The following is a 115,343-nucleotide window of genomic DNA, read 5'->3' on the forward strand; positions in this document are numbered from 1 at the left end:
GCGCTCTCACCAGCGTGCGATCGCGGCGCACGAGGCCGGTCGCTTCGCCGACGAACTCGTGTCCGTGACGGTTCCCGGCAGACGCGGGAAGCCCGACGTGGTGGTCGAACGCGACGAGCATCCCCGTGCCGATGCCTCGGTGGAGTCGATGGCTGCGCTGCGGCCGATCCGGCTGAAGATCGATCCGGAGTCAACCGTGACCGCCGGCAACGCGTCCGGTCAGAACGACGGTGCCGCCATGTGCGTCGTCACGACTCGTGACGAGGCGGATCGTCGAGGTCTCGACCCGATGCTCGCGCTGACGTCGTGGGCGGTCACCGGATGCGAACCCGAGGTCATGGGTATCGGGCCCGTGAACGCAACGGCCGCTGCGCTCGAGCGGGCGGGTCTCACCCTCGACGAGATCGACCTCATCGAACTCAACGAGGCCTTTGCCGCCCAGGCTCTCGCGGTACTCGCCGAGTGGAAGGTCGATGCGACCGATGATCGGTTGAACCCCAACGGTTCCGGGATCTCGCTGGGCCACCCGATCGGCGCCACCGGTGCCCGCATCCTGGCGACCGCCGCCCACGAGGCACGCCGTCGCGATGCCCGTCACGTGTTGGAGACGATGTGCATCGGCGGCGGTCAGGGCCTCGCGGCGATCTTCGAGGTCATCCGATGAGCGCCGTCGATGTCGATGCGGTGGTGTCCGGTCGTGCCGACGGACCCGTTGTGGTGCTGTCGAATTCGCTCGGGTCCACCTACCGGATGTGGGACGCACAACTCGCGGCACTGGAGGAACGATTCCGCGTCGTCCGCTACAACACCCGCGGACATGGGGCATCGCCGGTACCACGGGGCCCGTACACGATCGACGATCTAGCCGACGATGTGATCGCGCTGCTCAACCGGCTCGACGTCGAGCGCGCCCACGTAATCGGGCTCTCGCTCGGGGGAATGACCGCGATGCGTGTGGCGGTTCGCAACCCGGAGCGGGTGAACGCCCTCGGACTGCTGTGCACCGGCGCCCAGCTCACCCCGTCGTCGGCATGGACCGACCGGGCGACGACGGTCCGGGCGCAGGGGAGTGCGGCAGTCGCGGAAGCCGTTGTGCAACGGTGGTTCACCCCCGAATACCTGGCCGACAACCCGGACTCTCGCCGCTACCACGAGACAATGGTGGCCGACACGCCTGCCGAGGGATATGCGGGGTGCTGTGAGGCGATCGCGGTGATGGACCAGCGCGCGGATCTCGCGTCGATCACCGCACCGACCCTGGCGATCGCCGGCGCCGACGACCCCGCGACACCGCCACCGAAGCTCGAAGAGATCGCCGATACGGTCGCGACCGGCCGACTCCTCGTCGTCCCGCACTCGGCGCACCTGGCCAACGCCGAGCAACCCGAGATCATCACGCCCGCACTGATCGAACACCTGGAGCAATCATGAGTATCGACAAACTGGCCGACACGGCCGCCGACGCCGTCGCCGACATCCCGGACGGGGCCAGTCTCGCGGTCGGCGGGTTCGGCCTCGCGGGTATCCCGTGGTTCCTCATCGACGCGCTGCTGGATCAGGGGGCCGCGCAGCTGACGGTTGTCTCGAACAACTGCGGAGTCGACGGTGCGGGTCTCGGACTGTTGTTGGAGGCCAGGAAGATCGACAAGGTGATCGCCTCCTACATCGGTGAGAACAAGGAGTTCGGCAGGCAGTTCCTGGCCGGTGAGGTGACCGTCGAGCTCACCCCGCAGGGCACGCTTGCCGAGCGGATGCGCGCAGGCGGCAGCGGGATCGGCGCGTTCTACACCCCGACCGGGGTGGGCACGCTGGTCGCCGACGGTGGACTGCCATGGCGATACAACCCCGACGGCAGTGTCGCGCTCGCGTCGCAGCCGAAAGAGGTGCGAACGTTCAACGGACAGGACATGGTCCTCGAGGAAGCGATCGTCACCGACTACGCACTCATCCGCGCTGCCGTGGTGGACAAGGCAGGCAACTGCAAGTTCCACGCGGCGGCACGTAATTTCAATCCTCCGGCCGCGATGTCCGGACGGATCACCATCGTCGAGGCGGAGCGGGTCGTCGAGGTGGGCGAGCTGGGGCCCGACGAGATCCACCTGCCGGGCATCTTCGTCAAACGAATCGTCGAACTCACGCCGGAACAGGCTGCGCGCAAGGAGATCGAGCAGCGCACCACCAGGCCACGCCCCGCCCAGATCGACGCCACCCCCGACCAGCCCGTTCATTCCTAGGAGGACACCATGACCTGGACTCGCACCGAGATGGCGGCACGCGCGGCGCGCGAACTCCGGCCCGGCGACTATGTGAACCTCGGCATCGGCCTGCCGACGATGATCCCCGACCATCTCCCCGACGACTCGGGCATCACGCTGCATGCGGAGAACGGCATCCTCGGTGTCGGACCGTACCCGTACGACGACGAGGTCGATCCTGACCTCGTCAATGCCGGCAAGCAGACCGTGTCAGTCCTGCCGGGGGCGTCGTTCTTCGACTCGGCAACGAGTTTCGCGATGATCCGCGGCGGGCATGTCGACGTCGCGGTGCTGGGCGGTATGCAGGTGTCGAGCAACGGTGACCTCGCCAACTGGATGGTCCCCGGTGCGATGGTCAAGGGCATCGGCGGCGCCATGGACCTGGTCAACGGCGCCGGCCAGGTCATCGTGCTCATGGAGCACACCACGAAGAAGGGCGATCCCAAGCTGGTCGCCGACTGCTCGCTTCCGCTCACCGGACGCTCCGTGGTCAGCCGCGTCATCACCGATCTCGGTGTGTTCGACGTCAACGGTGCGGGATTCGACGTCGTCGAGCTCGCGCCGGACGTCGACTTCGCGGCCGTCGAAGCGAAAACCGGTGCGCCGGTGGTGGACCGGACGTCCACGAACGAGCCCGCCAGGGTCTAGCCGGCGTGGTCTCGATACGGCTCCTCGCTGCGCTCGGTGCCTACTCGACCAGCGGTGGTGGTGGTGGTGGTGTTTCGCTGGTCGAGTAGCCGCGAACGAAGTGAGTGGCATATCGAGACCAAGTCGACCGGCGGATAGCGCATCAACGCCGCAGCGCCGCGAGCTCCGATCGTGACCGGATTCCGAGCTTGGCATAGATGCGTGTCAGGTGATACTGAACGGTCTTGGGGGAGATGAACAGTTCGGCCGCCACCTCTCGGTTCGACATGCCGCGGGAGACGAGCTCAGTGACGGCCTCCTCCTGCGGCGTCAGGTCGACGGCATCACGATCGGATCGGATGGCGTTCAGCCCGCCCGCCTTGAGCTCACGTTCGCACCGCTCGACATACGTGATCGCACCGAGTGACAGATACATCTCCCGCGCCGTCCCCATGACGGCATCGGCAGCCCGGCGTTTACCCGCGCGTCGCAGCGTCTGACCATACGCGAAGTTGACCCTAGCGAGGTCGTACCGTAGCGGCAGTCCGTCCAGGATCTCCAGCGCCTCTTCGAAAGTTCTTCTGGCCTGGTGTATCTCGCCCGTCGCCCCGAGTAGTCGGCCACGGGCGTACTTGAGTCTCGCCGATGCCGAGCGGTGCCCGCGCTGTTCGACGAGTTCCTCGTACGGCCGTAGTAGGTCATCGGCGGCACCGAGTTGGCCGTCGATGACCAGCGCGTTGGCCAGGACGTCGACCCACGGCCACCATCCTGGTTCGCTGAGTCCGGGGACGTCGTCGGCCATCCGCATCAGCGGCTCCAGCGTCCGGCGCACCTTGCCGTAGTCGGCAGCGGCCTCGGCGATCTGACCGCGCGCCAACAGGTCCGGAATCCGCATGATCTCGTAGTCACCCACGGAGGTCGACGCCTCCTGGACGCTGCGTTCGGCCTCCTCCCAATCGCCGCGCAGCGAATGGATCTGCGCTGCTGTCCAATTCAGCAATGGCGTGGCCAGCGCGATGCCGCTGGTCCGAGCGAGCGCACGCCCCTGCTCCACGGTGTGCAGCGCCGGCTCCCAATCCCCGGTGAGGCACTGTGTCCGAGCCAGCCAGCCCAGCGCCCACAACGAAATCCGCGCCGAGCCGCCGAGATTGGCCATCGACACCGCGGTCTCCAGATTGCTGCGCGCCGCGCCGACGTCGTCGAGCCCCAGTTGCAGCCACCCACGGCCCATCGTCGCGCGCTGCGCCTGTGCCCCGAACCGAATCCGTTCGGTGAGGGCGGCGTATTCGGCGGTCGCCTCGGTGGGTCGTCCGGACCACGCGAGGCCGAGTCCGCGGATCACGGCCGCTTCCACCCCGGCCGGCGACTGGCTGCCCGCCATGTTGATGGCACGATCGGCCCATTCCACCAGCTCCGTGCCCTGACATCGGACCAGGTTGTGCAGGACGTAACGCTGCGCGATGAGGGCGGCGGTATCGGGGTCACGGTCGAAATTGACGATGTCCCAGGCTCTGTCGAGACGTACCTGCGCTTCGGCCGAGCGGCCGCGCAAGATGGCGAGATACGCGAGCGCGGCATTTCGCAGCGGGGTCTCCCGGAGGCTCTCCACCTGGGGCACCAGCGCTCCGGCGCCGACGCAGTCACCGGCGGCGAGCAATGCGTCCAACGCGAGTGTCGAACGTGTCTCGCGTTCCAGCGGATCCGGTGTCAGGCGACCCGCCTGCGCAAAGAGCCCGGCTGCCTCTGCCCATGCGCCATCGGAGCCCCGGTCACGGGCGAGTGCGTCCAGGTCGTCGGCCAGAGCGGGGTCCGGGATCGCAGTCGCGGCGACGCGATGATGGAGTTTTCGGACGGGATCGGCGACGACCGTCGCCGCCCGACGGTGGAGATCCCCGACGGCGCGGATACCCATGACCTCCAGAATCGCGGCCCGTATCAGCGGGCCCGCGGTATGCGGCTGTGTCTGTGCGGGTGTCAGCGCCGTCTGCGCCACCACCAACCCGGTCCGTAGCGCCTCGTCGACCGCGGCGAGCGGGTCGTCGATCTCGCCGAGAGTGACGGCGGTACCCAGCGAGTCCACGTCGCTGAGCACGGTGATCGCCCCGATGAGCGCACGGGTCGGTGGGGTGGCGTCCGCGAGCCGTCGACGAACCTCCGCCACGACGTGCGACGGCGCCGGCAGTTCGACGTCGACCCGGGACCAGGTGGCCGTGGGCAGTTCGTCGAGAAGGGCGATGGCATCGCGGGGGTTGCCCTCGGTGTGCCTGGTCAGGCGGTCGACGACGATCGGGTGGAGCACTCGGCCGCGCGCCGTGGCCAGGGCCGCGACGCTGTCTCGATCGATGCCCCCGACGCGGAGGGTATCGGCCAGCAGCGCGCTGATCGCCGGCGTCGGATCGGCGGCGGCGAGCACGACGAGCACCGGTGCTTCGGGGTTCGATTGCACCAGCGTTGTGATGTCACGGACGAGCTCGTCATTCTGGTCGGCGTCGTCGACGAGCAGGAGCACAGGTCCCGTGGCCGACCGGAGGATGCCCTCGACGTCTGACTGTGCCAGACGTCCGTCCCACATCACCAGCGTGTCGAGGTCGATCTCCCCGGCGACCTGGGCGAGTCGTCGCAGCACCGTGCTCTTGCCGATGCCGGCGTCGCCGATGAGAGCGATGAACTCCGGCCTGGTCGCCGCACGGGCGCGCCCGAGGAGTTCGGCGATCTCGGATTCTCTTCCGAGACACTCCGCCGCGATGATCACCGTCCCATCGTATGTCCGGCGCGGGAGATTCAGCCCAGATCTCCGCCCGCCACCGGGAGCACGGTCCCGGTGATGTAGGCGGCCTCGTCCGACGCGAGGAAGCAGATCGCGGCTGCCTGTTCGTCGAGGGTTCCGTAGCGTTTCACCAGCGACGACGAGATGGTCTGATCGATGTGCGCCTGGAACCACTCCTGCTCGGTGTGGTTTGCCGGTGCGGGGGTCCCCCGTGAGATGCGGCGGGGCGGCGCCTCGGTGCCGCCTGGGGCGGTGGCCACCACTCGGATACCGCTCTCGGCGTACTCCATTGCGAGCGAGGCGGTGATGGCGTTGATGCCGCCCTTGGCGGCCGAATAGGGGATGCGGTGGATGCCGCGCGTCGCCGCCGACGACACGTTCACGATGACTCCGTTCCCGGCGGTGACCATCGACGGCAGTACCGCGCGGCATGCATACAGCGTCGTCATCAGCGAACGGTCGATCTCCGCGCGGATCTGCTGGTCGGTGAACTCCGTGAACGGCTTGAAGTTGATAGCGCCGCCCACATTGTTGATCAGCACGTCGACGCGACCGTAGGCCGCCACGGCCGTCCGCACCACCGACTCTGCGCCGTCATATGTCTCGAGGTCGGCGATGGCGGCGATCGCACCGGCCCCCACGGCATCGAGCTGTCCGGCCAACTCGGTGACGATGTCCGAGCGGTCCGCGAGCACCACTCTGCCGCCCTCGGCGCTGATCCGACGCGCGGCCTGAGCACCGATACCCTGTGCGGCACCGGTGACCACCACGACCTTGCCGGTGAACCGCCCCGGTGAGACGAAACGCGGCCGATTCGTGGCCATCTCGTCGGCCATCGCGCGACGCATGGTCTCCTTGGAACGGTCGGCGTGGTCGGCGATCAACGTGCGTGCCGACTCGCGATCCCCCGACTCGAAGGCCGCCACGATGTCGACGTGGTCCTGGGCGCAGAGCGGGTGGCACCACGTGGCGTTGCGCAGCACCTCGCCCATCCGGCCCTTCACACCGAGTGCCTTGTAGGCCTCGAGGAGATGGTTGTTGCCGGTCAAGGTGAAGAGGTAGTCGTGAAAGTTCGCGTTGGTCTCGGTGTACTCTGCGGCATCCACGAATCGCTCACCCTCGACGAACGGCAACGTCGTCTCCGCGAGCAACCGGTAGCCGGCGAGTTGCCGACTCGTGAGGCGACCGAACGTCAGCTCGAGGGCGCCGAGTTCGAGGGCGGCGCGTGCCTCGAACAGAGCGTCGGACTCGTGGATGGCCGGGTGTTCCTCGCCGATCTGGTAACCCTCGGAGGTCACCATGGTCGCCTCAGGATCGGGCTGGGTCTCTGGAGCCTCGGGGATCTCCGTCGGCGGGATCTCGGCGGTGGGGACTGCGGGCTGCGATGTCGGCGGGCCGTGCAGGGGAGCGATCACGTTGGGCGCGAACATTTCCTGACCGGCGATTCTGCGAGCGGACACCGGCGCGACCGCGCCGTCGTCGGCGTCGAGATCTGTGCCCGTTCCGCTGACCGTCCACAGTTGCTGTCCGGCGATCCGCACTCTGGTGTCGTCGTCGCCACGGGAGTCGACAGGTTCTGACCACGGTTCGATGTTGCTTGGCGGCAAGGTGATCTGGCCGGCGATCGCGCGGGCATCGGCGGTCGGCACCACCGGTTCGTCGGTGGCCGTTGCCGTTTCCGGTCCGGAGGTCACGGCGACGGATGCCTCGTCCGTCGGGGCCGACGCGGCCGACGGAACGGCCAGGGCGAACTTCTCGTAGTAGAACCCGGTCGGTTCGATGCCCGCCGCGGCGACGTGTTCGCGGACCGATTCCACCATCGGTGGCGGTCCGCAGAGATATACGGCGACGTCGCCACCGTAGAGATGTCGCGGCTCGATCAGGCTCATCACATAGCCCTTGTTGGCTGCGGTGCTGCCGGGATCGGAGACGCAGTGGTCCCAGGTGAATCCGGGTAGCTCGCCTGCGAAGTACTCGATCTCGTCGAGCGCGACCAGGTCGATGTCGGTCGACACGCCATAGATCAGGTGGACTCGGCGATCGCTGTCGTCGTCGTGCAATTCGCGCAGCATCGAGAGGATGGGCGCGAGCCCGGTTCCGCCCGCCAGCAGCAGGACGGGCCGGATCGCCTCGCGGAGGAAGAACGATCCGTGCGGCCCGCGCAGAGTGATCGAGTCCCCGCGCTGCGCACGGTCGGTGAGGTAGGTGGACATCGCGCCACCCGGCGTCAGTTTCACCAGGAAGACGAGTCGTTCCTCGTGGGGGCCGTTGGCGAACGAGTACGAGCGCGACAGCAATCCGCCGTCACCGTCGTCGGTTCCCGGTACCGATATGTTGACGTACTGGCCCGGCAGAAACGCCAGGTCGCCACGGTTCGGTATCTCGATGCCGACACGCATCGTGGAGTCCGAGAGCCGGTCGAGTTCGACGACAGAGCCGGTGAACGTCGAGGCCTGTGTCTTGGCGATGTCGGAGGTGGCCGAGATGTCGAGCACCAGATCAGATCTCGGCTTCATCGAGCAGGGCAGAGCGAAGCCTGCGGCGGACTCGTCCTCGGAGAGCGCATCCTCGATGTAGGTGCCGCCGTCGTAGTCGCCGGATTCGCAGAACGCCTTACACGTGCCACACGCACCGTCGCGGCAGTCGAGGGGGATGTTGATCCGCTGGCGGTAGGACGCGTCGGCGACGGTCTGGTCCTCGCGGCAGGTGATGAACCGCGTGACACCGTCTTCGAAGGCCAACGCGACCTGATGGGTCGTGGGTTCGGATCCGGTGGCGGCCGCCGTGTTCCGGTCTGTCGTGACAGTCATGTGCTGATGTCCCTAATAATGGTAGATGTCCACCACGTGGTGGATGTAGTCGTTCTTGAGCACGATGGTCTTGCGCCGGATCAGCGGGTGTTCGCCGGAGAAGTCGATCGTGTAGAAGGACGTGCCGTAGTAGGGGTCGACGGTGTTGTACCGGAAATACATGGTGTGCCAGTTGAACCGGACGTCCACGATGTCGCCGCGACGTTCGATGACCTCCACGTTGCTGATGTTGTGACTGGTCCGCGGCTCGGGTAACGACGTCGCCGACGACCGCTCGGTGCGGATCCGGAAGACCCGATCCTCCAGACCACCCTTGTTGCCGTAGTAGATCAGCGAGATCTCGCGCTGCGGGTTCTCGGTCAATTGATCACGGTCGTCCCACGAGGGCATCCAGTAGACGACGTCGTCGGCATAGCAGTCGAGCCATTTCTCGAACTCACGGTCATCGAGATACCGCGCCTCGCGGTACAGGAATTGCTCGATCATGTTCTGGGTGATGAGTTGCGCCGACGCGCTCGCGGTGGAGGTCTCGGTGGGCTCGGTGGTGGTCATGGGATCGTCCTGTCTGAGAGGGTGTTTCGGGGACGGGGTCTCGATACGCCGCTCCTTCGTCGCGGCTACTCGACCGGCGGAATGGGGAGCGGCTACTCGACCGGCGGTTGAAACCCCGTTGCCTTGCGCATCGTCTCCAGCCAGTAGCCGTGCTGAACGGGGTACAGTCCTTCGTCCTCGTTCTTCACGCCTGCCGAGATGACACCGGTCATCCCGAGCGTCTCGGCCACCGGGTCGGGTCCGGTCAGCCAGTGCTCGGCACCGCGACTCATGTCGTTCCACGGAGCGGCCTGCGCGCGGAAGGTGAGCTGGCAGGACCGGAACTCCTCGAGATCGTCGGGGGTCGCCATGCCGGAGGCGTTGAAGAAGTCCTCGTACTGCCGGATGCGATGGGCGCGTGCCGTATCGCTCTCACCCTTGGGCGCGATGCAATAGATGGTCACCTCGGTCTTGTCCGGGGCGATCGGTCGGAAGTGGCGGATCTGCGTCGAGAACTGGTCCATCAGATAGACATTCGGGTACAGGCACAGATTGCGTGAACCCTTGACCATGAACTCGCCCTTGGCGTCGCCGAACTCTTCCTTGAGTGCGTCCATCTGGTCCCAGAGCGGTCGGTCCTGCGGGTTGGCGGCCCAGGTCCACAGGCAGAGGTGGCCGTTCGGGTACGACCAGTATCCGCCACCCGATTTGCCCCAGCCGCCCGCATCGAGGGCCTTCGTGTCGTTCTTCGATTCGCCGGTGCTGCGTCGCGATGTGGTGGCGGCGTAGTTCCAGTGGGTCGCGGTCACGTGGTAGCCGTCGGCGCCGTTCTCCGCCTGGACCTTCCAGTTACCGTCGTAGGTGTAGGTCGACGCCCCGCGCACCACCTCGAGGCCGTCTGGCGACTGGTCGACGAGCATGTCGATGATGGTCCGGGTGTCGCCGAGGTGCTCGTCGAGGGTCAGCACGTCGGGATTGAGGCTGCCGAACAGGAATCCGCGGTAGGAGTCGAATCTCGCGACCTTGGTGAGGTTGTGGGAGCCGTTGACGTTGAACGTGTCCGGATATCCGGCGTCGTCGGGGTCCTTGACCTTGAGCAACGTTCCGTCGTTACGGAAGGTCCATCCGTGGAACGGACAGGTGAGGGTCATCCGGTTGTCGGTCTTGCGTCGACAGATCATGGCGCCGCGGTGGGCGCACGCATTGATGAGGCAATGCAGTTCGCCGTCCTTGTCCCGCGTGATCATCACCGGTTGCCGGCCGATGTAGGTCGTGAAATAGTCGCCCGGCTCCGGTACCTGGCTCTCGTGCGCCAGGTAGATCCAGTTGCCCTCGAAGATGTGTTTCATCTCCAGCTCGAAGATGTCCTCGTCGGTGAAGATGCGACGGTTCGCCCGGTAGATGCCTGCCTCGCGGTCGTCGATGACGGCATCTGCCAGGACCGAGTTCACATGGTGCAGGTTGTCGGTGGTCGACGCGGTCATGCTCTACCTCCAGGGACGGTGAATGTGGGCGGTCCCTGCACTGTGACACCGCGTGGCGGCGATCACACTAGGTCAATGGCTAGTCCTGACCAAGCATCGTATTGATCGATGAAATTCATCAATAAAGGGAAACTGTGTCCTTGTCAGGTATGTATCCCTGTCCTACCGTGGAATTCATACGTGGTGTCGATCACAGCAGGTCATCACGGTGAGACAGGACAGGACATCGCACGGACATGGAGCTACGGCACCTTCGCTACTTCGCAGCCGTCGCCGAGACCTGCCATTTCGGGCAGGCCGCGGCACAGTTGCACGTCGCGCAGCCTGCGCTGTCGTATGCGATCCGGCAACTGGAGAACGAGCTCGACGTCACGTTGTTCACTCGGACCACTCGTCAGGTTGCGCTGACGCCTGCAGGCGAATACCTCAAAGGGGAGTCCGAGCGCATCCTGGCCGGAGTCGACGACGCCGTCGACGGCGTGCGACGGATCGCGGCGGGCCGCAGCGGACTGGTCCGGCTGGGTCTGACCGGCATCGCGGCCTTCTCGCATCTGCCGAGGATCGCCCGGATGGTCAAGCGCGAACTCCCCGACGTCGACCTCCAGATCCAGTCGGACATGCTCACACCTGTCCAATGCGAGGGTCTGCGCACGATGGCGCTCGATCTCGGTGTGCTCCGTCCGCCGGTGGTCGGGGAGGGGATCGACATGCGCACGATCGACATCGAACCCATGGTGCTCGCCGTCTCGGTGGACCACCGCTTGGCGGTCGAGCCCGTGGTGTCGATGGACGACCTGCGCAACGAGATGTTCGTGATGTACGACAGCCGCGATTCGGCAGTCAACGACGCCGCGATCCGTAGCTGTCATCGTGCAGGTTTCGTTCCACAGCGCGCACACGAGGCGCCCGGTACCGCGGTGTTGCTGGCACTGGTCGCCGCCGGACTCGGAGTGGCCGTGCTGCCGGCATCGGTCCGGTCCCTTCCGCTTGAAGGTCTGGTGATCCGTGATCTGGTCGACGGCGGCACCGTGGAGCTCGCGCTCGCCTGGCGTGCCGGACAGGACAACCCGGTCGTGCAGTCCGTCGCCGATGCCATCGCTGCCGCATTTGCCGGCGTATACCTGGGAGAACATCCATGAAAATCACTGCCATCGAAGCGATTCCGTTCGCGATCCCTTACCTCAAACCTCTGAAGTTCGCCTCCGGTGAGGTGCACACCGCGGAGCATGTCCTGGTTCGGGTGCACACAGATGACGGGCTGGTGGGTGTGGCGGAGGCGCCACCGCGGCCGTTCACCTACGGCGAGACCCAGGACGGCATCATCGCGGTCATCGAGAAGGTCTTCGCGCCCCAAGTGATCGGCCTGACGCTCCTCGAGCGCGAGGTCGTGGTCTCCCGGCTGGCCCGCACGATCGGCAACCCGACCGCGAAATCGGCGCTGGACATGGCCATCTGGGACGCGCTCGGAAAGACGCTGGCACTCCCGGTGTCCGATCTGCTCGGCGGTTACACCGATCGTATGCGGGTCAGTCACATGCTGGGCTTCGCCGATCCGGCGACGATGGTCGCCGAGGCCGAGAAGATGCGTGACACGTACGGCATCACCACGTTCAAGGTGAAGGTCGGACGTCGGCCGATCACGCTGGACACCGCGGTCGTGCGCGCCCTCCGTGACCGATTCGGCGACGAGATCGACCTCTACGTCGACGGCAACCGGGGATGGACCGCGTCGGAGTCCGCCCGCGCGATGAAGGAGATGTCCGACCTCGGACTGCTGTTCGCCGAGGAACTCTGCCCCGCCGACGACGTGATGAGCCGGCGATGGCTCGTCGGCCAGGTCGATGTGCCGTTCATCGCCGACGAGTCGGTGCCGACCGCCGCCGACGTCACCCGTGAGATCCTCGGTGGCTCGGCGACGGCGATCAGCATCAAGACCGCGCGCACCGGATTCACTGCATCGCGGCGCGTCCACCATCTCGCCGAGGGGCTGGGCCTGGAAGTGGTGATGGGCAATCAGATCGACGGCCAGGTCGGGACGTCGTGCGCACTGGCCTTCGGCGCCGCGTTCGAATCGACATCGCGAAACGCCGGGGAGTTGTCGAACTTCCTGGACATGAGCGACGACCTCCTGGCCGAGCCGCTGCAGATCCGGGACGGATACCTGCACCGATCATCGGCCGCCGGAATCGGTGTCGAGATCGATCCCGACAAACTGGCCCACTATCGACTTGATCGGAGCTGACGAGATGCTCTTCCACGTACGGATGGACGTCAACATCCCGCACGACCTGGACCCGGACACCAGAGCCGAGACCGTGGCGCGGGAAAGGGCGTACTCGCAGGATCTCCAGCGGTCCGGCAAGTGGCCGCACATCTGGCGGATCGTCGGGGAGTACTCCAATTTCTCCGTCTTCGATGTGGCCGACAACGATGAACTGCACAGCATCTTGTCGGGGCTTCCGTTGTTCGCCTACATGGACATCTCGGTGACCCCCTTGGCCACCCACCCCTCGGATATCGCTGCGGGCTGACCGGCCCTCACCCGAAGCGTCAGCCCACAGGCCAGCACAGAAGGAGTTCCACCCATGACCGACATCAGCTTTGAGGCCGAAACGTCCGCGAAGGCGGCCGACTCCGGGGCCAACGCCTCCGCCCGGTTCCGGGAGCGCATGGCGAGCGGCGGCACCCGCTCCGGTGTCGTCGACACCGAGCGCGTCAACTACCTCGCCACCAAGGTGGTCAAGGGCCTCAACGACATCATCATCTCCGATCGGGTCAGCTACGAGGAGTACAACGCCCTCAAGGCATGGCTGATCCGCGTCGGCGAGGACGGCGAATGGCCGCTGTTCCTCGACGTGTGGCTCGAACATTCGGTGGAAGAGGTCGCCAACGAGCATCGTGAGGGCAGCAAGGGCACGATCGAGGGTCCGTACTACATCGACGGCTCACCCGAGCTGCCGTGGAACGGCACCATTCCGATGCGCGACGACGAGCCGGGCACCCCGCTCGAGTTCTCCGGGCAGGTTCGCGCGGTGGACGGCACCCCGCTGTCGGGCGCCAAGGTCGAGCTGTGGCACGCCGACGATCTCGGCTTCTACTCGCAGTTCGCACCCGGACTGCCGGAATGGAATCTGCGCGGATCGTGGACTGCCAACGAGGACGGGCGTTTCGAGATCCACACGTTGCGACCGGCTCCGTACCAGATCCCGACCGACGGCGCGTGTGGCCAGCTCATCGAGGCGGCCGGTTGGCACGCCTGGCGTCCGGCCCACCTGCATTTCAAGGTGAGCTCTCCCGGTTACGAACTGATCACCACGCAGCTGTACTTCCCAGGTGACCCGCACAACGACGACGACATCGCCACGGCGGTCAAGCCGGAACTCATGCTCGACCCGCACTCCGCCCCGAACGGTGAAGGCGTTGTCGTCAACTACGATTTCGTGCTTGATCCCGAGGGCTGATCGAGGGCCCTCCTCGCTGATCGAGTAGCCGCGAACGAAGTGAGTGGCCCCAGACCGCTGATCGAGTAGCCACGAACGAAGTGAGTGGCGTATCGAGATCACCACCGCCACAAACGGTGGGCCTCGATACGCCTCACTCACTCCGCTCCTCGCCGACGTCCAGATGCCGAATTGCCTCCCGCGACCAGCGGAATGACCTCCTGGACAACGAGTTCGAGTTGACGCTCGTGATCGGCGAGCGGCCAGACGAGGACCTGGTCGACTCCCGCGTCGTGGTACTCCCGCAGCAGGGCGGCACATTGTTCGGACGAGCCGATGAGCACCCGGCCGGCGAGGTCGTGCTCGTCTCGGCCGAGGAGCCCGGCGAGTCGAATGAGCCACTGGGACCGTTCGCGCTCGGTGGGGGTCACCTGGGTCCACATCGTGGCGACCACGCAGGTCAGGTCGCGGTTGGAGCTGTCGGAGCGGCTCGCGCGCAGTACTTCTCGGCCGTGAGCGAGCTGGTCCGGCGTCGTGTTGTAGGCCGACGCGAGCCAGCCGTCGCCGAGGCGGGCGACCCGGCGCAGGCCTGCGGGCGATCCCCAGCTCGCAACCCACACCGGTGGTCTGCCTGAGCGTTTCGGCTTCGGTGCCAATGGTGTCGGGTCCGGGTAGAAGCGGCCCCGAGGTGACAGGTCGTCGTCGCGTCCGAGTTGAGAGCGCAGTACCCGGACCGCCTCCTCGAACCGCGGCCACCGCTCATCGAAATCGACGCCGGAGAGTGCATAGTCGGTCGCCGAGGAGCCGGCGCCTACACCGAGGACGAATCGTCCGTCCGAGAGGATATCCAGTGCCGCAGCCGCTTTGGCGAGCGCAGCGGGACCGCGAACCACTGGTAGCGCAACCGTTGTCGCGAGGTCGAGATCTCCGCTGGCGTCGATGACCGACGCCAGCGAAACGATCCCGTCCAGCCATGGACGCCGGAAGGACAGATGATCATTGGCGGCCAGGGTGGCGAAGCCCAGGCGCTGCGCGGTCCGTGCGTACGACGACAATCGGCCCGCATCCCAACCGCGACCGTCGAGGTCGATCAGCGGCAGGTGTGCGCCGTACTCCATCCTTGGAAAGTACTCTCGTCGAGCCCAGTTGGTCGAGTGGGCGGGTGGGGTGATCTCGATACGCCACTCACTTCGTTCGTGGCTACTCGATCAGCGGTCTGGGGCCGCTCGCTTCGTTTGCGCGGGTGGGCTTCGTTCTGTTGATCGAGTAGCCGACGAGCGGCAGCGAGGGGGCGTATCGAGATCACCGATCCGACGGCAGAATGTAGTGCAGTCCACGGAACGTCGCGCTACTGGCGAACACCGAGGCGTCGAGTTCCACCCCGCGGTGCGTTGCCATCCGCAGCGCCAGTCGCAGGAGCATCTTGATGTCGCGCGGCGTGATGTCGGGGAAGCCGCCGACCAGATCGTCGAGGAGACCCTCGCCCAGAACCACGTCGTTCCCGGCTGCGAGGATCTGCCAGACCTGTCGTGCATCCTTGGGGCCGGGCGGCCGGTATTCGATGACGGCCGCGCAGCGGGCATGGATGGCCTCATCGACTCCGTCGATCCGGTTGGTCGTCAGGAACAGCAGTCCGTCGAAATACTCGAGGGTGCGCAGGAACTCGGCGACGATGGCGTTCTGGGCGAGGTCGAGCCCACGCTCCATCACGAAGACGTCGGCCTCGTCGAGGAGGAGTACGGCATCCCACCGCTTCGCACGGTCGAAGATCACCTCGAGATTCTTGCGTACGAGTTCGGCTGTCACGCCCAGAGATCCGGAGTGGATCGAATACAGTGGGCGGCCGGTGACCTCCGCGTACACCTCCGCGGTGAGGGTCTTGCCCACCCCGGGCCGTCCCATCGCCAAGATCACGTTGCCTGCGGACTTTCCGTCGATGATATCGCCGGTGAAGACGGAGATGTCCGTGGTCAGGATGTTCAGCAACTCGCGCTGATCATCGGGGAGGACCAGCTTGTCCTGGAGATCGGCGTCGTAGGTGTACTCGGACAGATCGCCGGTGTTCACATCGAGAAAGTCCTGCGCGCCCAGATCGAAGACGCGGACCGCGGTGATCACCGGTACCGAACCATAGGCGCCGCCCTCGAACAGGACCGAGGCCGCGACCATCCTCAGCGCAGCGATCTCGCTGGGCGCGACGTCGTGGACGACTTTCCGGTTCTCGCGCTTGTTGGGCGAACGGTAGTCGTCGGTTCGGATCGCGCGGCCGGTGAAGGTGAACTGCTGCCCGAATCCGTCATCGATGACCTGCTGATACCGGTCGCGGCGTGCCTGGTATTCGGCCTTGAGCTCCACCGTCTCCTTGTACGCACCCCCGGCGGCGAGGACGTCGCCGGGCGGTTTGCCGACGATCTCGGTCTCCTCGAAGTACAGCACCCGCGGCTTGCGGGAGGGCCGCTTCACGGTGGCGTTGTCGGCCTCCATGGTGAACTTGATGCGGGGCCCGTGCGTGCGGTCGCCGTGTTCCAGCGTGATGTCCATGACCAGGTACGGGTGCAGATAGCCGTCGGATTCACGGACGTACAGCCATCCATCGATGAGATCGTCACGCAGAAAACTCCGGAAGATCTCGGCGGCAGCGTCGACGTGCGGGATGGCCGGGAACTCGCCGGCACGTGCCGACCGGATCGCGGATACCGCCCGGGCGAAGGAGTCGTCGGCGGTGGACTCCGCGGTGGCGACCAGATCGGCGAGGGCGGCATCGGTGAGGTCGCGATCGGCGATCCCGATCTCCGGCGATCGCCACGACTGTGCCTGTTTGCGTGCGGCCGCGAGATCCTCCGACGAGGTGGCCGCGACCAGAGCGGTGGGTGCGACGAGCATGGTGGTCCTTTGTCGAGCGGCGCTGCCGATGGCGTTCTCACCAGGCTATCGACCGTATTTGACATGCGCCAATACTCAATATGGGCCCACTGAGACATGGTGTTTATGAATGCGGACACCGGTTCGCTGCGAATACGGTGGCGGTATGGAGTACCGGTTCGAGGTCGTCTCGTTGTTGGTGTCGCCGCGGCACGCCTACTTCGGCAGGCCCAAGGACGGCCCCGCCGACGAGGTGGAGACCACCGCTCCCGATCGGGTGGACATCGTGGCGGACAAGGGGATACGCGGCGACCGATTCTTCGGGATCCGGGCGCACACGGAGGCATCGATCACCTTCTTGGCGCTCGAGGCGTGGCAGGCGGCTGCCGGCGACGTCGATCCGGTCGTCGCGCGACGCAATGTCGTGGTCGCCGGCCTCGAACTCGACCCGCTGCGCGGTCGTGAGTTCGAGATCGACAGCGGCGACGGCGGGATCGTCTTCCGTGGCGGTCGTCCCGCCCATCCGTGTTCGTGGATGGACTCGATGGCGGGTGAGGGTGTCCGAAAGGCGCTCATCGGTCGTGGCGGGCTGCGTGCTCAGCCGCTGTCGTCGGGCGTCCTCCGCGTCGGACAGGCGGTGATCAGATGCGACGTGGAACTCGATGCCTCGCGGGCGGCCGATCAGGTCAGGCGGGCACAGCCGTTGTGACCGGACGGCGTCGATCCGCGAGCGCCCGGAGAAAGAAGGCGACGTTGGCGGGCCTCTCGGCGAGGCGTCGGACGAAGTAGCCATACCACTCCCGGCCGTAGGGAATGTAGACGCGCACACGATGGCCGTCTCCGGCGAGCCGCAACTGTTCGTCGGTGCGGATGCCGTACAGCATCTGGTGCTCCCAGGAGTCCTGGGCCCGACCGAACTCCGCCACCAGTTCGTGCGCGGCACCGATCATCATCGGATCGTGGCTGGCCACCATCGGGTATCCGTTGCCGTTCATCAGGATCCGCAGACAACGCAGGTACGCCTCGTCGATCTGGGCGCGATCGGTGAACGCGACCGTGAGCGGCTCCGCATATGCGCCCTTGCACAGTCGGATTCGTGCACCGGATTCGGCGAACTCACGACAGTCGTCTTCGGTGCGGCGCAGGTATGCCTGGAGGACGGTACCGAGTGAGGGGAAATCGCGACGCACGGTCCGCACGATGTCGAGCCGCTCGTCGACGGTGGCGTGATCCTCGGCATCGATCGTCACGAGGACGCCGGCCGTCTCGGCCGCTGCGCAGAGGGTGTGAACATTCTCTTCGGCTATCTTGCGCCCGTGTCGCGGCAGCGTCTGCCCGAGGGCGGTGAGTTTCACCGATACCTCCAGCGCCTTCAGGTCCGGCGATCGCATCCTCGACATCTCTTCCAGGAGCGAGAGGTACGCGTCGACGGTCTGAGTGGCCTGCGCCTCGTCGGTGGTGTCCTCGCCGAGATGGTCGATGGTGACCGACAATCCGTTGCCCAATGACTCGCGGATCGCCGCCGACACGTCGTCCTGTGTCTCGCCGGGGACGAATCGCTCGACGACACGTCTGGTCACCGTCAGCCGCTGCGACGTCGCCTTGATGCGATCGCTGGTAGCGGCCGCGGTGATGAACGGGCGTAGCGCGGTGTCGAAGAATCTGCTCATCACCGACCTCGGTCCTATGCCATGTGTGGATAGCCGGATGCGGTGGGCGGCACGAAGGTCTCCTTGATCGTCCTGGCGGAGGTCCACCGCATCAGATTGGCCTTCGAGCCCGCCTTGTCGTTTGTGCCCGATGCGCGCGCGCCACCGAAGGGTTGCTGCCCGACGACGGCGCCGGTGGGCTTGTCGTTGACGTAGAAATTGCCGGCTGCCTGTCGCAGCAGGTCGGACGCGGTTGCGACGGCGCCGAGGTCGGTGGCGATCACCGAGCCCGTCAGGGCATATCTCGCGGTCGAATCCACCAGCCCCAGAGTGTGTTCGAAGTCGTCGTCCTCGTAAACATGGACCGACAGCACAGGTCCGAAATACTCGGTGGAGAACGCCTCGTCGTAGGGGTCGTCGGACAGCAGCACCGTCGGGCGCACGAAATAGCCCTCGCTGTCGTCGCATTCACCGCCGACGGCGACCGTCATGTTGGGCACGGTCTTGGCGCGGTCGATCGCCGCGACATTCTTGTCGTAGGCGCGACGGTCGATCAGTGCGCCACCGAAGTTCCCCAGATCGCGGATGTCCCCGTAGGTCAGCTGATCTGCCTCGGCCAGGAAGTCGTCGCCCATGCGCGCCCACACCGACCGCGCGATGTAGGCGCGGGATGCGGCAGAACACTTCTGACCCTGATACTCGAATGCGCCGCGGATCAACGCAGTACGCGCGACATCGGGATCGGCAGACGCATGCGCGACGATGAAGTCCTTGCCGCCGGTCTCGCCGACGATTCGCGGATAGTTCCGGTACCGGTCGATGTTCGTGCCGACCTCGCGCCAGAGGTGCTGGAACGTTTTTGTCGACCCGGTGAAATGGATACCCGCGAGATGTTCATCGGCGAGCACCACCTCCGACAATGCGGCACCGTCGCCATGTACAAGGTTGATCACGCCATCGGGAAGTCCTGCATCCCTGAGCAATTGCATCGTGAGCTGCGCTGCGTACGCCTGTGTCGGCGACGGCTTCCAGACGACCGTGTCGCCCATCAGCATCGGCGCGGTCGGCAGGTTCCCTGCGATCGCGGTGAAGTTGAACGGCGTGATCGCGTAGACGAATCCGTCCAACGGCCGATGATCGAGCCGATTCCAGACCCCCGGCGACGACACCGGTTGTTCGGCGAGGATCTCGCGGGCGAAGGTGACGTTGAATCGCCAGAAGTCGATGAGTTCGCACGGTGCGTCGATCTCGGCCTGCTGCACCGACTTCGACTGACCGAGCATCGTCGCGGCGGCAATCCGCTCCCGCCACAGGCCGCTCAGCAGGTCGGCGGCACGCAGGAGGACGGCGGCGCGGTCGTCGAAGGAGGTCGCCGCCCACGCCGGCGCAGCCGTCCGTGCCGCCGTGACGGCGGCCTCACCGTCGTCGTGGGTCGCATTGCAGATGGTTCCCAACACCTCTCGGTGCGCGTGCGGCTGGACGACATCGATTCGCTCGCCGCTGCCGTGCAGTTCGTAGCCGCCGATGACGTGGGGGAGTTCCATCGGTCCCGCCGAGGACTGCCGGCGGAGTTCGTCGGTGATCCGAGTTCGCTCGGGAGTACCGGGTGCATAGGTGTGGACCGGCTCGTTCGACGGGCGCGGCGGAGTGGTGATGGCATCCATACCAGGAGTTCAGCACCTCGGACCACGAGGTGATATGTCTGATCGGCAAAGTCTTCCGGTCCTTCTTTGTCGACCCGGACAAGGTGGTCACCGCATCACGGCCCGCGACCGAATCCGGCCGAGAAGCGCCAAGGCGATCAGCGTCGCTGCCAGCAGTACCGACGTGCACGCTGCCGCGGAGAACACCTGACCGCGGTCGGACAGGCCGAAGATCGTCACCGGGAGGGTCTTCCAGGTCGCGGGGTAGACCATCACCGTGGCGCCCAGTTCACCCATCGACAGGGCCACGGCCAGGCCTGCCGCTGCGCCCAGGGCCGGCAGCAGGAGCGGCAGTGTCACGCGGGTCAGGACCCGAAACGGTCCCGCACCGAGCGATTCCGCGGCCTGTCGATACGCGGGATCAAGTCGCCCCAGGGCGGCCGAGACGGCGCTGAAGGCGAACGCCAGCACCAACACCGTGTGCGCGACGATGACGATCCACTTCGTCCCGCCGAGCAGGAGCGGTTTCTCGTTGAAACTGATCAGCAGCCCCAGACCGATGGCGACCGACGGTACCGCGATCGGCAGGTGGAACACCGCGTCCACGACCCTGCCGACCCGCCCGCTCGCCTCGCCTGCGGCGATTGCCGCCCAGGTACCCAGGATCAGTGCCAGCGTGCCGGCGATGAACGCGGTCTGCAGGCTCACCGACAGGCTGGCGACGTTGTCGCCGGAGAGTGCGTCACCGAAGTGCGCGAGGCCGAGATCTGACGGCAACGGTCCCGTCCAGGAACCCGCGAATCCGGCCACCACGACGGTGGCGATCGGCGCGACGAACACCACCAGGACGACCACTGCGAACAACGTCCAGACAACCGCTCGGCCTCGTCGAGTCCAGAACAACATCAGCGGCCTCCTGGCCGGCTCGTCGCCATCCGTGCGAACACGAGCCGATATGCGCCGTAGAGGATCAGTGACAGGAGCACCTGCACCGTCGCGATGACTGCGGCTCCCGGGAGGTCGAAGGAGACGATTCCGCGTGTGTACACCAGCATCGGCAGCGTCACCACGTCCTTCGCGCCGGTGAACAGCACGATGCCGAACTCGTTGAGCGTCAACAGCAGTACCAGGCTGCCGCCGGCCATCAGCGACGGCACCGCCTCGGGCAGGACCACGGTGCGCAATACACGCCATGGCGACGCGCCCAGGCTGGCGGCCACATCGAGCTGATCCTTCGACATCACCGTGAACGACGCGAGCAACGGGCGGACGACGAACGGTGTGAAGAAGGTGATCTCGGCGGCGATGACCCCGGCAGGCGTCGCGAGGAAATTCAACGGCCGATTGCCGGTGATCTCGAAGATGGCCGCATTCACCGCGCCGGCACTCCCGTACAGAAACGTGAACGCGAGGGTGATGAGAAACGAAGGCAGCGCGAGCACCGTGTCGATCAGGCGCGCCACGAGGGTGGAACCCGGGAAGGGGACGAAGGCCAGCACGATCGCGAGGAACGTGCCGAGGATGAGGCAGCCGACAGTGGAGCACACCGCGATCTGCGCCGTCATCGCGAGCGCGCGTCGGAAGATCTCACTGCCGAGCACGGCCCGCCACGTGCTCTGACCGGTACCGTCTGCCGACTCGGTCAGGACACGGACCAGAGGGTAGACGGCGATCACGAGGACGATCAGCAGCGGCGGCGCGACCCAGGCCGCCGGACGCCATCGGTCCGGAGGCGAATTCGGTTGCAGATCAGCCTGTTCGATCGGTGGCGGCGTCGGCGCCAGAACATCACTCGTGCTCATCGCGCAGGCCCCGCGGCCTCCACCAGCACGCCGGTGGGGTTCGGGAACCGTACCCCGACACGCGATTCGATCGGGTGCTCCGCGCGTCCGATCACATCGGCCTCGAGGAGCTGGTCGGGCAGCCCGTCGACGGCGAGCGTGAGCCGCGTTGTCGCGCCACGCCAGACGGACCCGGTCACCCGAGCGGCCAGTGACCCGGCCGCCCACAAGGTGGTCACTTCCACCTCGTGGGGACGGATGCACAGCGAAGCCCTGGTCCCGGGAGCCCATCGCCGCGTTGGCGCCGGCGCGCTGCCGGTGAACATCTTGTCGCCCACCGAGACCAGTGCCGTGGTACCCGACACCCGGCCGACGGTGCACGCGATGAGGTTCGCGCCGCCGAGGAAACCCGCGGTGAAGCTGCTGGGCGGGCGCGACCACAACTCATCCGCGGTTCCGATGTCGACGAGTTGCGCGTCCCGCATCACCGCGACCCGGGACGCCAGCGCCAGCGCCTCGGACTGATCGTGCGTCACGTACAGCATCGTCGTGTCGGGCAACGCATCCCGCAGCCGTTGCAGCTCGATCACCATGGACTGACGCAGGGTGGCGTCGAGTGCGGCGAGCGGTTCGTCGAGGAGCAACACATCGGGTCGGATCGCCAGCGCCCTGGCGATCGCCACCCGCTGCTGTTGTCCGCCGGAGAGCTCACGGGGCAGTCGTGACGCGTAGTCCGACATACTGACCATCGCGAGGGCATCCGAGACCTGCTCGGTGATCTTCGCTTTGGGGGTCCGCCGCGCCTTCAGGCCGAACGCGACATTGTCACGTACCCGCATGTGCGGGAACAGGGCGTACGACTGCACCACGACGCCGATGCCGCGTTTGGCGGGTGGCAGGTCGGTCACGTCCCGGCCCGACAGCCGGACCCGTCCGGCGCTGGGCCGCACGAATCCGGCCAGGGCGTTGAGTGCCGTCGACTTACCCGATCCGCTCGGTCCGAGCAGGGCAATCGTCTCCCCGCGCTCCACTCGGAGGGTGAAGTCGAGCAGGGCGTCGGTGGACTTCTCACCGCGCCCGTAGGAGACGGTCACGCGGTCGAAGGCGATGCTCGGTTGCTCCGGAGCGACAGTGCCGGAAACGCGCGTGGTCGGGGTCGTCAGCGGGTTGGACATCTCAGCTCCCGGTGGACTTCTGGTACGCGGCGACGTCGGTATCGAGCGACGTGAGCACCGAGTTCCAATCCGGGTTCCACACGGTGACACCCTTCATCACCTCGGACGGGGTCGGGGTGGTGCCGTCGGGAGCAGGCGGCGTGACGTCGGTGCGGACCGAAACGCCGAGCGCATGGGTGCCCACGGTCTGTTGGACGTCCTTGGAGAGCAGGAACTCGAGCAGTTTCTGGGCGTTCTCGGCATGCGGCGCGCCCTTGGTGACGCCCGCGAAGTAGGGCAGTGACACGGTGGTCCGAGACCCGTCGGGCATGGCGGGGAAAAACAGATCGAACTTCGACCCGTCGTCGCGGATCGATGCCAGGTTCATCTGTACATCGCCGTTGGCGACCATCAGTTCACCATTGCTGACCTTGGGCTGGAGCTTGCCGGTCGAGCTCGACGGACCGACATTGTTGACCTGCAGTTTCGCGAGGTAGTCGAGGGCGGCCTGATCGCCCATGAGGTGTTGCAGCAGAAGCAGAACCGCAGTGCCGTCACCGGCCTGGCCGGGTGTTGAGTACTGGATCTTGCCCTTGAATCGCGGTGAGAGAAGGTCGTCCCAGGTCTTGGGGGCGGGCGTGGCCGACGGATTTGCGATGAACGACAAGTAGTTGTCGACGATGGCGACAAACTTGCCGTCTGCATCCTTGTCGGCCTTGTCCACCGCCGTGGTGTCCACGCCGCTGTCGGCGAGCAGGCCCTCGCCCGCCGCCTTCTGGATGAACGGCGGCAAGGTGACCAGCAGGTCTGCCTGCGGATTGGACTGCTCCTTCTGGACGCGCGACACCACCTCTCCCGAACCGGCTTCCACGATGTTGACCGAGATCCCGGTCTGCTGCCGGAAGGTGTCGAACTCGGTCTTGTACCAGCTTCCGAGCCCGTCGGCGGTGTACACGGTGATGCTCTTGTCGCCGGACTCGGAGGTTCCGGTACCGCCACAGGCGGCGGTGACGGCCATGGTGGCCGTGGTCAGGGCGAGAACGGCGGTACGCAAGGTGCCGCGTCGAAAGGCGGAGAGGCGCATGCTGTTTCCTTCATTCGAGTGATGAGGTGGAGGTGATGGAGGAGCCGACGCGCCATTGCGTGCGGTCCCGGGTCTGGATCAATGGGTGAGCAGCTCGCCGAACTGGCGTACGGAGTCGACGATGTGAGTGGCGCCTGCAGCGTTCAGGCGCGTTTCGTCGTGTGCGCCGGTGAGGGCGCCTGCCACGATCTCGGCACCTGCGCGGATGCCGCTCGTGATGTCGTTGGCGGTGTCGCCGAGGACAGCGACCTGGCGGACATCGTCGATCCGCAGATCGATCACCGCGGACAGGATCATGTCCGGGAACGGGCGCCCGCGGACGGCGGCCGACGGCGCAACCGTGAGGTCCGCGATGCCTTCCCAGCCGAGTGCGGTCAGCAGCCGTCGCTGTGTCTCGGCACTGAAGCCCGTCGTCAGCGCGACCTTGATCCCGGCGGTCCGCAACACTTCGATGGTGTCGGCGGCCCCACCGATCTCGCGCACGCCACCATCGGAAAGCGATGAGGCGTAGGCATTCTCGAATGCGGTGTTGGCGAGTTGGGCGCGTGCTTCGTCACCGTCGACCAGATGACGGAAGACGACGATCTTGGACTGGCCCATGGTGTCGACCACGTACTGGCGTGCCTGGTCGTGGTCGGGGCCGTCCGCGGGGAGGCCGGCGGCATCGGCGGCGGCATCGAACGCGGCCAGCACGAGCCCGTCGTCGGCGACAGTGGTGCCTGCCATGTCGAGCGCGGCCAGGCGGATCTTCAGGTCGGACAAGGTAATGCCTTTCGAGTCGGACTCAGAGGTTCATCAGGTCGGCGGTCTGTTCGCCGATGGCGGGGCCGAGCGTCATCCCCCGGCCGCCGGGACCGGTGACCACCCAGACGCCGGGTGACACTTGCTCCCGGAACGCGATCGCGGCCGGGTCCAGGCATTGTGAGTAGACGCCCGACCAACGGCGGACGATTCCGGGCAGGGGGCGTCCGAGCAGGGATTCGACGACCTGTCGGAGATGTTCGTAAGGCTCTTCGGTGACGTCGAATCCGAACACCCCATCGTCGTCGTACTCGTGGGTGTCGCCGATCGTCAGCCCGCCGTCGAGACGCTGCACGCAGAGCAACTGCATGTGGTGCTCGGCCGCGACCGGGGCCTGGGACTGGGTTGCCGTGAGCAACTCGAGCGCATCGCCGGCGAAACCCGGGTAGTACCGGAAGCTGTCGGGGTCGGCGATCGCGGTGGTCAGCTCCTCGCCGAGCGGAGCGGTCTGCATCATCTGCAGGCGGACGCGTCGGACCGGCGGCGCCGAACCGAGCAACTCGCGGGTGAGACCACCGTGTATCGCACCGGGACAGTGGATGATCGCGTCGCCATGGTGCGTCGTCCCGTGGTCGTCGCGCACCGACACGCCGGACTCCGCCGATTCGACCGATCGGACTTCGCGTCCGGGCACGAAATCGTATCGACCGGTACCGGTCAGGTGGGATCGGAGAGCGGGCAGCGCGATCCGTGACTCGACCGCACCGTCACGAGAACAGTGCAGAGCGGCACGGAAGTCGCCACGCAGCGCGGGATTGATCCGTCGCACGGCCTCCGGATCGATCAGCGTGAAGCCGCGATCGGCGGCGTCGGGCCGGCTGGACACATCTTCGGCCACCGCTAGCTCGGCTGCCGTCCGGACCATCGTGAGTGACCCGCACGGTCGGAACCCGATGCCGGGTACCTCGGTCCCGATCTTTTCCCAGAGATCGCGCGATCGTTGTGCCGCAGCGAGTTCACCCGGTGCGCGACCGGAGACCCACACGAGGCCGAAGTTGCGGACCGTGGCGCCACGCGCTTCTCGTTCGCGCTCGATCTGCACCACCCGGTGCCCGCGAACGACCGCCGACCAGGCATGGGCGGTGCCCAGGATTCCGCCACCGATGACGATGATCTTCATGCAGATCAGTCTGCATTCTTTGGTCTAGACCAAACAGGATCCGCTACGGAAACACTTGGTGAACTTTTGGTCTAGACCAAAAGCGGTATGCTTGAGACATGTCGTCTTCGTCCGAGATCGCTGCCGAGGTGACCGCTGTGCTCCGATCCCTGCGTGGCATCTGGGATGAGCCGACCGTCGACGAGCTCGACCACGCGATGCAGGCCGGATGGCATGCCCAGGCCGACAGTGCGCCCGATGATCTCGTCCTCGCCGCGGTTCTCCATGATGTCGGCCGGAGCCCGCTCCTGCCCGGGCCCGAGCCACACGATCGGATTGCCCGTGAATGGCTGACCCCTCGGTTCGGGGCGCGGGTTGGCTGGCTGGCCGGGGCTCACGTCGCGGCGAAGCGATTCCTCGCGGCCACCGAATCCGGCTATGCCGCCGGACTTTCCGAGACCTCGGTGGATTCGCTTGCGCACCAGGGCGGAGCAGGCGGTGTCGATGCTTCGTGGACGGCGCACCCCTGGTGGACCGATGCCATCCGGCTGCGTCGATACGATGACGCCGCAAAGGTTGTCGGGGCGCCCGGAATGGATATCGTCGAGGCCGGAAACCTGGCCGGGATGATCGCGGATCGATTGGTGGTCGAGCCGCGGCCGGGAGGATTGTCACGGTGACCGTCGAGCCCCGCAAATACTACCGGGTGCGGACCGAGCTCGAACGAATGGTCTCCGCTCTCGACGAGGGCGATGCCGTTCCGCCCGAACGCGCGCTCGCCGAGCAGTTCTCGGTCGCGCGGGAGACGGTGCGGCAGGCGCTGCAGGATCTGCTCGTGGAAGGGCGAATCGAGAGGCGAGGCCGTCGGACCGTGGTGTCCGCGCCGAAATTGGTGCAGCCGTTGTCCTTACGCTCCTACACCGAGGGGGCGAAGGAGCACGGACGTGTGCCCGGGCGCATCCTGGTGACCTTCGAGGACATCGTGGGCGATCAGCCGATGTGTGATGCGTTGGGTATCGCGCCGGGTTCACCGGTGATGCATCTCGAACGGGTATTGCTGGCGGACGGGGTCAAGCTGGGGCTGGAGAGCACTTATCTCGCCCAAGCCAGATTCGGCGACTTCGCGCAGACCTTCGACCCGCAGATGTCGCTGTACGCCGCGATACGTGCGAAGGGCGTCGAGTTCGCCAGCGCCGAGGAACGCATCGAGACCGCGCTGGCCTCCCCCCGGGAGGCCGATCTACTGGAGACGACCACCCTCATGCCGATGATGTTGCTCCGCCGGCGTTCGCTCGACGTCGACGGAATGCCCATCGAGGTGGTGCGGTCGCTCTACCGCGGCGACCGGGTCGCGTTCGCGGCCGTGCTGCGTAACTGACCGATCCGTACGGAGTCGTCGGGAAACTGTCCGATCACACAAGGAATGGCGCAATAATTGGTCGTATGACCACCACTGCGGGCGTATCCCTCGGTCAATTGGTCCTCGCCCTCGACAGCACGGTCGCGAACCTGCTGGGTGCCCCGAGTGGCCTGGACCAGCGGCTGTCGTCGGCGGCGCTCCTCGACGTCGACGACATTCACCTCGGCCTCGGTCGCGCGGCCCGTGGCGCCGAACTGTTCCTGTTCGTCGGCGTCCCCGACGACGACGTGCTCACGTGGTTGTCGGGTCTCGGTGCCCATCGACCGGTGGCCATCCTCTGCAAGGCGCCGTCGGAACGAGTCGTCGAGCTTGCCGAGACGAACGGCGTAGCCGTCATCGCGATCGATCCACATGCGCGCTGGGAGCGGATCTACCACCTCGTCATGCGCGTCCTGGAGGGCGCTCCCGGGCCCGGCTCGGGCATGGCGGGTGAATCGATGCGGTCCGGGGCGATCGGCGACCTCTTCGAACTTGCCGCCGAGGTCGCCCGGCGAACCGGCGGGCTCGTCAGCATCGAGGACGAGCGGTCCCACGTCCTCGCGTACAGCAGCGCCGGGGACGAGGCAGACGAATTGCGTCGGCTCTCGATCCTCGGTCGGGAAGGGCCGCCGGAGATGCTCGCCTGGCTGCGGCAGTGGGGCGTGATGGACGCGGTACGTACCGCGACCGACGTGGTCGTCGTCGACGAACGGGCCGATCTGGCACTGCGACCGCGGCGCGCCATCGGCATTCGCCGGCCCGCGGCGGACGGGCCGGGGGAGTTCCTCGGTGTCGTGTGGCTCCAGCAAGGACGCACGGCGCTGTCCACCGACACCGACGAGGTGCTTGCGGGGGCGGCCGCCGTTGCCGCACGGATGATCGCGCGCCGCAAGGCCGCGGGAACCGCTCACGACGACGTGGTCCGCCGTCTGCTGGGTGCGCGGGGTGAGGTTGTCGACGCCGATTACCTCGGCACGCAGCTCGGCATCGCTGTCGACCTGCCGATGACGGTTGTCGGCTTCGGTGCGGCAAACGACGACGAGGGTCCGGCTGCGGTGCTCGGGGCGGCCGGTGAGGTGTCGGCACTCACCTTGCACGCGAGCGCGTTCAGTCCACTGTCGGTGACGTCCACGATCGGATCTCGTGCGTACGTCATACTCCCGCAGGTGGATCCTGACGCGACGGTCGCCTGGGGGAGGTCGGTCATCATGGCCGCGGAACGCCAGTTCGGCGTCGCGTTGCGGGCCGTGATCGCCGGTCCGGACGATGGTCTCGCGACGGTGCCGGCGCTGCGCGCCCAGGTAGATCGCGTTCTCGACGCCGCCGAACGCGAAGGAGAGTTGATCGCCGACGTCACCACGGTCGGCGAATCGCAGACCGGCGTTCTCCTCGGCGAGATCGTCGCCCACCTCACCGCGAACCCGGAACTGATGGACACCCGGGTCGTCGAGCTCGCCGAGACGGACCGGCGCACCGGCAGCGAGTTCATCACGTCGCTGCGCGTATACCTCGACCGATTCGGAGATGTGCGCTCGGCCGCAACAACTTTGCACATACACCCGAACACCCTCCGGTATCGGATCCGTCGGCTGCAAGAGATCACCGGAATGGATCTCGACGACCCGGCGACCCGGCTCGTTGTCGCGCTGTCGCTGCGTGCCGGTGCGGCGTAGAAAGGAATGACGTGAGTCCTCGCGATCACGACGGCATCCGGGCAACGCTTGGCGCGGAACGCGACTCGACCGTTTCGCTCATCGAAGCGCTGTCTTCGCGGTTGCAGTCGGTCGTCGAGGCGACGGCCGACTCCAGCTCCGACGACGAGCACGATCCCGAAGGCACGACACTCGCCGTCGAGCGTGGACAGATCGTCGCCCAACTGGACAGGTCGCGGGTGCGGCTCGATGAGATCGATGCGGCGTTCGGCCGCCTCGATCACGGTACCTACGGCCGCTGCGAGAGTTGTGGTGAGTCGATCGGTCCGGAGCGTCTCGATGCGCTGCCTGCCGCGCGGCACTGCATCGATTGCGCAACGCGCAATTCCGCTCGACGATGGTGACGCCGACAGCAGCCCGTATCCCGCCGACAGCAACCGAAATCACGCCGACAGCAACCCGTATCCCGCCGACAGCAACCCTGATCCCGCCGACAGCAACCGAAATCACGCCGACAGCAACCAGATTTGCACCGACAGCACCGCTACAGTTGGGCGAAGGAGCAGCCCGACGGCATGGTTGCGCGCGATGATCGCGCGAAACCGGTTGCCGTCGACGCGAAACCGGTTGCTGTCGGCGGGAAACGGGTTGCTGTCGGCGGGGGTGGTGCGACAACAGTGCCCGCCGGTGAAGTTCCGGCGGGCACTGTCACGACTCGATGAGCTCAGAGGATGGTGAGCATCTCGTGGTAGGTCGGTAGGGGCCAGAGATCGTCGGCGACTATGCTCTCCAGCTTGTCCGCGACGGTCCGGACATCGACCATCGCGGGGATCAGCGCCTTCAGCGCGTACTGGGCCTCGCCCTCGACGGTATCGGCGTGGAAGCCGCCGATGGCCTCCTCGAGCGTCAGCATCGCGGCGTAGAGATCCTTGGTGCTCTTGGTCACCGACATGAGGACCGGGTGGTCGGTCTCGACGCCCGCGGCCTTCAGACTGGCCGCGGTGCCTGCGAGTTCGCCCTGATAGCGGTTGGCGGCGGGCAGGATCATCGTCTTCGCGATCTCCAGGGTCTCCTTTGCTTCGACCAGCAGAGCGAGTGAGTACTGCTCCAGCACCACCTCCTTGCGTGCCTTCAGCTCACGGTTGCTCAGGATTCCGTACGCGCTCATGACCTCCTGGATGGCGGGCTCGTCGTACTGCGCCATCGCGTCGACGGTGGTCCGCAGGTTGAGCAGTCCCCGTGACGCCGCCTCCTCCTGCCATTCGTCGGAGTAACCGTTGCCGTTGAACACCACCTTGCCGTGCTCGACGATGATCCCCTCGAGAACCTTCTGCACCGCCGCATCGAACTCCACGCCGTCGGCGAGTTCCTTCTCGAGGAAGTTAGCGACGTAGTCCAGGGATTCGGCCAGCATGGCGTTGATCGCGATCATCGGATCGGCGATCGACTGGTTGGAACCCGGCGCGCGGAACTCGAATCGGTTGCCGGTGAAGGCGAACGGGCTCGTCCGGTTACGGTCGCCGGCGTCGGCCTTGAGCGGTGGCAGGGTGTCGACGCCGAGCTCCAGCACGCCGGACTCCTTGCTGGCCTTGGCACCACCCTTGGCGATCTGGTCGAAGACGTCCATCAGCTGCTCGCCGAGGAAGATCGAGATGATGGCAGGCGGCGCCTCGTTGGCGCCGAGTCGGTGATCGTTGGATGCCGACGCGATGGACGCGCGGAGCAGCCCGCCGAACTTGTGCACGCCGCGGATGATGGCCGCGCAGAACACCAGGAACTGCTCGTTCTCGTGGGGGGTGTCGCCCGGGTTGAGCAGGTTGCCCTGATTGTTGTTGCCGAGCGAGAAGTTGACGTGTTTTCCGGAGCCGTTGACCCCGGCGAAGGGCTTCTCGTGCAGCAGGCAGACCATGCCGTACCGCTCCGCGACGTTCTTCATCGTCGTCATCATCAGCTGCTGATGGTCGTGGGCGAGGTTGGACTTCTCGAAGACCGGTGCGAGCTCGAACTGTCCGGGGGCGACCTCGTTGTGGCGCGTCTTCGCGGGGATGCCCTGTTTGAACAGCTCCCGGTCGAGCTCGATCATGAAGGCCAGTACGCGGTCGGGGATGGCCCCGAAGTAGTGATCGTCGAATTCTTGTCCCTTGGACGGCTTGTCGCCGAACAGGGTTCGGCTCGCCGTCATGAGGTCGGGCCGGGCGAAGTAGAAGTGTCGGTCGATGAGGAAGTACTCCTGCTCGGCGCCCGCGTACGACACGACGGTGTCGACGTCGGCGTGGCCGAACAACCTCAGCACTCGCATGGCCTGCTTGCTCATCGCCTGCTGGCTGCGTAGCAGCGGGGTCTTCTTGTCCAGTGCCTCGCCGGTCCACGAGATGAAGATCGTGGGGATGCAGAGCGTGTTGCCGTTGGGGTTCTCCATGATGTAGGCCGGGCTGGTCACATCCCAGCCGGTGTACCCGCGGGCCTCGAAGGTGCCGCGCAGACCGCCGTTGGGGAAGCTCGAGGCATCCGGTTCGCCCTGCAACAGCGTCTTGCCCTGGAACTCTGCCAGCGACGCTCCCGACGAATCCGGTTCGAGGAACGAGTCGTGCTTCTCCGCGGTGAAGCCCGTGAGCGGATAGAAGACATGGGCGTAGTGCGACGCACCCTTCTCGATCGCCCAGTCCTTCATGGCCGACGCGACGTAGTCGGCCAGGGTGGGATCGAGCGGCGCACCCTTGTCGATGGTCGCCGAGACGGCCTTGAAGACGTGCTTGGGCAGGCGGGCCTTCATCACAGACAATGTGAAGACGTTGCGCCCGAAGGTGTCTGCCAATGGTTCCGGGAAGCCATCGGTTTCCACCGAGTAGTTCGTCACTGCCTCGATGGCTTGACGGCGGGACATGCTGCCACTCATTGTCACTCCTGGGATCGTCACCTCGTCCTCGGCGTCGGGAGTGCATCGAGGGCGTTTCGTGGTGGTGCAAGCGATACGACGCTATGAGCAGGACATACCCGGGTCGTTTCCCCTGTGTGACGTGCGTGAAAACAGGCGTCACCAGTGTGACCTCCGCACGGGATCACGACGGTGGGGCGCTGACGGCCGACGCCCAGACGCGTGCGTCAGGACAGATCGGACATGTCGAGTACGAACCGGTAGTGGACGTCGTTGCGGGCGAGCCGGTCGAGGGCCTTGTTCACTTGCCCCGATGGCAGAACCTCCACATCGGCGGTGATGTCATGGGCGGCGCAGAATTCCAGCATGGCTTCGGTCGCGGGTCGGCCGCCGCTGCCTGCCGAACTCAACTTTTTGCGCCCCACCAGCAGGTCGGTGGTCTGGACGGTGACCGGTCCGAGGTGCCCGAGGTGACTGAGCGTTCCGTCCATGGCGACCAAGCGGAGGTAGGGCTCGAGGTCGTGGGGAGCGGAGATGGTGTCGATGACTACGTCGAACCGATCCCGGGCGGCCGCCATGTGGGTCGCGTCGGTGGAGATGATCAGATCGTGGGCGCCGAGTCGAGATGCGTCGGCGGCTTTGTCTTTCGATCGGCTGATCACGGAGGTCTCGGCACCGAGCGCGACGGCCAGTTTGATGGCGAGATGACCCAGCCCACCCAGGCCGGCCACGGCCACGCGCGTGCCGGAGCCCACACCGAGGGTGCGCAGCGGCTCCCAGACGGTGATTCCGGCGCAGAGCAGAGGTGCCGTGGCGGCCGGGTCGAGACCTGCGGGTAGGTGGTAGACGAATCCGTCGCGGCCTGGAACGACGCCCCGCCGGTCACCTCGTCGACGACGCCGACCGTTTGGACGACCACAAACTGCGCGCCATCGCCGAAGCGCAGGCTGCCGGCATCGTGCGACCGGGTGACCCGTTCGACGTGATGGCCATGGTCATCGCCATGTCCATGGCGTGGTCGCCGGTCAGCAATGTCTATGCGGCGAGTGCCCAGGAACCGGTCGACGCGCATGACCGCCGCCGCGCTCTGCTTCGCCAGACCGTCGCAGCCGCAGTGACAACGGCCGGCAACGGCTGATCGGCCGGCGGGGAACATCGTGCGCTGCCGCATATCGAGCTCTTCGGCCTGGTGGCTCACGTGGGGATGAGTCACGTTCTTTCTGCTCATGTCGAGACCTTCGCCGGCTGTCGAAGGCGCCCGACGTCGGGCGCCGTGATAGTCAGAGCGGCGACCACGATCCCGACCGCGACGCCGATCAGCGTGTCCATCACCCGGTCGAGGGCGGCAGACGGCGGGAGATCGGCGCTGAGTCCGGTCAGGAGCAGGGCCATCGGCGTCACCGCCACCGACGCGACCGCATAGTTGACGGGCGCGGTGATCTCCGCCGCCAACTGACAGATGACGATGACGAGCACGGCGCCCCAATAGTTGATACCGAGGCCGAGTAGCACGACGGCGATGATCGCGCCGCCGACGTTGCCGAGCAGCCGCTGCACCCCCCGCTGAACGGTGACGTGATACGACACGCCCTGCATCGCGGCGATGGCGCCCATCGCGGCCCACATCGGATGGGAGAGTCCGGCGGCCGTGGCGATGGCTGCGCTGGCCGCCATCGCCACGACGATCCGAAGACTGTTGGCCACCAGCTCATGCCGAGGTCGACGAGTCAGGATGGTCCAGAGCGATTCGTACTGAACCGGCGTGTTGTCGGTAATAGGGCGCAGCTGCGTCGGGCGGATGCGCGACCACGTGCCTCGCAGGAGCCACGGCGCCAGGGAGGCCACCGCGCCACAGACGGTGCCGATGACTGTTGCGATCACGGTGCGGCGCAGATCTGAGGCACTGTCGACAAATCCCATCGAGCCGGTGGCCGCGAAGACGAAGATGATCGCGCCGGGTCCGGCCATGCGGAGGGTGCCGACGAGCAGTGCCGCGCAGCCTCCCAGGATTGAGATCGTTGCGATCTGCACCGTGATCGACGCATCGGTCAATCCGAGGGCTGCGCCGATCCCGACAGCTGTGACGATCCCGATGCCCAGTACGCCGAGCCGCCCCACCCGCACGCGGTACGGATCCGGGCGACAGAAGGCCGACGTCACCGCCCCCAGTGCGGCGAAGCCTGCGACGTCGCGAGATCCGAGTAGTCCACTCACCACCAGGACGATGCCGACCGCGATGCTGACCCGGATCGGGGCCGCGACACCGGCCCGACTCATGTCGAAGGTCGACACAGAGGACCGCCACACCGAGGGTTGCACGGCATGAACGAGGGCGGATTGCCGATGACGGACGTGGTCGCCCAGGGTGCCGGTGCGCATGGAGAGTTACTTTACCACTATTTCATTGGTAAAATAACTGCCCGGATCTACCATGTGAGCGTGAGCACCCCACCGGCGCCGGGAACGCAGCCGGCCGACCGCATCCCGGTCACGCCCGATCTCGTCGACCGCATCCAGCAGGAATGGGCGCAGGCGTACCCGCAGTTCGACGTCGGCCCGATCGGGGTGCTCGGCCGTATCCAACACATCGCGACCGTCAGCAGTCACCGGCTCGACCGGCATCTCGAACCGCACGGTGTCACCCGATCGGAGTACGACGTGCTCGGGGCGCTCGCGCGCTCGGATCGGCCGCTGCGCGCCAGTGAGGTGGTGTCGACGACCATGCTGAGCGGTGCGTCGATCACCAAGATCACCGAGAGTCTCTCGCGTCGGGGCCTGCTGGAACGCCGAAAGTCGGAGCGCGACGGACGTGTCGTCCTGCTGGAACTGACCGATGACGGCCGTGCCGTGGTGGATGACGAGCTGCCACGGCGGCTCGCCGACGACGAGCGGGCACTCGCCGGCCTGACGCCAGACGAACGGGAGTCCCTCGCGGCGCTGCTGCGCAAGATCTCGGCCGCGGTCGGCAGCTGACGTCGAGACCGGGTCACGTCCGCCGTGGCCGCGACGACGGGCATAGTGGGACCCATGGAGTTGCACGACGTCATGCGGACCACGTTCGCCGCACGCGAGTTCACCGACGATCCATTGCCCGACGATGTGTTGTGGCGCATCCTCGACGACGCACGATTCGCCCCCAGCGGCGGGAACCGGCAGGGCGCACACATCGTGGTGGTACGCGATGCCGAGACGAAGAGTCGGCTCAGTCAACTCGGGGAGGCGACCGTCCGCCGCTACATCGCCCAGATCAAGGCCGGTGAGAAACCGTGGAACCCGTTGTATCCCACCAGGGTTCCCCAGGATGTGATCGACGGTACCGAGGTGCCGGACAGTTTTGTGGTGCCGATCCGGACCGCGCCGGTGGTCTTGGTGGTGACCGTCGACCTCGCCGTGGTGGCCGCGACCGACCAGGATCTCGATCGGGTCGGCCTGGTCAGCGGGGCGTCGGTCTACCCGCTGGTGTGGAACATCCTGCTCGGTGCCCGGCAGGAGGGATTCGGCGGCACCATCACATCGATGGCCGTCCCGCAGGAGACGGAGGCCCGGGAACTGTTGGGGCTGCCCGAGACCCACGCTCTCGCCGCCGTCGTCCCCATCGGCAGGCCGGTGCGTCAGTTGACCAAACTGCGGCGTCAGCCACTCGCCGAGTTCGTGACGCGTGAGCGCTTCGACGGGCCACCCCTCACACCGTGATCGTCACGCCGGGCGGATGGACGCGACCGCCGCCGCGATGCCGGCGAGCGCGAGTGCCGCGAAACCGAACGTCAGGAATCGTGCCGACATGACGGTCTGATCGCCTGCGGTCCCGACCGATGCGCCGACGCTGACCAGCAGGCCCGCTGTCGCGGAGCCGAAGGTGTTGGCCACCATCTGCACGGTGTTCACACCCGCTGATGCCCGGGCCGCCTCGGCGTCGTCGGGGGTGATGGTCATCGCGGCCGTGGCGATGTGTGGAAACGCCATCCCGATCCCGGTGCCCGCGACGAACAGCGCCACGAACCAGCCGGCGATTGCCGCACTGCTCGAACCGGACTGCAGCACACCGTATGCCGCCAGCCCGACGGCCAGGAACGCCGGTCCCGCGACCCGGACAACCCGGGCGCGCCGTCCGTCCGCCCACGTGGTGCTCGCGATCTGGGCCGACGACCAGCCCCAGGACAGCGCGGCGCCCAGCATGCCTGCGAGGAGGGGGCCCATTCCGGCGATCTCCTGGCCGAACAGGGGGATGAACGCTTCCGAGGTCGAGCCGACAGACAGCACCGCAATCGACACATAGATCCACTTCAGCGGGTTGTGCGTGGTGTAGGTGAGGCGGGGGAGGAGGCCTGCGCGTCGTCGCCGATCGACCACCACGAACCCGAGTGTGGCGATCAGGGCCACGCCGATGAGAACGAGCACGGTCGACCCGCCGTCGACCACGCTCGCCACCGAGACGGCGACCGTCGCGAGGACGACCAGCGCGAGGGATGAGATCGGCAGTGGTGTGGGTGCGGTGTCGTCGCGGCGGCGGGCGGGCAAGGCCCGCAGCGCGAGCGCGGTGATGATCGCAGTGGCGACGACCAGAAGCCAGAACGACCCACGCCAGAAACCGATCTGGGCGAAGAGGCCGCCGAGGACCGGTCCGATCAGGTTGCCGACGCCCCACATCGCGGACGTGAGGCCGACTGCGCGCACCCAGAGCCGCTCGGGAAGGGCCAGGCGGATGACGGCAAACGACAACCCGGTCAGCAGGCCACCGCCGATGCCCTGGATTGCTCTGCCGCCCAGCATGATCGGCATGGTGGGGGTGAGCGCGCACACGAGTGACCCGACGCCGAACAGGCCGAAGGCGATCAGGTAGGAACGGCGGGCTCCCCAGCGGGTGAGGGTGCGGGTGACCAGCATCGAGGAGAACACCGACGTGATCAGGAAGACGGTCATCACCCACGCGTACAGGCGCTCACCGCCGATGTCGGCAACGGCACTCGGCAGGGATGCCGCCGTGAGATAGGTGTTGATGGCGAACACCGCGATGCCGCCGGCGAACACGGCGACCGCAGCGCGGTACTCACGAGCGAAGAGCTCGCGCCAGCTGCCTGCCAGCGGTGGCGTCGGGTCGGCAGCACCCGGACGTTGAGAAGGCCGCTCCGACATGGTCCGAGGATTGCCGGAATGGCGGACGTCGGTCAAGTCAGCGTCCGCAGGCGCCGATCAGATCAGGGTCGACCAGTAATCCCAGAACTCCACGCCGATCGCCACGATCACGATGGCGTACCAGACGATGAGCAGCGGCCAGAGCCATGACCGGATGAACCTGGCCCAAGGTGCCTCGCCGAGGGATCGCCCGATGGCGAGGATCAGGATGATCGGCGTGATCACCCACACGACCATGCAGTAGGGGCACAGGGCGTGAATCCGATAGAGGCTCTGGAAGATCAGGTAGTGGATGAACACGACGCCTGCCGCGGAGCCCAGCGCCAGTCCCGCCCAGAACCACCGCGGCAGGTCGATGCGGGCGACGGACTGCACCCCGATGACGACGACCACCGCGAACGCGGCGATGCCGATGTACGGATTGGGGAAGCCGAAGAACGCGGCCTGATCGGTGACCATCACAGAACCGCAGGACAGCACCGGGTTCAGGCTGCAACTGGGGCGGTAGGACGGGTCCAGGAAGAGTTTGTACCGCTCGACCGACAACGTGAACGCAGCGAGCAGACCCAGCGCGCCGGCGACCAGCAGCACGATCGCCGCGACCGGCGAGAGGCCCGTGCGGGTGCCCTGGACCACCGGTTCGGCGATTTCCTCGGTCTCGGCCGGTTGCGCCCCGTCCGTCATCGGGTCATCCCGCCAGTGCTTGCTCGACGCGTGCCTTCAGGTCCTCCGGGGTGGTGAGCTGGAGGTCCTGGCCGTTCAACCGCACCGTCGGGGTCGAGTTCACGCCGCTCTGGGTGACGTCCTGGGTCTGCTGGGTGACCCAGTCCTTGAACTGGCCGTCGGTGATACAGGAGTTGACGTTGGACGCGCCGGCCTCCTTGGCAATGCTGTTGAGCTCGCTGTCGGGCAGTCCTGCGGCCACCCTCCTCGGGCTGACGCTGGTAGAGCAGGTCGTGGAATTTCTGCCACACCCCGAAGTCGCCGCCGCCCGCGGTGGACTCCGCGACACAGGCCGAGGCGTTCGCCGATCGCGTCGAGTACTGGGTGCTCGAGGAGCGGTCGAGGATCGCGATCGGGTGGTAGTCGACGGCCACCTGCGGGTTCTCGCGGAGTTCGGCGATCGTTGCGCCGAACGATTCCTCGAATTGTCGGCAGGCCGGACATTGGAAGTCCTCGATGACGGTGAGGACGGCCTTGGGCTGGGTGCCGGCAGGCGCCTTGGTGACCCGGAATGCGCCCGTGTCGGTGGCGACGCTCACCTGAGAGCCGCTACCGGTGTCCGACTCGTTGGACATCACCGCCCACAAACCCACGGCCACGGCCACGGCGATCAGCACGACGACGGCGCCGACCCGGATGAGGATCGAGCGTCGTCGCTCCGCCTGACGCGGGTCGACGATCGGTTTGCGGGACGATTGACTCACAATTCCTCCGGGGGTCGGTACGCAACGCCGTTTTCGATATCAGCCGCTATGACGCACATCGGAATCGTCGACGGCCATGAGGCGCGCCTCCCGTGATCCACTCGCCCCCGCGGCCAGGCGCGCGGGTGGCGAGATGTCGGAATCCGGGGTCGCTGCCACGCCGCCACTCTAACGGAGGTGGTCTGTGAAGACGGTAAGGAGTTGCCGGGTGCGCCGGGCGGTCCGTCGTCGGGGCCGGAACCCGGCCAAACCGTGCCGATCCGCCGGGGACGCCGTGTCGTAGACTCCAAGGGTCCGATCGGCCCCGAGCGGCCCGCCGGACCGCGACCGGCACGAACGTCGAGGAAGAACCCCGCAGCGGGCGGCCGCCTCGACATCACCGTCGGTCCCCGCCTCAGTAGCTCAGGGGATAGAGCATTCCTCTCCTAAAGGAAGGGTCGCAGGTTCGAATCCTGCCTGGGGCACCCTGAACTTTGCCGGCCTCCGGCCGGTGTGCGCCCACTGAGTTTTTGAAAGAGATTGATGCGGGCGCACCGTGACATCCTTGCCGGCCTCCGGCCGGTGTGCGCCCACTGAGTTGTTTGAAAAGATTCATGCGGGCGCACCGTGACATCCTCGGCCGCACCCGTGTCCACACCAGACGTCGATCGAAATCCCTGATCGCACATCGCCGACTCACATTCTTGATCTCCCGTCGAAATCGATTGTTTTGCGCCGCCTGAAGGGCGGCGGTGGCCTCTACCTGCGCGGTCGCTTTCCTGAGGTTCCACGATCGCAATCCAGGTACTTTCGGCGATCACTTTCTCGGATTGCCATGTGCTATGTGCGACATTGAGGCAAATTGTTGTTTTGGGCGGATTTTTCGCCGTTTCGATGCAACCAAGTCGATGACAAACGAGTTCGAGTGAGGCGAGGTCGAGGAAGGCTATGGCCACATCACACACACGTGCGAGGCTCGGTGGTCTCGCACTCGGTTTCATTGCGGCGGCCGGTACGGCACTGCTGCTGGCGCCGCATGCGGGTGCCGATCCCCAGAGTGACGCACAGGCCGCGATCGCCGAACTCGAACAGCAGATCAGTGCGGGCGACGCGGATCGAGGCCAGGCGGACACCGGACTCGGCGCCGAGGACGGTGACCTGACGGCGGTCGGAGGTGGCTTCGAACAGGAGTTCGCCAACGGCACGGTGTTCTGGTCGCCCGAGCACGGTGCCCGAGTCCTGTACGGCGGCATCCTGGCGAAATACACCGACGAGGGCGGCCCTACCGGCAGCCTGGGCTTTCCTGCTCAGAGCGAGGGCCCGGCAGATTACCGCCCGACCGGTCGCGGTGCGTCGTTCGCGGCTGCCGATCAACCGAAGATCTATTGGACACCGAGCGGTGGCGCCTGGGTGGTACGTGGACCGTTCACGGTGGCCACCGACAAGCTCGGCGCCACGTTGGGTGCGCCGACCGCCGACATGACGACGTCCGGTGACGTCGTGTCCCAGGAGTTCGCCAACGGCACCCTGACGTACAGCAGGTCGACCGGGGCGTGGACGAGCGCACCCGACCCGAACTGGGCGCAACAGCTCTCCGGGTCGAGCATCCCCGGTATGGCGGATTCCCGAGGTGACGCGGCGGCGGCCGACGACACGAACACGTCGGACTCCGACACCGACGGATCGTCGTGGTGGTGGCTGCTCATCCCGTTCCTGCTGATCCTGGCCGGGCTCTTCCTGATCTGGCTGTTCCGCAAGGCGCGGGGACCGAAGACACCCGACGTGCGCGCCGATGAGGTTCCGGTGGCGACCGCTCCGGACGCGGCCGTCGACCGGTCTGACGCGGAGGGGGACGCCGGAACGCCGTCGACACACCGCGGTGCGGCGGCCGGTGTCGCCGCTGCGGCCGGCGGGGCCGTGGCAGCAGGTGCTGCGATCGGGGCGCGACGAGAAGGGGAGACGCCGGAGGCCGGCGAGACCGATGTGCCCACTCCGGATTCGGGAGAGAGAGCCGTCGTCGACGACGCTGCCGACGAAGCCGGTGCGGATGTGGCGTCAGAGGCCGCGAGTGCCGAACCCCACCCCGACGTCGCCGAGATGCCGGCTGCCGACATCGGCGACGAGGAGACGGTGGCCGCGGTGGCGGATGGGACGGTGCACGGCCACGGAGACGGAGTCGGCTACTACGTCGCCAACGGCCGGCGCGAGCCTGTGCCGGTGGGCGCACATCTCCCACTCGACGATCCGAAGCAGGCTCCCGACGGGTACCCGATCAAGGTGAGCGCCGCCGACGGCGTCTATTACACGCCGACCCAGCCGTCCTATGCCGAGATCGAGCCGGAGGTCTGGTTCGCGTCGGAGTCCGCTGCCGAGTCCGCGAGCTTCTCGAAGTCGGTGCCGGACTGAGCACTGCGCCCTGAGGTCGGCACGCTACGGTGTGTCCGTGGCTGCTGCATCAGGTTCCAAGGTCGTTCTCGTCACCGGCGCGTCGAGTGGGATCGGGGCCGAGGTGGCCCGTCTCTTCGTCGAGCGCGGACACACGGTGTACGGCACCAGCCGCCGGCCGGAGGCCGTGGCAGACCCGGTTGTCGGAGTTCGGTACGTACGCCTCGACAACGCCGACTATCAGAGCGCGATCGACTGTGCCGACGAGATCGGCGCGATCGACGTGCTGATCAACAATGCGGGCGAGAGTCAGGCGGGTGCACTCGAGGACACCTCCATGGCAGCGATCGAGGATCTGTTCGCCGCCAACGTGTTCGGGCCGGTGGCACTCACCAAGGCGGTGCTGCCCGGGATGCGGGACCGCGGCACCGGGACGGTGGTGATGGTCGGTTCCATGCTCTCCAGCTTCCCGGTCGCCTTCCGATCGAATTACGCCGCAACGAAATCCGCGCTCAAGGCCTTCGCATTGGCCACCCGGCGGGAGGTCGCGCCCTACGGCATCCGGATGATCTCGGTGGAGCCCGGGACCATCGCCACCGGGATCGGGGATCGACGCAGCATCCACATCGGCGACGACTCGCCCTATCGGGGCGAATACGAGACCCTCGCGGCCGCCACTCGCAAGAACGAGGACGCCGGGATCAGTGCTACGACGATGGCCACGGTCATCGTCGAGGCCGCTCTGTCTGAGCATCCGAAGCCGTTCTACGCCAAGGGAAACCGAGCCGGGATCGTCTTCGCGCTCCGGCGGTTGTTGCCCCGCCAGGCGGTCCTGGACCTGTCCGCGCGCATACACGGCCTGCGCAAGGTGCGGATCTGACCGCCCCATGCAGATCACATTGCGGGTCATCGGGATCGGTCCGGGCAATCCGCGCCAGATCACCCTCGAGGCGATCGATGCGCTCGGCGACGTCGACGCATTTCTCGTGCTGGACAAGGGTGACGACAAGGAATCGCTGAGTGCGATGCGCCGCGACATCCTCACGCGGTACGGTCCCGCGGGTCATCGGGTCATCGAGGTCGTCGACCCGCCCCGCGACCGCGATCCCGCAGATTACGACGCCGAGGTGCGTCGGTGGCATGCCGCCCGCGCGTCGATCTTCACCGACGTGATCACCACCGAGGTGCCCGACGGAGGTGTGGCGGCTTTTCTGGTGTGGGGCGACCCCGCGCTGTACGACAGCACCCTTCGTATCGTCGACGACCTCGCCGAACATTCCGGATTGTCGATCGACGTCGAGGTGATCCCCGGCGTGACCAGTGCCAGTGCCCTCACCGCGGCGCATCGCATCGCGGCGAACCGCATCGGTGAACCCGTCCACATCACGACCGGGCGCCGCCTCGGCGACACCCCGCATGGCGCCGACGCCAACCAGATCGTGATGCTCGACGGAACCCTGGCGTTCCGGCGGATCGCGGACCCCGACGACCACATCTGGTGGGGTGCGTACGTGGGTACCGACGACCAGATCCTGATCAGCGGCCGGGTTGCCGATGTCGCGGAGCAGATTGTCGCCGCCCGGGCCGAGGCGCGCGAACGCATCGGCTGGATCATGGACATCTACCTGCTCCGGAAAGGCTGACACCCCACCGTCCGGACGGCCCACCTCGCCGATCGTGCGCAATTTCTCGCCGATCGTGCGCTCATTCGTTTGCCCGACTCGATCATGTGCACGATCGACGAGATTCTGTGCCCGATCGGCGCGGAGATGGGCACGATCGGCGCGGAGGTGGGCACGATCGACGAAATTCTGTGCCCGGTCGGCGGGTGGTCGCGGCCCGACCGATCACCAGATCTCGTCCAGCGCGGCGAGGAGGTCGTCGCGGATCTCCTTGCGGCAGATGACGAAGTCGGGCATGTACGGGCGGGGTTGGTTGTAGACGATGGTCGACCCGTCGAGCCGGCTGCAGTGGAGATCGGCTGCCAGGGCAACACCCACCGGAGCGCAGTTGTCCCACTCGTACTGACCGCCGGCATGCACATAGGCGTCGACGTCGCCGCGCACCACCGCCATCGCCTTCGCGCCCGCCGAACCGATCCCGATCATGTTCAACGACAGTCGCCGGGACCACCCACGCGCTCTCGTAGGAGCCGCCATACCGTGATGCCGCCATCCGCCCGGTGAGAGTGCCGCTCGGCGGTTTCACCGCATCGGATCGGAAGACCTCGCCGACGGCGGGCAGTGACACGGCCGCGGTCGTCACCGCGCCGGACTCGGTGAGCGCGACGTGCACGGCCCAGTCGGCGGTGCCGGACGAGAACTCGCTGGTGCCGTCGAGCGGGTCGATGATCCACACGCGATCGGCTGTTGCCCGGTCGCCGACGTCGGCACCCTCCTCGGACAGGATCGCATCATGTGGTCGGTGCCTGCCGAGGACGTTCGCGATCCACGCCTGCGCCATCGCGTCGCCGACGTCACCGAGATGGCGACCGCTGAGCAGTCCGCCATGGCGGACACCCATGAGGATCTCGCCCGCACCTTCGGCGACGCGCGCCGCCAGTTCGGCATCGGAAAGGCGGGAGATCATCCTCCTACTAGAGCACACTGGACCCATGCCTGAGCTCCCTGAGGTGGCGGCGGTGGCTGCCTACGTGGACGGCCGAGCGGCCGGTTTCCCGATCCGCCGCGTCGACGTTGCGTCGCTGGCCGTTCTGAAGACCGCGGATCCGCCCTACACGGCGTTGGCCGGGCGCGTGGTCGAGTCGGTGGGTCGGATCGGGAAGTACCTGGTCATCCGAACCGTCCCGGGTCCGGACAGCACGAATGCCGCCGCGGAGCCGGATCCGGTGATCAATCTCGTGATCCACCTGTCGCGCGCCGGGTGGCTGCGCTGGAGTGAGCAACTCTCGCAGACCCCGCCGCGGCCGGGTGGGAAAGGGCCGATTGCCGTGCGCGTGCACTGCGGCCTGCCGGGCGAGGGTTTCGACGTCACCGAAGCAGGCACGCAGAAGCGGCTGGCGGTGTGGGTGGTGCGCGACGTCGGTGAGGTCGACCGGATCGCATCACTCGGGCCGGACGTCCTCGCGATGTCCCGTGACGAGTTCGGCGCCATCCTGGCGGGAACGTCTGGCCGGATCAAGAACGTCCTCACCGATCAGCGCACGATGGCCGGGATCGGCAACGCCTACTCCGACGAGATCCTGCACGACGCCCGGCTGTCGCCGTTCGCGTCGGCGAAGTCGCTGACCGACACCCAGGTGGACTCTCTGTACACGACGATGCGGTCCGTACTCTCCGACGCCATCGGTCGCCTCGAGGGGCAAGAGGTCGCTCGGTTGAAGTCGGAGAAGCGAACCGGGCTGAAGGTGCACGCGCGGACGGGCCTGCCGTGCCCGGTGTGCGGCGACACGATCCGTGAGGTGTCGTTCTCGGACCGGTCGTTTCAGTACTGCCCGACGTGCCAGACCGGAGGGAAGGTGCTCGCCGACCGCCGGATGTCGCGGTTGTTGAAATGACGGCGGCCCGGTCGTCGCCGCCGAGCAGGCCGCAACGGTGCGAGAAGGCGTAGGGTCAGATCTGGGTCGGGATGGGACAGATCACGGATGCTCGTCGTGGCCCTGTCGGCTTCGTGCCGGGGCTCGAGATGGGAGCCGTCGGTGAGTGAGGTTGATCGGTGCGAGTGCTGGTTGTCGACGACGATGTGCGCGCGGCGGAAACGGTGCGTCGGGTTCTGGCGAGCGAAGGTTGGAGCGTCGTTGTCGCGACCGACGGTGCAGAGGGTCTGTGGCGGGCCTCCGAGGAGCAGTTCGACGTCGTCGTGCTCGACATCATGTTGCCGAAGCTCAACGGATTTCGTGTCGTACAGGAGATGCGCGAACGGAAGATCTGGACGCCGGTGCTGATGCTCAGCGCCAAGGACGGGGAGTACGATCAGGCCGAAGCCTTGGATTACGGTGCCGACGACTACCTCGTCAAGCCGTTCTCGGTGGTCGTCCTCAAGGCCCACCTCCGGGCCGTGATGCGCCGTGGCGGTCGGGAACGGCCGGCGATCCTCACGGCCGGCAGTCTCACCATGGATCCGGCCGAACGCAAAGTGGCGCGAGGCGACACCGCGGTCACGCTGACACCTCGCGAATACGCCCTCTTGGAATTCCTGATCCGGAACAAGGAGACGGTGGTCTCCAAAAGGCTCATCCTGGAATCGATCTGGGATGAGAACTACGAGGGCGACGAGAACATCGTCGAGGTCTACATCCGGTATCTGCGCAAGCGGATCGATGATCCGTTCGGGGTGCGATCGATTGAGACCGTTCGTGGCGCCGGCTACCGACTCTGCGAGGTCTGAGGGTTGAGGGAGACCTCCTCGTCGGTCGGTTCCCCGGTGGTGCGCGCAGGCGGTGTCGAATCGTGGCCGACCGGCATGGACACCGACAGGGGCAGCGTGATCGTCACAGCTGCTCCGCCCGTGTCGCTTTCGCCGATGCTCGCGGAGCCTCCGTGTGCGCGGGCGATCTCGCGGACGATGGCCAGACCCAGCCCGGCGCCGAACTGATTGCGGCGATCGACGTCGAGGCGTGCGAATCGCTGGAAGACGACGTCGCGATCGCGGACCGGTATACCGGAACCGTCATCGGCGACCGTCACCACGGCGTCGTCCCCTTCGATCCGCATCGACACCGACACCGTGGACTGCGCGTGCCGGACCGCGTTGTCGATGACGTTCCGCAGTGCCCGCGTGATCTTGTCGCTGTCGCCGATCATCCTGATCGGCTTGACGTGCAGCCGGATTCGAGCTGAACCGAGCGACCGGACACGTCCGACCTCGGCGGCCACCACGTCGTCGAGGTCGATCTCGTCGAGGTTCAGGGTGAGCCCGTTCTCGTCGGCGCGGGCCAGCATGAGCAGATCGTCGACCATCACCTGCATCCGTTTCGCCTCCGGCAGCAGGATGGTGCGGACGGTCGGCAGGTCGACGGCAGAATCGGTGTCGTCGGCGAGGTCGAGAATCCCGACGATGGTCGTCAGCGGACTGCGCAACTCGTGGGAGGCATCGGCCACGAAGCGGAGTTGAGCATCCCGCGCGTTCTCCAGCCGCGACAGCATGTCGTTCATCGTCGTCGCGAGGGTGGTGATCTCGTCATCGGCGGATGGGACCGGCACGCGTTGTCCCAGAGCAGTCGCGGTGATCTCGTTGACCCGCTTGGTTATCCGGGACACGGGTCGTAGTGAACGACCTACCAGGAGGTACACCGCACCCGCGGCGACGACCACGAGAAGCGGGATCTCGGCCGCCAGGATGATGCCGGTCACCCACTCGCTGTGGCGCACACCCGTTGCGCGGTCGAGTGCCAACACGGTGTAGTACTCGTCGTCGTGTTCTGCGCCGACTGCAGTGGCGCAGAACTCCCCGGCGAATCCGGATATTTCGATGTTGTCGAAATAGCGGTACGTGTGCGGCGCCTGGTCGACGCTGATGATCGGACGGCTCGGCGCGCCCGGCGATGAGCGGACCACGCGCCCGCTCGCGTCGATCACCTGAATGACGTCGACGCCGGCGCCCGGTGCGAGGTCGTCGGTGTCGACGCCCGGGATGCCGCTGCGGTCGATCGCGGATGCGATCTGGTAGGCCTGGCGACCGGTGGATCGGTACATGGCTTCGTTGTTGGCCCGGTGCAGCATGAACAGCATGGCCATGCCGCCGACCGCCAAGGCCAGGGTGACCACGGCGGCGGCGATGATCGTCGACTGTGCACGCACACCACCGCGCCGTCGATTGACGTGCGGCAAGCCTTTTCGCGTGATCGCCACGATCTGGTGCCCTTCGGTGTACATCCGTGCCCTACGAGCGTATTCCCGCGCCGACCTCACGGCCAGCGTGCACTTTCAGCAAACCTTCAGGGCGGGCGACGCATGGTTGTCACATGGCGCGAGACCGGTCGACGGCGAGGCATCTCATGCAGGTGCTCCATGATCGCGGCGTGCGCGTAGCGTACGGAGTCCACGGCGCCAACATCGAGGACATGTACGCGGCGGCGCAGGATGTCGGGATCTGCCCTGTGGTGGCCAAACACGAGTTCGCCGCGGGGGCGATGGCGGACGGGTCGACACGGATCACCGGCCGGCCCGGTGTGGTGATGACGACCTCGGGCGGCGGAGCGATGAACGTCGTGCCGGCACTGGCCGAGGCGTACGACAGCCGAGTGCCCGTGTTGGCCCTGATCGGTAGCGCACCAACGAGTTTGGTCGGTCACGGCGCATTCCAGGACATGTTGAACCCTCCGGACACGATCGACCTGGTTGCGTTGATGGCCGCGGTGAGTGGGTCGTGCGCCGAGGTCTCGTCGCCGGAGACGATGGCTGCTGCGCTCGCGACCGCGTCCCACACACTCGAGCGTGGACTGCCGGCCGTGCTGATCATCCCGAAGGACGTACAGGCGGCACCGATGCCTGGATCGCCCCCGACCCACCCGGACGTGCATCCGGAAGCGGGCGCGTCCATCGACGACGGCCCTCTCGAAGCTTTGGCCGAGCGCATGGCGGCAACTGCGACGGCGCCAGGACGTGTCTGTCTGTGGGTCGGTGAGCAGGCGTCCTGGGAGCGGCTCGGCACACAGATATGTGAACTCGCGGAGTGCGTCGGAGCAGTCACGGTCGCATCACCGGGAGGGCGCGACGTGCTCCCCGCCGGCGGTGGTTTCGCCGGGGTCACCGGCGTGATGGGCCACCCGAGCGCGCACGTCGCCGTCCGTGCAGCCGAGATGGTGGTCGCGATCGGGTGCCGGATGTCGGTCACCGATCGGGCCGGACTCGACGATGTACTCCGTTCGACCGACCTGACCTCCATCGGGCGTCACGATGCGCGATTCGGGGACTGTACCCAGATCGCGACAGACGATCTCGAACACTCGATACGGATGCTGGGGAAGCTGGTCGGCGCGAAGATGTCGCGATCGCCGGCGCCCCCGCACATCACCATCGACCACCTACCGGTGCCGCGCGCTCGATCGACCCGACCGAGTGTGCAGACGGTCATCGAGTCGATCGGTGCGCAGCTGCCGCCGGTGTGCGCGGTGTTCGCCGACGCGGGCAACGCCGGCGCTGCAGCTCTGCATCACCTGCCGTTCTCGCCTGCGCAGCGGTTCACGGTCGCGCTGGGGATGGGCGGGATGGGGCATGCGATCGCGGCGGGTGTGGGTAATGCGGTGCGGTGCGCCGTAGTCGACGATCGGTCGCGCTCGATCGTGATCGCCGGTGACGGCGCATTCTTCATGCACGGTATGGAGATCCACACGGCCATCGAGCACGATGCGCCGCTCAGCTTGATCATCCTGAACAACGACGCACACGGGATGTGCGTCACCCGCGATCGTCTCTACTTTCCAGACACGCCCACCGTCAATCGGTTCCGCCCGACCGCCATCGCAGCGGGTGTCGACACGATGTTCGCCGATCTCGTGGTGCGCCACGTGACGGAGATCGACGACGTCGGGGAGTGCTGCGCCGAGCTCTTCGCCGCGGATGGCCCGAACTGCGTGGTGATCGACGTCGATCCCGAAGAAGTGCCCCCGTTCGCCCCGTTTCTCTGAAAGGACCGCGCATGACCGTGACAACCCCCCTCGCCGACCTCGGCGACGACGCGACGACCCTGCCCGGGATCACCCGAATCGAGAGTCATCCTCGGCAGGTGGCCACACCGGTGCTCGTGGACCGGCTGCGGTCGGTCTATCCCCATCAGCAGATCTACGGTGACTACTGCCCGGTGCAGGGGTATGTGGACGCACCACCTCGTGAGTTGTACAGCTGGCTGTCGGACACGCGGTCTCTGGAGGAGTGGACCTACAGTCTGCGCGGATTCGTCCCCACCGATGAACCGGGACTGTGGCTCGGGCACGACCGCCTCGGTGATCACACCGAGATCTACACCCGCACGATCGCCAATCCCCATGCGATGACGGTCGACTACCACTGTGCGTGGGATCAGGGCAAGCATCTCTGGATGATCTACCTGATGCGGGTGGTGGACGCCCAGGTGGTGCTGGACAAACCGGGGTCGGTGGTCCTGTGGAACAACTGCCATCACCCGTTCTACGACGAGAACCCCTATCCCGAGACGGCACCGCCGGAACGTCCGGTGTGGGTGGGGGACTTCTGGGACATGTTCTCCGCCGGTCACCAACTCGAACTCGAGAACCTCACGGCCATCGCCGAGTACCGGCACCACAACGGCCTGCCCATCACCCCGGAATGGATGCGATCATGACATATGCTGCACCACAAGCGATGCTGGTCGATCTGGCCACCTATCTGCCGGAGAACAGGGTGCCCGCAGCCTATTACGCGCAGTTCGCGGAGGACGACGATCTCGTCGACAACGTGATGTTCCGGGCGCCCGCGTTCCGGCATCATGCGGCGGACGGGGAGACCTCGGCCGACATGATGTTGTCCGCGGCGCGTGTGCTCACCGAGCGGCACGGCGACGATTTCTTCGACGACGTGGACGTGGTGCTCACACACAGTCAGCTCCCCGAGGTACCGGTCCGCGGTTGCGGTGGCGAGGTGGCGCATCGGCTCGGATTGCGGCCGTCGACCGTTCTCGACGTACACAACGGCGGGTGCGCGGCGTTCATCCACATGATCGACCTCGCATCGGCTCTGCTGCGCGCCAACGGCGGTCGACGGGCGCTGCTCGGACTCGCGCAGAACAGCGCGGCGCAGGTGTTCACCCAGGAACAGGTACGCGGTAAGGCACAGGCGGCCATCCCCGGTGACGGTTCGGCGGTTGCCGTTCTCACCCTCGACGGCGATCGCGGCAGCCCGGTCCTGGGTCTGACCTGCCGGTCATACGGCCAGTACTCGGGCGACATGACCGGGGTGTCCGAGCCGCAGCGAAAGTACTGGGAGGCCGGTCCGGGACAGATTCACATCGGATTCACCGAGGCGAAGATCGCGAAGGTTCTCGCCCGTGGCAATCGGATGGTGCCCGAGGTCGCGATCGAGGTGGCCGACACCATCGGCATCGCTCCCGCCGATCTCGACTGGTTCGTCACCAATCAGCCGAACCGGATCTTCTTGCGCAATTGGCGTGAGGCGCTGGAGCTCCCGGAGGATCGGCACCCCGACACCTTCGACGAGTGCGGCAATCTGTTCGCGGTCGGTATCCCGGTCACGCTCGACACGGCGATCACCGACGGTCGGATCCGGGAGGGCGAGGTGGTGATGACTGCCGCGTTCGCGCACGCAGGCGATTTCGCCGCCGCAGCCGCTCTCCGCTGGGGTGGCCGTCCATGAGTCCGCCGCTCGATCCGGCAGACGAGCCGTGGCCGCTGGCCCGGCTCGACCTCAACGAATCTGCCTATGCGCCACTGCCGGCCGTGGCCGCGGTGCTGGGCGACGTCATGGCCGAGGCCAACCGGTATCCCGATTTCCTGCCGGATCGGACTCGCGGCCAGATCGCCGACCACCTCGGTGTACCGCACCGGCAGGTGACCGTGGGCGCGGGCGCCACCGGAGTCGCGTTGTCCGCGTTTCAGGTCTGTATGCGCCGTGCCGCGGAAGCCGGTATCCGCGCGCCGTCGCTGGTGACGGCGGTGCCGACCTTCGACGGATACCCGATCCTCGCGGAGATGGTCGGCCTGCGTGTCGACGGAGTGGCCCTGGCCGACGACGGCAGCCTCGATCTCGATGCGCTGCGGGCCGCGGTGACCGACGACACGGTGGCGGTGGTGGTGTGCTCCCCGCACAACCCCACGGGCTCGACCGTCGCGCCCCAGGCGCTCTACGAGTTCATCGATGCGATGCCGCCGCAGGTGCTCACCCTGGTCGATCAGGCGTATGTCGAGTTCTGTGACAACCCGCCCGACCTGCATCTGCTCGTCGACATCCGCGACGATGTGCTGGCGCTGCGGACCTTCTCCAAGGCCTACGGACTCGCCGCGCTGCGGGTCGGATTCGGCATCGGGGACATCGGCGTGGTGTCGGAGGTGCGCCGTCACGAGGTGCCGTTCGCGGTGGGGCCGGCCGCGATGGCCGCGGTCCCGGTCGCACTCGCGGCGGAAGTCGAACTCGCGCAGCGTGTTCGATCGATGAAGGAGGAGCGCGAGCGATTGGCGGACATGCTTGCGGCCATCGGCTGCCCGACCCTGCCGAGTCAGGCCAATTTCCTGTTCCTGCCGGGCGCCGAGGGCGTTGCCATCGGCCGGCTGCTGCGGAGTTGCGGCGTGGCGACCAAGGAGTGCGGAAACCACGGGATGCGTATCACGGTCGGCGATCGCGCCGGCATCGACTACGTCGTCCAGGCCCTTCGATTGACGGCCCTGACTGCCTGAGGCCGGCACGCGGGGCATCGTCGGTCGGTTGCGAATCGGAGTTCCCCTTCCCCGGCAGGTAGGTTGGTGAGCCGTGAGCGCGACGACACGGCAGAAGATCTTGATCACGGGAGCGAGCTCCGGGCTCGGCGAGGGCATGGCACGACAGTTCGCCGACAAAGGGCGCGATCTGGCCTTGTGCGCTCGCCGCCTCGACAGGCTCGATGCGCTGGCCGACGAGCTGCGACCGACGGCTGGGCGGGTTGCCACGGCTCGACTCGATGTCACCGACACAGATTCCGTCCCGGGGGTCTTCACTGAGCTCGCCGACGAGATCGGCGGACTCGACAGGGTCATCGTCAACGCGGGGCTGGGCAAGGGCGCGCCGATCGGAACGGGGATGGCATCGGCGAACATCGAGACCGTGCAGACGAATCTGGTCGGCGCTCTGGCGCAGGTCGAGGCCGCGATGGAGATCTTCCGGGCGCAGGATCACGGACATCTCGTGCTGGTCAGCTCGATGAGTGCCGTCCGCGGACTGCCCAGGGCGCAGGCGGCGTACTCGGCATCCAAAGCGGGCCTCGCCACGCTGGGGCAGGGGTTGCAGGCGGAGTTCGCAGGCTCGGCGATCACCATCTCGATCTTGCTGCCGGGATACATCGAGACCGACATCAACCGCGGAGTCGAGACCGCCATGATGACGGGCACGGAGCAGGGGGTCAGAGCGATGGTGTCCGCCATCGAGAACGAATCCTCGTGGGCGCCGGTGCCGCGGTGGCCGTGGATACCGATCGCCGCGGCGCTTCATCATCTCCCGCCGGCCATCACCCGCCGGATGGTCTAGACCGCGGGGTCGCAGCCGTTCGGATCAGCCCGGTGCCGGTGCCGGTGCCGGTGCCGGAGAGCCTGCCGACGAGGGTGGCGCGCCGGTCGGCGACCAGACCACCGGCGACGATTTGTAGTCCAGCGCGGGATCTCCCGTCGTATCGGCCCAGTAGATGACCTGACGGAGTCGCTGACCCGGGTCGGCCACCGCGACCAGGCAGGTCGCATACGATTCGCCGCGCCGCATCTGCGGCGGCGGCGTGGTGACCGGGCATTTCGCCAGACCCGGGGTGGGGGACATCGTCAATGCGGGGGTCCTCCCGTCCGCGCTCGCACTCAGACCGATCACACCCGGCGCCGCTGCCGCCCTGGTCGCGAGCGATGTCACCGTCACATAGAGGTAGTACGGGGCGCCGCCCTTGGTGGTGTTCTCGGGCACGCCCTCGGCCGGGGTGATCCCGGTGACCGTGTACATCGCCAGCGGTCCCGTCTCCGCGAACGCATCGGCGGGCAGTACGGCATCTTCCCCGAAGGTGAGTCCGGTGCCCGGTGCGGAACGGGCGCTCTGTCCGGCCGGCACGGTGACCGCGGCGCTGGTCGGAACCGACGTCGGTGGCTCGACCTCGGCGGTCGTCGACGTCGCGCACGCCGCGGTCGTCGTCAGCGCAGCCACCAGGCACACCGCGGGCAACACGCGGCGGGTCGCATACATCACCGTGGGTGAGAGTCTCACGTTGCGTAAGGTAACCGATGTGTCGGCAAAGCAGGGGCAGGTTGTGGCCAATGGCGCGTTTCAATTGTTCGGTGAACGCCGTCGTGACGAGATCGGTGACCTTCTGACGGACATCTTCGGGCGCGACGATGTGACCGCGCTCGGCGCGGACTGGCGTGGCATCGTCTATTTCACGCTCGACGACGACTCGGAACTGTCGTCCGACACCGTGGTCGGCTTCGACGCGTCCAGTGGCAGCAGCGGTCCGCTGACCTCGGTGGACGAGGTTCTCGATGCCGTGCGCACCGGTGACATCGCGGAAGCGGTCGACGTCGCCAGTTTCGACGCCTGGCGAACGGCCACCGGGCAGCGGTCGATCGACATGGGCGACTGTGTGCCGCCTTCGGTATTCGAGTTCATGGGTGGCGATCCGGCGGAACGGTCCACGGAGCCACAGGATCTCATCACCTTCATCGCGGTGGCCGCGGCCCTGGTGGGCCGCATGGAAGCCCTCGGCGTGGAGCCCGGAGACGAGATCCCCGACGAAGTGTTCGACGAGACTCGCTGGCAGTGATCGTCACCGCGCCCGGCCGCGATGCTCGCGATACCATCGTACGAGCTCGTCGGTCGACGAATCCTCTTGTGGCGCAGGCGATTGTTCCTCGACAATGATCCCGAGAAGTTCCTTGGCCTGCGTCTTGCCGAGTTCGACGCCCCACTGATCGAACGGGTTGATACCCCAGATCATCCCCTCCACGAACACCTGGTGCTCGTACAGGGCGATCAGCTGCCCGATGACCGACGGGGTCAACCGGGGGGCGAGGATCGACGTGGACGGCCGGTTGCCGGGCATCACCTTGTGCGCCACCACATTCGGCGGGACACCCTCGTCGGCGATCTCGTCGGCGGTCTTGCCGAAGGCCAGCACCTTGGTCTGCGCGAAGTAGTTGCTCATCAGCAGATCGTGCATGGAGCCGGTTCCGTCGGCGGTCGGCAGATCGTCGGTGGGTTCGGCGAACCCGATGAAATCGGCGGGGATCATCCGGGTGCCCTGATGGAGCAGCTGATAGAAGGCGTGCTGCCCGTTGGTGCCCGGTTCACCCCAGAACACCTCGCCGGTGTCGGTGGTGACGTGATGGCCGTGTGCTGTCACGGATTTGCCGTTGGACTCCATGGTCAGCTGCTGCAAATACGCCGCGAAGCGGGCCATGTCGTCGGAATAGGGGAGCACCACGCGCGACTGGGCATCCCAGAAGTTGTTGTACCAGAGCCCGATCAGGCCCAGGATGACCGGCGCGTTCTGCTCGAGCGGCGCAGTGCGGAAGTGCTCGTCGACGATGTGGAACCCGGACAGGAAGTCGGCGAACCGCTCTTTGCCGATCGCGGCCATCACCGACAGCCCGATCGCCGAGTCCACGGAGTAGCGGCCGCCCACCCAGTCCCAGAACCCGAACATGTTGACGGTGTCGATGCCGAACTTCGCCACCTCGTCGGCGTTGGTGCTGACGGCGACGAAGTGTTTGGCCACCGCGTCGTCGCCTGCACCGAGTTCCTTCAGGAGCCAGGTGCGCGCCGCCGCCGCGTTGGTCAGCGTCTCGAGTGTGGTGAACGTCTTGGAGGCGATGACGAACAGCGTGGTCTCCGCGTCGAGTTCGGCAAGGGTGCCGACCATGTCGGCCGGGTCGACATTGGACACGAAATGGCAGTGGATGCCTGCGTCGACATAGTGACGCAGCGCCCGATAGACCATCACCGGGCCGAGATCGGAGCCGCCGATGCCGATGTTGACGACATCGGTGATGGGTTTGCCGGTGTGCCCCTTCCACTCTCCGCTGCGTAGCTTGTCGGTGAACGCGCCCATGGCGGTGAGGACTTCGTGGACGTCGGCGACCACGTCCTGGCCGTCGACATGCAGCGAGGCGTCGGCCGGTAGACGCAGGGCCGTGTGCAGGACCGCGCGATCCTCCGAGGTGTTGATGTGTTGGCCGGCGAACATGTCGTCGCGACGATCCTCGAGCCCGACCTCGCGCGCGAGGCTCGCCAACAGTTCCAGGGTCTCGCGCAGCACGCGATGTTTCGAGTAGTCGATGTGCAGATCCCCGACGTCGACGGTCAATTCCCGCCCGCGCTCGGGGTCGACCGCGAACACCTCGCGCAGATGCATCGCGTACACGTGCGGCTGATGCGCGGCGAGTGCCTGCCAGGATTGGGTCGCGGTGATGTCGTCGTGGTCGCTCGTGTCGAAGTCACTGCCGGAGACGTCACTCATGACGTTCACCCTATGTGGTCGGCGCGCCTGACGGGGCGTGACGTCAGCGGTCGGCGATCGGCGGCGGGACGATTCCGCAGGCGAACCAGGCGCGAGCGCTCAGCGTGAACGGTCCGTCCGGTAGCCGCGGACGGCAGAGGTCGCGTACCTGCTCCTGCTGGTCGGTCGGCAAGGCCGCCAGATGTGCACCGGCCGGCCCGACGCCGAAGGTGAACGGCTGCCAGAAGTCATCGAAGTCCGCGTAGTCGGCGTGAGCGATCAATGCGCCGTCGACGACGTCGCGCAGACCGATCCGGCGGAGACGGGTGGCGATGTCGCCGCGACTGACACCCACCCGCATACGCTCGCCGACGACGTCGGGGTCGAGCTCCCGGGCGCCGTCCCAGAACGTCTCGAGCATCGTCATGCCGCCCTCGTCGAGGTCCCACATGCACGCGGCGGCCACCCCGCCCGGGCGAGTGACGCGTGACATCTCGCGCAGACCCTGATCGGCGTCGGTCATGAACCCGACGACCAGGCACGAGAACGCGGCGTCGAAGTCGTCGTCGGGCCATGGCAGTGCCTCGGCGGTGCCCTGACGGACGTCCGCATCGGGATATCGCTCGTGGCAGGCGGTGACGAACTGGGCAGCCGGGTCGATCGCGGCGACGTGCTGCTCGCCCAGCAGCCGGGCGAGCACACCCGTCAGACCGCCCGGCCCGCAGCCGACGTCGAGGACCCGCTCGGCCTGGTCAACTCCTCCCGCAGCGTCGACCAGGGCGGGGGCAAGTGTCCGGGTGTAGCGGCCCATGAAGCGGTCGTACCCGTCGGCGGGCGACGTGAACATGAGGTCCACTCAACTCCGACGTGAGCGCACGGTCAATCGCGCCGGTCGTGGTGGTCCGAGAGGAATGTGGTCCAAGAGGAATGCGGCAGTTGCAGAAGGGCGCTGTGCGGCAGCGGTTTCGTGTGAGTCGCCCTCAGCGCCCGAGCGGGCCGCGCCCGAGACGCAGCAGCAGCATCGCCAACGTGTGGCCTTCCTGCCCGAGTTCGGCGAAGCGGTCGAGGACCTTCACCTCACGACTGTGGACCAGGCGTGGCCCACCCGAGGCCATCCGGGCGGCCCCGATCTTCTTGGACACTGCCGACCGACGTTTCACCGAGGCCAGGATCATCGCGTCCATGCGATCGATCTCGCCTCGCAGCACATCGATGTCGTCGGGCAACGTCGTGACGTCGGCGGACAGGTCGTAGGCATCCACGTCGAAGCCGCTCGTGGTGCCCGCATCGTCGCCGACCTTGTCGTCGGGGGTGTTGGCGTCGGTCACCCGATCGATTTTGCCACGGGGTCCGATGGCCGTGAGACTGGAGCCCATGCTGAGCAGGGGGACAGTGTCGTCGGTTGCCATCGCGTTGATTCTCGTGCAGCTCGTCGTCCGCGGATGGCTGGCCGCAACCGGCAACTTCTATTGGGACGACCTGGTGCTGATCGGCCGCGCATCGACGCTCCCGATCCTCAGCTGGGACTACCTCGGCCACAGCCACGACGGGCATTTCATGCCTGCCGCGTTCCTGCTGGCGGGCCTGTCCACGGTGATCGCGCCGGTGAACTGGCTGGTGCCGGCGATCAGCATGATGGTGCTGCAGGCCATCGCCTCGCTCTCGGTGTGGCGGATGATTCGCGTGATCGCCGGCCCGCGAGCAGGGGTGGCGGCGCTCGCCGCACTGACCTTCTACCTGTTCAGCCCGATGACCGTGCCGGCGTTCGCCTGGTGGGCGGCCGCACTCAACACGTTGCCGATGCAGGCCGCGATGGCCTGGATCGTCGCGGACGCGGTGCTGCTGACCAGGTCGCGTGGCCGTCGACCCGACGCCCGGATGATCGTGATCCGGTCGTCGGTGGTGTTCGTGATCGCTCTGACGTTCTTCGAGAAGTCGCTGTTCATCCTTCCGGTGGCATTCGTCGCGGCCGTGCTCGCAGCCCGTTTCACCGGTCGTCCGGTCGACGACGCCCCGCGGGAGATCGACAGCGAGGTCGATTCCGGTCCCCCTCGCCCGGACAGTGCCCTGATCAGGGCATTCACCAGTGCGCGCGCACTGTGGGCGTCGCTGGCAGTCGTCTTCGTGGCGTGGGCGGTGGTGTTCTTCTCCGTCTCCGACGCGACCGCGGGGCAGCACTCGGCGACGCAGACCGTGAGGCTGGTGTGGCGGTCGATCAATGACGCGGTCATCCCGTCACTGGTCGGCGGCCCCTGGGAATGGGAGCGCTGGGTGCCGAGCCCGCCCATGGGATTCCCGCCGGTCTGGATGATCGTCCTGGGCTGGGTGGTCCTCGCCGCGCTGGTGTGGTGGGCGATCACACGTCGTCGGGGCGCGGCTGCGGTCCTGCTGTGTACGGCCGTCTACGTCGTCGGCGCCCAGATTCCGGTGTTGTGGAACCGATCGAGCGCCAACACCGCACTCGAACTCGCGCAGACCATGCGGTACCTCCCCGACGCCGCGCTCGTGATCACCATCGCGATCGCACTGATCGTCGCGTCGCCGGCAACGGCGCCCGGTGAGGCCGCGCGCCACGGCGGTGCCACGGAGTCACGACGACTGGCCCCGGTCATCGTGCCGCTGGCCGGTGCGCTCGCCGTGGTGTCGGCGGTGATCTCGCTGGTGTCCTTCTCGACGTCGTGGCGCGACGATCCGACCGGGGACTATCTCGCCAACGCGAAGCGCTCGCTTGCCGCGAACCGGGATCATCCGATGTTCGATCAGTCGCTTCCGCTGGAAGTGCTCCTGCCCGTTGCGTATCCGAACAATCAGATCAGTCACACCTTCGGGCGTGTGCGGGATCGTCCGGATTTCGCCGCGACGACCGACCGGCTGAACGTTCTCGACAACGCAGGCAACATGGTGCCCGGCGCCGTCACGCCCGCTCGCGCCGTCCGGCCGGGCCGGGGGTCGTGCAGCCGACCCGAGGTGACGGGTCCACGGCGGCTCGTCCTCGATGGTCCACTGCTGCAATGGCGTTGGACAGTCGCGGTCAGCTACTGCGCCGACATGGACGGTGACGTCGACATGGCGCTCGACGGCGGCCGCACCGTTCGCGTGCCGGTGCGCGCCGGATTGCACGTCGCCTATGTCCAGCTCGAGGGCCGGGGTCGGCACGTCGGCGTGCGGCCGGTGACGCCAGGGCTCTCGCTGCACACCGGGGAGGGCCGGGTCGGCGAGGTCGCCGAGGCCAGGCTCGTCGGCTGAGCCTGCTCTCAGGCGTCGTTCAGCGGGGTGGAGAACACCTTCAGCTTCTCCGGACTGGCCCCCTCGGTGAGCGCCAGGATGCGCAGCGCGGTGGCGACCTCGTCCTCCGCGGCGACGTAGGTGATCTCGCGATCCCCGGCGGCGGCCAGCTGTTGCTTGAGTTGCTTGGTCAGCAGCGCGGTGCCCGGCCAGCTCGGATCCAGCCGTCCCAGTACGACGTGCTGCGCGTATCCCGGGCCGAACGAGACGAAGAGATTTCCCTCGGGCCCGACGCCGTCGAATACGTAGTCGCCCTGCTCGACGCCGTAGCTGCTGGGGAAGCCGGCCACCTGATCGCTGTAGCGGGCGGCGTCGAACTTCTTGGAACCGGTGCGCACCATGGTGATCGGCGTGGTGGACGACTTCTCCTGGCTGTCGATGTACTCGTTCAGTTCGGCGGCGCCGACGTCGACGAACGGAAGGAACCGGACCGACGTGTCGGTTCTGACCCCACGCGAACCCGGTGGAAGGTTCGTTGCGGCACAGGTTGTCTCGGCCCGGCCACCGAACGGGGTGCTGACGACCCGGGAGCAGATCCCGCCGCGCTCACCGGGTCTGAGGTCGTCGACGGCGAATCGTACGGTGATCCCGAAGTTCACGTGACCGGCCACACCGCGCATGTCGGTCGCGACGTCGGGGTCCAGTGCGCCGTTGACGGCGATGACGAACCCGCACGAGGCCGGCGTGCAGCTGCCGCCGGCGCGGCTGTTGACGGCATTGTCGCTCAGTGGCACCGCCGGGGCGGGCACGCTGGTCAGCTGCGGAACCAGCGACCGCTCTTCGGTGAACAGCGTGCCCAGCTCGCCGGCGGGCAGCAGGGTCACGTCGGTGTCGACGGTGACGGTGGTGTCCGAGCGGGTGAACTCTCCCTTGATGTGGGTGACCCGCTTGGTCGTCGGATCGAACGTCGTCTCCATTGAACCGACCCGGACCCGGTCGTCGCCGATGCCGGTGATGACGGGATCGGTGGTCGGCCAGGATCGCGCGTCGGGCAGTCCCTTGTTTGGTGCGGGTATTTCCAGACCGAACTCGGGTGTCTTGACGCGTTCGGTGTTTCCGATCCGCCCGGCGAGCAGAACCGGCGACAAGAGGTAGCCGAGGTCCGGCAGACCGGAGTAGCGCAGGTTGCTCCACTTGTTGTCGGTCACGCCGAGATCGAGCCGGGTGGCGACGGGCGCGGTCCCGAACAGGTCGGACCACAGTTTCGCCGGACCGTTGACGTAGCGGTAGTTGCCGATCTGACGGTATTGAGCGGTCGACGATTCGTAGGTGATGGTGCCTGCGGCATTCTTGGTCGATGCCACCGTGAGGTCGGTGAAGTCGACCGTGCGGGGCTTCGCGTCGGCGCCGACGCCGGTGGTGGTGAGCGATCCCGAGTACCGGGCGCCCGGGCTGCCGCCCAGTTGGAAGGCGACGTCGTCGAGCTCCTGCTGGGCCGTGAAGGCCGCGGTGGGCGCGCCCGATCCGTCGGTCGGGAACGGTACGACCGCCCCCACGAGCGCTGCAATCAGCGCGAGCAGCCCGATACCGAACACCAGCACGGGGACGGTGTTGGACTGACGCTTCATCGCAGACCCCTCTTCACATGCCGCGACCGCCCGCGACGACCTCCGCATGACAGCAGACCACAGAGAAGGCGGTCGGCAACATGCGCTGGATGAATGACCCCCGGGGATACCGAACTCCCGATTTCGGGCATATCGTAACCGAGCGCGGATGCCGCGAGCGGTCGAGCGGGCCGACGCATGATCGCGTGGAGCGGGCGAGCCGATCCGGTCGTGTCGCAGCCCCGGAGTAACCTGAACCCCGATGACAAGCTCCACCCGCGAAACGGCCCAGACCTCCCAGGACTCCGGCACCGGAATCGCGTCCGACGATCGCACCGCCCGTCTCCTCGATGGTCTCAACCCGCAGCAACGGGCGGCGGTCCTGCATGCCGGTGGGCCGTTGCTGATCGTGGCAGGCGCAGGTTCGGGCAAGACGGCGGTCCTGACGCGCAGGATCGCCTACCTGCTGGCCGAACGCGACACGACGCCCGGCCAGATCTTGGCGATCACCTTCACCAACAAGGCCGCCGCCGAGATGCGCGAACGCGTGATCGATCTGGTCGGCCCGCGTGCCGCGTACATGTGGGTGTCGACGTTCCACGCCACCTGCGTGCGGATCCTGCGCGCACAGTCGGCACTGCTCGGTGCGCGTAACTCGAACTTCTCGATCTACGACGCGGATGATTCGAAACGGTTGCTGGGCATGATCATCCGTGACATGCAGCTCGATCCGAAGAAGTTCAGTCCGCGTGGCGTCTCGGTGAACATCTCGAATCTCAAGAACGAGCTCATCGATCCCGATGCGGCGTTGGCCGCGGCGTCCGATGCTGAGCCCTCGGTGTTGGTGGTGGCCCAGATCTATGCGGAGTATCAACGCCGCCTGCAGACTGCGAATGCCTTCGACTTCGACGATCTGATAGGCGAGACCGTGGCACTCCTCCAGCGTCATCCGGAGGTCGCGGAGTACTACCGGCGCCGATTCCGCCACGTGATGGTCGACGAGTACCAGGACACCAACCACGCTCAATACGTCTTCATCCGCGAGTTGGTCGGCGACGAGGACTCCGACTCGCCGGTGCCGCCGTCGGAATTGTGCGTGGTCGGCGACGCCGATCAGTCGATCTACGCGTTCCGCGGCGCGACGATCCGCAACATCGAGGAATTCGAACGCGACTTCCCGAACGCCGAGAGCATCCTGCTCGAGCAGAACTATCGCTCCACCCAGACGATCCTGTCGGCGGCGAACGCCGTCATCGCGCAGAACACGAACCGGCGCGAGAAGCGATTGTGGACTGATTCGGGGGACGGCGAGCTGATCGTCGGTTACGTCGCCGACTCCGATCGCGACGAATCGTTGTTCATCGCAAAGGAGATCGAGGATCTCACCGACTATTCGATCGGCGGCTCGTCGAGCCATTCGTACTCCGACATCGCCGTGTTCTATCGCACCAACACGGGGTCCCGATCGCTCGAAGAGGTCTTTGTACGGCACGGTATCCCGTACAAGGTGGTCGGCGGGACGAAGTTCTACGAGCGCAAAGAGGTGCGCGACGTCGTCGCCTACCTGCGGGTGGTGGCCAACCCCGACGACTCGGTCAGTCTGCGACGCATTCTCAACACCCCGCGCCGCGGTATCGGAGACCGGGCCGAGGCCTGCGTGGCGGTGCATGCGGAGAATCGGGGGATCGGTTTCTACGAGGCGCTCGTGGAAGGTGCTGCAGGAAACGTGCCACTGCTGAACACCCGTGCGGTGAAGCAGATCGGTGGATTCGTGGAGCTCATCGAAGGTCTGCGCAACGACTTTCTCGCGACCTTCGGCGCGGCGGGTGAGGCGAGCGAGGATGTCGCCGTCGTCGACGCCACGGAGGAGGGTGCCGACATCGGTGAGCTCGTCGACGCCATCGTCGAGCGGACCGGTTACCGGACCGAACTCGAGGCGTCCCGCGATCCCCAGGACGGCGCCCGGCTCGACAACATCAACGAATTGGTGGCAGTGGCAAGGGAATTCAGTGCCGATGCCGCCGGGTTGTCCGCCGACGACACGACAGATGTCGACGACGATGGGATCGACGGGCGTCCGGACAACGACGGCGAACCGGAGCCCGGATCGCTCGCGGCCTTCTTGGAGAAGGTCTCGCTCGTCGCCGACGCCGATCAGGTGCCAGACGAGGGTGAGGGAGTTGTCACCATGATGACGCTCCACACCGCGAAGGGCCTCGAGTTCCCGGTCGTGTTCGTAACCGGTTGGGAAGACGGCCATTTCCCGCATCTGCGCGCCCTGGGTGACCCTGCCGAGCTCAGCGAGGAACGACGGCTCGCCTATGTCGGGATCACGCGTGCCAAGGAGCGTCTCTACCTCACCCGGTCGGTGATGAGGTCGTCCTGGGGTCAGCCGGTGTCGAATCCGGAATCCCGCTTCCTGCAGGAGATCCCGCAGCATCTGCTGGATTGGCGACGGACCGAACCGCGCCGCTCGGCGAGCAGACACCTGTCCTCGAGTGGCGGAGTGTTCGGTCGTGGTGACTCGGGCTTCGGGGGCGGCGGCTTCGGCGGCGATCGCGGAAGGTCGTCGTACTCATCGGACCCGACGCGGGGCCGGAACAAGCAGGTGCACTACGACGTCGGGGATCGAATCAGCCACCCGAAGTACGGCATGGGCAAGGCGGTGGCCAAAGAGGGCAGTGGTGCGACGGAACGCATCACGTTCGACTTCGGCGGGAACGTCGGACGGGTCACGCTGCTGACCGCAGGAGGGCTTCCGGGCGACAAGCTCTAGGCTCGCCCGGCTCCCGGTTCGTCGTGTACACGCGGACGACGACCGGCCAGGCAGTCAGGGTGTGATCAGCCGCTGAAGTTGGCGAGCTTCACGCCGTGCTCGGCGAGCCAGGGTGCGGGATCGATCTTGGTGTTCCCGTTCTTCCAGACCTCGAAGTGGCAGTGCGGGCCGGTCGAGAAACCCTCGCTGCCGACGAGTGCGATGACATCGCCCGCGGTGACGTGCTGGCCCTTCTGGACCAGCACACCCGACGATGCCATGTGGCCGTACATGGTGATCGTTCCGTCCGCGGCCTGGACCTGGACCCAGTTGCCGTAGCCCGATGCGGGACCGGCCTCGACGACGACGCCGTCGGTGGCGGCGTGGATCGGGGTGCCGAGAGGTGCGGCGAGGTCGATCCCGCCGTGGAAGCTGCCCCAGCGGTTCGCGTACGTGGATGTGAAGTCGTAGTTGCCGAGCGGGATGGGCGACTCGAACAGCGGGCGACGGAGAAGGTTCTCGCGCTGCTCTTCGGCGGCTGCGCGCTGCTTGCCCACGGCCAATTGGTCGGTGAAGGTGTTCATGTCCTTCGCCGGGGTGGCGGCCGCGACGCCGGGCCCGAGGTCGGGTGCCTCGCCGGTCGTGTCGACGTTGGCGGCATTCGTGGGTGTGGTGGGCGTGCTGTCGCTGGAACCGACCTGTGCGACCGCGGCGACGGCGGCGCCTGCCGCCATGGCGATCAGCGCAGCGCGGCCGCCCTTGAGGGCGGCCGGGGGAGCGCTGATGCGGTGTTTGCCACCGCGGCGGACAGAGCCGCCCTGGGGGGTGCGCGTGCGGAAGGGCTTGTCATCGGAGACGTGCAGCGGGCGCTCGTCGCTGCCGGCAGTGCTCTCGAGCGAGAAGCTGTCCGGGCGGGCGCCGTCGACGTCGAACGGCTCGTCGTGCTCGTAGGCGTCGAACTCGCTCTCCGGGATCAGGATGTCCTGGGTGATCTCGGAGCGGGTCGGATGGTAGGAGCGGTCCCACGTGCCCGAGTCCCACGTCGTGTCGCCGTCGGTGAAGTCGTCGATCGGGATGATCGTGGTGACGTCCGTGGCGGAACGGTCATCGGTGAAGCGGGCTGAGGACTGCCCGGTGGTCGTGACCGGTCGGTCCGGATTACCGCGTCCCGTCAAGTCGTCCACCTCATCTCTTTGCTAACGAGGACTTCCGGATTGGCGACCGTAATCCTTTTGTGACCAACTGACAGCCGACGGTAACGAATCGATTGCACCAAGTCCAACGGTGCGAGCCCAAAACCTGCGGATATGTGAGCCGCATCACTCCGTGCTCGCCGTGAGCCGACCACTGTGAATTCGGGATCCACGTGGGTGTACGCGCGTTCGGTCTCGCCCCCCGGCAACCGGTCCATGAGAACACGTCCCGATCGGGTGGCGATCGACAGGGTGGTGAGGTGGGCGAGGGGTCACCGAGCGAGTGATCTGTCGCACAAGCGGCGGGTGCGCCGACAGGGGCCATACGCGGCAGGTTTAAAGTCCGATATGGCCCGCAATACACCCCTGCGGTGTTACATCCTTCTGCGGACAAACCTACGAGATGGTGAGCTGAATGGATCTCTTCGAATATCAGGCGAAGGAACTTTTCGCCAAGCACGAGGTGCCCACCTCGGCCGGCCGCGTTACCGACACGGTTGCCGGGGCACGGGAGATTGCTGAGGAAATCGGCAAACCGGTGATGGTCAAGGCCCAGGTGAAGGTGGGGGGCCGCGGTAAGGCGGGCGGCGTGAAGTACTCCGCCGACGTCGACGCCGCGGTGGCGAACGCCGAGTCGATCCTCGGCCTCGACATCAAGGGACATGTCGTCAAGAAACTGCTGGTCGCAGAGGCGAGCGACATCGCCGAGGAGTACTACATCTCCTTCCTGCTCGACCGCACCAACCGCACCTACCTGGCCATGTGCTCCGTGGAGGGTGGTGTCGAGATCGAGGTCACCGCCGAGGAGAATCCCGACGCTCTCGCCAAGATCCCCGTCGACGCCGTCAAGGGTGTCGACCTCGCATTCGCTCGCAGCATCGCCGAGGCCGGCAAGCTGCCCGCCGAGGTGCTCGACGCCGCGGCCGTGACCATCCAGAAGCTGTGGGAGGTCTTCATCAACGAAGATGCTCTCCTGGTGGAGGTCAATCCGCTGGTTCGCACCCCCGACGATCAGATCCTCGCGCTCGACGGCAAGGTCACCCTCGACGCCAACGCCGACTTCCGTCAGCCCGGGCACGAGGCGTTCGAGGACAAGGACGCCACCGATCCTCTGGAGCTCAAGGCCAAGGAGAACGACCTCAACTACGTCAAGCTCGACGGTCAGGTCGGGATCATCGGCAACGGCGCCGGTCTGGTCATGTCGACCCTGGACGTCGTCGCGTACGCCGGTGAGGCACACAAGGGTGTCAAGCCCGCCAACTTCCTCGACATCGGTGGCGGCGCCTCGGCCGAGGTGATGGCCGCAGGCCTGGACGTGATCCTGGGTGACGAGCAGGTCAAGAGCGTGTTCGTCAACGTGTTCGGTGGCATCACCGCCTGCGACGCGGTGGCCAACGGCATCGTCGGTGCGCTGGACAAGCTGGGCTCCGACGCGAACAAGCCACTGGTCGTTCGCCTGGACGGCAACAAGGTCGAAGAAGGCCGCAAGATCCTGGCTGATGCGAACCACCCGCTGGTGACGCTCGCCGAAACGATGGACTCCGGCGCCGACAAGGCCGCCGAACTGGCGAGCAAGTGAGGAATTGAGCCATGTCGATCTTTCTGAACAAAGCGAACAAGGTCATCGTCCAGGGCATCACGGGCGGTGAAGGCACCAAGCACACCGCCCTGATGCTCAAGGCGGGCACCAACATCGTCGGCGGCGTCAATGCGCGCAAGGCCGGCACCACGGTGAGCCACGACGGCGGCGTCGAGCTGCCCGTGTTCGGCACGGTGGCCGAGGCGATGAAGGAGACCGGCGCCGACGTCTCGATCGCCTTCGTGCCGCCGAAGTTCGCCAAGGACGCCATCATCGAGGCCATCGATGCGGAGATTCCGCTCCTGGTGGTCATCACCGAGGGAATTCCGGTGCAGGACAGCGCTTATGCGTGGGCCTACAACGTGTCCAAGGGCAACAAGACCCGCATCATCGGTCCGAACTGTCCCGGCATCATCACCCCCGGCGAGTCGCTGGTCGGCATCACGCCTGCCAACATCGCGGGCACCGGACCGATCGGCCTCGTGTCGAAGTCGGGCACCCTGACCTACCAGATGATGTACGAGCTGCGTGACATCGGCTTCTCCACCGCGATCGGTATCGGCGGCGACCCCGTCATCGGCACCACACACATCGACGCCATCGAGGCCTTCGAGAAGGACCCCGACACCAAGGTCATCGTGATGATCGGTGAGATCGGTGGCGATGCCGAGGAGCGCGCGGCCGACTACATCAAGGCGAACGTCTCCAAGCCGGTCGTCGGTTACGTCGCGGGATTCACTGCGCCGGAAGGCAAGACGATGGGCCATGCCGGCGCCATCGTATCCGGCAGCTCGGGTACCGCGCAGGCCAAGAAGGAGGCCCTCGAGGCCGCAGGCGTGAAGGTCGGCAAGACGCCGAGCGAGACCGCCAAGCTGGCCAGGGAGCTCTACCAGAGCCTCTGACGCCCCAGCACGACGCACCTGCAGCCGTTGTTCCCATTTGTCGGGAACAACGGCTGCAGTTCGTTCGGGGGCTACGATTCGTTTGTGGGCCAGGACAACGAGGTACCGCGTGAGGTACTGGTCGCGGCGGCGATCGGAGGGGTGGCGCTTGCGGGTCGAGCGACGATCGCCTCGGCTGCCGTCGTGGCATCGGGTATCCGTTTCGGTCTTCGCCTGCCGGTGATCGGCTCACTCGGAAGACGGGGAGTGGACCGGCTGGCGGCCGGCGGTGAGCTGGTACTCGACGCACTCCCGGATGCGATCGATCGTGTGCGAGCCCTTGTCGCGGTGGTCGTCTCCGCCGTCGTGGCCGAACTCGACCTGACCACCCTGGTGCGCGAGAACGTCGATCTGAACGAGGTCGCCGCAGGCCTGGACATCGAGGCGATTCTCGACCGCGTCGATCTCGACGCCGTGATCCGTGACCGGGTGAACCTCGACGCGGCGGTGGCGCATGTCGATCTCGATGCGGTGGCCGGGGGTATCGACATCGACGCGATCGCAGCGCGAATCGATGTCGACGCGATCCTGAATCGGGTCGATCTCATCGGCTTGGCCAACGAGATCATCGAGGGCGTGGACCTGCCCGACATCATCCGTGACGCGAGTACTTCCGTGACCTCCGACGTGATGACGGACGTGCGCAGCACAAGTGAACGTGCCGATGACGCGGTGGCCGGCATCGTCGGCCGGATTCTGCGGCGCGCGCCGGAGGTGTCACCCGATGAGTGACACCCTGCATCCCCGGGCGCATCCGCCGGTCATCCACGACAGCAGCAAGAACGCCGGGATCGTCAGCCGCGGTGTCGCGGCATCTCTGGACCTTCTGGTGGTGCTCGCGATCCTGAGTGGCGCCTACCTCGGCTATGCCATGGTGCGGCTCCTCTTCAGCATCCGCGACTTCTCCTTCCCACAGCCCAATGCGGTGTTCACGGCAACGGGTTTCATCGGGGTGTCGATCGCCTATCTCGCCTTGTGCTGGGCGGTCTCGGGACGCACGCTCGGATCGGTCGTGATGGGTCTGCGGGTGGTGAACCACAAAGGTGACCGCATGCGTCCGGTGGGGGCGCTGCTGCGCGCGCTGTTCTGCGTGTTCTTCGCCATCGGGCTGGCGTGGGTGGCGGTGGACCGGCGGCGTCGCTCCGTCGCCGACGTCGTGCTGCGGACGCGGGTGGTCTACTCGCGCTGAGCTGGTCCGATCTCCGATTCGGATTTCAATGCAGCCAAGCCCTTTTCGAAGTCCTTTCCGATCAGCTTGTCGAACAGTCCCAAAGGGCCGGCGATCCGTGAGAACAACGAGTGCGGTCCGGTCATCGTCCAGGTGATCTCGGTCTGCGCGCCGCGTGGCGCCAGGGTGAAGACACTGTTGCTGGTCGACTTCATCGGCTTCTCGAAAGCGACGGCGACGGCGACCCGGGTGGGTTCGGTGACGTCGGTGATCTCCATCGTGCCCTTGCCTGCCTTGCGGTTTCCCGACCAGGAGTATCGCGCACCCACGCCACTGTCGGCTCCCGCATGCTCCCGCGTGAGGTCGGGGTCGAGGCCCTCCCACGGGGACCACCGCTTCCACTCGTGGAAATCGACGATGAGCGGGTAGATCTTCTCCGGTGCGGCAGCGATCGTGGTGGTCCGCGTCACGGTGTAGTCGGACATGGTGAGCTCCTGTCGGTGAGTGTGTCTGCGATTATGACCGCCGCAGGCCCCACGGATCATCGGTCCGAGCCGTTTGTTTCCGAACGGTCGTCTGGCGGGCAGCCCACACTACGATGTGAGGGTGACCGATCGCCCGCGCGCCGATGCCTTCAGTCTGGTCGAATCGCTGTTCGATCAAGGCACATTCGAGGCGTGGGACGCTCCCGTCGGCTGGGAGCCGGCCGACCCGGGATATCGGTCCTCGCTCGCCCGGGCGCATGAGCGCACCGGGCTGGATGAATCGGTGGTCACCGGATCCGGTCGCGTCAACGATGTCCGAGTGGCCGTGGTGGTCAGCGAATTCGGCTTCCTCGGAGGGTCGATCGGTCGGAGCGCCGGACAGCGGGTGGTCGCCGCGATCGAGCGCGCGACACGGGAGCGGATTCCGGTGCTGGCCCTCCCGGCGTCGGGCGGAACCAGGATGCAGGAGGGCACCGCGGCATTCCTGCAGATGGTCGCGATCACCGGCGCGGTCAACGCGCACAAGGCGGCGGGGCTGCCCTATCTGGTGTATCTCCGACACCCGACGACCGGTGGGGTGTTCGCATCGTGGGGGTCCCTGGGACACGTGACCTGGGCGGAGCCGTCGGCACTCGTCGGTTTCCTCGGCCCCCGTGTCTACGAAGGGCTGTACGGGGAACCGTTCCCCGAGAACGTCCAGACGTCGGAGAATCTGCACCGACGAGGATTGGTGGATTCCGTCGTGCCGGCCGAGCGTCTCGGAGGGGTCGTCGGGGAGACGCTCGCGGCGCTGTCGTCGAGAGTGCGAGGGCCGGACGGGACGGGGAAGGCTGCAGCCAGGCCGATCTCGGAGCCCTCGTGGGCCGGTACGGCGTGGGAGGCGGTACTCGCGACCAGGGCGCGGGATCGGCCCGGGCTGACTGAGTTCCTGGCGGCGGATGGCACCGTCATACTCCGCGGTGATGCGCCGTTGTGGTTGGCGCTCCACAGTTTCGGCGGCAGCCCGGCAGTGGTGATCGGGCACGACCGGCGGAAACAGGCGGGCGGGGCGCTGATCGGGCCGGTCGACCTCCGAGTCGCGCGACGCGGGATGGCCATGGCCTCCGAGCTGGGATTGCCGGTGGTCACCGTCATCGACACCCCGGGCGCCGAACTGTCGGTGGCTGCCGAAGAAGCCGGGCTGGCCTCCGAGATCGCCCGCTGCACAGCTGAACTCGTGTCGGTCCCGGTGCCGACTGTCTCAGTTCTGCTCGGTCAGGGCGCAGGCGGGGCGGCACTGGCGCTGTTTCCGACGGACCGCAGGATTGCGGCGACGGATGCGTGGCTGTCGCCCCTTCCACCCGAGGGAGCCAGCCTCATCGTGCACCGTGACACCGACCACGCGGCGGAGTTGGCCGCCGACCAGGGCATCGCCGCAGGCGCCCTCTACGCCGACGACACCGTCGACCTCCTCGTCGATGTGACCGCACCTGACGGGATGACTCGGCTCCGATCGGTGATCGCCGCGGAACTGGCTTCGGGGCCGACGCCGTCGGACAGCCGTCGGACCCGCGTCCCCGGAGGTCGTGGGTGACCAGGCGTGTCGTGGGAGTCGGAGCGGTGGTCTGGGATTCTGCCGACCGGCTGCTACTCGTGCAGCGCCGGTATCCGCCACAGGTCGGCCGCTGGAGTGTGCCCGGCGGAAAGGTCGAAGCGGGGGAGACGCTCCCCGCTGCGGCCGCGCGCGAGGTCGAGGAGGAGACGGGTCTCATCGTCGAGGTGGGGGCGGAGGCCTGGGTGGTCGACATCCCGGGCGACGACGACGTGGTGTACGAGGTCCACGACTTCGTGGCCGAATACCGTTCGGGCACGATCCGGGCCGGCGACGATGCGTCTGATGCCCGGTGGGTGGAGGCGCACGAATTGGACGAATTGCCCCTGACCGACGGACTGGTCGATCACCTGCGTCGGTATGGTCTGCTCCGCTGAGATCCCCGAGCGTGCCACCACGGCCGGTCGGGGACCGGCATCGACATCGTCACCGCACGCGGCCAAGCTGGAGAGTGGTCCCACGATGGCCGATCGACATCATCGACAACGAAGGAGATCGCATGACCGACCTGTTACCCCTGGACCCCGATGAGCTGCTCACCACCACACGTTCGGTGCGCAAGCGGCTCGACCTGGAGCGCCCGGTGCCGCTCGAGATTGTCAAGGAGGCGTTGGAAGTGGCGCTGCAGGCGCCCACCGGAAGCAACAGCCAGGGCTGGCACTGGATCGTGCTGACCGATCCGGTGATCAAGCAGAAGGTGGCCGACCTCTATGCGAAGTCGTTCGCCGCGTACTCGGCGAACCAGCCCAGGGCCGACGACACCGCGCGCCGCGTCGCGTCGAGCGCGCAGTACCTGGCCGACACGATGGGGCAGGTGCCGGTTCTGGTGATCGGCGCGATCTACAGCGGAGGCGAACTCCCGGCGGGCAACCAGGCGGGCCTCTGGGGTTCGTTGCTTCCGGGCGCGTGGAGTCTGCAGCTCGCGCTGCGTGCTCGCGGATTGGGATCTGCCTGGACGACTCTGCACCTGACCTATGAACGTGAGGTCGCCGAGCTCCTGGGCATCCCGGGCTCCGTTCACCAGGGGGTGCTGCTGCCCGTCGCGTACTACACGGGTACCGACTTCAAGCCGGCCGGCCGCAAACCCCTCGACGACATCCTGCACGTCAACGGCTGGTGACGGCCATGATGTGACCGACGCGGCGGTAGAGTGCGAACTCATCATGACCACGTCGCCAACCTCGTCATCCGAGCAGCCTGCGCGCACCCGTCGCGGGCAGGCGAAGGCGGCGCGGCGGGCCGAATTGCTCGAGGCCGCCGCGCGCCTGATGGCGGCCCGTGGCTTTGCCGGGGTGACCCTGGAGGACATCGGCGGAGCGGTGGGCGTCAGTGGCCCGGCGATGTACCGGCATTTCTCGTCGAAGACCGACCTACTCGACGAGATGCTCGTCGACATCAGTCAGCGTCTGCACGACGGCGGCGCGGAGGTCGTCGCCCGTGGTGGCGACCCGGATGAGACGTTGCTCGAGCTCATCCGGTTCCACATCGATGTGCTCGTCACGAAGCCGGACCTGATCGCCGTCCAAGACCGCGACTTGTCGTCGCTGACGCCTGCCGCGAACCATCAGGTGCGGTCGCTGCAACGGCGATACGTCGAGCAGTGGGTGGACGTGCTGCTGGCGCTTCACGAGGTAAGCGGTGACCAGGTGCGCTCACGCGAGGAGGCACGCGTCCGAGTTCATGCGACGTTCGGTTTGCTGAACTCGTCGCCGAGACTGCCGGCCTACCCGGAGCCGGGCCTGCGTGCCGTGCTCGGCGCGATGGCGTGGGCAGCGTTGCGGGCGGAGTGATCTCGTGGTCTCGATACGCCGGCTCGCTTCGCTCGCAGGCTACTCGACCAGCGGTTTGGGGGTTCGCCGGTTACTCGACCGGCGGTTGGGGTTCGCCGGTCGAGTAGTGGAGGAGCGTAGCGACGGAACGTATCGAGACCAGTCGCGCACGGTCAGATGCCCAGCGCAGCGCGCTGCCTGGCGACCTCCTCGCGGTAGCGCTCGACATTGGCCATCTTGATGCTCTCGTAGCCGCGGACCATGTCCGGCAGGTCGGCGAGGGCGACCGCGGACGACAGCTGTTCGGTACCGATGCGGCCGCTCGACAGTCCGGCCAGGATCGCCTCGAGGATCTCGCGATACTCGACGATCAACGCGCGCTCGGTTCGGCGGATCTCGTTGCGTCCGAACGGGTCCAGCTTGGTCCCGCGGAGTCGCTTCATCTTCGCGAGGCCCGCCAGCGGCCGATCAGCCCAGGCCCCGAGTGACATCTTCTCGCGCATCCCGAGATGACGCAGGGTCGGCGGATGCAGCCGCACGGCCACCTCGGCGTCGTCGCCGAATTGCTCGGCGATACCCGACGCGAATGCCGCGTCCTGCGTCAGCCGGGCCACCTCGTACTCGTCCTTGTAGGCCATGAGTTTGTAGAGGTTGCGGGCAACTGTGCCGGTCAATCCGTCGCCGTGGCCGGCCCGGTGCACACGGTCCACCAACTCGAGATACTGGCGTGCATACCGCTCGTCGGCGTACGCGATCAACTCGTCGTACCGGATCGCGATCGCGTGGGAGAGGTCGTCGTCGGCGATGCCCAGCGCGGCGACCGCCGTCCCGGCACCATCGCTGGGGATGATGTCCGGCGACGACGAACCGTGCAGAGCCGCGAGCGCGTCCGTCACCGCATCCGGGTCGTCGACGATCTGCCGGCCGCGGCGGAAGGCCTGCGTGTTGGACTCGACGGCGACGCCGTTGAGTTCGATGGCCCGTTCGACGGACTCTGCCGAGATCGCCAGCGCCCCTGCCTGATAGGCCGCACCGACCATGAGCATGTTGGCGTACTGCTCGTCGCCGAACAACCCGGTCGAGAGCGCACCCGGGTCGAGATAGACCGCGCGTGCGACCTTGGCGTCGATCGCGGAGTGGACCTGGTGGGCGGCGGGGAAACCGACCGAGGTGTCGATGACCATCGCGCCCGTGGGGATCTCGGTCGTCGAGACCACGGCCACTGTCTTGTCCGGCGACGCGACCTTCAGGTTGACCGGATCGGTGCCGACCAGCGGATCGCACACGAGGTAGAGGTCGCAGTCGTCGGAGGCGACCTTGGCGGCCTGCTCGATGGCTCCCGGCGACACCTTCACATCGCTCACCACCGCACCGCCCTTCTGGGCGAGGCCGGTCATGTCGACAGTGCGGGCGGCGTGCCCGTCCAACACTGCCGCGGTGGCCAGGACCTGCGACACGGTCACCACGCCGGTGCCGCCGATGCCGGTGACCCGGAGGGTGAATGTGTCACGGAGTTCCGGGACGTTCGGCGTCGGCAGTGACGTGTCGGCGATGTCGTCGGCCCGCACACCGGCGCGACGTGTTCCGGGCGTGACGGTCACGAAGGACGGGCAATCGCCCTTGAGGCACGAGAAGTCGAGGTTGCACGAACTCTGGTCGATCCGTGTCTTGCGGCCGAACTCGGTCTGGACAGGATGAACGGACAGACAGTTCGACTTCTCGCCGCAGTCGCCGCAGCCCTCGCAGATACGCTCGTTGATCATCACGCGCTGATTGGGGGTCTCGACGATGCCGCGCTTGCGCTTGCGCCGATTCTCCGCGGCGCAATGCTGGTCGTGGATCAACACCGTCACGCCCCCGGCCGCGGCCAGCTCGGTCTGAACGTCGAGCATCTCGTCTCGGTGCCGGATCTCGACGCTCCCGGGGAGTCCGAGGGCTTTGGTGCGTTTGGGATCGTCGGAGGTCACGACGATTCGCGCGACACCCTCGGCGATCAGCAACGACGTCAGGCGGGGCAAGCCCATGGCGCCCACGGGATCCTGGCCGCCGGTCATCGCGACCGTGCCGTTGTAGAGCAACTTGTAGGTGATGTTCTCACCCGCCGCGACTGCGGCGCGCAGGGCCAGCGATGCCGAGTGCATGAAGGTTCCGTCGCCGACGTTCTGGACGAAATGGTCGGCGGTCACGAATGGTGCCATGCCGATCCACTGCGCGCCCTCGCCGCCCATCTGGGTGACGCCGGCGATGTCTCCGACCTGACGAGGATCCATCAGCAGAACCATGGCGTGACAACCGATCCCAGCTCCGACGAGGGTGTCGTCGGATACCTTTGTCGAGCTGTTGTGCGGGCAGCCGGAGCAGAAGTAGGGCGTGCGAACGGCGAGTGGCAGTTCGATCCGCCCGCGTCGCTGCGACTTGCGGTCGAGCCAGTCCTGCGCGGCGTCGATGTGATGGTGGTGTGCGAGCCGGGTGGCGAGGCCACGGGAGACGGCGTCGACGTCGAGTTCGCCGAATCGCGAGAAGAGCGTCGAGCCGTCTTCGTTCGTCTTGCCGACGATCCGAGGAGCGCGAGGGTGACGGAAGAGGATGTCACGCATCATGGTCTCGATGAAGTCGCGCTTCTCCTCGATCACGATGACCTCGTCGAGTTCGCCGGTGGCGGTGTCGAACATGAAGCGGTTCAGGATGTCCCGTTCGATCGGGTACACCATCCCGAGCTTCAGGATCCGGACGCCGAGAGCGCGCAGGTCATCGTCGGTGATGCCCATCAGACGCAGCGCTTCCCGTAGGTCGAGATAGGTCTTGCCTGCGGCGACGATGCCGATGTGGTCGTCGGAACTCGACACGGTGATCCGGTTGAGTCCGTTGAGGCGCGCGTATTCGAGCGCACGCGGGATGCGTGTGGTGAGCTGATTCTGTTCCAGCTCCATCAGATTCGCGCCCAGCAGGCGACCGCTGGGAACGTGTGGGCTCGCGCCGAGGTCTCCGTAGACCGGCATGATCCGCGCGGGGTCGACCATGGCGGTGGAGGCGCCGTCGGCGACATGCGCCGAGATCTTCATCGAGGTCCACAGGCCGCTTGTTCTGCTCATCACGGCGGCATGCACACCGAGGTCGAGGATGTCCTGGGAGTCGGCAGGGTAGAGGATCGGCATGTAGAGATCCGCCAGCGCCATCTCCGACGCGCACGGAACCGTCGAACTCTTCGCGCCCGGGTCGTCGCCGACCAGTGCGACCGCGCCTCCGGCCGGGTGGGTGCCGATCAGGTTCGCGTGCCGCAATGCGTCGGTGGCACGGTCCAGGCCGGGGGCCTTGCCGTACCAGTAGCCGACCACGCCATCGCGGGTGTGTCCCGCGGCGTCCGGGGCGAGATGGCCCACCTGCCCGGCCACCTGCGAACCCATCACCGACGTCGCCGCGATCTCCTCGTTCAGTCCGGGGCGGTGGACGATGTCGTAGGGCTCGAGGTAGTTGCGTCGGCGGGCGATCTCCAGGTCGTAGCCGGCGAGTGGCGAACCCTCGTAGCCGGAGATGAAGGAGGCCGTTCGCAGATTCTGCAACCGATCGATGCGAGCGCGGTCGCGGACCATTCGGACCAGCGCTTGGATACCGGTGAGGTAGATGGTGCCCGACTCGCGCGTGTAGCGGTCGTCGAGGGAGAACGTCGCGCCCCCGGGAATCGGGGTGCCGCGGGAGTCGGCTTCGGTGTGCGCGCCTACTCGGCGCGCGCGGTCGTCTGCGAGGGTCATGGGGTTACCTGGCCTTCTTCATATGTCGGTCCGCGAGGCCGGTGGGTGGTGGCGTCGCGGGCGTCGGTTATCTGGCCCATGGGTGGTGGGCCTGACACCACAGTACGAAATTTCGTGAGCCGCGTCACGTCGGCTGCGAGAATGTGATGAGTGTCGGGAAGGGCACGTGACAAGTCGCACCGGGCTGACGTACGATGCGGTTCAGTTAATCGCCACTAACTGAAAGGTCGATGGTGACCAGCACGTTCAGCATGGAAGCCACCAGCGGGTCCGGCGAAGAGCCGGTCGGGTCCCGTGTCGTCCACCTCCGCAACATCGGCCGACTCAAGGAGCGTCTCGCCGTCGCGCGGCGGGGAGGCGGCGAGAAGGCGCGCGACCGGCACATCTCCCGAGGCAAACTCTTGCCCCGCGATCGGGTGGACGGACTCCTCGACGTCGGTTCGCCGTTCCTCGAGGTGGCCCCCCTCGCGGCGACGGGTATGTACGACGACCGCGTGCCGTCGGCCGGTGTGGTCGCGGGCGTGGGCCGCGTCGCCGGACGCGAATGCATGATCGTCGCCAACGACGCGACGGTCTCCGGTGGCACCTACTACCCGATGACCGTGAAGAAGCACCTGCGCGCACAGGAGATCGCCGCGGCCAACCGGTTGCCCTGCATCTACCTCGTCGACTCGGGCGGGGCGATGCTCCTGCAGCAGGACGAGGTGTTCCCGGACCGTGATCATTTCGGCCGGATCTTCTACAACCAGGCGACGATGAGCGCTGCGGGCATCCCGCAGATCGCCGCGGTCCTCGGTTCGTCGACGGCCGGCGGCGCCTATGTGCCGGCGATGAGCGACGAGACGGTGATCGTTCGCAATCAGGGCACGATCTTCTTGGCAGGCCCGCCACTGGTGAAGGCGGCCACCGGTGAGGACGTGACCGCTGAGGAACTCGGCGGCGGCGCGATGCACTCGTCGATCTCCGGGGTCACCGACCATCTCGTCGACAACGACGAGCAGGCCCTGGCGAAGGTGCGCGACATCGTCGCCACCCTGGGTCCGCGTGAGACGGCGCAGTGGGAGACGATCGCCCCGCGCGAGCCGAAGCGGCCGCAGACCGACATCTACGACGTGGTCCCGACCGATTCGCGAACCCCCTACGACGTCCGCGAGGTCATCGAGATCCTCAGTGATGCCGGGGAATACACCGAGTTCAAGGCGAACTACGGGACCACGCTGGTCACCGCCTTCGCCCACGTGCACGGCCACCCGGTCGGCTTCGTCGCGAACAACGGCGTGTTGTTCAGCGAATCCGCGCTCAAGGGAGCGCATTTCATCGAGCTCTGCGATCAGCGGCGGATACCGCTGATCTTTCTGCAGAACATCACCGGCTTCATGGTGGGACGCGCTTACGAGGAAGGCGGCATCGCCAAGAACGGGGCGAAGATGGTCAACGCCGTCGCGTGTGCGCGGGTCCCCAAGCTGACCGTCATGGTCGGCGGCTCGTTCGGCGCCGGCAACTATTCGATGTGCGGCCGTGCGTATTCGCCGCGGTTCCTGTGGATGTGGCCCAACGCTCGCATCTCGGTGATGGGCGGACCACAGGCGGCCGACACGCTCGCCACGGTCCGTCGCAACCAGGTCGAACGGTCCGGGGGTGACTGGGCCGCCGACGACGAGGAGTCGTTCAAGGCGCCGATCCGCGAGCAGTTCGAGCGGCAGGCGGATGCGTACTACTCGACCGCTCGGCTGTGGGACGACGGGATCATCGATCCTGCCCAGACCCGGACCACTCTCGGATTGGCGCTGGAAGCCTGCCGATATGCCCCACTCGACGACCCGCGCTACGGCGTCTTTCGGATGTGATCACGTGACCGACAACAACACTCCAGCAATCCGGCCGATCCGCAGCGTGCTGGTCGCCAATCGCGGTGAGATCGCCTGCCGTGTGATCGGCACCCTGCGCCGGATGGGTATCCGCAGTGTCGCCGTCTATTCGGACGCCGACGCCGACGCACGTCACGTCCGGGAGGCCGACGTGGCGGTTCGGATCGGGTCGGCGCCCGCGACCGAGAGTTACCTGAACATCGACGCCGTGGTGCGCGCGGCGCAGGATTCCGGCGCCGACGCCGTACACCCGGGCTACGGGTTCCTCTCGGAGAACCAGAAGTTCGCTGCGGCACTGGCCGGTGCGGGCCTGGTCTTCATCGGTCCGCCGGTGGACGCCATCGCGACGATGGGCGACAAGATCACCGCTCGCGCCGCGGTCACCGAACGCGATGTTCCCGTGGTTCCGGGCTTGTCGCGGCCGGGTCTGACCGACGACGACCTGATCGCCGCCGCCCCCGACGTCGGCTTCCCGGTTCTGATCAAGCCGAGCGCCGGTGGTGGCGGCAAGGGCATGCACCGTGTCGAGAACGCCGCGGACCTGCCCGCTGCGCTCGAACGTGCCCGCCGAGAGGCCGGCTCCGCCTTCGGCGACGACACCCTGTTCCTCGAGCACTTCGTGGACACCCCACGCCACATCGAGGTCCAGGTCCTCGCCGACGAGCACGGCAACGTGATCCATCTCGGAGAACGTGAATGCTCGCTGCAGCGCCGCCACCAGAAGGTGATCGAGGAGGCGCCGTCGGCCCTGCTCGACGAACAGACGCGTGACCGGATCGGTGCTGCGGCCTGCGACGCCGCACGCAGTGTCGGTTACACCGGCGCGGGCACCGTCGAGTTCATCGTCTCCGCCCATCGGCCCGACGCGTTCTTCTTCATGGAGATGAACACGCGGCTGCAGGTCGAGCATCCGGTCACCGAGCTCGTCACCGGCGTCGACCTGGTGGAACAGCAGATCCGGGTGGCGAGGGGTGAGGCGCTCACGCTCACCCAGGACGACATCGTGATGAGCGGGCACGCTATCGAGGCGCGTGTGTACGCAGAGGATCCGGCGCACGGATTCCTGCCGACCGGCGGGACCATCGCAGGTCTCGTCCACCCGGACTCCTCTCCGGGCAACGGGATTCGCGTCGACTCGGCGATGACCGACGGGCTGGTGGTCGGCAGCGACTACGATCCGATGCTGGCGAAGATCATCGCGCACGGCAGAGATCGGGAGGAGGCACTCGAGCGGCTCGACCAGGCCCTCGCCCACACCCACGTACTCGGCGTGGTGACCAACATCGACTTCTGTCGCCATGTGCTCGCCCAGCAGTCTGTCCGCGACGCGGAGCTCGACACCGAACTGCTCGACCGACTCGTCCACGACTACTCCTCGCCGGAGCCCGTTCCGGAAGCTCTTGTCCTGGCGGGGGTCGCGCGTATCGGACCCCGCGACCGTGCGGACATATGGCAGTCCGCCGTCGGCTGGCGGATCGGCGAACCCGCACCTGTGGTGACCCGTTTGGTGAGTGGCGCTGAGCATTTCACCGTCGCCATCGAGGTGGAGTCGGCGTCGGCGGATGCGATCGTCGGTCAGGCGACCGTGACCCACGACGACGATGACCGGCGGCCGTGGCACGCGACAATCGAGTATCGGCGGATCGCGAACGGCGACAACGAGAGCCGGCGGCTGATCGTCGACGGGGTCAGCCAGTCGTGGTCGAACGCCGAGGTCGACGGGACGTGGTGGGTGGCGGGTCCGCACGGCACCTGGCTGCTCGATCTCGCCCGAACGCTGCTCGACGAAGCTGCCGACGAGCATGCCGGCGAGATCCTCAGCCCGATGCCGGGAACGGTGGTCGCGGTCCGGGCCGAGGCGGGGGAGACCGTCTCGGCGGGCAACCCGATCGTCGTCGTCGAAGCGATGAAAATGGAACATACGCTCACCGCTCCGATCGACGGAGTGGTGGCGGTCTCGGCGAGGGTCGGTGACAAGGTCGCGGCCGGCCAAACACTCGCGCATGTGGAATCCGCCGTGGGCGATTCGATCGACAAGGAGAACTGATGGAACTCACTCAGGAGTACACCGACCTCATCCACAGCGTCCGCGACTTCGCCCGGTCCGTCGTGGCGCCCGTCTCGGCGAAACACGATGAGGAGCACAGCTTTCCCTACGAGGTCGTCGCGCAGATGGGGCAGATGGGCCTGTTCGGGCTGCCGTTCGACGAGGAGTACGGCGGCATGGGGGGCGACTATTTCGCGCTCGCGCTGGCCCTCGAGGAACTCGGAAAGGTCGATCAGTCCGTCGCCATCACCCTGGAGGCGGGGGTGGGGCTCGGCGCGATGCCGATCTACCGGTTCGGCACGGAGGCGCAGAAGCAACAGTGGCTGCCCGACCTCACCGCTGGCCGTGCCCTCGCGGGATTCGGCCTCACCGAGCCGGGCGCGGGTTCCGACGCCGGTGCCACCGCGACCACCGCGAAGGACGACGGCGACTCGTGGATCATCAACGGCGGCAAGCAGTTCATCACCAATTCCGGAACCGACATCACGTCGTTGGTCACGGTGACCGCCGTCACCGGGACGAAAGAGAACGGGCGCAAAGAGATCTCGACGATCATCGTCCCGTCTGATACCTCGGGCTTCACCGCCGAACCGGCGTACAACAAGGTCGGGTGGAATGCCTCGGACACGCATCCGCTGACGTTCATCGATGCGCGGGTGCCCACCGAGAACCTCCTGGGCGAACGTGGTCGCGGCTACGCCAATTTCCTCTCGATCCTCGATGAGGGTCGGATCGCCATTGCCGCACTGTCCACCGGCGTCGCGCAGGGCTGCGTGGACGAGAGCGTGAAGTACGCGAAGGAACGTCAGTCCTTCGGGAAACCGATCGGCGAGTACCAGTCGGTGTCGTTCGCGATCGCGCGGATGGAGGCCCGCGCGCACGTTGCCCGTACCAGCTACTACGACGCGGCGGCGAAGATGCTGGCCGGTAAGCCGTTCAAGAAGGAGGCGTCGATCGCCAAGATGGTCGCGAGCGAGGCGGCGATGGACAATGCGCGGATGGCCACGCAGATCCACGGCGGCTACGGGTTCATGAACGAATACCCCGTGGCGCGGCATTACCGTGACTCCAAGATCCTGGAGATCGGCGAGGGCACCACCGAGGTCCAGCTGATGCTGATCGCACGGGAACTGGGGTTCGCATGAGCCAGGACGGCGTCGACGGTCCGGCCCGCATCGTGCAACGCGGCCTGTGGTTCGACGAGTTCGCGGAGGGAACCGTGTACGAACATCGGCCCGGCCGCACGGTGACCGAGGCGGACAACGTCCTGTTCACCACGCTCACGATGAACACCCAGGCCCTCCACCTCGACGCGGCCTGGTCGGCACAGCAGCCAGGCTTCGATGGTCAGCGGCTGATCAATTCGATGTTCACCCTGTCGACCATCGTCGGCCTGTCGGTGTCGCAGCTGACGCAAGGGACGCTAGTCGCCAATCTCGGCTTCAGCGAGGTCGCCTTCCCGGCGCCGTTGTTCGCGGGTGACACCCTATACGCCGAGACCGAGTGCACTGGTAGGCGGGAATCGAAATCGCGCCCCGGCGAAGGCGTGGTGAACTTGACCCACATCGGACGCAATCAGCACGGCGAGGTCGTTGCGCGTGCCGCACGGGCCACGTTGGTGCGAAAGAAGCCAGTGGAGTAGTGATGAATTTCGACAGCCCGCAGTTGATCAACGCCTGGACACCCCCGGGACCCGCCATGCTCTTCTGCCCGGCGGATCGTCCCGAGCGGTATCAGAAGGCGCTCGATCGGGCGGACGTGGTGATTCTCGACCTCGAGGACGCCGTCTCGCCGGAGAACCGCGTGGCCGCACGAGAGGCGCTCGTCGCCAACCCACTCGATCCAGGTCGCACGATCGTGCGGATCAACCCGGCGGGCACGGGTGACTACCGGCGCGACCTCGCGGCCATCGGCGACACCAATTACCGGGTCGTCATGCAGGCCAAGGCCGAGGATGTCGACTCCATCATCGACACCGCGCTGCAGACTGTCGCGCTCATCGAGACCCCGCTGGGTGCGACCCGTGCCCACGAGATCGCCGCCGCGGTGAACTGCATCGGACTGATGTGGGGCGCCGAGGATCTCGTCGCCGGTCTGGGCGGCAAGTCGAGCCGGTTCGGACCGGACGAGGAGCGGCCGGGCTCGTATCGGGACGTGGCCCGGTGGGTTCGTTCGTCGACGAGGATCGCGGCCGCCGCCCATGGCAAGTTCGCAGTGGACTCGGTCCACCTCGACATCCCGGATGTCGCCGGGCTGATCTCCGAGGTGCGTGACGCGGTTGCGCTGGGTTACACCGCGACCGCGTGTATCCACCCATCGCAGGTGCCCTACATCCGCGACGGCTATCGGCCGTCGGAGGAGGAGGTCCGATGGGCGCACCGCGTGGTGGAGGGATCCGCCGAATATCAGGGCGGGGTGTTCAGCATCGACGGACAGATGATCGACGGCCCGGTGCTGCGGCAGGCCGAGGTGGTGCTGGCGAGAGTCGTCGCCACCCAGGCCGACGCCGAGCCCGATGACACACCGACCACCGAGCACCAATGAGTAACCGCCGCTGACGCGGCCAGAAGGAATCGGAGCGCGATCATGACCGAACCGGCATATGCGCGGGGCGAGGACAGCCCGGATCTGCTGACCGAGACGATCGGCGCGACGCTGGCACGAACGGCGTCGACGTTCGGCGACAACGTCGCGCTCATCGATGCCGCCGCCGGGCGACAATGGACGTACACCGAGTTCCTCCATGATGTGCGTGCCCTGGCCGCGGGACTCGTCCGACTCGGGGTGAATCCCGGTGATCGGGTGGGCCTCTGGTCGCCCAACCGGTTCGAGTGGGTGCTGACCCAGTACGCGACGGCCGAGATCGGCGCGATCCTGGTCAACCTCAACCCTTCCTATCGGCAGAACGAGATCGAGTACGCGCTCACCCAGTCGGGAGCGGGCGTCGTCGTCGCCGCCGAGCGGTTCAAGGACTCCGGCTACGCGACGATGCTCGCGGCCGCCCGTCCCAACTGTCCAGAACTCCGCGAGGTGATCCTGTTCGAGTCCGCGGAATGGGCGGCGCTGCTCGCCGAGCCCACTCCGGCCGAGGCCGCCCGGGTCGCGGAGATCGCGGGATCGCTGGCGCCGGACGATCCCATCAACATCCAGTACACCTCGGGCACCACCGGATTTCCCAAGGGCGCCACGCTGTCGCATCGCAATATCGGCAACAACGGCTACCTCGTGGGCGAGCTGCTCGACTACACCGAGGCCGACCGGATCTGCCTACCGGTGCCGTTCTACCACTGTTTCGGCATGGTGATGGGCAATCTCGCGGCCACCAGTCACGGCGCCGCCATGGTCATCCCGGCGCCGGCCTTCGACCCGGCGGCCACCCTGGCCGCGGTGTCGGAACATCGCTGTACGAGCCTGTACGGCGTGCCGACGATGTTCATCGCGGAGCTCGCTCTCCTCGACGACACCGGCGGGGCAGCGGGTTTCGACCTGTCGAGTCTGCGAACGGGCGTCATGGCAGGCTCGCCGTGTCCGGAACATGTGATGCGTCAGGTCGTCGAGCGGATGCACATGAGCGAGGTGTCGATCTGCTACGGCATGACCGAGACCTCGCCGGTGTCCACCCAGACCCGTATCGACGACCCGCTCGAACTGCGGGTCGGCACGGTCGGTCGGGTCGGGCCGCACCTCGAGGTCAAGGTCGTCGACCCGGGCTCGGGCGACACCTTGCAGCGCGGCGAGACCGGTGAACTCTGCACCAAGGGATACTCGGTGATGAAGGGCTACTGGAACGAACCGGAGAAGACCGCCGAAGCGCTCGACGCCGAGGGGTGGATGCACACCGGTGACCTCGCGGTGATGGACGAGAGCGGCTACGTCCGGATCACCGGTCGGATCAAGGACATGGTGATCCGCGGCGGCGAGAACATCTACCCCCGGGAGATCGAGGAGTTCCTCTACACCCATCCGGACATCCTCGATGCGCAGGTCATCGGTGTGCCCGACGACAGGTACGGCGAGGAACTGATGGCCTGGGTACGATTGCGTGACGGCGCAACCGATTTCACCAAGGACGACCTGCACGCCTTCGCGGCGGGCAAGATCGCTCGGCACAAGATCCCCCGATACGTGCACGTGGTGAAGGAATTCCCGATGACGGTGACGGGCAAGGTGCGCAAGGTGCAGATGCGCGCCGAGGCAGTCGACATACTCGGACTGTGAGACGAGGCGAGCGAGGACACGTGAACGATTCGCAGCAGAGCACTTCCCGGACGACATACATGGATTCGTTCGCCGCGGCGGCAGGAGAGCGGTCCGGTCGTGACCTCACCGACTATGCAGCGCTGTGGCAATGGTCCGTGGACGAGCCCGCCCGGTTCTGGCGCGCGTTATGGGACTTCTACGATCTCGATGACATCGCCGTCACGACGGACGGGCAGCCACTCCTCGACGATGCCGACGTGTTCGTGAGTCGCGAGATGCCGGGCGCGCAATGGTTTCCGAGGGTGCGACTCAACTACGTGTCCGCGATCCTGCGGCACACCGACCGGCCGGGCGCGGCGATCGTCGGCATCGACGAGGACGGCGGACGGACCGAGGTCGCGTGGTCGGAACTGTCCGAACAGGTCGCCGGGTTCGCCCGGACCCTGACCGATCTCGGCGTCGGCGTCGGTGATGTGGTGGCCGCGTATCTGCCGGACATCCCCGAGGCGGTGATCGCCTTTCTCGGCACCGCCTCCGTCGGCGCGATCTGGTCGGGCTGCGGGCAGGACTACGCACCGGAGGGGGCCGCGGGCCGCATCGCGCAGCTGCACCCGAAGGTTCTCGTCACCGCCGCGGGTTACCGCTACAACGGCAAGGTCGTCGACAAGACAGCCGAGAGTGCCGCATTGGCCGATCTCCTGCCCGAGTTGGTCGCGCACGTCGTCGTCGCACCGCCGGGTGGCGGTGGCCTACCCAGCGGTACTGCCGCACAGCCGGGTTCGGCGCAATGTCGCCGGATCGGCTACGCGGAGGCGGTGGATCACCAGGGTGAACCGTTCGAACCGATCTCGGTGCCGTTCGACCACCCGCTGTGGGTCCTGTTCAGTTCCGGCACGACCGGCAAGCCGAAGGGCATCGTCCACGGCCACGGCGGGGTGGTGGTCGAACATCTCAAAGCGGCGGGACTCCACGGGGATCTGGGGCCCGACGATGTCTTCTTCTGGCAGACCGCGCTCAGTTGGATGATGTGGAACTTTCAGGTCGCCGGGTTGCTCTGCGGCACCAGGATCGTCTGCTACAGCGGATCACCGCTGTACTCCGATGCGGACCGGCTCTGGCAGATCGTCGAATCCGAAGGGGTCACCTACTTCGGTACCAGCCCCGGGCAGCTGCAGGCCTCTCGCAAGGCGGCGCTGCGTCCCGGCCGGGATCATGATCTCTCCGCCCTGCGAACCCTGGGCAGCACCGGATCCACTCTCGCCGCCGATCTGTTCACCTGGGTCGACCACAACGTGAAGCCGGGGTTGCCGATCTCGTCCATCAGTGGGGGGACCGACGTGGTCACCGCGTTCGCGGGTGGTTCGGTAGGTGTCCCGGTCGTCGCGGGTGAGCTCTCGGTTCGCTATCTCGGAGTGGCGCTGGAGAGTTGGGCACCGGACCGTACACCGCTGATCGATGAGGTCGGGGAGATGGTCATCACCGCACCGATGCCCTCGATGCCCGTGTCGTTCTGGAACGACCCCGACGGCGCGCGTTACCGCAGCGCGTACTTCACCCATGAGTGGGCATCTCCGCCACCTGAGTCGGTCTGGCGGCACGGCGACTGGGTGACAGTGACTGATCGCGGTTCGATGGTCATCCACGGCCGAAGCGATGCCACATTGAACCGGCATGGCATCCGGATGGGATCGGCCGACATCTACGAGGTGGTCGAGGGAATCGACGAGATCGCCGAGGCCTTCGTCCTCGGGGTCGACGGTCCGCGCGGCGCGTACTGGATGCCGTTGTTCATCACGCTCGTACCCGGCGCCGGCCTGGACGATCAGTTGCGATCGCGCATCGCGTCGGAAGTCCGGACCAGATTGTCGCCGCGGCACGTGCCGGACGAGGTGATCGAGGCGCCGGGAATCCCTCATACCCGGACCGGCAAGAAACTCGAGGTGCCGGTGACCGGGATCCTGGCGGGGCGAGCCGACGTCAACATCGACCCGAGATCCGTGGACGACTACGGCCTGATCGCGTGGTACGCGAACCAGGGGACTGCCCATCGCTGGTAGAAGGCGCAGGTCATCGGCACATCGCGCAGTGCGGCGAATGCCATGTCATAGGGGCATCGAAAAACATGTACTAGCGTGGGGCCCGGCACATGCGCTCACCGCGGGGGCACAGACGACTGAGCAGGAGATGCGATGACCTACCAACCGGGATCCGGCCAGCAGGGTTACGGGCAGTACGGCGGCTACTCACAGTCCGGCCACCAGGAAGGTGCGGGCTACGGGCAGCCGGGGTACGACCAGCAGGGCCAGGGCCAACAGGGACAGGGCCAGCAGGGTTACGGGCAGCAGCCGACCTACGGTCAGCAGTACCCGCCGAATTACGGCCAGCAGCAGTACCCGCAGAACTACGGCCAGCAGCAGTACCCGCAGAACTACGGCCAGCAGTACCCACAGAACCCGCAGGGCTACGGCCAGCAGCAGTACCCGCAGAACCCGCAGGGCTACGGACAATATGGTTCCCCGGCGGCACCGAAGCCGCAGGGCCAGGGACTGCCGGGCAACATCGGCCAGCTTCTCGCCATCGCGGTCGCGGCGGTCGCCGGCGTCGACGCCATCGTCAGCTTCTGGAATCTCGGTGCGTATCTGCCGTATATGGCATTCATCGCCCTGCTCGCGGTACTGACCCTGCATCCGAAGATCGACACGAAGATCTTCGTGCCGGTGATCGCGGCGGCTGCGGTCGGGACGGCGATCACGGACATCTTCGCGGTGATCCACACGGCCTCGCGCGGGTCGGAGTTCATCGCCAATTCGGGCATCGACTACACCCAGCTGGTGCTGTCGCTGATCGTGGCCGCGCTTGCCGTCTTCTGGCTGTCGATCGTGTTGGACCTGGTCAAGGTGGCACCGGCAATCGGCGGGACCGCCGCGTCGGCCGACGCCGCTGCTCCGACCACTCAGGTCCCGGCCCAGACCCAGTCGTCGGCTTACGGCGATGCGCAGACCAGTGCCTACGGTGCGGCCACCACGCAGCAGCCCACCTATGATCCGTCCGCGTACACCCATGTGCCGTCGTCGCCGACCTCGTCGCCGGGCTACAGCCCGACGGTCGGTGCATCCGAGGCCGGGGCGTCGGCCGGTTACTCGCCGGAGCGGTCCGCCCAGGCAGGCGACAGCGGTTCGGAAGCCACCACCAAGCTCAACAAACCGGAGCAGTCGAGCGGTCACTGACCCTCCGGCACCCGCATCATCCGGCGCCCCGTCGACACAATGTCGGCGGGGCGCCGCGGTGTCACAGAGGTCATCGGCGTGCGACGCCTGCGACGCGTGTCGCTTTCTGGGGTTGTCGCGGCGCGTCTGCCGGATGTGATGGTTGGGTCGTGCCACGCTCATGGTGATGCCCTCGCCTACAGCTGACAACCTCGCGTCGCGTCTGCGTCAGATGCGGCAGCTGAGCCGTGCCCAACGGGCGATGCCCGACGGGTCTGCACGCGAGCTCGTCGTCGTCGCGTTCGCGGTCCCGGTCGTCACGATGCTGGTGTCGGCCGTGGTGGTCCTGACGGTGTTGCTGTCGGCCGGGAGCGGACTCGACGGGATGGCGACCGCGGTCGGTGCGATCTGGCTCGCCATCCATCAGGTCCCGCTGACGATGAGCGGCGTGACGATCGGGGTGCTCCCGCTGCTGCCGACGATCGCGGTGGCCGCCGGATCCGCGCGGTTGGCGGCGTCGGTGAGCGGCCCCGAGCGGCCCGCATCCGAGCTGGTGGCGGTCGTGTTCTCGGCGATGGGTGGTCCACTGCTGATGACCGCCCTGTCGCTCGCGGTCGTGATGGACGGGTCGTCGGTCTTTCCGTTGCAGAGTCCGGCCGCGTTGACCGCATTCGGCTACACGGCCGGCATCCATGCGGCAGCGGCCACGCTCGGGATCGTCTGGCGGCGTCGGCGAGAGTGCTACGACCGCTTCGGGATCACGCCCGCAGTGCGGCGCGGCGTGCGGCTGGGTGGATTCGCCGTGGCCGCGCTGCTCACCTGTGCGGCCGCACTCGTCGTGATCCGGTTGGTCATGCGATGGGGGGTCGTCGGCGATCTGATCGGTGGCGGCAGTGATCTCGACGGCTACCTCGGACTCACCGCGCTGTCGGTGCTGTACCTGCCCAATGCGGTCGTCGGGGCAGCGGCGGTGCTCGTCGGGTCTGACGTCCATGTCGGTGGCGCGACCGTCGATCTGCTCGACGTCCACGGCGGCCCGGTGCCTCCGCTGCCGGTACTCGGCGTGCTGCCCGAGGGCGGCGCAGGCATGCTCGGGATCCTTGGCTTCGTGATCCCGGCGTCGATCGCGCTGCTGGTGGCGTGGCGCTGCCGCGACATCGATCCACTGGCGAATGTGCGGTCCGTCGCGGTGGCCGGTGCGGTCGCCGCATCGACGATGGTGGTTCTGTGCGCGATGGCGGGTGGCGTGCTCGGCGAGTTCGGTGATGCCGGTGTCACCCTGCCCAGCGCAGGCGTTTTCACACTCGGTTGGATAGTTGTCGCCGGCATGGTGGTCGCGCTGGTCTACGGAACGCTTCCGTCGACCCGCGCCGCGCGCGAGATGCTCGACGTCGAAGAAGAGTTCTTCGACGTGGACGACCCCGGTTACGAGGACGACTACCTCACCGCAGACGACGAGGGCGACTGGGAGTACGAGGACTGGGAGTACGAGGACTCGGAGTATGAGGACGACGGTGCCGACGGCGCCTGGTCTGACGACGACCCGGACGGCGAGCACCGGGATGACGGCGGCCGGGACGACGAGTGGGACGCCACCGGGTCAGCCGACGAGTTCGACACGGCTGACGAACACGAGAGCGTGGGCACAGCGGACGAGGACGTCGAGTACTCGGGCGACCCGCGCTGACGGAGCAGGACCGCACCGCCCCGACGATCAGGGCATTCAGGCCGCCCACTAGGCTCCCAGATGTGAACGCAGTCCCCGCAGAGCCCTCCGTGCCTGCGGTTCGCGTACCCGTCGTGGTGATGGCATCGGGTACCGGTTCGCTGCTGGAATCATTGCTCGCGCGGGTGGATCAGGGCGCACCGTTCCGAATCGTGGCCCTCGTGGTGGACCGGGGATGCCGCGCTGCGGACATCGCCGTCGCCCACGACGTCCCCCTGGTGGATCTCCGACTCGCCGATCATCCCGACCGTGCCGCCTGGGATGCCCGATTGACCGAGCGCGTCGCCGAACACGATCCTGCATGGGTGGTGACTGCGGGGTTCATGAAAATCCTTGGGCCGGCGTTCCTCTCCCGATTCGGCGGTCGCATCGTGAACTCGCACCCGGCGTTGCTGCCGTCTTTCCCAGGCGCACACGGGGTCGCCGACGCCCTCGCCCACGGCGTGAAAGTGACCGGTGCCACGGTGCATCTGGTGGATGCCGGCGTGGACACCGGGCCCATCCTCGCGCAGGAGCCCGTGCCGGTGCGAGCGGACGACACCGCGGACACCCTGCACGAACGAATCAAATCGGTCGAGCGTGTGTTGCTCGCCGACGTGGTGACCGCACTCGTCACCAGAGGTGTAGTGATCGACGGACGAAAGGCCGACATCCCGTGAACGCACAGAGCCCCACCGGCAGCTCCCGACGCCCGATCCGCCGCGCGCTGGTCAGTGTCTATGACAAGACCGGACTCGCCGACCTCGCGTCGACGCTGCATGGTGCAGGCGTCGAGATCGTGTCCACCGGTTCCACGGCGAAAACGATTGCCGACGCCGGGGTCCCGGTGGTCGAGGTGTCGACGCTGACCGGGTTCCCCGAATGCCTGGACGGACGGGTCAAGACCCTGCATCCGATGGTGCACGCCGGCATCCTCGCGGACAGCCGTAAGCAGGGTCACGTCGACCAGCTCGCCGAGCTCGGTATCGCGGCATTCGACCTGGTCATCGTCAACCTGTATCCGTTCACCGAGACCGTCGCGTCGGGGGCGGGGCCGGACGAGTGCGTCGAGCAGATCGACATCGGCGGACCCTCGATGGTCCGTGGTGCTGCCAAGAACCACCCGACGGTCGCCGTCGTGGTGAACCCCGGCGACTACGGCGTGGTGCAGGACGCGGTGACGGCAGGCGGTTTCAGCCTCGACGAACGTAAGGTGCTGGCGGCCAAGGCATTCCGTCACACCGCCGATTACGACGTCGCGGTCGCATCGTGGATGTCCAGCGTGGTTGCGCCGTCGTCGGATTCCGAGATCTTCCCCGACTGGGTCGGCGCGACCTGGAACCGGTCGTCGTTGTTGCGCTACGGCGAGAACCCGCATCAGGCGGCAGCCCTCTACCTCAGCGAGGCGGGCGGTGGACTGGCGTCCGCGGAGCAGTTGCACGGCAAGGAGATGAGCTACAACAACTACACCGATGCCGATGCGGCATGGCGAAGCGCGCATGACTTCGACGCCCCCGCGGTCGCGATCATCAAGCACGCCAATCCGTGTGGGATCGCCGTGGGCGACGACATCGCCGAAGCTCATCGCAAGGCCCACGCGTGCGATCCCGTGAGCGCGTATGGCGGTGTGATCGCTGCCAATCGTGAGATCACCGTGGAGATGGCCGAACAGGTCGCCGAGATCTTCACCGAGGTCGTCATCGCTCCCGGCTTCGCCGACGGCGCGCTTTCGGTGTTGACCCGCAAGAAGAACATCCGGGTACTGACCGCACCGGCGCCGCAGCGCGCGGGCGTGGAGACCAAGCCGATCTCGGGCGGCCTTCTCATGCAGCAACGCGATGTCCTCGACGCCGACGGTGACGACCCGGCGAACTGGACCCTGGCCGCCGGTGCCCCGGCCGAGCCGGCGACGCTCGCCGATCTCGAATTCGCCTGGCGGGCCTGCCGGTCGGTGAAGTCGAATGCGATCCTGCTGGCCGACGGCGGCGCGTCGGTCGGCGTCGGCATGGGCCAGGTCAATCGGGTCGACTCCGCTCACCTCGCCATCAAGCGCGCCGGTGACCGGGCAACCGGCAGCGTGGCTGCCTCAGACGCCTTCTTCCCGTTCCCGGACGGCTTGCAGGTCCTCATCGCGGGCGGGGTCCGCGCGGTGGTCCAGCCCGGCGGATCCATCCGCGACAACGAGGTGATCGAGGCGGCATCGGAGGCCGGTGTCACGTTGTACCTCACGGGCGCACGACATTTCGCACACTGATCCCCCGAATCCGTGAGCCCGGTCGAATTCGCTTTCCTGATCCTGGCCGGATTCGGGGCCGGACTGATCGGTTACATCACCGGGCTGGCATCGGTGGTCAGCTACCCGGCCCTGCTCGCAGTGGGACTCAGCCCGATAGCGGCGAACGTCACGAACACCGTGTCATTGGTGGCCGTCGGCATCGGGAGTACATCCCAGTCCGGCCGGGTCCTCCTCGACGGTGACCGGCGTCGCCTGATCGGTGGCGCTATCGCATCGCTCGTCGGCGGCACGATCGGTGCGGTGATCCTCTTGCTCACCCCGCCGGGAGCTTTCGAGGCCATCGTGCCGTTTCTGGTCGCTCTCGCGGCGGTCGCGCTGTTGTGTCAGCCCGTTCTCCGGCGCTGGGCGACCAGCCACCAGGACCGGCCATGGGTGTGGTTGATCTCGCTGGTGATCATCTCGGTCTACGGAGGCTATTTCGGTGCCGGGGCGGGCATCATGGTGCTCGCCCTGATGCTCGTGCTCACCAGCGAGCCATTGTGGCGCGCGGCGCTGTCGAAGTCGTTGTTCCTGGGTATCGCGAACACCATCGCGGCCGTTGGATTCATGATCTTCGGACCGGTCGACTGGTGGGCGGCACTGGCGATGGCCATCGGCTGTCTGATCGGTGGCTGGTGTGGACCGCCGGTGGTGAAGCGACTGCCGGCCGGGCCGTTGCGGATCGCGGTCGCCATCGGCGGCTTGGGCCTCGCCGTCTGGCTCGCCGTCCGCTGACCCACCACCGTCCCGCCGACAGCAACCCGGATCGCGCCGACAGCAACCCGGATCGCGCCGACAGCAACGTTGTCGTCGGTGAAGGTGCGCGCCGCCGCGCCAGCTCTGAGGGTGGGCACCTCCCGCCGGTGCTGTCGGTGCAGAACGCGTTGCTGTCGACGGGTGAGAGGTTGCTGTCAGTGAGATTTCAGTTGCTGTCGGCGAGAGAGAGGGGGAGCTGAGCCCTTTCGCTCAGCGTGCGACAAACCCTGGGCGGACCTGCGCAGGTTCACTACAAAGATGGGGTGACTTTCACTGCATCCGGCTCGCCGACTCTCCTCACGGGTGTCGCGTGGTCCGTCCGCGCAGAACGCGTGGCTCCCGCCGGAGCGGGGAGGGTCGCGATGACCGGGATTCACCGGATGACCTGGTCGGATGGATCGCATCACGGATCGCCTCCGGGAGACGACGGAGCCCATCCCATCCAGCGCGATCCGAAAAGGACCATCCATGACCCTGTCCATCACCCCGTCGTCCGACACCACTGACACCCTCTCCGCCGGGGTCGAGTTCGACATCGACGAGTTCGGCCCATCCTTCGGCGCGGAGATCCGCGGTGTGAACATCGCATCTGCCTCCGACGACCAGATCGTCGCCCTCCGCCACGCCCTGATCGATTACAAGGTGATCGTCCTGCGCGACCAGCAGATCGATGATGCCGAGCACATCGAGTTCGGCCGGCGGCTGGGGGACCTCACGTTCGGGCATCCGGTCTGGAACAGTGGCGACGTTCCCGGTGAGGTCTACTCACTCGACAGCGCCGACGACGGGTTCGCCGATGTCTGGCACACCGACGTCACGTTCATGCCGCGTCCTCCGATGGGTTCGATTCTTCGGCCAGTTGTGTTGCCGCGCAACGGCGGCGACACGAATTGGGCCGATGCGGAGCTGGCGTACGAGTCGCTGTCGGAGCCGGTGCGCCGACTGGCCGATTCGCTGACCGCGGTGCACGACGGCAACCGTGCGTTCGGCTACTACCTCAAGCAGCGTCGTGGTGGTCGCGGAAACACCTGGGACGGAGAGGAAGTCACCGAACTCGTGCCGGTCACTCATCCCGTGGTGCGGGTCCACCCGGAGACCGGTCGCAAGTCGCTGTTCGTCAATCCGGGCTTCACATCGCATATCGACGGGGTATCCGACGCGGAGAGCCGCGGCATACTGGATCTTCTCTACGCGCATATCACGAAGCCCGAGCACATCGTTCGGCATCGGTGGCGTCTGGGCGACGTCGTCCTCTGGGACAACCGCAACACCTTGCACTACGCGAATCGCGACTACGGCGACACCCGCCGCGTCATGCATCGGATCACGCTCCGGGGCGATGAGCCCTTCGGTCCCGCCTGACCCTTCGAGACGCTTCGCTCCTCAGGGGGCGGATAGCGACGCTCGGCATTCTGCTGATCGAGTAGCGGCCGAGGCGCCAGCCGAGGGCGTGTATCGAGATCATGGGCGCGTGGCCTCGATACGGGCTCCGCTGGCGCTCCGCCCTACTCGGCCGGCGGAGGGGGCTGCGTTGGCGCTCCGCCCTGCTCGGCCGGTGGTAGGGCTCCGCTTATTCAACCAATGGGTTGACAAGGGTGGCAGCCCGGCGCACACTCGTATTCAACCAAACGGTTGAGGAGGAGTCAGGTGGCCGACGAGCTGTCAAAGATGTTCGCCGCTCTCGCGGACCCGACACGGCGCGACATGGTCGCGCGGCTGGCGGTGTCCGACGCGACGGTCAGTCAGCTCGCCGACCCGTACGACGTCAGCATTCAGGCGGTGTCCAAGCACCTGAAGGTGCTCGAGGAGGCCGGTCTGGTGACCCGTACCCGGGAGGCGCAGACCCGCCCGGTCCATCTGGAAGCGGAGGTGTTCGACCTCATGACCAAGTGGATCGAGCGTTATCGCAGGCAGGCAGAAGAGCGCTATCAGCGTCTCGACGCCCTGCTCGCGGAGATGAACGACGGCCCCGCGGCACAACGTCGCGAGGACGACAGACCACGACGGAAAGGAAAGGCATCATGAGCGCAGTACAGACCCGTTATCCGGAGGCCGCGATCGAAGCGGACAAGGAGGTCCCGATCATCCGGATCACCCGCGATTTCCGCGGTACTCCCGCCCAGCTGATGAAGGCGCACACCGATCCCGAACTGTTCGTCCGGTGGGTGGGGCCGAGTTCGATCAGCAACCGGATCATCGACTGGGACGTCCGCGACGGAGGCAGCTGGCGATACGTCTCCGAGCGCGACGGCGAGCAATTCGGCTTCCGTGGATGTTTCCACTCGGTCTCCGACGACAAGGTCGTGCAGACCTTCACCTTCGAGGGGATGCCGGACCAGGTGGCCCTCGAGACGCTGTGGTTCGAGGATCTCGGCGACGGCACCACACGTCTGCATGCCCAGTCTCTGTGCGACAGCTTCGAGGCGCGCGACGGGTGGCTCGCATCGGGCATGGAGGTCGGCGTCAACGAGGGATACGACGCACTCGAGAACCTGCTCACGTCGGGCGAGGTGTGAGCCCGATGGCCGACTCCATCGTCGGGCTCTCGCCTGCCGAGCGCCATCGCGTCGTCGCGGAAGACTTCGCCGCGCAGATCGCCGCCGTGTCGGACTGGGATGCGGCGACGCCGGTCGACGGATGGGTGGCACGTGACGTCGTCGCGCACCTCGTCGAGTGGTTTCCCGGATTCCTCGCCGGTGGCGGAGTGGAGTTGCCCGCCGGCCCGCCCGTCGCCGACGATCCGGCCGCCGCGTGGAAGGCACATGCCGCGGCCGTTCAGGCGCTGCTCGACGGCCCGTCCGCCGACGACACCTTCGCCCATCCGATGGCCGGTGAGCACCGGTTGGCCGACGCGATCGACCAGTTCTACACCGCCGACGTCTACATGCACACATGGGACCTCGCGACGTCGGCGGGCCACGCGCCGGCGCTGGACCCCGCGTTCGCCGAGTACCTGCGCTCGGGGATGGTCGGGATCGAGGAGATGTTGCGTGCATCGGGGCAGTACGGACCGGCCGTCCCGGTCGCCGACGACGCCGATCCGGTGTCGCGGCTCGTCGGATTCATCGGCCGCGATCCGGGGTGGTCCCCACCTTCGCCGAGGTGACCGCGTCCACTGCGGAGTACCGTGGACCAGGTGCCAGAGGAGAACTTCACCACACATACCTCCCAGACCACCGAAACCCATCACCCGTCGCCCCGAACACTCGGTGAGCTGCGCGCGAGTGGCCACATCCAGCGCAGTGTGCGCGACGAGATCCGCAACAACCTGCTGAGTGCGTTGCGCGAGGGTCGCGATCCCTGGCCCGGCATCGTCGGGTTCGAGGCGACCGTGATCCCACAACTCGAGCGCGCTCTGATCGCCGGACACGATGTGGTGATGCTGGGCGAACGCGGTCAGGGCAAGACCCGCATCCTGCGAACACTGGTCGGTCTGCTCGACGAATGGACTCCGGTGATCACCGGTTCCGAACTCGGCGAGCACCCCTTTGAGCCGATCACCCCGGGATCCATCCGTAAGGCGGCCAATCTGCTCGACGATCTGCCGATCGAATGGCGTCATCGCAGCCAGCGTTATGCCGAGAAGCTCGCCACCCCCGACACGTCGGTCGCCGACCTGGTCGGCGACATCGATCCGATGAAGGTGGCCGAGGGGCGCAGCCTCGGTGATCCGGAGACCATCCACTTCGGTCTGATCCCACGGTCCCATCGCGGCATCGTCGCCATCAACGAACTCCCCGATCTCGCCGAGCGCATCCAGGTGTCGATGCTGAATGTCATGGAGGAACGTGACATCCAGGTCCGTGGTTACACGCTGCGCCTGCCGCTCGACGTCCTCGTGATGGCCAGCGCGAACCCGGAGGACTACACCAACCGCGGCCGCATCATCACGCCGCTCAAGGACCGTTTCGGCGCCGAGATCCGGACGCACTATCCGCTGGAACTCGACGACGAGATCGCGGTGATCGAGCAGGAGGCCGACCTCACTGCGACTGTGCCGACCTTCATCACCGAGATCCTCGCGCGGTTCACCCGTTATGCCCGTGACCATCCGTCGATCGATCAACGCTCCGGTGTCTCCGCGCGCTTCTCGATCGCAGGGGCGGAGACCGTGGCGGCTGCTGCACTCCATCGGGCGACGGTCACCGGGGAGGACGTGGCGGTGGCGCGGGTCGTCGATCTCGAGTCGGTGATCGAGGTGCTGCGGGGCAAGATCGAGTTCGAATCCGGTGAGGAGGGGCGCGAACTCGAGATCCTCGAACACCTGATGCGCAAATCGGTTGCCGACACCGTGCGCGCGCATCTCGGCGGCATCGAAATGGCTCCGCTGGTGGACGCATTGGAGAACGGTGAACCCGTCGTGACCGGTGATCGCGTCACCGCGACCGATCTGCTCGGATCGATCCCCGACCCGGAGACCACCTCCGCGGTCCTCGACGACATCGCCGCCCGCCTCGACGCTGAGGTCGACGGCGAACGCGCCAGCGCGATCGAGCTGGCGCTGGAGGGCCTCTTCCTCGCCCGGCGGATCGGCAAGGAAGCCGACGAGGCCGGGCAGACGATCTACGGCTGAGTTCGACCGCTGGAGAAACGGGAGCCGAACACCATGGTGCACAAGAGTTTCCACCGATCACGGTATCAGCGTTACGTCGGTGGCCCGGATCCGCTGGCGCCGCCGGTCGACCTCCGGGAAGCGTTGCGGGACATCGGCGACGACGTCATGGCCGGCTCGTCGCCGCAGCGTGCCCTGCGGGAGTTCCTCCGTCGCGGCACGCCGGACATGCGAGGGCTGGACAAGCTCCGCGAGCAAGCCGAACGCCGTCGTCAGGAGTTGCTGAAGCAGCGGAATCTCGACGGCACCTTCGCCGAGATCCGTGAACTCCTCGACCGTGCGGTCCTCGAGGAGCGCAAGCAGCTCGCGCGCGATCTCGACGACGACGCGCGGTTCAAGGAGATGCAGATCGGCAGTCTTCCCCCGTCGACCGCGCAGGCCGTCGAAGAACTGTCGGAATACGATTGGCGCAGCCCGCAGGCACGGGAGGACTACGAGAAGATCAAGGATCTGCTCGGGCGGGAACTCCTCGACCAGCGTTTCGCTGGGATGAAGGAAGCCCTCGAAGGCGCGAATGAGCAGGATCGGCAACGTGTCTCGGAGATGCTCTCCGATCTCAACGAGTTGCTCGATGCGCACAATCGCGGTGAGGACACCACCGAGCAGTTCGACGAGTTCATGAACAAGCACGGGGACTTCTTCCCGGAGAATCCGCGTAACACATCCGAACTCATCGATTCGCTGGCGCAGCGTGCGGCCGCGGCCCAGCAGTTCTACAACTCGCTGACACCCGAACAACGCGCGGAACTGGATCAGCTGGCCCAGCAGGCTTTCGGATCGCCGGAGCTGATGAGCCAGCTGTCGCAGATGGATTCGGCACTGCGTGAAGCGCGGCCCGGTCTCGACTGGGACAACGCGCAGTCGTTCTCGGGCGAGCAGCAGATGGGCCTGGGGCAAGGGGCTGCCGCGTTACGCGACATCTCCGAGCTGGAGGCTCTCAGCGAGCAGCTGTCCCAGCAATACGCCGGCGCTCAGATGGACGACCTCGACCTCGATGCGCTGGCCCGCCAGCTCGGCGACGAGGCCGCGGTCGACGCGCAACGCCTCGCCGAACTGGAGAAGGCCTTGTCGGAGGAGGGATTCTTCGATCGCACCTCGGATGGACAATTGCGGCTGAGTCCGAAGGCCATGCGGCAGCTCGGAGAGTCGATCTTCCGCGACATCGCCGAGCAACTGTCGGGTCGCGGAGATCGCCAGACCCGCCGAACGGGTGCCCTCGGGGAGCCGACGGGGGCCTCGCGCGAATGGGAATTCGGCGACACCGACCCCTGGGACGTGACCCGTACGGTGTCGAACGCGGTGTTGCGCACCGTTTCCGAGAGTGACGAGCCGTCGCTGATGTCGGCGGAGATGGCCCGTGGGGGCGTGCGCATCGACGTCCGCGACGTGGAGGTCGCCGAGACCGAGGCCCGCACCCAGGCCGCCGTCGTGCTGCTGGTGGACACCTCGTTCTCGATGGAGATGGAGGGCCGGTGGACGCCCATGAAGCGCACTGCCATCGCGCTCAACCACCTGATCTCCACACGCTTCCGCAGCGACGAACTGCATCTCATCGCATTCGGCAGGTATGCCAGGTCCATCGACATCGCCGAGCTGACCGGGCTGCAGCCGCGAATGGAGCAGGGGACCAACCTGCATCACGCCCTGCTGCTCGCCCAGCGTCACCTCCGCCGGTTCCCGAATGCGCAACCGGTGGTCCTCGTCGTCACCGACGGCGAACCGACCGCGCATCTCGATCCCAGCGGCGAACCGTTCTTCTTCTATCCGCCACACCCGCAGACGATTGCGGTCACCGTCCGCGAACTCGACCACGTGTCGCGGCTCGGGGCGCAGGTGACGTTCTTCCGGCTCGGCGAGGACCCCGGGCTGGCCCACTTCATGGATCAGATCGCCCGCCGGATCGGTGGCCGTGTGGTCGCGCCGGACGTCGACGGACTCGGAGCCGCCGTCGTCGGGGACTACCTGCGATCGCGGCGCGGTCATCGACGATGAATCGAAGCTCCTCAGGGTGGCGGATCAGGGTTTCCTGGGTGTCCGCCCAGTAGGGCGGGCCCGGTAGGGCAATCGACGAAAATCAGGGTGGTCGCGCCGATGTACGCCCACTAGGCTCGAACCTTGTGACATCCCCCGAGGATCTACCGGCCCCCGACGACCGCCGAGCTCGTCTGCGGGCCGCCGACACCGATCGTGAACTCGTGCACCAGATCCTGTCCGCCGCGATGGCCGGCGGCAGTCTCTCACCTGCCGAGTACGAGGAGCGCGCGGGAAAAGCCGTCTCGGCGAGGACATTCGGTGAGCTCGACGAGCTCACCGACGATCTCCCGGTGGGTCAACTCGGGGTGCCGATGCCCTTCGTCGGTGAACCCTCCGTCAGTCGGGTCGTCCCGGGCTCGGGGCGCTCGCCGGTGGCACATCGGTTCGCGCTGATGTCGGCCGCGGAGATCAAGGGCACTGTCGTGGTGGCGGACTCCATCACGGCCACCGCGATCATGGGCTCCGTGGAGATCGACCTCAGGGAGGCCGAGTTCACCGCTGCGGTCCTCACCATCCGTTGTACCGCGATCATGGGGGCCGTCGACATCACCGTGCCACCCGATGTCGCCGTCGAGGTCAACGGCTGGCCGATCATGGGCGGGTTCGGTGGCCGTGCGTCAGGACCGGGCATGCCGGGTGCGCCGACTGTCCGGGTCGTCGGGTTCGCATTGATGGGCGGCGTCGAGGTCAAGCGCAAGGACCGCAAACAGCGGACACCGTCCTAGCTCACGCGAGCAGAAAGGCGATGACCCCGATCACGGGAATGGACGCCAGCGTGGTGATCAACGCGGTGTCGCGGGCCATGATCTGCCCACGTCGATACCGTGTCGCGTAGACGAGCACATTCTGGGCTGTCGGCAGCGCGGCGATCACCACCTGGGCGAACAACTGATGTCCCGTCTCGCCGAATCCCCACCGGGCGACGACGTAGACCAGCGCGGGCATCGCCACCACCTTGAGGACCGAGGCCAGCGCGATCGCCCGGCGGGGGCTCTGGCCCTTCTTGAAGACGGCGACCCCGGTCAACGACAATCCGAACGCGAGAAGGGCGCCGGGCACCGACGCGTTGCCCAACATCTTCATCGGCTCCATGACCGCGGCGGGCGGCATCCACCCGACCGCGGAGATTACCAGTCCGGCAACCCCGCCGACGACGATCGGGTTGGTCAGGGGCGCGACCACGGCGTCTCGGACAGTGGACGTGCGTGGTGCCGTGCCGGTGGCCGGATCGGTGACCGTGAGGTCGAGGGTGATCAGAGCCATCGGCGAGTACACCAGGATCTGGAACAGCAGGAGAGGCGCGATGAACGACGCGTCGTCGAGGACGAAGATGGCGATCGGAAGGCCGAGGTTCACGCTGTTCACGTACGACGACGCGAGGCCGCCGATCGCGAGTTCGGGGATCTCATTGCGAAGCCACAACCGAGCGACCACCACGTAGATCACGCCGATGGCGAGTGCGCTGCCACCCGCGATGACCAGCGTCGACGAAAAGATGACGGACAGGTCCGACGTGATCAGCGAGTGAAACAGCAGGGCTGGTGTGCACACGAAGAAGACGAGCCGGGACAACACCTCGTGGGCGCTGTCTCCGAGCACCCGGGTACGCCCGAGGATGTAGCCGATCCCCACCATGATGAAGATGACGGTGAAGCCCGAGACCACTCCTGACACCGGGCCGAGTGTATTCACCAGGTTGGACGCGACGTTCGCAGGTGCCCGGATGGTGGTGGGTCGACGACGACTCGGATCTGATCACGCATCCGTTCGCATACGCTGGGCACCGTGGAAAGGACCATTCGATGACGAATCCGACCGACGGCCCCCAGAATCCACAGGACGATCACGAGGCCGGTGACCAGACCGAGCCGGTGACCGATCGGTCACCCGCCGCCGACCGGGCCCCACAGCCGGAGTCGCAGGCAACCCATCCCGAGGGCTGGCAGCCGTACGGAACCGGCCCTCACGACGGCGCTGGATCCCAGTACGGCGCGGGATCCCAGTACGGGCCGGAGTCCGGATACGGAACGCCGTCGGGGCTCGCTGACACGACTGGATACGGGACGACCCCGCAGTACGGTTCGACCCAGCAGTACGGTTCGACCCAGCAGTACGGTTCGGCACAGCAGTACGGGGCATCGCCGCAACATGGATCGGCGCAGTATGGCTCGGCACCGCAGCATGGATCGGCTCCGCAGTACGGCTCGGGCCCGCAATATGGGACGGCACCCCAATACGGGGCGGCACCCCAGTACGGCACACCGCAGTACGGGGCATCGCCGCAGTACGGCGCCGCACCCCAGTACGGCGCACCCTATGGCGCGGGCTACCCGGGGATCCGTCAGACCAACGGAAAGGCGATCGCGGCTCTGATCTGCGGTATCGGATCCTTCCTGGTCTGTCCCGGTGTGTTCGGTGTGGTGGCGGTGATCCTCGGCAACTCGGCCCGCGACGAGATCGAGGCCTCGGCGGGCACCCAGGACGGTGAGGGCATGGCCAAGGCCGGGCTCATCCTCGGCTGGATCTCCATCGCCCTGGTGGTGATCTTCCTGCTGATCGCGCTGATCGCGCTGATCGTCGGGGCGTTCGCCACGTCGTCCTAGCCCCGGCAGGAACGACGTTTTGGAGCTTGGGCCGCGGGCCGGTAGTCTGGGGAGGTTGTGTGCCGCGCCTGACCGGCTCGAAAGCTGTGACAGTCCGGGCGCACGGATCGACGGGACCTACCGGCAGTCATGCCGGACGGTCCCCACAGACTCGCACGTAGGAGAGGGCTCAACCATGGCTGTACCCAAGCGCCGGATGTCGCGGGCGAACACCCGCAGCCGTCGTTCGCAGTGGAAAGCGGACAACCCGGCATTGCAAGAGGTGAAGGTGAACGGAGTCGCACAGCGCATTCCGCGTCGTCTCGTGAAGGCGGCCCAGGCCGGCATCATCGACCTGGATCGCCGCTGAGCGCATACCGCTGACTTCGACGCCACGTCGAAGCCGCGAATACTTTCACAACGACCGCCCCGGCCCGCCGGGGCGGTCGTTGTTGTGCTCACCCGCTGCTGACACCATGATCGGGTGCTGCAAGACATCCTCAACGACATCGGGATCGTCGTCTTCGCCGCATCCGGTGCCCTGCTGGGTGTGCGCAAGGATTTCGACCTCTGGGGCATTCTCACCGTCGGCGCACTGACCGGCGTCGGCGGTGGCATCCTCCGCGACGTCCTGCTCGGGATCACACCACCGACCTCGATCCAGAACTGGCCGCCGATCGTCGTCGCCACCTCGGCAAGTCTCGTGGTCTTCTTCTTCCACCCGGCCTTCTCCGAGCTGCGCCGCAGCGTCCTGCTGCTGGACGCGATCGGCATGGGCCTGTTCGCCACCAGCGGTGCATCCATCGCGATCGACCAGCACGCGAGCGCATTCGCCGCGACCCTCGTCGGGCTGTTGACAGCTGTGGGCGGCGGCATCCTGCGCGATGTCCTCGCCAACGAGATCCCGTTGTTGCTGCAACCCGCCGATCTCTATGCGGTACCTGCACTCCTCGGAGCCGGGGTCGTCGGCGTCGGCGCCACCTATTCGTCGGCGCCCACCTGGATATGGCTGGTGATCGGCACCGTGGTCGCCACCGGCCTGCGGATCACCGGACTCGTGTTCGGCTTGCGGCTGCCGACCGCGCCGAGCGGTCTGTGGCGTCGGAACTGACCGTCTCGAGTGTCTGAGCCGTTGTGATCCGACCGATCGAAATGCGTCGGTTCCGTCGCCGGGTGCCGGTGGGTCACATATCTTGCTCGGATGAACCGGAAGTGGGGGAGACCCGGTCTCTGTGGGCGCGTGGTCGGGCTGACGGTGGCGGTCGTCGCGGTGTGCGTGCTGGGGGCGACGGGAGTCGCCCAGGCCGCACCCGATGTGGGGCACGGTGCGGGAAGTGTGACGCAGGCCTACCTGCTCGGGGCGGCCCCCGGAGCCGCCGTCACCTTGCGGAACGGTGCGGGACAGGTCGTCGGTGCGGGTCACGTCGATCGGCTCGGCTCATACCTCGTTCGGGAACTCGGCCCAGGTCCCGGCTATCGCTTCGAGGTGAACGGGCGGTCGGGCAACAGCTTCGCGGTTCTCGACGGTCCGACACCACCACCCGACACGCTGTACCGGCAGCGCCTGAAACAGGGATTGAACTACATTCGGGTGCGCGATGGCGTGACCCTGGCGGCCGTTGTGCATCCGCCGGTGGGAAAGACCTTGGCGGACGGCCCGTTCCCGACGGTGATCGAGTACTCGGGGTATCAGACCGCAGCGCCACACGACTTCGTGATCGGCGCGCTCGGTAGCGCGGCCAACCGCCCCGATCCGCTGGCGCCCGCGATCAGCACGAATCTCGGCGGCATCGTCGCACCCACGGCCGGTTTCGCCACCGTCAGTCTGCAGATGCGCGGGAGTGGTTGTTCCGGTGGGGCTTTCGACCTGTTCGACTATCCGACCGTCTACGACGGTTACGACGTGATCGAGACCGTCGCACGACAGCAGTGGGTGACCGGCCATCGCGTCGGCATGGTGGGTATCTCGTTCTCCGGGATCTCCCAGATCGCGGTCGCGGGAACCCGTCCGCCGAGCCTCGCCGCCATCGCGCCGATGAGCATCACCGACGACCTGTACTCGACGGGATTCCCCGGCGGCATATTCAACACCGGCTTCGCGAACACCTGGCTCGCCGAGCGTCAGGCCGACGCCCGCCCCGCGCCCGACGGCGGTCAGCCCTACGCCCGCGAACTGGTGCGTCGCGGTGATCGCGTGTGCGCGGCCAACCAACGACTTCGTCTGCAGACGCAGGACGTCGAGAAACTCGTCGAGCAGAACCCGACCCGAACTCCGGGCCTGTTCGACCACCGCGCACCCGCGTACTGGGCGCCTAAGATCACCGTGCCGGTGTTCCTCGCCGGCGCCCTCCAGGACGAACAGACCGGCCCGCAATGGACGTCGGTGATCGATCGGCTGCATGGGAACCCCAATGTCTGGGTGCGGGCCGTCAACGGTGCCCACATCGACTCGATGGACCCGCAGATCCTCGGGCCGTGGAATGAGTTCCTCGATCTCTTTGTGGCCCAGCGTATACCGCAGATCAAGCCCGGCCTCACCGCGCTGGCGCCGGTGCTCTACGAGTCGACGACGGGAACACCGGGACGGCCTGTGGTCACCTCCCGGTTCCCACAGGCCACCTCAGTCGCGGCGGCCCGTGCCGCGTTCGTCCGCGATCCACGGGTACAGGTCCTGTTCGGATCGGGCACCGACACGCGCACGGCCGGCGGTCCCGGGAATCTGTCGGCGCCGTGGTCCGCTGGTTTCGGCGCATGGCCGCCTGCTGCTGTCGGCGACGGGCAGCGTCTCGCACTCGATGCAGACGGACGGCTGACGGCAGATCCGGGCCGTCCGTCGTCGATCTCATTCCGACCTGACCCGGCTGCGCGGCCGGGCGGGACCCTCGACGTCGTCGGTCCGTCACAGCTGCCGTGGAAGGCCTTACCCCGCTACGACTGGGCATCGGTGCCCGGCCGTTCGGGGGTCGGCTTCGTGTCGGCACCTCGACCTGCGGATTCGGTTGCCGTCGGACCCGCGAGTCTCGATCTGCGGCTTGCGTCTTCGGCGCCCGACACCGATCTACAGGCCACCATCTCGGAAATCCGCCCCGACGGTCACGAGACCTATGTGACCTCGGGCTACCTGCGGGCATCGCTGCGTCGGGTGAATGCGGCCGCGACACCACTGGATCCCAAGCGCGACTGGCTGGCACCGCAACCATTGGCACGCGGCTTCCAGACGGTGCGGATCGCACTGAATCCCATCGCGTATCCGTTCCGGGCCGGCTCCCGCATCCGGGTCGCCATCACCGCTCCCGGCGGCGACCGGACGTCGTGGCGCTTTGCGACCCCGACCACCGGTGGCCGCGTGGTGGACACCATCGCGCTCGGGATGGGCGGCTCCACACTAATCTTGCCGATCGTGTCGGGGATGCGTGCGGGGACACCGTTGGGCGCGTGCGAAGGGCTCCGCGGCCAGCCGTGCCGTGCCTACTCGAGGGCGTTCAACGGTGGCTGATCGCTACTGAGCGATGAACTTGTTGACGGCCCGGTTGAGGAAGTTCGGGATGAACTTCGCGGCGTTGCCGAGGAACAGTGTCTGCGCCCCCACCGAGTAGCTGGTGCGGTGGAGGAGTTTGTCCTGCCGGGTCGGATGCACCGACTCCCAGACCTTCTCGGCGACCTGCTCGGGGGTGATCCGCACGCCGAGAGTCTTCGTCGACTTGGCGTCGTTGTCGGCGAGTGCGGTCTTCGCCCACAGCGGCCAGATGCCGACGACCCGGATGTCGTCGCGCTCCCATTCCAGTTCCAGGGCCTCGGTCAGGCCGCCGACGAAGAACTTGGTGGCGCTGTAGGTGGCGATACCGGGCTGGCCGTAGATCGCCGAGGCCGAGGCGATGTTGACCAGGTGCGCACCCGGTGTCGCCTTCAGGTACGGAAATGCCGCTTGCGCTCCCAGGGCCACGCCGAGGGCGTCGATGTCGATCTGACGTCGCACGGCGTCGGGTGAGATCTCGTGCAGCGGCCCCTCGACGAGGATGCCCGCGTTGTTGTCGAGCACGTCGAGACGGCCGTCGGTGTGCGAGGTGAAGTCGGCGAGCGCCTCGGCCCACTGCTCGTGGTCGCGCACGTCGAGCGTTCCGACGATCCAGTCGGGGTGATTCGCCTGCACCTTCGACAGCGCATCTTCAGAGACGTCGTAGACACCGACCGTCCAGCCCTCCCGGTCGAAGCGCTCGGCGGTCGCCAATCCGATGCCCGACGCACCGCCGGAAATGAAGATCGATGACATGTGTGTTCTCCTGCCTTTGCCCAGTTGAGAGGGGATATCGACGCTAAGTTACCGGTCAGTATAGGCCGGAGCCTGTTTACTCCCTCACACCCCGATGCTATCTTGACAACACGCATTGTCATAACAGTGCTCATTGTCAAGAAAGAACAGTTGTTCACCGACGACCTGGAGGTCGAATCCGATGACTGCAGCGATGGAACGGACGCAGAGCGACGGCGGCACGCCGGATCAAGCTCGCCCGGACAACGTCGTGAGCATGCGTGACCAGGGGGCCAACGAGGTCTCCGAGCGCCTCCTGGCGTCGGCTGCGCGTCTCTCCCGGAACGCGATGACCGAGATCGACTGGTCGGAACCGATGGATCCGACGAAGTACGGCTGCAGTCCGGAGTGGTCGTCGCTGTACGGGACGGCCTACTGGGACGAGCTGACCGAGGAGCAGCGCATCTCGGTGACCCGTCACGAGTTCGCGTCGATCATGAACATCGGCATCTGGTTCGAGATGATCCTGCAGGAGATGGTCATCCGCGACCAGTATCTCGGCGCCTATCACGACCCGGAGTTCCAGTTCGCACTCACCGAGGTCGCCGACGAGTGCCGGCATTCGATCATGTTCGCCAAGGCGTCGCAGAAGATGGTCGGCACGTCCTACCGCCCTACCAAGATCGTGGGACGTCTCGGCAAGCTCTTCAAGCGCACCGCGAAGAACGAGATCGCCTACGCCGGGATTCTCGTCGCGGAGGAGGTGCTCGACGTCTTCCAGCGGGGCTGCATGCGTGATGATCGCGTGCTCGACTTCATTCGGACCATCAACGAGATTCACGTGCTCGAGGAGTCGCGCCACATGAAGTTCGCGCGTGAAGAGGTGCGCGAGTCGATGGAGGGTGTTGGCTGGGCGCGGCGACAGTTCAGTGCGCTCTATGTCTCGCTGGCGGCGTACATGATCGTGACGAGCCTGGTGCAGAAGAAGGCGTTCGCCGATGCCGGGCTCGACGCTGATCGTGCAGTCGCGGAGATGAACTCGAACTCGCATTTCCAGTCGATGATCCGCAGCAGTTGCGCGCATCTGATGGAGTTCCTCGACGAGGTCGGGCTGCTGACCCGCCCGGCGATGCACTACTACCGCAAAGCGAACATGCTCTGATGTTCGTCATCACCCAGTCCTGCTGCAGCGACGCAGCATGTGTGTCCGTGTGTCCGGTGAACTGTATCCACCCGACCCCGGAGGAACGCGGTTTCGGCAGTTCCGACATCCTGCACATCGATCCGGTGGCGTGCATCGACTGCGGCGCCTGCGCGGATGCCTGCCCGGTGGATGCGATCTACCCCGCCGACAAGCTCGGCACCCGGGACAAGGTGTTCATCGACATCAACGCGGATTTCTACAAGAAGAACACCGACATCACCTCGGGATGGAACCAGGTTGAATACCCGGAGATCCCGAAACTGCCTGCGGGACTGCGAGTTGCGCTGGTCGGGACCGGGCCGTCAGGGGGCTATGCGCTCCGGACGATCCTGGACCGGACCGAGGCCGACGTGACGGTCATCGACAAGTTGCCGACGCCGGGCGGACTGGTCCGTGCCGGTGTGGCGCCCGATCATCCCGGCACCAAGGGAGTGCTTCGCGGGTTCGATCTGCTCTACCGCGATCCGCGCGTCACCATGGCGACCAATGTCGAGGTCGGTACCGAACCCGGGCAGGTGACCCCGGCCGAACTGGCGCAACATTTCGACGCCGTGTTCTATGCAGTCGGCGCGAGTGAGTCGCGTCGGCTGGGCATCCCCGGCGAAGATCTGCCGGGCTCGACGTCGGCGACCGATCTCGTGGCCTGGTACAACGCGGTTCCCGGCAAGGAGGCGCCGCCGCTTCCCGTTGACGGCACCGGTCGCGCCGTGGTGGTCGGCACGGGCAATGTCGCGCTCGACGTCGCGCGCATTCTCGTCTCGCCGCCGGAACTCCTCGCCACCACCGACATCGCTGATCGTGCGTTGCGGATCCTCGAGGAGCAGAACATTCACGAAGTCGTGGTGCTGGGCCGTCGTGATCAGGCGAGCGCCGCGTATACATCGGCGGAATATCGTGCGTTGTCGACCATTCCGGGTGTCGAGATCGTCGTCCACGACGATCCGTCGGCGGAGGCCCCCGATCTCCGAGGGCCCGCCGACCGGAGCAAGCGTCGCATCGTCTTCCTCTTCCACACCTCGCCCGACGAGATCGTCGGGGAGCAACGCGTGGAGGGCGTGACGGTGCAGACCGGCGGCACCCGGCACACCGTTGCCGCCGATCTCATGGTGCGATCCATCGGCTACCGGTCGACTCCGATCGCCGGACTTCCCTTTGACCACGAGCGTGGCGTGTTCCCGAACACCGATGGCCGGATGCTCGACGACGACGGCAACGTGATCCCGGGCGCCTATGTCCTCGGGTGGGCAAAGCGGGGTCCGAGTGGCGGCATCGGCACCAACAAGGTGTGCGCCGAGTCGACGGTCGAGGACTTCATCCGGGACGCCGTAGGCGGCCGACTCGAGCGGACGACCAGGGAGTCCAAGGCGTTCGCCGCGCTGCTGCGCAAGCGGGCGCGTCATGTGATCGGTTATCGCGGGATGCGTGCGATCGACGCTAGTGAGCGGCGTCGTGGCCTCCCGCAGGGCCGCCCCCGGGTCAAGTACACCGACGTGGCCGAGATGGTCGGCGCCGCGGGCTGGCGTAAGCGCTAGCGCTGGGCCGTAGATCTCGATACGCACGTTCGCTTCGCTTGCGGTTTACTCGATCGGCGGAAACCATGTCGCTTGCGGGCTACTCGATCGGCGAAGCTGCCGCTGATCGAGTAGCCCGAACGGAGTGAGGGCGTATCGAGATCGAGATCACCCAGATCACTCACCCCCGGATGTCCGGTGAGGTCCTGACAATCGCCTTGTAACACCGAGGCAAGCATTGAGTCACGCGCGGTCGCGATAGTGGCACACATGTCCAGCACACCGCGGTTCCTGCAAGGCGTCTTCGCGTTCACCGGCACCGGACTCACCAAGCCGGGCCCGGTCGATCCGTCGCTGACCTTCGTGGTGCCGTCCGGGCTGACGGCGCAGCCGCTCTACTTCCGGGGCGGCAACAGTTCCGACGAACTGATCTACGTCACCCTGACACGCGACGGCAAGCCGATGCGGATCTTCCCGATGGGGGCCAAGGCGTCGGTGAACGTGCCGTTGCGGGTCGTCGAGGACGTCGACCCGGACTCGACGCTCGAATTGGTGCTGGCCGCGCCTGAGGGCGCGGCAGGCGAGGTCGTCATCGATTTCGGGATGGTCGTCTTCTGATGCCGAAACGCAAGCTCGTCGTCGTCGGCAATGGTATGGCCGGCGCGCGGACGGTCGAGGAGATCCTGGCCCGCGGGGGTGCGGACCTGTTCGACGTGACGATGATCGGCGACGAACCCTACGGCAACTACAACCGGATCATGTTGAGCCACGTCCTCTCCGGTGAGACGGCACTCGACGACGACGATCTGATGCTGAATCCGATGGCGTGGTACCGGGAGAACGACGTCACGCTCTACAGCGGCGACAGCGCCGACGCCATCGATCGTTTCGCCAAGACGGTGACCTGTGCCAGCGGTCGGTTGATCGCGTTCGACGTGCTGATCGTCGCGACCGGCTCCAACACCTTCTTTCCCAACATGGACGGACTGCGGGAACCGGACGGTCGGCTCGCGCGCGGTGTGTTCGGTTTCCGGACCATCGAGGACACCAACGGAATGCTGCAGATGGCGACCGCCCGCGACGATGTGCGCGCCGTGGTCATTGGTGGTGGCCTGCTCGGGCTGGAGGCCGCGTACGGCCTGAAGACCCAGGGCGTGGAGGTGGACGTGGTCCATTCACCGGGCCACCTGATGAACCAGCAGCTCGACGAACGCGGTGGGAGGGTGCTGCGCAACAAGATCGAAGAACTCGGCGTCGGTGTGCACACCGGGAAGCGGACCACCGCCGTGCTGCGCAACGACGACGGGACGATCGCAGGCGTGGGCTTCGCCGACGACCAATCGCTGCCCGGCGACATGATCGTGGTGACGGCCGGTATCCGTCCCAATGTCGATCTCGCCCGGCGGGCGGGGCTCGTCGTCGAGAGGGGCATCGTCGTCGACGACCAGATGCGCTGCGAGGACGAGGGTTTCATCTTCGCGGTCGGGGAGTGTGCTCAGCATCGCAGCGAGGTGTACGGACTGGTGGCGCCGCTCTGGGAACAGGCGGTGGTGCTCGCCGACGTCATCACGGGTACGAATCCGGATGCGGAATACCATGGTTCGCGTTTGACCACCAAGCTGAAGGTGGCCGGGGTCGATGTGGCGGCGATGGGCGTCAAGGGGCCCGAACGTGACGATGACGAGTTCGTCCAGTTCTACGAACCACGCAGCGGTACCTACAAGAGCGTGGTGGTGCGCGACAACAAACTGATCGGCGCGATGCTGCTCGGCGACATCTCCAAGGCGAACTTCCTCACGCAGGCGTTCGACGAGAAGGTACCGCTGCCGGATGAGCGCATCTCGATGCTGTTCGACATGGGTACACCCAGCACGGCGACGGGCGCTGCCGAACTCGCCGACGACGTCCAGGTCTGCAACTGCAACGGTGTCACCAAAGGCGACATCGTCGGCTGTGTGCGCGGCGGCTGTACCAGCGTGAGCGAGGTGTGTGCGGCCACGCGAGCCGGGAAGGGCTGCGGCTCCTGCAAACCCCTGGTCGCCGACATCGTCGAGTTCGCGGCGGGGGACGCGCTGACCGCCGACGTGTCCGCCGACTGGTACGTGCCCGCGATCCCGCTGACCAAGCCCGAACTCATCGACGCGATCCGTCGACAGGATCTCCGCTCGGTGTCCGACGTCTTCACTGCGCTGGCACCCGGGGGTGAGGACGCCTCCGCCAAGATGCCGCTGGCCTCGCTGCTGCGCGTGGTCTGGGGTGCCGACTGGAAACGGGAGCCGGGTGCGCTCTTCATCAACGACCGCGTGCACGCCAACATCCAGCGCGACGGCACCTTCTCGGTGGTGCCACAGATGAAAGGTGGCGTGACGTCGCCGCAGCAGTTGCGTCGGATCGCCGATGTGGCGGAGAAGTACGACATCCCGATGATCAAGGCCACCGGCGGACAGCGGATCGACCTCCTCGGGGTGAAGAAGGAGGATCTGCCGAAGGTCTGGCAGGACCTGGACATGCCGTCGGGCTATGCCTACGGCAAGTCGTTCCGGACGGTCAAAACCTGTGTGGGAACCGACTATTGTCGCTTCGGTCTCGGCGACTCGACGCAGCTGGGAATCGACATCGAGACGCGGTATCAGGGACTGGAGTCGCCGGCCAAGCTGAAGCTGGCGGTCACCGGCTGTCCACGCAATTGTGCCGAGGCGTTGTGCAAGGACTTCGGGGTGGTCGCGGTGGGCGATGGTCGTTGGGAGATCTACGTCGGGGGTGCGGCCGGTGCGCACATCCGCAAGGGCGACCTGCTGGCCACGGCGGAATCGCCAGACGAGGTGATCCGCCTGTGCGGCATCTTCATCCAGTATTACCGCGAGCAGGGAAAGTGGCTGGAGCGGACCTACGCGTGGGTGCCGCGGGTCGGTATCGAGGAGCTTCGCGCGGTCCTGGTCGACGACCGCGACGGACTCGTGGCCGGTCTCCAGGAGCGGATCGACGAAGCGGTGGCCGGTTACGTCGACCCGTGGCTCGATCGGGAGGAACCGAAGTCGCCGGCCCAGTTCATGTCATCGTTGCCGTTGCTCCCCTTACCGAAGGTGCCGGTCCGGTGACCCGCGTCGACATGGGGGTCGTGGTCGGGCCGATGGAGGATCTCTTGCCGGGCGAAGGGCGGGCGTATGCCGTCGGCGATCGGCAGATCGCGGTGTTCCGGATGACCGACGGGACACTTCGCGCCACCGATGCGGTGTGCCCGCACAAAGGTGGTCCCCTTGCCGACGGGCAGTTCGACCTGGGGCAGATCGTGTGCCCGTTGCACCAGTACGCTTTTCGCTTCACCGACGGCGGGTGCGCTTCCGAGGGAATCGGGGCGGTCGCGATTTATCGGGTGGAGGATCGAGACGGCCAGGTCGTGGTCTGGGTATGAGGCGGTGTCCCAGATGACACCGGAGCGCGCTCCTGAGGAGATATCTGGCTCGGCGATCCGCTCAGGTGTCGTCTGAGACAAGTTCTCTCCGCTCGACCACCGGCTTGAGGTGCTCGCGTCGACGAATGAGGTCCATGATCGTCTCCTCAACGTCCGGCCATTCGTGGACCACCTGGTGGTAAGTCAGTCTGATGACGATGTACCCGAGCTCGACGGCCTTTCTGTCGCGCTCACGATCTTTCTCGAACTGCTCCTTGCTGCTGTGGGTTTCGTAGCCGTCGACTTCGATGATCAAGGAGGTGCCGACAACAAAGTCGACGATGCCGACTTCGGGAATGGTGACCTGTGATCGAATTCCGATCCCACGGGAGCGGAGGCGTAATCGGGTCATCGACTCGGTACCCGACTGTGCCTGATCATCGCATCTATCGAGTAGCCGTCGGATACGTACCGGGGCCGAGCGGAACTGAACCTCGAGGTCGGAGAGCCCGAGTAGTTGCTGATTCAGAATCGAATCGCAGACCACCACGATGCCTTCGTCGTCCAGGCATTTGAGGGCATGGCGGAGGGCGACCGTCAGCTCATCGGTGCTGCGCAGTTCTGATTCCGGTCTGCCGTACTGTTCGCAGAACGTCTTGTGGGCGCCACGATGAGCGCTCGCGCGGGCGCGGACATGGACGGTCTCCGATGAGCCGGGGACCCACACCTTGTGGAGTCGAAGGGCGGACAGACAGCTGAGAACTCCGCCCGTCGATACTGCCGTCGCAACATCTTGGTTCGCCCAGGGCGTCGCGTACCAACCGCGTCGCACGCAGCGCAGCTCAGCATTCCTGATCGCGGTGCGGAGATCGGTACGGGTCATCCCCGCTGAACGGAGTTGCTTCCAGGAGGCGACGCCGAGGCCGGCCGCCAGGACACCAGCGCAATCGATCTGATCCATGCCGGCAGCGTCGCATCTCGTGGACGTCGACGGCCTGCGGCAACCCTCGCAATCGTCCTTCTGTGGACACCGACGGGACTGTGCACAAAGTCGGTTGTCCGCAGTGTCCCAGATGACACGTGAGCGCGGCACGGTGGCGACTGCTGGCTCGGGCGGCCGCTCAGGTGCCTCCTGGGACAGCACTACCGCAGATCGAGGAGTCGTCGCGAGATTCAGTAGACGTCGCGGACATAGCGCTTGTCCGCGGCCAGCGCCTTCACGTATCCCTCGGCGCTGGTGGGTGCCAACTTTCCGTGCTGCGCGACTACGCCTTTCAGAGCGGAGTCGACGTCCTTGGCCATCCGTCCGGCGTCGCCACACACATAGATGTGCGCACCGTCGTGGAGCCATCGGTACAGTTCGGCGCCGTGTTCGCGCATCCGGTCCTGGACGTAGACCTTCGAGGCCTGGTCCCGCGAGAATGCCACGTCCAGTCTGGTGAGCAGGCCGTCGGCAAGCATCGAGGTCAGCTCCTCCCGGTAATAGAAGTCCGTTGCGGCATACTGCTCGCCGAAGAACAGCCAGTTCGGACCCGTGTGACCGAGAGCCTGTCGTTCGTGGAGGAAGGCCCGGAAGGGTGCGATCCCGGTCCCCGGGCCGATCATGATCATCGGCACGTCGGGATCGATCGGCGGCCGGAAGTGGTTGGTGGAGTTGACGAAGATCCCGATGTCCTCGCCGTCGGCCTGATCGGCGAGAAACGTCGAGCAGACGCCCCCGCGGGGCGTGCCGTGGACGTTGTATCGGACCGCGGAGACCGTCAGGTGCACCTCGTCCGGGCTCGACAACGGACTCGACGAGATCGAATACGACCGGGGCGCCAGCGGTTTCAGGACGTCGATCCAGTCGGAGGTCGACGCGCGCACCGGGTGCTCGGACAGCAGATCGACCGATTGGCGCCCCCAACTCCATTCCGCGAAACGGTTCTTGTTCCCGGCGGCGGTCAGGTCGCGGAGGTCGTCGTCCCCGGTCCGCTCCGCGACAAACCGGACGAGATCGGTGTTCACCTTGGCGAACTCGAGGCGTTCCCGCAGCGCTCGGCGAAGGGTCATCTCACCGGCATCGGGGAGGTAGACGACGTCGTCGCCGTCGAGGCGGGTCGCCGACAACCACTCCTCGATGAGGGCCGGGTTGTTGCGCGGCCACACCCCCAGGGCATCGCCGGTGCGGTAGGTCAACGAGTTGGGCGGTAGGTGAAATGCGAAGTTGCGAACATCCTTCTGTGAACCCGAGCCGTTGAGCTTGATGTTGCGGGCCAGGGACGTGACGAAGGGGTTCTTGCGGGAATACGCTGGCGTGTCCGTAGCGGCGGGGTTCGGACGATCCGCGGTGGACACCCGGGGTCGGTTGCTGTCGCCGAGATCGTGGTTGCCGTCGGCGGGATTCGCGTTGCCGTCGGCGGTGGTGCTCAGCGCTCCGACAACCTGTTCGAGCCAACTGCCTGCGGTGTCCTCGAACTCGGGCTCGCAGTCGACACGATCGAGGATCCGAGAGCCGCCCAGCTCACCGATGCGGGCGTCGAGTTTGCGTCCGTGGCCACAGAAGTCGTCGTAGCTGGAGTCGCCGAAGGCGAGCACCGCGTACCGAACGCCGGAGAGGTCGGGTGCGTCGTCGGTGTTCAGCGCCTCCCAGAACTCACTTCCGTTGTCGGGTGGATCTCCGTCGCCGGTGGTCGACGTGACAAACAGGACTGTTTCGTTGTCGGGGAGCCGACCGGGGTCGCAGTCGTCCATCGAGACCGTGGTGACCGCGCGACCGGTGCCGGCGACCCGGTCCGCGCACAGGGTCGCGAACTCTTCGGCGTTGCCCATCTGCGATGCCCAGAGGACGGTCACCGCTCCCACCGATCCGACATCGTCGGCGGGGTCGACAGGTGCGGGGGCATCTGCGGAAAGTGTCCGGCGGGAGAACATTCCGGCCAGCAGTCCAGACACCCAGGTGCGGGTGTCGGGAGCCAGGGGTGCATCGGCCGGTAATACCGGGACCTCGCCGACCGGCGGATCGGCGCGTAAGCCGCCGATGACCCCCGCGAGGTAGAGCTTCTCGGTGTGGGTGGGTTGCGGGAGCACGATGCCGGACACGCCGACGAGCTCGGCGAGGGTGTCGATCACGGGCTGCCCGTCGGATACCGGAGCGGAATCCCCTGGTGTGGGCGCGTTCTCGGAACTCGCGGCGGCCACGCGTGTGAGGGTCACCGCGCACACCTTGAACTCGGGTTGCTGTGACATCGGATCGACGGCGTCTGATGTGACGGCGTTGATCGCGAGATCGTCGCCGAACATGTCGTTCCAGTGAAAGGGCACAAAACAGTTCCCGGGCCGTACGCGATCGGAGATCGATGCCGGAAGAACTGCATGTCCCCGGCGCGAGGCCACCTCGACCCGATCCTGCGCAGCGATGCCGAGGCGCTCGGCATCAGCGGGATGGATCTCGACGAAGGGGCCGGGATTGAGTTTGTTCAGCTTCGCCACGCGCCCGGTCTTGGTCATCGTGTGCCATTGGTGCGGGAGTCGACCGGTGTTGAGCAGGAATGGGTGGTCGTCGTCGGGCATCTCGGCGGGATCGACATGAGGTCGGGCGAAGAACTGGGCGCGACGGGTCGGGGTGGCGAACGCCAGCGTCGGGACGGTCCCGTCCTCGGTCCGATGGAGGGACTGGCTCACGCCGTCGTTGAGATAGCGGATCGGGTTGCGGCCGTGGGGGTCCGGTGTGTCGACGAGGTCGTCGGGCGGGCACGGCCATTGCATGGGCGTGCGGCGCAGTCCGTCGTAGGTCATGCCGCGCAGGTCGTAGCCGGTGCGTGGATTGGCGAACTCGCGGATCTCGTCGAAGATCTCCTCGGCGCTCGCGTAGCCGAAGGCGTCGGCATAACCCATCTCGCAGGCGATCCGGGCGATGATCTGCCAGTCGGGGATGGCCTGTCCCGGAGGCTCGACGGCGGGCTCGAACAGCGTCACGTTGCGCTCCGAATTGACCATGGTGCCTGCGGATTCGGTCCACAGTGCGGCCGGGAGCGCGACGTCGGCGTAGGAGTTGGTCTCGGTGTCGGCGAAGGCGTCCTGCGTGATCACCAGCTCGGCCCGCTCCAGGCCGGCGATGACCGTGGACCGATTGGCCACCGATGCAACGGGATTGGTGCAGATGACCCAGCAGGCGCGGATCTCCCCGTCCGACATCCGGCGGAACATGTCGATGGTGCCGCCCCCGACATCGGTGCGCAGGGTGCCGGGCTCGAGCCCCCACTTCGCCTCGACGAAGGACCGGTCGTCGTCGGAGATCACCGCGCGTTGCCCGGGTAGCCCGGGGCCCATGTACCCCATCTCGCGACCCCCCATCGCGTTCGGCTGGCCGGTGAGCGAGAAGGGGCCACTGCCGAGCCGGCAGATCGCACCGGTCGCGAGATGGAGATTGATGAGCGCGTTGGTGTTCCAGGTGCCGTGCGTCGACTGGTTGAGACCCATCGTCCAGCAACTCATCCAGTTGTCGGCGGTGCCGATCATCTCGGCGGCGGCGCGCAGGTCCTCGGCGGAGACGCCGGTGATCTCGCTGACCAAGTCGGGCGGGTACTGCGCGGCGAAGTCGGGCATCTGGTCGAAGCCGTCGGTGTAGGACGCGATGAAGTCGTCGTCGGTGTGCCCGCCGGTGATCAGCAGGTGCAGCAATCCGTTCAGGAGCGCGAGGTCGGTGCCGGGCTTGACCTGCAGGAAGAGGTC

98 protein-coding genes, 1 tRNA gene and 1 pseudogene (2 of these 100 cut by a window edge) are annotated in these 115,343 nt (G+C 66.7%); 66 read left to right on the plus strand and 34 right to left on the minus strand.

Features of this window, described 5'->3' with window-relative positions; genetic code table 11:
- The 4 genes in view from OVA31_RS17105 to OVA31_RS17120 are tightly spaced (at most 9 nt apart) and all read left to right on the plus strand, a layout consistent with a single transcriptional unit that may run on beyond the window.
- A protein-coding gene (locus tag OVA31_RS17105) for an acetyl-CoA C-acetyltransferase (protein WP_267627808.1) crosses the window boundary here: on the plus strand, positions 1-664 show its 3' portion. The gene continues 560 nt to the left of window position 1, outside the view; 664 of the gene's 1,224 nt are visible here — the last part of the coding sequence; its start codon lies beyond the left edge, outside the window; the stop codon is at positions 662-664.
- Positions 661-1,431, plus strand: a complete 771-nt coding sequence (pcaD, locus tag OVA31_RS17110) for a 3-oxoadipate enol-lactonase (RefSeq protein ID WP_267627809.1) — start codon at positions 661-663, stop codon at positions 1,429-1,431. Before OVA31_RS17105 ends, pcaD begins: the two co-directional genes overlap by 4 nt.
- The gene (locus tag OVA31_RS17115; protein ID WP_267627810.1) at positions 1,428-2,234 is read left to right on the plus strand and encodes a CoA transferase subunit A; all 807 of its coding nucleotides are present in this window, start codon (positions 1,428-1,430) and stop codon (positions 2,232-2,234) included. Before pcaD ends, OVA31_RS17115 begins: the two co-directional genes overlap by 4 nt.
- Positions 2,235-2,243: 9 nt before the next feature.
- Positions 2,244-2,903, plus strand: a complete 660-nt coding sequence (locus OVA31_RS17120) for a 3-oxoacid CoA-transferase subunit B (RefSeq protein WP_267627811.1) — start codon at positions 2,244-2,246, stop codon at positions 2,901-2,903.
- A 142-nt stretch (positions 2,904-3,045) separates the two neighbouring features.
- Here OVA31_RS17120 and OVA31_RS17125 read toward each other — a convergent pair whose 3' ends face one another.
- The 4 genes from OVA31_RS17125 to benA all read right to left on the minus strand — a co-directional run bounded on the left by OVA31_RS17125 (position 3,046) and on the right by benA (position 10,474).
- Entirely contained in the window at positions 3,046-5,634 is a 2,589-nt protein-coding gene (locus OVA31_RS17125) for a LuxR C-terminal-related transcriptional regulator (RefSeq protein WP_267627812.1), read from the minus strand.
- 29 nt (positions 5,635-5,663) lie between these two features.
- Positions 5,664-8,459: a benzoate 1,2-dioxygenase electron transfer component BenC gene (gene benC / locus OVA31_RS17130; protein WP_267627813.1), complete on the minus strand. Its 2,796-nt coding sequence runs from the start codon at positions 8,457-8,459 to the stop codon at positions 5,664-5,666.
- 12 nt (positions 8,460-8,471) lie between these two features.
- Positions 8,472-9,011 carry a benzoate 1,2-dioxygenase small subunit gene (gene benB / locus OVA31_RS17135; RefSeq protein ID WP_324290122.1) on the minus strand — a complete coding sequence of 180 codons (540 nt, stop codon included), beginning with the start codon at positions 9,009-9,011 and terminating at the stop codon, positions 8,472-8,474.
- Between the two features lie 92 nt (positions 9,012-9,103).
- Positions 9,104-10,474, minus strand: coding sequence for a benzoate 1,2-dioxygenase large subunit (gene benA / locus OVA31_RS17140; protein ID WP_267627814.1), 1,371 nt, complete (start codon positions 10,472-10,474; stop codon positions 9,104-9,106).
- 236 nt (positions 10,475-10,710) lie between these two features.
- On the opposite strand from benA, the gene OVA31_RS17145 reads away from it, so the two are divergent.
- From OVA31_RS17145 to catA, 4 genes are read left to right on the plus strand one after another with little or no spacing between them, the layout of a single operon-like run.
- A complete protein-coding gene (locus tag OVA31_RS17145) occupies positions 10,711-11,613 on the plus strand; it encodes a LysR substrate-binding domain-containing protein (RefSeq protein WP_267627815.1) in 903 nt (300 codons plus the stop codon).
- A complete protein-coding gene (locus OVA31_RS17150; RefSeq protein ID WP_267627816.1) occupies positions 11,610-12,716 on the plus strand; it encodes a mandelate racemase/muconate lactonizing enzyme family protein in 1,107 nt (368 codons plus the stop codon). The genes OVA31_RS17145 and OVA31_RS17150 overlap by 4 nt, the downstream gene beginning before the upstream one ends.
- 4 nt (positions 12,717-12,720) lie before the next feature.
- A complete protein-coding gene (catC, locus tag OVA31_RS17155) occupies positions 12,721-13,005 on the plus strand; it encodes a muconolactone Delta-isomerase (protein WP_267631574.1) in 285 nt (94 codons plus the stop codon).
- Between the two features lie 54 nt (positions 13,006-13,059).
- A complete protein-coding gene (catA, locus tag OVA31_RS17160; RefSeq protein ID WP_267627818.1) occupies positions 13,060-13,935 on the plus strand; it encodes a catechol 1,2-dioxygenase in 876 nt (291 codons plus the stop codon).
- 137 nt (positions 13,936-14,072) lie between these two features.
- On the opposite strand, the gene OVA31_RS17165 is transcribed toward catA, so the two are convergent.
- Together OVA31_RS17165 and OVA31_RS17170 are read right to left on the minus strand one after the other, a co-directional pair.
- Positions 14,073-15,032, minus strand: a complete 960-nt coding sequence (locus OVA31_RS17165; RefSeq protein WP_267627819.1) for an LLM class flavin-dependent oxidoreductase — start codon at positions 15,030-15,032, stop codon at positions 14,073-14,075.
- Positions 15,033-15,216: 184 nt separating this feature from the next.
- Positions 15,217-16,797: an AAA family ATPase gene (locus tag OVA31_RS17170; protein ID WP_267627820.1), complete on the minus strand. Its 1,581-nt coding sequence runs from the start codon at positions 16,795-16,797 to the stop codon at positions 15,217-15,219.
- Between the two features lie 145 nt (positions 16,798-16,942).
- Between OVA31_RS17170 and OVA31_RS17175 the strand changes: the two genes are divergently transcribed.
- A complete protein-coding gene (locus tag OVA31_RS17175; RefSeq protein ID WP_267627821.1) occupies positions 16,943-17,485 on the plus strand; it encodes a molybdenum cofactor biosysynthesis protein in 543 nt (180 codons plus the stop codon).
- Here the strand turns inward: OVA31_RS17175 and OVA31_RS17180 are convergent.
- The 8 genes from OVA31_RS17180 to OVA31_RS17215 all read right to left on the minus strand — a co-directional run bounded on the left by OVA31_RS17180 (position 17,463) and on the right by OVA31_RS17215 (position 26,008).
- Positions 17,463-18,446: a proline dehydrogenase family protein gene (locus OVA31_RS17180; protein WP_267627822.1), complete on the minus strand. Its 984-nt coding sequence runs from the start codon at positions 18,444-18,446 to the stop codon at positions 17,463-17,465. The genes OVA31_RS17175 and OVA31_RS17180 overlap by 23 nt on opposite strands.
- A gap of 14 nt (positions 18,447-18,460) precedes the next feature.
- Positions 18,461-20,089 carry an L-glutamate gamma-semialdehyde dehydrogenase gene (pruA, locus tag OVA31_RS17185; protein WP_267627823.1) on the minus strand — a complete coding sequence of 543 codons (1,629 nt, stop codon included), beginning with the start codon at positions 20,087-20,089 and terminating at the stop codon, positions 18,461-18,463.
- Positions 20,090-20,176: 87 nt separating this feature from the next.
- Positions 20,177-20,974, minus strand: a complete 798-nt coding sequence (locus OVA31_RS17190; protein ID WP_267627824.1) for an ABC transporter permease — start codon at positions 20,972-20,974, stop codon at positions 20,177-20,179.
- The gene (locus OVA31_RS17195; RefSeq protein ID WP_267627825.1) at positions 20,974-21,870 is read right to left on the minus strand and encodes a 2-aminoethylphosphonate ABC transporter permease subunit; all 897 of its coding nucleotides are present in this window, start codon (positions 21,868-21,870) and stop codon (positions 20,974-20,976) included. Before OVA31_RS17195 ends, OVA31_RS17190 begins: the two co-directional genes overlap by 1 nt.
- Positions 21,867-23,024 (minus strand): ABC transporter ATP-binding protein, encoded by a 1,158-nt coding sequence (locus OVA31_RS17200; protein WP_267627826.1) that lies wholly within the window; start codon positions 23,022-23,024, stop codon positions 21,867-21,869. The genes OVA31_RS17195 and OVA31_RS17200 overlap by 4 nt, the downstream gene beginning before the upstream one ends.
- Before the next feature lies 1 nt (position 23,025).
- Positions 23,026-24,087 carry a 2-aminoethylphosphonate ABC transporter substrate-binding protein gene (locus tag OVA31_RS17205; protein ID WP_267627827.1) on the minus strand — a complete coding sequence of 354 codons (1,062 nt, stop codon included), beginning with the start codon at positions 24,085-24,087 and terminating at the stop codon, positions 23,026-23,028.
- A gap of 78 nt (positions 24,088-24,165) precedes the next feature.
- Positions 24,166-24,849: a phosphonatase-like hydrolase gene (locus OVA31_RS17210; protein WP_267627828.1), complete on the minus strand. Its 684-nt coding sequence runs from the start codon at positions 24,847-24,849 to the stop codon at positions 24,166-24,168.
- Positions 24,850-24,871: 22 nt separating this feature from the next.
- Positions 24,872-26,008 (minus strand): TIGR03364 family FAD-dependent oxidoreductase, encoded by a 1,137-nt coding sequence (locus OVA31_RS17215; protein ID WP_267627829.1) that lies wholly within the window; start codon positions 26,006-26,008, stop codon positions 24,872-24,874.
- A gap of 98 nt (positions 26,009-26,106) precedes the next feature.
- On the opposite strand from OVA31_RS17215, the gene OVA31_RS17220 reads away from it, so the two are divergent.
- From OVA31_RS17220 to OVA31_RS17235, 4 genes are all read left to right on the plus strand, one after another.
- On the plus strand, positions 26,107-26,667 hold the full coding sequence (locus tag OVA31_RS17220) for an HD family phosphohydrolase (RefSeq protein ID WP_267627830.1): 561 nt from the start codon (positions 26,107-26,109) through the stop codon (positions 26,665-26,667).
- Positions 26,664-27,365, plus strand: coding sequence for a GntR family transcriptional regulator (locus OVA31_RS17225; RefSeq protein ID WP_267627831.1), 702 nt, complete (start codon positions 26,664-26,666; stop codon positions 27,363-27,365). The genes OVA31_RS17220 and OVA31_RS17225 overlap by 4 nt, the downstream gene beginning before the upstream one ends.
- 65 nt (positions 27,366-27,430) lie before the next feature.
- On the plus strand, positions 27,431-29,059 hold the full coding sequence (locus tag OVA31_RS17230; RefSeq protein ID WP_267627833.1) for a helix-turn-helix domain-containing protein: 1,629 nt from the start codon (positions 27,431-27,433) through the stop codon (positions 29,057-29,059).
- A gap of 11 nt (positions 29,060-29,070) precedes the next feature.
- Entirely contained in the window at positions 29,071-29,442 is a 372-nt protein-coding gene (locus OVA31_RS17235; protein WP_420714060.1) for a TraR/DksA family transcriptional regulator, read from the plus strand.
- A 320-nt stretch (positions 29,443-29,762) separates the two neighbouring features.
- On the opposite strand, the gene OVA31_RS17240 is transcribed toward OVA31_RS17235, so the two are convergent.
- Both OVA31_RS17240 and OVA31_RS17245 read right to left on the minus strand, forming a co-directional pair.
- Entirely contained in the window at positions 29,763-31,934 is a 2,172-nt protein-coding gene (locus OVA31_RS17240) for a glutamine synthetase III (RefSeq protein ID WP_267627835.1), read from the minus strand.
- A gap of 206 nt (positions 31,935-32,140) precedes the next feature.
- The gene (locus OVA31_RS17245; protein WP_267627836.1) at positions 32,141-32,668 is read right to left on the minus strand and encodes a zinc-binding dehydrogenase; all 528 of its coding nucleotides are present in this window, start codon (positions 32,666-32,668) and stop codon (positions 32,141-32,143) included.
- Between the two features lie 152 nt (positions 32,669-32,820).
- Here OVA31_RS17245 and OVA31_RS17250 point away from each other — a divergent pair, with 152 nt between their 5' ends.
- Positions 32,821-33,051 (plus strand): hypothetical protein, encoded by a 231-nt coding sequence (locus OVA31_RS17250; RefSeq protein WP_267627837.1) that lies wholly within the window; start codon positions 32,821-32,823, stop codon positions 33,049-33,051.
- An 86-nt stretch (positions 33,052-33,137) separates the two neighbouring features.
- Here the strand turns inward: OVA31_RS17250 and OVA31_RS17255 are convergent, their stop codons facing one another.
- Positions 33,138-34,292, minus strand: a complete 1,155-nt coding sequence (locus OVA31_RS17255; RefSeq protein WP_267627839.1) for an FUSC family protein — start codon at positions 34,290-34,292, stop codon at positions 33,138-33,140.
- Between the two features lie 60 nt (positions 34,293-34,352).
- Here OVA31_RS17255 and OVA31_RS17260 point away from each other — a divergent pair, with 60 nt between their 5' ends.
- The gene (locus OVA31_RS17260; RefSeq protein ID WP_267627840.1) at positions 34,353-34,886 is read left to right on the plus strand and encodes a MarR family winged helix-turn-helix transcriptional regulator; all 534 of its coding nucleotides are present in this window, start codon (positions 34,353-34,355) and stop codon (positions 34,884-34,886) included.
- Positions 34,887-34,940: 54 nt separating this feature from the next.
- Positions 34,941-35,606: a nitroreductase family protein gene (locus OVA31_RS17265; RefSeq protein WP_267627841.1), complete on the plus strand. Its 666-nt coding sequence runs from the start codon at positions 34,941-34,943 to the stop codon at positions 35,604-35,606.
- Between the two features lie 3 nt (positions 35,607-35,609).
- Here OVA31_RS17265 and OVA31_RS17270 read toward each other — a convergent pair whose 3' ends face one another.
- From OVA31_RS17270 to OVA31_RS17280, 3 genes are read right to left on the minus strand one after another with little or no spacing between them, the layout of a single operon-like run.
- On the minus strand, positions 35,610-37,046 hold the full coding sequence (locus tag OVA31_RS17270; protein WP_267627843.1) for an MFS transporter: 1,437 nt from the start codon (positions 37,044-37,046) through the stop codon (positions 35,610-35,612).
- Between the two features lie 57 nt (positions 37,047-37,103).
- A complete protein-coding gene (locus OVA31_RS17275) occupies positions 37,104-37,730 on the minus strand; it encodes a vitamin K epoxide reductase family protein (RefSeq protein WP_267627844.1) in 627 nt (208 codons plus the stop codon).
- Between the two features lie 4 nt (positions 37,731-37,734).
- Entirely contained in the window at positions 37,735-37,971 is a 237-nt protein-coding gene (locus OVA31_RS17280) for a DsbA family protein (protein ID WP_267627845.1), read from the minus strand.
- 893 nt (positions 37,972-38,864) lie between these two features.
- Between OVA31_RS17280 and OVA31_RS17290 the strand changes: the two genes are divergently transcribed.
- The 4 genes from OVA31_RS17290 (at position 38,865) to cobF (ending at position 42,480) form a co-directional block, all read left to right on the plus strand.
- Positions 38,865-38,937, plus strand: a tRNA-Arg gene (locus OVA31_RS17290).
- Positions 38,938-39,400: 463 nt separating this feature from the next.
- The gene (locus OVA31_RS17295) at positions 39,401-40,858 is read left to right on the plus strand and encodes an LGFP repeat-containing protein (RefSeq protein WP_267627846.1); all 1,458 of its coding nucleotides are present in this window, start codon (positions 39,401-39,403) and stop codon (positions 40,856-40,858) included.
- Between the two features lie 37 nt (positions 40,859-40,895).
- Positions 40,896-41,717, plus strand: coding sequence for an SDR family oxidoreductase (locus OVA31_RS17300; RefSeq protein WP_267627847.1), 822 nt, complete (start codon positions 40,896-40,898; stop codon positions 41,715-41,717).
- Positions 41,718-41,724: 7 nt separating this feature from the next.
- Positions 41,725-42,480: a precorrin-6A synthase (deacetylating) gene (cobF, locus tag OVA31_RS17305; RefSeq protein ID WP_267627849.1), complete on the plus strand. Its 756-nt coding sequence runs from the start codon at positions 41,725-41,727 to the stop codon at positions 42,478-42,480.
- A gap of 204 nt (positions 42,481-42,684) precedes the next feature.
- Here the strand turns inward: cobF and OVA31_RS17310 are convergent.
- Positions 42,685-43,426, minus strand: a pseudogene (locus OVA31_RS17310) (3'(2'),5'-bisphosphate nucleotidase CysQ).
- A gap of 25 nt (positions 43,427-43,451) precedes the next feature.
- On the opposite strand from OVA31_RS17310, the gene OVA31_RS17315 reads away from it, so the two are divergent.
- Positions 43,452-44,354: a DNA-formamidopyrimidine glycosylase family protein gene (locus OVA31_RS17315; RefSeq protein ID WP_267627850.1), complete on the plus strand. Its 903-nt coding sequence runs from the start codon at positions 43,452-43,454 to the stop codon at positions 44,352-44,354.
- A gap of 158 nt (positions 44,355-44,512) precedes the next feature.
- Positions 44,513-45,184, plus strand: a complete 672-nt coding sequence (locus tag OVA31_RS17320) for a response regulator transcription factor (RefSeq protein ID WP_267627852.1) — start codon at positions 44,513-44,515, stop codon at positions 45,182-45,184.
- Here the strand turns inward: OVA31_RS17320 and OVA31_RS17325 are convergent.
- Positions 45,163-46,671, minus strand: a complete 1,509-nt coding sequence (locus tag OVA31_RS17325) for a sensor histidine kinase (protein ID WP_267627853.1) — start codon at positions 46,669-46,671, stop codon at positions 45,163-45,165. The two genes, OVA31_RS17320 and OVA31_RS17325, sit on opposite strands and share 22 nt — an antisense overlap.
- A gap of 89 nt (positions 46,672-46,760) precedes the next feature.
- On the opposite strand from OVA31_RS17325, the gene OVA31_RS17330 reads away from it, so the two are divergent.
- From OVA31_RS17330 to OVA31_RS17350, 5 genes are all read left to right on the plus strand, one after another.
- A complete protein-coding gene (locus OVA31_RS17330) occupies positions 46,761-48,425 on the plus strand; it encodes a thiamine pyrophosphate-binding protein (RefSeq protein ID WP_267627855.1) in 1,665 nt (554 codons plus the stop codon).
- Positions 48,426-48,436: 11 nt separating this feature from the next.
- On the plus strand, positions 48,437-49,099 hold the full coding sequence (locus OVA31_RS17335; protein ID WP_267627856.1) for an SRPBCC family protein: 663 nt from the start codon (positions 48,437-48,439) through the stop codon (positions 49,097-49,099).
- Positions 49,096-50,127 carry a 3-oxoacyl-ACP synthase III family protein gene (locus OVA31_RS17340; RefSeq protein ID WP_267627857.1) on the plus strand — a complete coding sequence of 344 codons (1,032 nt, stop codon included), beginning with the start codon at positions 49,096-49,098 and terminating at the stop codon, positions 50,125-50,127. The genes OVA31_RS17335 and OVA31_RS17340 overlap by 4 nt, the downstream gene beginning before the upstream one ends.
- Positions 50,124-51,164 carry a pyridoxal phosphate-dependent aminotransferase gene (locus OVA31_RS17345; protein WP_267627859.1) on the plus strand — a complete coding sequence of 347 codons (1,041 nt, stop codon included), beginning with the start codon at positions 50,124-50,126 and terminating at the stop codon, positions 51,162-51,164. The genes OVA31_RS17340 and OVA31_RS17345 overlap by 4 nt, the downstream gene beginning before the upstream one ends.
- A 73-nt stretch (positions 51,165-51,237) precedes the next feature.
- A complete protein-coding gene (locus OVA31_RS17350; RefSeq protein WP_267627860.1) occupies positions 51,238-51,987 on the plus strand; it encodes an SDR family oxidoreductase in 750 nt (249 codons plus the stop codon).
- Positions 51,988-52,011: 24 nt separating this feature from the next.
- Here the strand turns inward: OVA31_RS17350 and OVA31_RS17355 are convergent, their stop codons facing one another.
- The gene (locus OVA31_RS17355; protein WP_267627861.1) at positions 52,012-52,701 is read right to left on the minus strand and encodes a hypothetical protein; all 690 of its coding nucleotides are present in this window, start codon (positions 52,699-52,701) and stop codon (positions 52,012-52,014) included.
- 19 nt (positions 52,702-52,720) lie between these two features.
- Between OVA31_RS17355 and OVA31_RS17360 the strand changes: the two genes are divergently transcribed.
- Positions 52,721-53,254, plus strand: coding sequence for a hypothetical protein (locus OVA31_RS17360; protein ID WP_267631576.1), 534 nt, complete (start codon positions 52,721-52,723; stop codon positions 53,252-53,254).
- 3 nt (positions 53,255-53,257) lie between these two features.
- On the opposite strand, the gene pgi is transcribed toward OVA31_RS17360, so the two are convergent.
- From pgi to OVA31_RS17375, 3 genes are all read right to left on the minus strand, one after another.
- Positions 53,258-54,949: a glucose-6-phosphate isomerase gene (gene pgi / locus OVA31_RS17365; RefSeq protein WP_267627862.1), complete on the minus strand. Its 1,692-nt coding sequence runs from the start codon at positions 54,947-54,949 to the stop codon at positions 53,258-53,260.
- A gap of 43 nt (positions 54,950-54,992) precedes the next feature.
- On the minus strand, positions 54,993-55,775 hold the full coding sequence (locus OVA31_RS17370; protein WP_267627863.1) for a class I SAM-dependent methyltransferase: 783 nt from the start codon (positions 55,773-55,775) through the stop codon (positions 54,993-54,995).
- A gap of 133 nt (positions 55,776-55,908) precedes the next feature.
- Positions 55,909-56,190: a chorismate mutase gene (locus OVA31_RS17375; protein WP_267631577.1), complete on the minus strand. Its 282-nt coding sequence runs from the start codon at positions 56,188-56,190 to the stop codon at positions 55,909-55,911.
- Between the two features lie 112 nt (positions 56,191-56,302).
- Between OVA31_RS17375 and OVA31_RS17380 the strand changes: the two genes are divergently transcribed.
- The gene (locus OVA31_RS17380; protein WP_267627865.1) at positions 56,303-58,174 is read left to right on the plus strand and encodes a hypothetical protein; all 1,872 of its coding nucleotides are present in this window, start codon (positions 56,303-56,305) and stop codon (positions 58,172-58,174) included.
- An 8-nt stretch (positions 58,175-58,182) separates the two neighbouring features.
- On the opposite strand, the gene OVA31_RS17385 is transcribed toward OVA31_RS17380, so the two are convergent.
- A complete protein-coding gene (locus OVA31_RS17385) occupies positions 58,183-59,781 on the minus strand; it encodes a hypothetical protein (RefSeq protein WP_267627867.1) in 1,599 nt (532 codons plus the stop codon).
- 241 nt (positions 59,782-60,022) lie between these two features.
- Between OVA31_RS17385 and OVA31_RS17390 the strand changes: the two genes are divergently transcribed.
- Positions 60,023-62,536, plus strand: coding sequence for a UvrD-helicase domain-containing protein (locus OVA31_RS17390; protein ID WP_267627868.1), 2,514 nt, complete (start codon positions 60,023-60,025; stop codon positions 62,534-62,536).
- Positions 62,537-62,601: 65 nt separating this feature from the next.
- On the opposite strand, the gene OVA31_RS17395 is transcribed toward OVA31_RS17390, so the two are convergent.
- On the minus strand, positions 62,602-63,699 hold the full coding sequence (locus OVA31_RS17395; RefSeq protein ID WP_420714061.1) for a M23 family metallopeptidase: 1,098 nt from the start codon (positions 63,697-63,699) through the stop codon (positions 62,602-62,604).
- 424 nt (positions 63,700-64,123) lie between these two features.
- Here OVA31_RS17395 and sucC point away from each other — a divergent pair, with 424 nt between their 5' ends.
- The 4 genes from sucC to OVA31_RS17415 all read left to right on the plus strand — a co-directional run bounded on the left by sucC (position 64,124) and on the right by OVA31_RS17415 (position 67,417).
- On the plus strand, positions 64,124-65,287 hold the full coding sequence (sucC, locus tag OVA31_RS17400; RefSeq protein ID WP_164306438.1) for an ADP-forming succinate--CoA ligase subunit beta: 1,164 nt from the start codon (positions 64,124-64,126) through the stop codon (positions 65,285-65,287).
- 11 nt (positions 65,288-65,298) lie between these two features.
- Positions 65,299-66,189, plus strand: coding sequence for a succinate--CoA ligase subunit alpha (gene sucD / locus OVA31_RS17405; protein ID WP_164306437.1), 891 nt, complete (start codon positions 65,299-65,301; stop codon positions 66,187-66,189).
- A gap of 84 nt (positions 66,190-66,273) precedes the next feature.
- Positions 66,274-66,960 (plus strand): hypothetical protein, encoded by a 687-nt coding sequence (locus OVA31_RS17410; RefSeq protein WP_267627869.1) that lies wholly within the window; start codon positions 66,274-66,276, stop codon positions 66,958-66,960.
- Complete coding sequence (locus OVA31_RS17415) at positions 66,953-67,417, plus strand: RDD family protein (protein ID WP_267627870.1); 465 nt, start codon at positions 66,953-66,955, stop codon at positions 67,415-67,417. Before OVA31_RS17410 ends, OVA31_RS17415 begins: the two co-directional genes overlap by 8 nt.
- Here the strand turns inward: OVA31_RS17415 and OVA31_RS17420 are convergent.
- The gene (locus OVA31_RS17420) at positions 67,405-67,881 is read right to left on the minus strand and encodes an SRPBCC family protein (protein ID WP_267627871.1); all 477 of its coding nucleotides are present in this window, start codon (positions 67,879-67,881) and stop codon (positions 67,405-67,407) included. The two genes, OVA31_RS17415 and OVA31_RS17420, sit on opposite strands and share 13 nt — an antisense overlap.
- A 121-nt stretch (positions 67,882-68,002) precedes the next feature.
- Between OVA31_RS17420 and OVA31_RS17425 the strand changes: the two genes are divergently transcribed.
- The 4 genes from OVA31_RS17425 to OVA31_RS17440 all read left to right on the plus strand — a co-directional run bounded on the left by OVA31_RS17425 (position 68,003) and on the right by OVA31_RS17440 (position 71,262).
- On the plus strand, positions 68,003-69,454 hold the full coding sequence (locus OVA31_RS17425) for a carboxyl transferase domain-containing protein (RefSeq protein ID WP_267627873.1): 1,452 nt from the start codon (positions 68,003-68,005) through the stop codon (positions 69,452-69,454).
- Entirely contained in the window at positions 69,451-69,849 is a 399-nt protein-coding gene (locus OVA31_RS17430; RefSeq protein WP_324290123.1) for an NUDIX domain-containing protein, read from the plus strand. The genes OVA31_RS17425 and OVA31_RS17430 overlap by 4 nt, the downstream gene beginning before the upstream one ends.
- 122 nt (positions 69,850-69,971) lie before the next feature.
- On the plus strand, positions 69,972-70,592 hold the full coding sequence (locus tag OVA31_RS17435; RefSeq protein WP_267627874.1) for a nitroreductase family protein: 621 nt from the start codon (positions 69,972-69,974) through the stop codon (positions 70,590-70,592).
- Between the two features lie 43 nt (positions 70,593-70,635).
- Entirely contained in the window at positions 70,636-71,262 is a 627-nt protein-coding gene (locus OVA31_RS17440; RefSeq protein WP_267627875.1) for a TetR/AcrR family transcriptional regulator, read from the plus strand.
- Between the two features lie 152 nt (positions 71,263-71,414).
- Here OVA31_RS17440 and OVA31_RS17445 read toward each other — a convergent pair whose 3' ends face one another.
- A complete protein-coding gene (locus OVA31_RS17445) occupies positions 71,415-74,990 on the minus strand; it encodes an indolepyruvate ferredoxin oxidoreductase family protein (protein WP_267627877.1) in 3,576 nt (1,191 codons plus the stop codon).
- Positions 74,991-75,220: 230 nt separating this feature from the next.
- On the opposite strand from OVA31_RS17445, the gene OVA31_RS17450 reads away from it, so the two are divergent.
- The 19 genes from OVA31_RS17450 to OVA31_RS17540 all read left to right on the plus strand — a co-directional run bounded on the left by OVA31_RS17450 (position 75,221) and on the right by OVA31_RS17540 (position 98,418).
- Positions 75,221-76,837, plus strand: coding sequence for a carboxyl transferase domain-containing protein (locus OVA31_RS17450; protein WP_420714062.1), 1,617 nt, complete (start codon positions 75,221-75,223; stop codon positions 76,835-76,837).
- Positions 76,794-78,905, plus strand: coding sequence for an acetyl/propionyl/methylcrotonyl-CoA carboxylase subunit alpha (locus OVA31_RS17455; RefSeq protein WP_420714063.1), 2,112 nt, complete (start codon positions 76,794-76,796; stop codon positions 78,903-78,905). Before OVA31_RS17450 ends, OVA31_RS17455 begins: the two co-directional genes overlap by 44 nt.
- Positions 78,905-80,050, plus strand: coding sequence for an acyl-CoA dehydrogenase family protein (locus OVA31_RS17460; RefSeq protein WP_267627879.1), 1,146 nt, complete (start codon positions 78,905-78,907; stop codon positions 80,048-80,050). The genes OVA31_RS17455 and OVA31_RS17460 overlap by 1 nt, the downstream gene beginning before the upstream one ends.
- Positions 80,047-80,547, plus strand: a complete 501-nt coding sequence (locus tag OVA31_RS17465) for a MaoC family dehydratase (protein WP_267627881.1) — start codon at positions 80,047-80,049, stop codon at positions 80,545-80,547. Before OVA31_RS17460 ends, OVA31_RS17465 begins: the two co-directional genes overlap by 4 nt.
- Before the next feature lie 2 nt (positions 80,548-80,549).
- Entirely contained in the window at positions 80,550-81,449 is a 900-nt protein-coding gene (locus OVA31_RS17470) for an HpcH/HpaI aldolase/citrate lyase family protein (RefSeq protein WP_267627882.1), read from the plus strand.
- Positions 81,450-81,491: 42 nt separating this feature from the next.
- A complete protein-coding gene (locus tag OVA31_RS17475) occupies positions 81,492-83,123 on the plus strand; it encodes an AMP-binding protein (protein ID WP_267627884.1) in 1,632 nt (543 codons plus the stop codon).
- Positions 83,124-83,182: 59 nt separating this feature from the next.
- Positions 83,183-85,162: an acetoacetate--CoA ligase gene (locus tag OVA31_RS17480; RefSeq protein WP_420714216.1), complete on the plus strand. Its 1,980-nt coding sequence runs from the start codon at positions 83,183-83,185 to the stop codon at positions 85,160-85,162.
- 132 nt (positions 85,163-85,294) lie between these two features.
- Positions 85,295-86,332, plus strand: coding sequence for a DUF5336 domain-containing protein (locus OVA31_RS17485; protein WP_267627886.1), 1,038 nt, complete (start codon positions 85,295-85,297; stop codon positions 86,330-86,332).
- Positions 86,333-86,498: 166 nt separating this feature from the next.
- The gene (locus tag OVA31_RS17490) at positions 86,499-87,998 is read left to right on the plus strand and encodes a DUF6350 family protein (protein ID WP_267627887.1); all 1,500 of its coding nucleotides are present in this window, start codon (positions 86,499-86,501) and stop codon (positions 87,996-87,998) included.
- A gap of 119 nt (positions 87,999-88,117) precedes the next feature.
- Complete coding sequence (gene purN, locus OVA31_RS17495) at positions 88,118-88,696, plus strand: phosphoribosylglycinamide formyltransferase (RefSeq protein ID WP_267631581.1); 579 nt, start codon at positions 88,118-88,120, stop codon at positions 88,694-88,696.
- Positions 88,693-90,270 carry a bifunctional phosphoribosylaminoimidazolecarboxamide formyltransferase/IMP cyclohydrolase gene (purH, locus tag OVA31_RS17500; RefSeq protein ID WP_267627888.1) on the plus strand — a complete coding sequence of 526 codons (1,578 nt, stop codon included), beginning with the start codon at positions 88,693-88,695 and terminating at the stop codon, positions 90,268-90,270. The genes purN and purH overlap by 4 nt, the downstream gene beginning before the upstream one ends.
- Positions 90,271-90,282: 12 nt before the next feature.
- On the plus strand, positions 90,283-91,026 hold the full coding sequence (locus OVA31_RS17505; protein WP_267627889.1) for a sulfite exporter TauE/SafE family protein: 744 nt from the start codon (positions 90,283-90,285) through the stop codon (positions 91,024-91,026).
- A gap of 489 nt (positions 91,027-91,515) precedes the next feature.
- A complete protein-coding gene (locus OVA31_RS17510) occupies positions 91,516-92,409 on the plus strand; it encodes a TauD/TfdA dioxygenase family protein (RefSeq protein WP_267627890.1) in 894 nt (297 codons plus the stop codon).
- Between the two features lie 285 nt (positions 92,410-92,694).
- The gene (locus OVA31_RS17515; RefSeq protein ID WP_267627891.1) at positions 92,695-93,072 is read left to right on the plus strand and encodes an ArsR/SmtB family transcription factor; all 378 of its coding nucleotides are present in this window, start codon (positions 92,695-92,697) and stop codon (positions 93,070-93,072) included.
- Positions 93,069-93,563: an SRPBCC domain-containing protein gene (locus tag OVA31_RS17520; protein ID WP_267627892.1), complete on the plus strand. Its 495-nt coding sequence runs from the start codon at positions 93,069-93,071 to the stop codon at positions 93,561-93,563. The genes OVA31_RS17515 and OVA31_RS17520 overlap by 4 nt, the downstream gene beginning before the upstream one ends.
- A 5-nt stretch (positions 93,564-93,568) precedes the next feature.
- Positions 93,569-94,153: a TIGR03086 family protein gene (locus OVA31_RS17525; RefSeq protein WP_267627893.1), complete on the plus strand. Its 585-nt coding sequence runs from the start codon at positions 93,569-93,571 to the stop codon at positions 94,151-94,153.
- Positions 94,154-94,174: 21 nt separating this feature from the next.
- Positions 94,175-95,620, plus strand: a complete 1,446-nt coding sequence (locus tag OVA31_RS17530) for a sigma 54-interacting transcriptional regulator (RefSeq protein WP_267627894.1) — start codon at positions 94,175-94,177, stop codon at positions 95,618-95,620.
- A gap of 33 nt (positions 95,621-95,653) precedes the next feature.
- Complete coding sequence (locus OVA31_RS17535) at positions 95,654-97,651, plus strand: vWA domain-containing protein (protein WP_267627895.1); 1,998 nt, start codon at positions 95,654-95,656, stop codon at positions 97,649-97,651.
- Positions 97,652-97,776: 125 nt separating this feature from the next.
- Positions 97,777-98,418 (plus strand): DUF1707 SHOCT-like domain-containing protein, encoded by a 642-nt coding sequence (locus OVA31_RS17540; protein WP_267627896.1) that lies wholly within the window; start codon positions 97,777-97,779, stop codon positions 98,416-98,418.
- A 1-nt stretch (position 98,419) separates the two neighbouring features.
- Here OVA31_RS17540 and OVA31_RS17545 read toward each other — a convergent pair whose 3' ends face one another.
- Positions 98,420-99,367 (minus strand): AEC family transporter, encoded by a 948-nt coding sequence (locus tag OVA31_RS17545; RefSeq protein ID WP_267627897.1) that lies wholly within the window; start codon positions 99,365-99,367, stop codon positions 98,420-98,422.
- Between the two features lie 128 nt (positions 99,368-99,495).
- On the opposite strand from OVA31_RS17545, the gene OVA31_RS17550 reads away from it, so the two are divergent.
- From OVA31_RS17550 to OVA31_RS17565, 4 genes are all read left to right on the plus strand, one after another.
- The gene (locus OVA31_RS17550) at positions 99,496-100,296 is read left to right on the plus strand and encodes a DUF4190 domain-containing protein (RefSeq protein WP_267627898.1); all 801 of its coding nucleotides are present in this window, start codon (positions 99,496-99,498) and stop codon (positions 100,294-100,296) included.
- A gap of 175 nt (positions 100,297-100,471) precedes the next feature.
- Positions 100,472-100,645, plus strand: coding sequence for a 50S ribosomal protein L32 (gene rpmF, locus OVA31_RS17555; protein ID WP_014359175.1), 174 nt, complete (start codon positions 100,472-100,474; stop codon positions 100,643-100,645).
- A 114-nt stretch (positions 100,646-100,759) separates the two neighbouring features.
- A complete protein-coding gene (locus OVA31_RS17560; protein WP_267627901.1) occupies positions 100,760-101,386 on the plus strand; it encodes a trimeric intracellular cation channel family protein in 627 nt (208 codons plus the stop codon).
- 90 nt (positions 101,387-101,476) lie between these two features.
- Entirely contained in the window at positions 101,477-103,771 is a 2,295-nt protein-coding gene (locus OVA31_RS17565) for a CocE/NonD family hydrolase (RefSeq protein WP_267627902.1), read from the plus strand.
- 3 nt (positions 103,772-103,774) lie between these two features.
- Here OVA31_RS17565 and OVA31_RS17570 read toward each other — a convergent pair whose 3' ends face one another.
- Complete coding sequence (locus OVA31_RS17570; protein ID WP_267627903.1) at positions 103,775-104,545, minus strand: SDR family oxidoreductase; 771 nt, start codon at positions 104,543-104,545, stop codon at positions 103,775-103,777.
- A 181-nt stretch (positions 104,546-104,726) separates the two neighbouring features.
- On the opposite strand from OVA31_RS17570, the gene OVA31_RS17575 reads away from it, so the two are divergent.
- From OVA31_RS17575 to OVA31_RS17595, 5 genes are all read left to right on the plus strand, one after another.
- Positions 104,727-105,686: an AurF N-oxygenase family protein gene (locus OVA31_RS17575; protein WP_267627904.1), complete on the plus strand. Its 960-nt coding sequence runs from the start codon at positions 104,727-104,729 to the stop codon at positions 105,684-105,686.
- On the plus strand, positions 105,686-107,260 hold the full coding sequence (locus tag OVA31_RS17580; RefSeq protein WP_267627905.1) for an FAD-dependent oxidoreductase: 1,575 nt from the start codon (positions 105,686-105,688) through the stop codon (positions 107,258-107,260). The genes OVA31_RS17575 and OVA31_RS17580 overlap by 1 nt, the downstream gene beginning before the upstream one ends.
- 249 nt (positions 107,261-107,509) lie before the next feature.
- The gene (locus tag OVA31_RS17585; RefSeq protein WP_164306403.1) at positions 107,510-107,857 is read left to right on the plus strand and encodes a molybdopterin oxidoreductase; all 348 of its coding nucleotides are present in this window, start codon (positions 107,510-107,512) and stop codon (positions 107,855-107,857) included.
- Positions 107,857-110,337, plus strand: coding sequence for a nitrite reductase large subunit NirB (gene nirB / locus OVA31_RS17590; protein WP_267627906.1), 2,481 nt, complete (start codon positions 107,857-107,859; stop codon positions 110,335-110,337). Before OVA31_RS17585 ends, nirB begins: the two co-directional genes overlap by 1 nt.
- An 11-nt stretch (positions 110,338-110,348) precedes the next feature.
- Positions 110,349-110,651, plus strand: coding sequence for a Rieske (2Fe-2S) protein (locus OVA31_RS17595; RefSeq protein ID WP_267631582.1), 303 nt, complete (start codon positions 110,349-110,351; stop codon positions 110,649-110,651).
- 61 nt (positions 110,652-110,712) lie between these two features.
- On the opposite strand, the gene OVA31_RS17600 is transcribed toward OVA31_RS17595, so the two are convergent.
- Together OVA31_RS17600 and OVA31_RS17605 are read right to left on the minus strand one after the other, a co-directional pair.
- Complete coding sequence (locus OVA31_RS17600) at positions 110,713-111,591, minus strand: DUF559 domain-containing protein (RefSeq protein ID WP_267627907.1); 879 nt, start codon at positions 111,589-111,591, stop codon at positions 110,713-110,715.
- Positions 111,592-111,803: 212 nt separating this feature from the next.
- A protein-coding gene (locus tag OVA31_RS17605; RefSeq protein ID WP_420714217.1) for a molybdopterin-dependent oxidoreductase crosses the window boundary here: on the minus strand, positions 111,804-115,343 show its 3' portion. The gene runs 579 nt beyond the window's last position; the window shows 3,540 of its 4,119 coding nt (coding positions 580-4,119); its start codon lies beyond the right edge, outside the window; it ends in the stop codon at positions 111,804-111,806.

This window comes from Gordonia sp. SL306 (assembly GCF_026625785.1).
Lineage (GTDB): Bacteria > Actinomycetota > Actinomycetes > Mycobacteriales > Mycobacteriaceae > Gordonia.

Bases quoted from the DNA above. Each gene is read 5' to 3' on its own strand.
- cobF (WP_267627849.1), top strand. From the start codon at position 41,725: ATGCAGATCACATTGCGGGTCATCGGGATCGGTCCGGGCAATCCGCGC.
- OVA31_RS17580 (WP_267627905.1), top strand. From the start codon at position 105,686: ATGTTCGTCATCACCCAGTCCTGCTGCAGCGACGCAGCATGTGTGTCC.
- OVA31_RS17460 (WP_267627879.1), top strand. From the start codon at position 78,905: ATGGAACTCACTCAGGAGTACACCGACCTCATCCACAGCGTCCGCGAC.
- OVA31_RS17380 (WP_267627865.1), top strand. From the start codon at position 56,303: ATGCTGAGCAGGGGGACAGTGTCGTCGGTTGCCATCGCGTTGATTCTC.
- OVA31_RS17315 (WP_267627850.1), top strand. From the start codon at position 43,452: ATGCCTGAGCTCCCTGAGGTGGCGGCGGTGGCTGCCTACGTGGACGGC.
- OVA31_RS17565 (WP_267627902.1), top strand. From the start codon at position 101,477: ATGAACCGGAAGTGGGGGAGACCCGGTCTCTGTGGGCGCGTGGTCGGG.
- OVA31_RS17570 (WP_267627903.1), bottom strand. From the start codon at position 104,545: ATGTCATCGATCTTCATTTCCGGCGGTGCGTCGGGCATCGGATTGGCG.
- purN (WP_267631581.1), top strand. From the start codon at position 88,118: ATGGCATCGGGTACCGGTTCGCTGCTGGAATCATTGCTCGCGCGGGTG.
- OVA31_RS17525 (WP_267627893.1), top strand. From the start codon at position 93,569: ATGGCCGACTCCATCGTCGGGCTCTCGCCTGCCGAGCGCCATCGCGTC.
- OVA31_RS17415 (WP_267627870.1), top strand. From the start codon at position 66,953: ATGAGTGACACCCTGCATCCCCGGGCGCATCCGCCGGTCATCCACGAC.
- OVA31_RS17150 (WP_267627816.1), top strand. From the start codon at position 11,610: ATGAAAATCACTGCCATCGAAGCGATTCCGTTCGCGATCCCTTACCTC.
- OVA31_RS17440 (WP_267627875.1), top strand. From the start codon at position 70,636: ATGACCACGTCGCCAACCTCGTCATCCGAGCAGCCTGCGCGCACCCGT.
- OVA31_RS17575 (WP_267627904.1), top strand. From the start codon at position 104,727: ATGACTGCAGCGATGGAACGGACGCAGAGCGACGGCGGCACGCCGGAT.
- OVA31_RS17550 (WP_267627898.1), top strand. From the start codon at position 99,496: ATGACGAATCCGACCGACGGCCCCCAGAATCCACAGGACGATCACGAG.
- benB (WP_324290122.1), bottom strand. From the start codon at position 9,011: ATGACCACCACCGAGCCCACCGAGACCTCCACCGCGAGCGCGTCGGCG.
- catC (WP_267631574.1), top strand. From the start codon at position 12,721: ATGCTCTTCCACGTACGGATGGACGTCAACATCCCGCACGACCTGGAC.
- OVA31_RS17450 (WP_420714062.1), top strand. From the start codon at position 75,221: ATGGTGACCAGCACGTTCAGCATGGAAGCCACCAGCGGGTCCGGCGAA.
- OVA31_RS17175 (WP_267627821.1), top strand. From the start codon at position 16,943: ATGGAGTACCGGTTCGAGGTCGTCTCGTTGTTGGTGTCGCCGCGGCAC.
- OVA31_RS17480 (WP_420714216.1), top strand. From the start codon at position 83,183: ATGGATTCGTTCGCCGCGGCGGCAGGAGAGCGGTCCGGTCGTGACCTC.
- OVA31_RS17165 (WP_267627819.1), bottom strand. From the start codon at position 15,032: ATGGAGTACGGCGCACACCTGCCGCTGATCGACCTCGACGGTCGCGGT.
- OVA31_RS17420 (WP_267627871.1), bottom strand. From the start codon at position 67,881: ATGTCCGACTACACCGTGACGCGGACCACCACGATCGCTGCCGCACCG.
- OVA31_RS17195 (WP_267627825.1), bottom strand. From the start codon at position 21,870: ATGAGCACGAGTGATGTTCTGGCGCCGACGCCGCCACCGATCGAACAG.
- OVA31_RS17585 (WP_164306403.1), top strand. From the start codon at position 107,510: ATGTCCAGCACACCGCGGTTCCTGCAAGGCGTCTTCGCGTTCACCGGC.
- OVA31_RS17345 (WP_267627859.1), top strand. From the start codon at position 50,124: ATGAGTCCGCCGCTCGATCCGGCAGACGAGCCGTGGCCGCTGGCCCGG.
- OVA31_RS17385 (WP_267627867.1), bottom strand. From the start codon at position 59,781: ATGAAGCGTCAGTCCAACACCGTCCCCGTGCTGGTGTTCGGTATCGGG.
- OVA31_RS17180 (WP_267627822.1), bottom strand. From the start codon at position 18,446: ATGAGCAGATTCTTCGACACCGCGCTACGCCCGTTCATCACCGCGGCC.
- benA (WP_267627814.1), bottom strand. From the start codon at position 10,474: ATGACCGCGTCGACCACCGACAACCTGCACCATGTGAACTCGGTCCTG.
- OVA31_RS17295 (WP_267627846.1), top strand. From the start codon at position 39,401: ATGGCCACATCACACACACGTGCGAGGCTCGGTGGTCTCGCACTCGGT.
- OVA31_RS17370 (WP_267627863.1), bottom strand. From the start codon at position 55,775: ATGTTCACGTCGCCCGCCGACGGGTACGACCGCTTCATGGGCCGCTAC.
- OVA31_RS17445 (WP_267627877.1), bottom strand. From the start codon at position 74,990: ATGACCCTCGCAGACGACCGCGCGCGCCGAGTAGGCGCGCACACCGAA.
- OVA31_RS17470 (WP_267627882.1), top strand. From the start codon at position 80,550: ATGAATTTCGACAGCCCGCAGTTGATCAACGCCTGGACACCCCCGGGA.
- OVA31_RS17335 (WP_267627856.1), top strand. From the start codon at position 48,437: ATGACCGTGACAACCCCCCTCGCCGACCTCGGCGACGACGCGACGACC.
- OVA31_RS17595 (WP_267631582.1), top strand. From the start codon at position 110,349: ATGGGGGTCGTGGTCGGGCCGATGGAGGATCTCTTGCCGGGCGAAGGG.
- pruA (WP_267627823.1), bottom strand. From the start codon at position 20,089: ATGGATGCCATCACCACTCCGCCGCGCCCGTCGAACGAGCCGGTCCAC.
- OVA31_RS17435 (WP_267627874.1), top strand. From the start codon at position 69,972: ATGACCGACCTGTTACCCCTGGACCCCGATGAGCTGCTCACCACCACA.
- OVA31_RS17230 (WP_267627833.1), top strand. From the start codon at position 27,431: ATGACCACCACTGCGGGCGTATCCCTCGGTCAATTGGTCCTCGCCCTC.
- OVA31_RS17120 (WP_267627811.1), top strand. From the start codon at position 2,244: ATGACCTGGACTCGCACCGAGATGGCGGCACGCGCGGCGCGCGAACTC.
- pcaD (WP_267627809.1), top strand. From the start codon at position 661: ATGAGCGCCGTCGATGTCGATGCGGTGGTGTCCGGTCGTGCCGACGGA.
- OVA31_RS17490 (WP_267627887.1), top strand. From the start codon at position 86,499: ATGCCCTCGCCTACAGCTGACAACCTCGCGTCGCGTCTGCGTCAGATG.
- OVA31_RS17270 (WP_267627843.1), bottom strand. From the start codon at position 37,046: ATGTCGGAGCGGCCTTCTCAACGTCCGGGTGCTGCCGACCCGACGCCA.
- rpmF (WP_014359175.1), top strand. From the start codon at position 100,472: ATGGCTGTACCCAAGCGCCGGATGTCGCGGGCGAACACCCGCAGCCGT.
- OVA31_RS17255 (WP_267627839.1), bottom strand. From the start codon at position 34,292: ATGCGCACCGGCACCCTGGGCGACCACGTCCGTCATCGGCAATCCGCC.
- OVA31_RS17475 (WP_267627884.1), top strand. From the start codon at position 81,492: ATGACCGAACCGGCATATGCGCGGGGCGAGGACAGCCCGGATCTGCTG.
- OVA31_RS17265 (WP_267627841.1), top strand. From the start codon at position 34,941: ATGGAGTTGCACGACGTCATGCGGACCACGTTCGCCGCACGCGAGTTC.
- OVA31_RS17190 (WP_267627824.1), bottom strand. From the start codon at position 20,974: ATGTTGTTCTGGACTCGACGAGGCCGAGCGGTTGTCTGGACGTTGTTC.
- OVA31_RS17145 (WP_267627815.1), top strand. From the start codon at position 10,711: ATGGAGCTACGGCACCTTCGCTACTTCGCAGCCGTCGCCGAGACCTGC.
- OVA31_RS17600 (WP_267627907.1), bottom strand. From the start codon at position 111,591: ATGGATCAGATCGATTGCGCTGGTGTCCTGGCGGCCGGCCTCGGCGTC.
- OVA31_RS17330 (WP_267627855.1), top strand. From the start codon at position 46,761: ATGGCGCGAGACCGGTCGACGGCGAGGCATCTCATGCAGGTGCTCCAT.
- OVA31_RS17170 (WP_267627820.1), bottom strand. From the start codon at position 16,797: ATGCTCGTCGCACCCACCGCTCTGGTCGCGGCCACCTCGTCGGAGGAT.
- nirB (WP_267627906.1), top strand. From the start codon at position 107,857: ATGCCGAAACGCAAGCTCGTCGTCGTCGGCAATGGTATGGCCGGCGCG.
- sucD (WP_164306437.1), top strand. From the start codon at position 65,299: ATGTCGATCTTTCTGAACAAAGCGAACAAGGTCATCGTCCAGGGCATC.
- OVA31_RS17455 (WP_420714063.1), top strand. From the start codon at position 76,794: ATGCCCCACTCGACGACCCGCGCTACGGCGTCTTTCGGATGTGATCAC.
- OVA31_RS17325 (WP_267627853.1), bottom strand. From the start codon at position 46,671: ATGTACACCGAAGGGCACCAGATCGTGGCGATCACGCGAAAAGGCTTG.
- OVA31_RS17215 (WP_267627829.1), bottom strand. From the start codon at position 26,008: ATGAAGATCATCGTCATCGGTGGCGGAATCCTGGGCACCGCCCATGCC.
- OVA31_RS17200 (WP_267627826.1), bottom strand. From the start codon at position 23,024: ATGTCCAACCCGCTGACGACCCCGACCACGCGCGTTTCCGGCACTGTC.
- OVA31_RS17465 (WP_267627881.1), top strand. From the start codon at position 80,047: ATGAGCCAGGACGGCGTCGACGGTCCGGCCCGCATCGTGCAACGCGGC.
- OVA31_RS17485 (WP_267627886.1), top strand. From the start codon at position 85,295: ATGACCTACCAACCGGGATCCGGCCAGCAGGGTTACGGGCAGTACGGC.
- OVA31_RS17205 (WP_267627827.1), bottom strand. From the start codon at position 24,087: ATGCGCCTCTCCGCCTTTCGACGCGGCACCTTGCGTACCGCCGTTCTC.
- OVA31_RS17510 (WP_267627890.1), top strand. From the start codon at position 91,516: ATGACCCTGTCCATCACCCCGTCGTCCGACACCACTGACACCCTCTCC.
- OVA31_RS17520 (WP_267627892.1), top strand. From the start codon at position 93,069: ATGAGCGCAGTACAGACCCGTTATCCGGAGGCCGCGATCGAAGCGGAC.
- OVA31_RS17220 (WP_267627830.1), top strand. From the start codon at position 26,107: ATGTCGTCTTCGTCCGAGATCGCTGCCGAGGTGACCGCTGTGCTCCGA.
- OVA31_RS17340 (WP_267627857.1), top strand. From the start codon at position 49,096: ATGACATATGCTGCACCACAAGCGATGCTGGTCGATCTGGCCACCTAT.
- OVA31_RS17275 (WP_267627844.1), bottom strand. From the start codon at position 37,730: ATGACGGACGGGGCGCAACCGGCCGAGACCGAGGAAATCGCCGAACCG.
- OVA31_RS17535 (WP_267627895.1), top strand. From the start codon at position 95,654: ATGGTGCACAAGAGTTTCCACCGATCACGGTATCAGCGTTACGTCGGT.
- catA (WP_267627818.1), top strand. From the start codon at position 13,060: ATGACCGACATCAGCTTTGAGGCCGAAACGTCCGCGAAGGCGGCCGAC.
- OVA31_RS17115 (WP_267627810.1), top strand. From the start codon at position 1,428: ATGAGTATCGACAAACTGGCCGACACGGCCGCCGACGCCGTCGCCGAC.
- OVA31_RS17390 (WP_267627868.1), top strand. From the start codon at position 60,023: ATGACAAGCTCCACCCGCGAAACGGCCCAGACCTCCCAGGACTCCGGC.
- pgi (WP_267627862.1), bottom strand. From the start codon at position 54,949: ATGAGTGACGTCTCCGGCAGTGACTTCGACACGAGCGACCACGACGAC.
- sucC (WP_164306438.1), top strand. From the start codon at position 64,124: ATGGATCTCTTCGAATATCAGGCGAAGGAACTTTTCGCCAAGCACGAG.
- OVA31_RS17240 (WP_267627835.1), bottom strand. From the start codon at position 31,934: ATGAGTGGCAGCATGTCCCGCCGTCAAGCCATCGAGGCAGTGACGAAC.
- benC (WP_267627813.1), bottom strand. From the start codon at position 8,459: ATGACTGTCACGACAGACCGGAACACGGCGGCCGCCACCGGATCCGAA.